Here is a 109,474-nt window from a genome sequence, read left to right on the forward strand (position 1 = left end):
GTCAGCCATGATCCCGACGATCCGCATTTCTCGCTGAGCTTCGGCGGCGAGGCGTTCTTCGTCGTGGGGCTGCATCCGAACGCCAGCCGGCCGGCGCGGCGGTTCTCGCGGCCGACGATGGTGTTCAACCTCCACGATCAGTTCGAGCTGCTGCGCGCGCAGGGCAAGTATGAGGGTCTGCGAGAAAAGATCCTCGTCCGCGACGAGGCGCTGGCGGGCACCCGCAACCCGATGCTGTCGCGCCACGGCGAGACGAGCGAGGCGCGGCAGTATAGCGGGCGCGTCGTCGATGCGGGTTGGGCCTGCCCGTTCCAATATTCGGGCGCCAAGGAGTGACGGATGCCGTCCGCATCCCCGAACGCAGCGGGGTCGCGTTCCGGCTGGCGGCGGGAGAGACGCTGGAGGTGATCGACCCCATGGGGGTCCAGGTCGCCGATCTCCTCGCCTTCAACGCCGCCGAGATCGGCGAAGCGATCTCGGCGGGGCGGACGTTCGATTATGCCGAGACGATCTATCTCACGCTCGGCCACACGCTCTATTCGAACCGATCGCGCCCGCTGCTCGAGATCGTCCGCGACGACGTCGGCCGCCACGATTTCCTGCTGACCCCGTGCTCGACCGCGACGTTCGAGCATTTCTATCCCGACAAGCCGGTCCACCGCGGCTGCTTCGGCAATCTCGCCGCCGCGCTGGCGCCCTATGGCGTGACCGAGGACATGATCCCGTCGGCGTTCAACTGCTTCATGAACGTGCCGGTCGACGGCGAAACCGGAAAGGTCCGCGTCCTGCCGCCGCTCAGCAAGGCCGGCGACGTGGTCGCGTTCCGCGCCGCGATCGATCTCGTGATCGGCCTCACCGCCTGCTCGGCGTACGATTCGAACGGTGGCACGTTCAAGCCGATCGACTACCGCATCGTTCCCGCCTGACGCGAAAACCCCGGCGGTCTCGCGACCGCCGGGGCTCATCGTGGCGTCGGCGCGGCGGCTCAGCCGAGGAGCTTGAGCACGCCCTGCTGCGACTGGTTCGCCTGGGCGAGCATCGCGGTCGAGGCCTGCGACAGGATCTGCGCCTTGGCGAGATTGGTCGATTCGGTCGAGAAGTCGGCGTCCTCGATCCGGCTCTTGGCGTCCGACAGGTTGGTCGCGTTCGAGGTCAGGTTGTTGACCGCCGACTCCAGCCGGTTCTGCGCGGCGCCCAGCCCGGCGCGGGTCGTCGCGACCGTCGAGATGGCGCTGTCGAACTTGGCAAGGTCCACCGTCGTCTTCAGCCGCGCGGTGGTGCCGGTGGCGGTGAAATCGACGATCTGGCTCAGCTGGCCGCTCTCGGGAGGACCGGCCGCGTAGGCGGCGTCGAGCTTGGGCAGGCTCAGCGTCACCGTGTCGCTGGCGTTGGCGCCGGCCTGGATGGTGATGTCGTTGCTGGCGGTCGCGAACAGGTTCTTGCCGTTGAAGCTGGTGTTCTTGACCACCGACTGGATCTGCTGCGCCAGCGCCTCCTGCTCGGAGGTGATGTTCGCCTTGTCGCTGGTCGAATAGGTGCCGTTCTGCGACTGGACCTGAAGCTCGCGCATCCGCTGGAGCATGTTCGACACTTCGTCGAGCGCGCCTTCGGCGGTCTGCGCCATCGAGATGCCGTCGTTGGCGTTGCGGATGCCCTGGTTCATGCCGCGGATCTGCGAGGTCATCGAGCTGGCGATCGCGAGCCCGGCGGCGTCGTCCTTCGCCGAATTGATGCGCTTCCCCGAGGACAGGCGCTCCATGGCGGTCGACAGCTCCTTGCCGGCCACGGTCGATGCGTTGGTGGCGCGCAGCGCCGAGGTGTTGCTAGCGATAACGGTCATTGTGTGTCTCCGTGCCCGTCAGGCATCTTCGTTCGGAAGTGGATCGAGGAAATGGCGGCGGCTTAGCCGAGGAGCTTGAGCACGCCCTGCTGCGACTGGTTCGCCTGGGCGAGCATCGCGGTCGAGGCCTGCGACAGGATCTGCGCCTTCGCCAGGTTGGTCGACTCGGTCGAGAAATCGGCGTCCTCGATCCGGCTCTTGGCGTCCGACAGGTTGGTCGCGTTCGAGGTCAGGTTGTTGACCGCCGACTCCAGCCGGTTCTGCGCCGCGCCCAGGCCCGAGCGAGAGGTTGCGACCTGCTTCAGCGCATCGTCGAACTTGGTCAGATAGTCGGAGGTGCCCGCAGTCCCGGTGTCGGCGACGGTCACGTCGACCGCCAGCGCCTTGTTGATCGCGTCGCCGCCGCTCGCCGCGTCGTTGAGCTTGCCGAGAGTCAGGGTCACCGTGTCGGACGCATTGGCTCCCGCCTGGATCGACACGCTGGTCTTCGAGCCGTCGAACAGCTTGGTGCCGTTGAACGCGGTGTTGGTCAGCACGCTGCCGATCTGCGCGCCGAGCGCCGTCATCTCGGACTTGATGTTGGCCTTGTCGTTCGCCGAATAGGTGCCGTTCTGCGACTGCACCGTCAGCTCGCGCATCCGCTGGAGCATGTTGGTCACCTCGTCGAGCGCGCCTTCGGCGGTCTGCGCCATCGAGATGCCGTCGTTGGCGTTGCGGATGCCCTGGTTCATGCCGCGGATCTGCGAGGTCATCGAGCTGGCGATCGCGAGCCCGGCGGCGTCGTCCTTCGCCGAGTTGATGCGCTTGCCGGTCGACAGCCGCTCCATCGCGGTGGACAGCATGGAAGAGGCTTCGGCGCCGGCGTTCGACGCGCGCAGCGAGGAGATGTTGCTACCGATCACGGTCATGGTGGGAACTCCGTCCTGCCGCGCTCGCGCCCCCCGGCGCGGCTTCACGGCTCGGGATGGGAAACGGCCGTTGCGGCGGAAACTTTAGACTCCGCGCGCCCCGCGCGGACGGGAATGATCGAGTCGAACGAAAAACCCCGGCGGTCTCGCGACCGCCGGGGCTCATCGTGGCGTCGGCGCGGCGGCTCAGCCGAGGAGCTTGAGCACGCCCTGCTGCGACTGGTTCGCCTGGGCGAGCATCGCGGTCGAGGCCTGCGACAGGATCTGCGCCTTGGCGAGATTGGTCGATTCGGTCGAGAAGTCAGCGTCCTCGATCCGGCTCTTGGCGTCCGAGAGATTGGTCGCGTTCGAGGTCAGGTTGTTGACCGCCGACTCCAGCCGGTTCTGCGCGGCGCCCAGGCCCGAGCGCGTCGTGGCGATCTTCGCGATCGCGGTGTCGTACTGGGTCAGCGTCGCGGCGGCGACCGAGGCGCCGCCGGTGACGACCGCGGCGAGATCGGTGTCGGTCGACAGGTTGGTCATCGACATCGTCACCGTGTCGCTGGCGTTGGCGCCCGCCTGGATCGAGACGGTCGCGGCGCTGCCGTCGAACAGCTTCTTGCCGTTGAACGCGGTGTTCGAGACGACGCTGGTGATCTGCGCGGCAAGCGCGTCCTGCTCGGACTTGATGTTGGCCTTGTCGCTGGTCGAGTAGGTGCCGTTGGCCGACTGGACCTGAAGCTCGCGCATCCGCTGGAGCATGTTTGACACCTCGTCGAGCGCGCCCTCCGCGGTCTGCGCCAGGCTGATGCCGTCGTTGGCGTTGCGGATGCCCTGGTTCATGCCGCGGATCTGCGAGGTCATCGACGACGCGATGGCGAGGCCGGCGGCATCGTCCTTGGCCGAATTGATGCGCTTTCCGGTCGACAGCCGCTCCATCGCGGTCGACAGCATGTCGCCCGCCTTGGTGCCGGCGTTGCTCGCGCGCAGCGACGCGATGTTGCTTCCGATGACAGTCATGATCGTGAACTCCGTGCTGCCGCGCTCGCACCCCCCGGTGCGGCTTTACGGCTCGCAGAGTGAAACGACCGGACCGGGAAGAACTTTAGCGCTTCGTCATGCCCGCGAGGGCGACGCGACGAGAAAAACGAAAAACCCCGGCGGCCGTGCGGCCACCGGGGCTCTCGTCCGCCCGAGATGCGGGCGGGAAGACGGAGCCGACACCCTCGAGCGGGGGGCGGCGCCGGCTCCGAACGGATCAGCCGAGCAGCTTGAGCACGCCCTGCTGCGACTGGTTGGCCTGGGCCAGCATCGCGGTCGACGCCTGGGCCAGGATTTGCGCCTTCGCCAGGTTGGTCGATTCGGTCGAGAAGTCGGCGTCCTCGATCCGACTCTTGGCGTCCGACAGGTTCGTGGAGTTCGACGTCAGGTTGTTGACCGCGCTCTCCAGCCGGTTCTGCGACGCGCCGAGCTTCGAGCGGACCGTCGCGACCTGGCTGATCGCGTCGTCGAAGTTCTGGATCGTCGGGACGACCGGAGTCGTCGCCGCCGAATCGCCGGGCATGCCCGCCGGCGAGGCGGCGAGATCGACCACCAGCGACAGCTTGTTCGACGCGGCGTTGTTGCTGAGGTCGTCGATGCTGATCGCGACGGTGTCGCTGGCGTTCGCGCCCGCCTGGATCGTCACCGACTGCGCGGTGCCCGCGGTACCGTTGCCCTTGAACAGCGAGGTGCCGTTGAAGGCGGTGTTGTTGACGACCGAGCGGATCTGGTCCGCCAGCGCATTCTGCTCGGCGTAGATGTTCTGCTTGTCGGAGGCCGAATAGGTGCCGTTGCCCGACTGGACCGACAGCTCGCGCATCCGCTGGAGCATGTTCGACACCTCGTCCAGCGCGCCCTCCGCGGTCTGGGCGAGCGAGATGCCGTCGTTGGCGTTGCGGATGCCCTGGTTCATGCCGCGGATCTGCGACGTCATCGACGAACTGATCGCGAGGCCGGCGGCGTCGTCCTTGGCCGAGTTGATCCGCTTGCCGGTCGACAGCCGCTCCATCGCGGTGGACAGCTGCTTCGACGCCATGGTCGAGGCGTTGGTGGCGCGCAGCGCCGAGGTGTTGCTTGCGATAACGGTCACGGGAAAGCTCCTTGCCGAACCGCGCGCCGCCACCCCCCGCGAGTGGACGAGCGCGCCGTTCGGACAGGGTAAACGGCCGCCGTCCGGCAAGGTTTAGCCGGTTCTGCCGCCGGCCCGGCAAGCCCCCGCCGCCGGGCGGTTTCGTGCCCTTGCAAGCGATTCCCGCACGCGCGCCGACACGTGTGTACGCTTGCGGACGCACGCGCTCGCGCCCGGAAAAAAGCTGCCGGCAAGCGGCGGTTAGACGCCGCGTTAACCTTTTTCCCCGCATCAGACGCCGGTCAACACCGGGGGTCTTCCAAGAATGCGAGCCATCGTTCCCACCGCGTCCATCGCGGCGAGCCGTATCGCGCTGATCTCGTCGCTGCGTGCGCAAGGGTTCGAGGTGCAGTTGCCGACCGGCCGCGCGCAGGCCGGGGTCGCTTATCTCGTTGGCGAGAGCGAGGCCTGCCCCGTCCCGGCGCGAACGGTGGTGATCGGGACCGAGGGTCGCGACGTTCGTCCGAGCCGCGACGGCGCGCCGGCGCGGATCGCCTACGGCCCTGCCGACGCGGCCGTCGGCGACGCCTTCGCCCGCGCGCTGATCGGCGGCGCGGACCTCCCCACCGCCGCCGACCCCGAGAGCCTGGCGCTGTTCGCGCTCGCCGAGCGGGTCGCGGAAGCCGACATCACCGTGCTCATCAACGGCCCGACCGGCACCGGCAAGGAGGTGCTGGCGCGGACCATCCACGCCAATTCGCCGCGCAAGGACGGCCCGTTCGTCGCGCTCAACTGCGCCGCACTGCCCGAGACGATGCTTGAGGCGATGCTGTTCGGCCACGCCAAGGGCAGCTTCACCGGCGCCTCGGCGTCGGGGGAAGGCTTCTTCCGCGCCGCGCAGGGGGGCACGATCCTGCTCGACGAGATCGCCGAGCTGCCGCTCAATCTGCAGGCGAAGCTGCTGCGCGTCCTGCAGGAACGCGAAGTCGTCCCGATCGGCGCGACCCAGCCGATCCCGGTCGACGTCCGCGTCGTCGCCTGCGCGAACCGGGATCTTCAGGTCGAAGTCGCCGCCGGACGGTTCCGCGCCGACCTCTATTACCGTCTTTCGGTCTTCCCGCTGACCAGCAAGGCGCTGGCCGAGCGCGCCGGCGACATCCCCGCGCTCGCCGCGACGATGATCCTGCGCCACTCGGGCACTCGCGCGGTCGTGCCGTGGCCGAGCGGCCAGGCGATCGACAAGCTCTGCGATCATGACTGGCCCGGCAACGTCCGCGAGCTGGAGAACGTCATCCAGCGCGCGCTCCTGTTCTGCGGCGGCGACACGATCGAGGCGTCGCACATCGTCTTCGATCGTCCCTCCATGCCCCGCGCCGCCAACGACGGCGCGACGACGCTGGGCGAGGTCGTTCAGCTCTCCGAATTCGCCGCGATCCGCGAGACGCTGAAGGCGTGCGGCGGCTCGCGCATCGAAACCGCGAAGCGGCTCGGCATTTCGGAACGGACCTTGCGTTACCGGCTCGCGAAGGCTCGCGAGCAAGGGGACGACATCGTGAAGGCGGCTAGCGCATGAGCGCGATCGGAGGGGTCGGCGGGATCGACCGCGTGATGCAGTTGCGCGCGCAGATCCTCGAGCGCAACCAGGCGCTCGCCAAGGCGAACGCCACCGGCGGGTCCGCCCCCACGGGAGGCGCGGCGCCGGCGGCGAGCTTCGGCGACACGCTGGAGACCGCGCTCAAGACCGTCAACGACGGCCAGCAGAAGGCGTCGGCGCTGTCGGAAAGCTACGAGCGCGGCGACACCATCGACATCGCGAAGGTGATGCTCGCCCGCCAGGAGGCGTCGGTCGGCTTCGAGGCGACGCTCCAGGTCCGCAACAAGATCCTGTCCGCGTACAAGGACATCATGAGCATGCCGGTCTGACATGGCGAACGCTTTGACCCCCGCTTCCTCGACCCTGCCCGCGATCCCCGAGCGGTTCGCGAATCCGCTCAAGCAGATCCAGGGCGTGCTCGCGCAACCCGCGGTCCGCCGCGCGGGGCCGATGGCCTTGATCGTGACCTTGCTCGGCGGCGCGGCGCTGGCCTGGTCGGCGCTGGCGACCCCGCCGCAGAAGACGCTGTTCCAGGGCCTGACCGACGCGGACAAGGCCGCGGTGACCGGCGCGCTCACCACCGCCAACATCACCAGTCACGTCGACGATTCAACCGGCGCGCTGACCGTCGCCGACGAGGATTATTCGAAGGCGCGGATGCTGCTCGCCGGACAGGGCCTGCCCAAGGCCGCCCCGGGCGGCTACGCCATCCTCGACCAATTGCCGATGGGCGTCAGCCGCGCGGTGGAAGGCGAACGCCTGCGCCAGGCGCGCGAGACCGAGCTCGCCCGTTCGGTCGAGGAGATCGACGCGGTCGCCGAGGCGCGCGTCCACCTCGCCATGCCCGAGGCGAGCGTCTTCGTCCGCGACAACGCCGCGCCGTCGGCGTCGGTCGTCATCAAGCTCCAGGGCGGCCGCTCGCTCAGCGATGCCCAGGTCGCCTCGATCGTCAATCTCGTCGCGTCGTCGGTGCCGGGGATGAAACCCGATGCGGTCACCGTGGTCGATCAGATGGGCGCGCTGCTCTCGAAGAGCGGCAATCCCGCCGACGCCGCCACCAGCGAGCGCATCGACTTCCAGCGCCGGCTCGAGGACAAGTACCGCCAGCAAGTGGTCCAGCTGCTGACCCCGCTGGTCGGCGCGGGCAATTTCACCGCCGAGGTCCAGGCCGAGGTCAACCTCGACGAGACCAGCGCGACCCGCGAGAGCTACGACAAGCAGGGCGCGCTGCGCGCCGAGACCGGGCAATGGACCGGCAACCAGGCGCCGAGCCAGACGCCGGGCGGCATTCCGGGTGCGCTCAGCAACACGCCCCCCGCCGCCTCGACCCTTCAGCAGCCGACCCCGGCGGTCGGCGCGAGCGGATCGACCCCGCAGCCGCAGGCGGGCGCTCCGGCCCCCGATCCGCAGAAGCAGTCGGACCAGTATCAGCGCGCCTACGACCTCGGCCGCGAGGTCTCGGTCACCCGCGCCGCGCCCGGCTCGATCAAGCGGCTGAGCGTCGCGGTGCTCCTGCGCGATCCCGAGAAGACCCGTCGGACGACGATGGAGATCGGCCAGATCAGCGATCTGGTGAAGGGCGCGGTCGGCTTCGATCCGGCACGCAACGACAACGTCACGGTCATCTCCAAGAAGTTCGCCGACACCGCCGCGGCCGACGCCGGACCCAAATGGTACGACAACAGCTGGCTGCCGCTGCTCGCGCGCAACCTGACCGCGGTCGTGATCGCGCTGCTGGTGCTGCTGCTGGGCGTCCGCCCGATCGCCAAGGGGCTGATGGCGAAGCGCGAGGAGGCCGGCGCAGGCGGGCTGCCGATCGGCTCGGCCGACGGCGCCGCGGTCAACGCGCCGGTGGTCGGCCCCGACGGGATCGCGACCACTCCGCCCGTCAGCCTCGACCAGATCGAGGCGACCCGCAGCTACGAGGGCCGCGTCGCGGCGGTGCGCGGCTTCACCCGCGACAATCCCGCGCGCGCCGCGCTCGCGGTCCGCGACATGATCGCCGCGGGGGACCGCGGGTGACCGAGCTGCGCACCTTCACCGGCGTCGAGCGCGCCGCCGTCCTGATGATGCTGGTCGGCGAGGACGAAGCCGCCGCCATCCTCCAGAAGCTGGAGCCCGAGGAAGTCCGCCATCTCGGCTCCGCCATGTTCAAGGTCGCCGACGTCAGCGAGGCGGAGGTCGAGACCGTGCTCGACGATTTCGTCGGGCGCGCACGCGACCGCTCGGGCATCGCGTTCGATCCGCGACCGCGGGTGGAGGCGGTGATGACCCGCGCGCTCGGCCAGGAGAAGGCGGCGAGCGTGCTCCAGCGGATCATCCCGGCCGAGGCCGCATGCGGGATCGACCTGCTCGACTGGCTGGACGCCGCCGACATCGCCCAGATGATCGAGGGCGAACACCCGCAGATCGCCGCGGTCCTGATCGCCCAGCTCGATGCGAGCGTCGGCGGCCAGGTGCTCGAGCTGCTCCCCGAGGCGGTTCAGCCCGATATCCTCCACCGCATCGCCAAGCTCGGTCCAGTCTCGCCCGAGGCGCTCGATACGCTGCGCACGATGCTCGCGGGCCGCGCCGCGAAGGGCGGCGGCTCGAGCCAGTCGCTCCAGCTCGGCGGCACCCGCGAGGCGGCCAAGATCCTGCAAGGCGCGCGCAAGGCGACCGAGCAGCGCGTCATGCCCAAGCTGTTTAAGATCGACCGCGAGACCGCGAAGCAGATCGAGGAGTCGATGTTCGTCTTCGACAACCTGCTCGAGATGGACGACAAGAACCTCGGCACGCTGATCCGCAACGTCGACACCGACATCCTGACGCGCGCGCTCAAGGGCGTCGACGAAAAGGCGCGTGGCCGCTTCCTCGGCTGCATGTCCGCCCGCGCCGCCGACGGCATCCGGGACGACATGGAGGCGCGCGGGCCGATGAAGCTGACCGAAGTGCTCGAAGCGCAGAAGGTCATGATCCAGGTGGCGCGCAATCTCGCCAAGGACGGCACCATCCAGATGGGCGGGGGCGAGGACGATTATGTTTGACCGGGGACGGCTCGACGGCGAGCCGATGACCCCTGCCGACGGCTTCGTCGCCGGCTTCGCCGCGCGCCACGACGCCGCGTCGGTCGCCCTGCGGCACGCCTTCTCGGCGCGGCCGAAAGGGTTCGCGCCCGCCGACCTGCTCGCGCGGATCGACGCCGCGCGCACGCCGGAACCTGGCCCCAGGCATTTCTCGCCCGCCGATCGCGCGACCAACCCCACCGAGGGCTGGAACCCGCTGCGCGCCGCCGACGATCCCCCCGCGCTCGATCCCGTCCAGGCCGCGCGCGCCGAGGGCTATGCGGAAGGGCTCGCCGCCGCGCGCGCCGCGGTGGACGAAGCGGCGGAGCGCGACAAGGCGCTGCTCGGCGGGCTGCTCGATCAGCTCCAGGCCGGCGACCGCGTCGACCGCGAGGCGATCGCCGCGCGATTGCGCGAGACGGTGCTGCTGCTGGTCGGCAAGCTGGTCGGCGAAATCGGCGTCTCCGCCGACATGCTGATCGGCCGCGTCGAGGCCGCGGCCGACCTGCTCGCCGACGCGAGCGAATCGGCGATGCTCCGCGTCCATCCGGACGACGTGGCGCTACTCGAAGGGCGGCTGCCGCGCTCGATCTTCCCGATCGGCGACGCGAACGTCGCGCGCGGCAGCTTCGTGCTGGAGGCGTCGTCGACCATCGTCGAGGACGGGCCGGCATTGTGGCTCGAACAGCTCGGCCAGACGATCGACCGGCTGCCGGTGCCCAAGGGATGCTGAACCGCTTCACCCACGACTATCTCGAGACGCTCGCCGCCTGCGACTTCGCGCCGAAGCCGAAGGTATCGGGCCGGCTCGCCTCGTACGACGGCCTCCTCATGGAGGCGATCGGGCTCAGCCTCCCCGTCGGCACCGTGTGCCGCATCGGAGAGCAGGTCGAGGCGGAGGTGATCGGCTTTCGGGGCGGCCGCACTCTCCTCATGAACCTGGGCGGTCCCGCCCCTCTCCTGCCCCAGGCCCCGGTCCGCCCGACCGGCGCGCCCGGCGAGGCGGAGGTCGGCGCGGCGCTGCTGGGCCGCGTCGTCGACGGCGCGGGCAAGCCGATCGACGGGCTCGGCCCGATCCGCGGCGCCGGAACCTGGCCGCTCGCCGGCAAGCTCCAGTCGCCGCTCGATCGCGGGCGCGTCCGCGCGCCGCTCGACGTCGGCGTCCGTGCGATCAACGGATTGCTGACGATCGGCCAGGGCCAGCGCGTCGGCATCATGGCGGGCTCGGGCGTGGGCAAGTCGGTGCTGCTGGGCATGATGGTCCGCGCCGCCAAGGCCGACGTGATCGTAATCGGGCTGATCGGTGAGCGCTCCAGAGAGGTCGCCGACTTCCTCGAGACCAAGGTCGCAGGCGCCGCGCGCGCGCGCTCCGTCGTGGTCGCGGTCCCCGCCAATCATTCCCCCGTCCTCCGCATCCGCGGCGCGCTCCGGGCGACCGCGATCGCCGAGGGCTTCCGGGCGGGGGGCAAGAACGTCCTCCTGATCATGGATTCGCTCACCCGCGTCGCGCACGCGGGTCGCGAGATCGGCCTCGCGCTCGGCGAGCCCGCCTCGGCGCGCGGCTACCCGCCCTCGGCCATCGCGATGCTCCCCAACCTGATCGAGCGCGCCGGCGTAGACGTTTCGAGCGGGGGTGCGATCACCGCGATCTACACCGTGCTGGCGGACGGCGACGACGGCAACGATCCCGTGGTCGATTCGGCCCGCTCGATCCTGGACGGCCATATCGTCCTGTCGCGCCGGCTGGCGGAGAACGGCGTCTATCCCGCGATCGACCTCAGTCCCTCGGTCAGCCGGGTGATGACCGACATCGTTCCGCCCGCGCAGTCGAAGGCGGCGCGGGTGCTGCGCCGACACCTGTCGACCTACGAGCAGAACCGCGACCTCGTGCTGATGGGCGCGTATCGAACGGGCGCGGACCCGGCGATCGACGCCGCCATCGCCTACCATCCCGCGATCCTCGAATACATCCGCCAGGACGCGGACGCGACCGTCTCGCTCGACGACGCCGTCGCCGAGCTGACCGGCGTCTTCGGCGATGGATAGGAAGCAACTCGCCCGCATCCACCGCGTCCGCTCGCTCCAGCTCGGGCTCGCGCAGGCGGGGGAGATGCGGGCGGCGGAGAGCCTCGCCAGCGAAGCCGCGCTCGCGGGGCGCATCGCCGATCTCGCCCGCGCCGTCTCGCCGACCCCGAACGCAACACCGGGCGTGTCGCTCGCCGCCGCCGCGCACTACCGCGAGCGCCTCCACCAGAGCGCGCACGCCGCGGAGGCGCGGGTCGTCACCGCCACGCGCCAAGCCGAGGCGGCGCGTACCGCCCGCGAGGACGCGCACCGGGATCGGACGGCGGTCGAGAAGCTGATCGCCCGGGCCGACGCCGCCAATCTGCTCAAGGCGGTTCGCGCGCTCGAGGACGCGCCGGCGCTTCGACCGAGCTTGGGGAAAGTCCGGCACGATCCTTGCTGATCTCGCCCGCGACCAGTCGCGAGTTCCGATTTGACGCTTTCGATCGCCCCTACTCCGCCGCTCCCGCTCGGGCCGGCGACGCCGATGTCGGCGACGCCGCCGGAGACCGGCGGCTTCGCTGCGATGTTCGGCGCGGTCGGCGGCAAACCCGGCAGGATCCTGCCGGGCTTGCCGGGCGACGTCCCCTCGTTGCCGCCGCACGTCCCGGTTGCGGACGCGGAGCCGGCGGCCGTCTCCGATCCGTTCGCCGAGTCCGCGGGCGCGTCCGATCGCACCCGCCGGCCGGGCCTGCGGGGCACCGGAGTCGAGCGAACCGAGCCGACGATCGATCCGCGCCTTCGGCCGGAGGCCGACCCGGCGCCGGTCACCCGGCCCCGCCCCGCCACGCGCGACGACGAACCGAAGAGCGAGACCGAGCAAGCCGACGCCGACGCGGCGGCGACGGCGACGCTCGCGATTGGCTCGACCGCACGGGCCGAAGCGCCAGCCGGCGGCGAGCGCTCGATCCCTCCGGAGGCTCGAACCCCCGACCGCGTGGCCGCGCCCTCTTCGGGACCGGCCGATCCACTCCCGGTGTCGAGCAACGCGCTCCCGCCGCTTGCCCATCACGAACGCGCCGCCCAGCCCGTCCCCACTCTGTCCCGCAGCGACGCAGAGCCGCCCACCGCCGCTCCGCTCCGCCCGGCGTCGGCGTCCGCCGTCCAAGCCATGCGTGGGGAGCGGACCGGCAGCACCACGCCGACGATCATGACCGCACCGCCCTCCGTCGCGGCCTCGACCCCGGCGGTGCGGTTCCGGATGGGATCCGAACCGACCCTTTCGCCCGTGGCGGCTTCGGTCCCGGACCGCGCGGCACCCAACGCTCTCGGAGACGCTTCGCCGATCAGGTCCGACCGGCCCATCACACGGCCCGCGCCGACCCACGGGACGACCCCATCGATGACCAGCGTCGCGCCGTCCACCGGCCGCGCGCGTCTCACCGATCGGCCGCGTACGGGTGCACCCGAACCGAACGCGCCGACTTCGCAATCCGACACGCCCGCCCACCGCGCCGTGGCCGCGACGCCGCGCGGACCGGTCGACCCGTTCCCAAACGATCGCGCTCCCGAACAGGTCCGGTCGCCGGTCGGCGCGCCGGCCACGGTTCAGGCGAGTCCGCGCTCGCCCGCGCCGGCGGCGGTTCCTGCCGTCGATTCGGTCTCCAGCCCAATCGCCTTGATGGCGCCGACGGACCCGCGGCCCGCCAGCGCACAGCCGATCTTGGGCGTACGCATCCTCACGGCGGCGCCTCGGGCGCGCTCGACCTCATCCTCGCAGTCGAGCGTCGCTGCCCCCGATCGCGTCGCGCTCGCGCTCGAAGTCGCCGCCGCCCCCGCAATCCCGAGCCCATCCACGGCGGCTCCCCTGACCCAGGCGGCTCGACCGCCCTCGCCTTCGCCGCAGCCGGCGCCTCCGCGAGCTGCCGACGTCGCGCACATCGCGCAACCGACCGCCAGGGCGCATTCGGTCGCGCCGACCCCGCAGGTCGTCTCGCCGCCGGCCGGCACCGCGGCGACCCTCCCGAGCGCCCGTCCGGTCCCCGCACCGCCGCATGTCGTGGCCGCGCCCGCCCGGGCCGAAGCGCCGAGGGTCCCCGCGCGCGCCTCGGCGCCAGCGCCGCCCGGAACCGCTCCGCTCGACACCGCCTCCCGGCTCGTCGGCCGCCCGGCGTCGACGCCGCGCACCGCCGCGCCGCGCATGGCCGCGACCGCCGAGCTCGGCGCTCCGATGCTGACGACCGCGGCCGCGCTCGCCGCGACCGCCGCCGTCGTCGCGCCCGCCTCGCCGCCGCCGCCGGTCGACATGGCCCGGCACAATTGGCCCGCCGCGATGATCGCGCGGATCGAAGCGCTGCGCGACGCCGCCGACGCGGCTTCGACGACGATCCGCGTGATCCCGGATGCGCTCGGCGCGATCGACGTCTCGCTCAGGCAGGACGGCGAGGTCACTCATGTCCATCTCGCCGCCGAACAGCCGCAGACCCGCGCCCTGCTCGCCGAGGCCGCGCCCAAGCTCGCCGAACTGGCCGAGCAGCGCGGGCTGCGGCTCGGCGACGCGCAGGTGGATGGCGGACCGGGGTCCGGCGGCGGCGGGCAGCAGTCCGCCGCGCACCAGACCCCCCGCCGCCCCGCTGCCGCGCCGCCGTCCGCTCGCACGGCGGCCGAGCCCGGCTCCGCCGACGACCGCATCGCCTAGCCCGAAGGACCCGACATGAGCGATCCCAAACCCGAAGACGCCGCCACCCCCAAGAAGAAGGGCGGCCTGAAAAAAATCCTGATCCTGGGCGTCGGCGTCGCCGCGCTGCTCGGCGGCGGAGTCGGTGCCGGGCTATACGCCGCCAGTTCGGGGATGATCGGCGGCGGGCACGGCGCCCCGGTCGACGACGGCAAGCCCAAACTCGTGCCCAAGAGCGAGCAGAAGCGCCCGAAGGAAGCCGGCGCGGAAGGAAGCGGGGGCGAGGGCCACGGCGAGGCGAGCGCCGCCGGCCACGAGGGCAAGGCCCCGCCCGCGGGCGGCGGCGGCGAACGCTACGCTTCCAATTACTATGCGATGGAAAAGGATTTCACCTCCAACCTCCAGGATTCGGTCCACATGGTCCAGGTCGGGATCGCCGTCTCCACGCCCTACGACGACACCGTCATCGACAACCTCAAGACCAATGACATCGCGGTCCGCTCGGCGATCCTGATGACGCTCGGCGACACCAGCGAGGAGCAGGTCTTCTCGAGCCAGGGCAAGCAGCAGCTCCAGCAGCGTCTCGCCAAGGCGATCAACGCGACGCTCGAGCAGAAGGAAGGATTCGGCGGGGTCAGTAACGTCTACTTTACCAATTTCGTCGTTCAGTGAGCAGGCATGGTTAACGGCTCCGCCACCCCGAACTCGTCCGACCGCCGCGAGCGCAATCGCAGCGACGTCGAGGCGCGCCCGGGAATGCTGGGCGCCGCCAAGCTCAACCCGTTCGGCGATCTCCACAGCGTCCAGCATCTCTCCGCCCGGCTCGCGCGGAGCCTGAAGGGGGTGTTCGAGCCGATCCTGCGCGCCGAGGTCCGCACCTGGGCCGAGCCGCTGGTCGTCCAGCGCTTCGCCGACTATCGCGCCGAGCGCCCCGACACGCTGTCGGCGTGGCTGCCGCTGGCGATGACGCCCGGCGACGGCGCGGCGCTGCTGGTGATGGACGGCCGCTTCGTGCTCGAGCTGCTCGACCTGTTCTTCGGCGGCCTGGGCGCGGCCCCGCACGAGCTGCCGCGCGAGTTCTCGCCCGCCGCCTCCGCGCTCGTGGCGCGGCTCGGCCGCTCGATCGCCGAGCAGCTCGCCGCGGCCTGGGAGCCGCTGGCACGGATCGCCTTCGCCGCCGGGCATCCCGAGGCCAACCCGGCGCTGCTCGGCGGCGTCGACGGCGACGACGCGGTGATCGTCACCCGCTTCGGCATCGCGCAGGGGACCGCCAAGCCGGTGTTTCTTGATCTCTGCTATCCGGTCTCGGCGATGCGCCTGCACGGCCAGGCACTGACCGGCAAGGTCGTCGCCAAGGCGGCCGAGCCCGACGCGGCGTGGCGCAATGGGCTGACCCGCGCGGCGATGGACGTGCGCTTCTGCGTCCGCTCGGTCCTCGCCGAGCCGATCGTGCCGCTGTCGCTCCTCATCAACCTGAAGCCCGGCGACGTCATCCCGATCAGCTTCAACGAGGTAGTCCCGGTGATGGTCGGCGACGACCGCCTCGGCAACGGCACGGTCGGCACCTCGAACGGCCATGCCGCGATCCGCCTCACCTCTCTCGCCTCGCTCGAAGGACAGAATCCATGAACGCCATGACCGGCGACTTCCCGGTGGACTCCGCCGTCGCCGCCAATTTCCGGCTGCTCCAGGACGTCGACGTCAAGCTGACCGTCGAGATCGGCTCGACCCAGCTGAGCTTGCGCGAACTCCTCGCGCTCGGCGAGTCGAGCGTGATCGAGCTCGACCGCCAGGCGAACGAGCTGCTCGACGTCTTCGTCAACGGCACCCTGATCGGCCGGGGCGAGGTGGTGACCGTCGGCGACCGCTTCGGCGTCAAGATGACCGAGCTGGTCAACCCCGACAAGCGCGGCTGAGGCGATTCCGACATGATGTGGACCTACGTCCTCAAGCTGGTGATCCTGCTCCCGCTCGTCTGCGGGCTGATGATCGGCTCGCTCTACCTCTGGCGGCGGGTCGAGAGCCGGATGCCGGGCAAGGCGACGACGCGGCTGATCGCGGTCAAGGAGACGATGATGATCTCCCCGGGTCTGCGCCTCGCGGTGCTCGACTTCGAGGGGCGGCGGTTGCTGGTCTCGGTCGGGCGCGGCGGAGTCGCGCTGATCGACAAGGTCGAGAGCCCCTCGGCATGAGCGTCACCCGCACCGGAGGCGGCGTCGCGCTGATCCGCGAGGCCGCGAGCGAGCGCCGCGCGCCGACGATGCCGGTCCTGAAGATCGCGCTGATCCTGCTGGCGCTCGCCCTCGCCGTCCTGCTCGCCATGCCCGCGCTCGCCCAGACCGCCCCGGCGGCCCCCGCGGCGCCCGCGGCGCCCGGCGTCGGCGACGCGGTGGACCGCGCGATCGGCCAACTCGCGAACGGCGCCGCGAACGCGCCGGGGTCGCCCGGCAACGGCTCGCTGTCGCTCAGCCTGCAAGTGCTCATCATCATGGGCCTGCTGACGATCCTGCCGGGCATCCTGCTGATGATGACCAGCTTCACCCGGATCATCATCGTGCTGTCGATCCTGCGCCAGGCGCTCGGCCTCCAGCAGACCCCGCCCAACCAGGTGCTGATCGGGCTCTCGCTGTTCCTCAGCTTTTTCGTGATGGCGCCCGTCGTCACCCAGATCAATCAGACCGCGATCCAGCCATATGCCGCCGGACGACTGGCGGGCACCGACATGATCAAGGCCGGCGGGGCGCCGCTCCATGCCTTCATGGCCAAGCAGACGCGGGTCAAGGACCTCACGATGTTCGCGTCGATGGCCAAGAGCGGCCCCTACGCAAAGCCCGACGACATTCCCTATTCGGTGCTGCTCCCGGCGTACGTCACCAGCGAGCTCAAGACCGCGTTCCAGATCGGCTTCCTCGTCTTCCTGCCCTTCCTCGTGATCGATCTCGTGGTCGCGACGGTCCTGACCGCGCTGGGCATGATGATGCTGTCGCCGACGATCATCTCGCTCCCGTTCAAGCTCTTGCTGTTCGTCCTCGTCGACGGCTGGGCGCTGACGATGGGCAGCCTGGCGAATTCGTTCGCGACCTGACCACGCACACCCGCCTGCCCGTTCGTCCCGAGCGAAGTCGAAGGGCAGGCGGAAGACGGTGCCTCGACTTCGCTCGCCACGAACGGACTGATGATGCATCCCCTCGTCGACGCCGATTACTTCCTCACCGTCGCCAACCAGACGATGTGGGTGCTGGCGCTCGCCGCCGCGCCGATCCTGATTCCGGCGCTGCTGTCGGGCCTCATCCTCGGCATGGTCCAGGCCGCGACCTCGATCAACGAGGCGACGCTGTCGTTCGTCCCCAAGCTCATCGTGGTCGCGGTGTCGGTGCTGGTGTTCGGCAGCATGATCCTGGGGCTGCTGAGCGACTTCACCGTCGACATCTTCGCGCGCATCCCGGACCTCGTCCACTAATCCGATGTTGGGCTTCGGCTTAGCCATCGAGCCCCAGCTCTGGGCGCTGGTGTTCGTGATGATCCGCGTCGGTGCGGCGTTCGTCGCGGCGCCGATGTTCGGCAACGTCTCGGTTCCACTCCCCGTCCGCGTCGCGCTGTCGGGCGGCATCGGCGTGCTCGTGCTCGGCACCCACGCCGTCACGCCCCCGCCCGAGGTCTTCGCGCTCGCCACCTTCATGGCGATCGCCGCCGAGGCTCTGGTCGGTCTCGCGCTCGGCTTCATCCTCCAGATCGCCTTTGCAGCACCCCTGGTCGCCGGCGAGATCATCGGGGGCGCGATGGGGATCGGCTTCGCCAACATGATCGACCCCAATTCGGGTCGCTCCTCGCCCGCGATCGGCCAGTTCCTGTCGATCCTGCTGACTCTCCTGTTCCTTTCCCTCGACGGGCACCTCGTCCTGGTCGACACGATCGTGAAGAGCTACGACGTGCTTCCCGTCGGCAAGTCGTGGCTGGCCGCCGCGCAGGCGCGCGACATCGCGCTGTTCGGCGGTTACGCCTTCCTCGCCGGGCTGCTGCTCGCGCTGCCGGTCGGCTTCCTGCTGCTCTGCCTCAATCTCGTCATGGGGATGCTCGCGCGCTCGGCGCCCGCGCTCAACATCTTCTCGGTCGGCATCCCGGCGAGCCTCGCGACCGGCGTCGTCGCGCTCGCCATCGCCTTCCCGGCGATGGGCGACTATCTCCAGGTCATCGTCCGCGAGGGCCTTGCCGCCACCTCCAGCCTGGTGCTCGGCTGATGGCGGAGGACGCCGGCGAACGGACGGAAGCCCCCACCCAGAAGCGCCGCAAGGATGCGGTCGACAAGGGCGAACTCCTCAAGAGCCGCGAGCTCTCGACCGCGCTCGTCGTCCTCGCCGGCGTCGCCTGGATCCTGCTGTTCGGCGGTCAGCTGATCGCGGGCCTGAAGGCGGTGATGGCGGCGAGCTTCTCGTTCGGCCGCGCCGACGTCGAGGATTTCGAGCCCTGGCGTCCGCTCGCCGCCGCGGCCTGGACGCTCGCGGTCCCGGTCGGCGCGCTGTTCGTGCTGGCGATGGCCGCGACGATCTTCGCGCAGGCCGGGCTCGGCTCGCTGCGCTTCAACGCCTCGCTGCTCGCGCCCAAGCCCTCGCGCATCAATCCCGCCTCGGGGCTGAAACGGATCTTCGGCACGTCCGGGCTGATCGAACTCGGCAAGTCGCTGCTCAAGGTCGTCCTGCTCGGCGCGATCGGCGCGTACGTCCTGTGGACGTCGACGCGGATCACCTTCGGCCTCGCCTCGTCGAACATCGACCAGGCGGTCTCGACCCTCGGCGGCACGCTGACGACGATCCTGCTGGCGATGGCGCTCGGCCTCGTGCTGATCGCGATGGTCGACGTGCCGACCGCCATGTTCCAGCTCTTCAAAAAGCTCCGCATGTCGAAGCAGGAGATCAAGGACGAGCATAAGGAGAGCGAGGGCAATCCCGAGACCAAGGGCCAGCAACGCGCCCGCGCCCGCGCGATGCTGTCGAAGGGCGCGCGCAAGGCGGTCGCCGAGGCGCACGTCATCCTCACCAACCCCACGCACTTCGCGGTGGCCCTCCGCTACGAGCGCGGGCGCGACCAGGTGCCGGTGGTGGTGGCGAAGGGCCGGGGCGCGACCGCGCTGGCGATCCGCGAGATCGCGGGCGAGATGCACGTGCCCGTGCTCGAATATCCCGCGCTCGCCCGCGCCGTCTACTACACCAGCCGCGAGGGGCAGGAGGTCCGCGACGACCTCTACCTCGCGATCGCGACGGTGCTGGCGTTCGTGTTCGGCATCAACGCACGGGCGGGGGGGACGGCGACGCCGCCGCCGATCGACGTGCCGCCGGGCGCAAGGTTCGACGAGAATGGGGTGCAATCCTCACCCCGCTCATCCCGAGGATGAGCGGAAAAGAGGACGAACTCCGCTTAACTTCGCGCTCCACCAGCCGTTTCACCTCCCGTCATGACCACCACTTCCCCCACGTCGTCGTCGCCCACACCGACGCCGACGCCGACCGCGGCGAGCATCAACGCCGCCGCCGCGCAGTCGCTGCTGACCTCGCTCGGCGCGGGCTCGGGGGTGGACACCGCCAGCCTCGTCGCCAGCCTGGTGCAGGCGCAATTCGCGACCAAGACCGCGCAGCTCAAGACGCAAGGCGACACGCTCACCGCGCAGATCTCGGCGGTGTCGTCGCTCAAGAGCACGATCAGCGACTTCGCCGACGCGCTCGCCAATCTGGTGAAGGGCGGGACGCTCCAGTCGCAGCCCGTCGTGTCGAACGGCGCGGTCCTTTCCGCCAGCGCGATCCCCGGCGGCAAGACCGCGGGGCTCAGCGCCAGCATCACCGTCAGCCAGCTCGCGAGCCAGCAGACCGCGGTCAGCAGGACCGCGTTCGCGACCAAGGACGCGGTGGTCGGCACCGGCACGCTGACGCTCAAGCTCGGCGCGGCGACCTACAATGCGGACGGATCCATGGCGTCCTTCGCGCAAGGCGCGACCGGTGCCATCGACATCACGATCGACGACACCAATTCGTCGCTGACCGGCATCGCCGCCGCGATCAACGCCAAGAAGGCCGGTGTTACCGCCAGCGTCGTCACCGACGCCGACGGCGTCGCCTACCTCTCGCTCAAGGGCGCGACCGGCGCCGCGCAGGCGTTCACGCTCGACGCGGCCTCGACCACCGGCGATCTGTCGCAGGTCGCGGTCGGCGTCGGCGCGGCGAACACGGTCGTGACCAGCCAGGCCAGGAATGCGAAGCTGTCGGTCGACGGCGTCGCGGTCGAGCGCGCCTCGAACGACATTTCGGACCTGATCGCCGGCATCAAGCTGTCGCTGACCGGCGTGTCCGCGACCCCCGTGTCGCTCACCACCACCCAGCCGACGACCGCCCTCACCAATGCGGTCAACGATTTCGTGGACACCTACAACGGCGTGGTCGCGACGGTGAAGGCGGACACCGATCCGATCACCGGCGTGCTCCGCGCCGATCCCGCTGCCAAGGGCCTGCTCCAGTCGATGCAGGTTTTGGTGTCGAAGACCCTGCTGTCGGGCGCGGCCGCGGGCGAGCCGGCGACGCTGGCCGCGATCGGGGTGCGCACCAACCGCGACGGCACGCTCCAGGTCGACGCCGACCAGCTCGCGACCGCGCTCAAGGACTATCCCGACCAGGTCGAGGCGATGTTCGCCTATTCGACCTCGAACCCGGACGGCGTCAACGCGGCGATGTCCTCGCTGAAGCTGAACGCGACCAGCACGCTCTACGGCCTCGGCGCGTCAACCACCCGCTATACCGAGGCGCAGACCCGGCTCGCGGCGCTGCAGGACGACATCGCGACGAAGTCGGCGTCGATGACCAACCGGCTGACCCAGCAATACGCCAGCATGAACGCCAAGCTCTCCGCCTACAAATCGACCCAGTCGTACCTGACCCAGCAGGTCGACATGTGGACCAAGTCGACCGGCTGATGGCGTACGCATCGGCGCTGCTGCGCAATCCGGCGCGGACCTACCGCGACATCGACCTGGCCGGCCGCACCGCGATGGCGGACGCGGCGGCGCTCGTGTCGCTGCTCTACGACGAACTCACCGGCGCGCTTCGCGTCGCCGCCTGGGCCGCCGAGCATCGCCGCTTCGAGATCAGAAGCGAGAAGGTGACGCGAGCGACCGCGATCCTGTTCGCGCTCGAAGCGGGGCTGGACTTCGAACACGGCGCGGAGGTCTCCGCCACCCTCGCCCGCTTCTACGCCGGCGCGCGCAAGGAGATCGTCCGCGCGAGCATCGGCACCGAGGCCAAGCCGCTGCTCGACGTGGCCGCCAGCATCGACGAGATCGCGGGCGCATGGAAGATGGCCCGCGCGGCTTAGGCTAGGCGCCGCGCACCCAGTGCCGACGGACGAAATACCCGACCGTCCCCACCGCGATCACGACGCAGATGGCCATGATGGCATCGAACGCCCACGGCTTGTGCGCATAAGGCAAGCCGTCGACGTTCATGCCGTACAGCCCGGTGATGAACGTCAGCGGCAGGAACACCATCGCCGCGATCGCGATGATCAGGCTGCGCGAATCGAGCTGCTCGGCGCGCAGGTCGGTCAGCGCCTCGTGCATCAGGCTGGCGCGTTCGCGGATCGCCTCCAGCTCCTCGGCCATGCGCGCGGCGCGGTCGGCGGCGGCGGCGAGGTGGAGGCGATCGTCATCGGCCAGCCATTCGCCCGGAAGCGTCGCCAATTTCTCCAGGGCCGCGCGCTGGGGGGCGAGGAAACGGCGGTAGTTGATCGCCTGGACGCGAACATGCGTCACCCCGCGACGCAGTTCGAACACATGGTCGGCGTCCAGCTTCTGCTCGCAATCGTCCAGGCTGTCGCCCAGATCGGCGACCTCGGGGTCGAGGTCCTCGGTGATCGCGGTGGCGAAGGCCGCGATCAGGTCGCCGGGGTCGCGCACCTCGCCGTCCGCCACCTCGCGCTCGACCGCGTCGACCGCGATCAGATGCTTGCGGGTGAGCGAGATCACCCGGCCCTTGATCGCCCAGATGCGGACCGAGGCGAGCGCGTCGGAGCCGTCGAGTTCCTCGTCGGTGCGCCCGCGCAGGTTGAGGAACGCGCCGTCCTGGAATTGCTCGCAGCGGGGGCGGGTCTCCTGCGCGGTCAGCGCCTCGACGAGATATTCGGGGACCTTGGCCTCGTCGCGCAGCCAGACCTGCGCATGTTCGGCGGTGGTCGACAGGTGCACCCAGACGAGATCGGCGGTGCAGCCCAGCGCCTCCTTGATCTCGACCTTTGCCGCCTTGCCGTCGGTGATGCGGTAGCCGAACCCGCTCATCGTCGCATCCTCATCGGGCCATCCTCACGTCGACGTTCAGTCCCGGCGCCGGGTCAACCGGCGGCGCGGCGGTTTCGATCCGCACCGCGTCCGCGCGGGCACGGTCGAGGATCGCCGCGGGCACCTCCGCGCCGTGGGTCACGCGGTCGGCGTTGGCGAGCAGCCGCGCCTGGCGGAGCGTGAGGTCGTCCGGGTCGGAGGAGGTGAGGACGATCGCCTCCAGCTCCGCAGTGTCGTGGCCCCGGAGCTGATCGGCGCCCAGCCACCGGTCGACACCGGGTTCCGGACCGAATGGATCGAGGTCGCCTCCCGGAGCAAGCGCCGCGGAGAGCGCGCGCCGCCGCGCGATCGCGTCCGGAAGCGCCGCGCGGATTGCGCCCCGAGCCGCGAACAGCGCGTCCGCCAGCTGCCCCAGCCGAGCCGGCAAAAGCGCCTCCAGCCGCTGACGGAGCGCTGCCGCCAACCCCGCCGACGCGCCCCCGGTCCCGATCGCGACGATCACCGGCGAGCGGTCGACGATCGCGGGCAGGGTGAAGTCGCACAGCTCGGGCCGGTCGACCGCGTTGACCAGCACCCCGCGCGCCCTGAGCCGCGCGACCGCGGCGTCGTCGTCGACGACGATGGCGAGGGGTGGGAGACGTAGGTTCGTGCCGAGCGAAGGCTCTGCTGAGCTTCGTCGAAGCATCGAGGCACCGCCTGCCGCTTGTCCCTCGACTTCGCTCGGGACGAACGGCGGTTCGGGGACCACCACCGCTCGCGCACGTTCCAGCAGGCGCCGCTTCGCCTCCGCCGCCTCGCCTTCGCCGACCAGGATCACCTTGCGACCCTGGAGGCGCAGGAACACGGGCAGCGAATGGAGCGTCACAGCCAGGCGGGCACGCGCTCGGCGGCGATCAGCATCTCCGCCGCGACCCGGTCGGCGACGACGGCGTAACGGTCGCCGTCGACCAGCACCTCGGGCACCAGCGGCCGAGAATTGTAGGTCGACGCCATCGTCGCGCCGTACGCGCCTGCGGTACGGAAGATCGCGAGGTCGCCGCGGGCCACGAGGTCGATCTCGCGATCGCGGGCGAAGGTGTCGCCGGTCTCGCACACGGGCCCGGCGATGTTGGCGACGAACCGCCCGCCCGTCGGCCGCACCGCCTGAAAATCGTGCCAGGCGTCGTAGAGCGCCGGCCGCGCGAGGTCGTTCATCGCCGCGTCGACGATCACATAGGGGTTGCTCACCCCCGGCTTCACCCAGATCACGCGGGTGAGGAGCACCCCGGCATTGCCCGCGATCACGCGCCCGGGCTCGAACATCAGCTCGACCTCCCACCCCGCGGTCGCGCGCGCGACCACCACGCCGAGGTCGGCGGGCGACGGCAGCACCTCCCCCGCGCGGTAGGGCACCCCCAGCCCACCGCCGAGATCGACCCGTGTGACGGCGTGACCGGCGGCGCGCAGTTCGGCGACCAGCGTGCCGACCCGCATGTACGCCGCCTCGAGGGGCGACAGATCGGCCAGCTGGCTGCCGATGTGGATCGCCACCCCCCGCATCTCGAGCCCGGGCAGCGCGGCCAATCGCGCGTACATCGCGGGCGCCTGGTCGATCGGAATGCCGAACTTGTTCTCGGCTCGTCCCGTCGAGATCTTGGCGTGAGTGCGCGCATCGACGTCGGGATTGACCCGCAGCACCGCGGGCGCCCGCACCCCCCGCGCCTCGGCCAGCGCCGAGAGGACGACCCCCTCTTCCTCCAGCTCGAGGTTGAACTGCCCGATGCCGGCGTCCAGCGCCGTCGCCAGTTCGCCCTGGGTTTTGCCCACGCCGGAAAAGACGATGTCGGCGGCGGGCATCCCCGCCGCGAGCGCGCGTGCCAGCTCGCCTCCTGAGACGACGTCGGCCCCGTAGCCCTCGTCGGCAAGCACCCTCAGCACCGCCAGATTGGGGTTCGCCTTGATCGCATAGGCGAGATGCACCTGCCCCGCGCCGGCAACGCCCTCACGGAAGACCCGCGCATGGCGGCGCAGCGTGGCCGCCGAATAGACGTAGACGGGCGTCCCCACCTCGTCGGCGATGCGCGCGAGCGGCACGTCCTCGCACCAGAGCTCGCCCTCCCTCAGATCGAAATGGTCCATCGCTCTATTGCGGCGGATCGGCGGCGGCGGCGTCGACAGGCGCAGGCCGGTCCGGCTCGCCCGCACGGCGGGGCGGCAGGTCGAACTCGTCCGAGCGGCGCTTCTCGGAGCGGACGAGCAGATCGTCGACCGTCAGCGGCCGCTGTTGCGGTCGCGGGGTCGTCAGCTGCTTGGGGGTCGGCGTCGCGGTCGCACCATAAGGCGCGACCGGCAGCGGCTGTCCTGCGCGCGGCTTGAGCTCCGCCGCCGAGCCGCACCCGGTCAGCGCCAGACACAGCATCAGACCGCGCCTCATCGTCCCGCCTCCAGCGCGTCGCGGGCGGCGGCGATCGCCTCGCGCACGCGCGTCGGCGCGGTCCCGCCGAAGCTCGTACGGCTCGCGACCGAGGCATCGACCGAGAGCACGTCATAGACCCTTGGATCGAGCCGTGCGTCGATCGCCTGCAGGTCGGCGAGCGGCAGTTCGTCGAGGCGCACGCCCGTCGCTTCCGCCCGCGCCACCGTGCGGCCCGTGATGTGGTGCGCCTCGCGGAACGGCACGCCCGCCTCGCGCACCAGCCAGTCGGCGAGATCGGTCGCGGTGGCGAAGCCGGCCTCCGCGACCTCGCGCATCCGATCGGCCCGGAACGTCGCGCTCTCGACCATGCCCGTCATCGCCGCGAGGCTCAGGGTCAGCAGATCATGCGCCTCGAACACCGGCGGCTTGTCGTCCTGCATGTCCTTCGAATAGGCGAGCGGCAGCCCCTTCATCGTCATCATCAGGCTGACGAGGCTGCCGACGATCCGCCCCGAATGGCCGCGGACCAGTTCGGCCGCGTCGGGGTTGCGCTTCTGCGGCATGATCGAGCTGCCGGTCGACCAGGCGTCGGACAGCGAGACGAACCCGAACGGCTGCGACGCCCACAGCACGAACTCCTCGGCGAGGCGGCTGAGGTGCAGCGAACATTGCGCCGCGCACGTCAGGAACTCGATCGCGAAATCGCGGTCGCTGACCGAATCGAGGCTGTTGCGGGTCGGGCCGTCGAACCCCAGCGCCGCCGCGGTCGCCGCCCGGTCGATGGGGAATCCCGTCCCCGCCAGCGCCGCCGCGCCGAGCGGGCACAGGTTCATCCGCGCCCGCGCATCTCGAAACCGAGAGGCGTCGCGCGCCGCCATCTCGGCATAGGCCATCAGGTGATGCCCCAGCGTCACCGGCTGTGCCGATTGGAGGTGCGTGAACCCCGGCATCACGCTCGCCGCATGCTCCTCCGCCCGCGTCAGCAGCGCGCGACGCAGCGCCGCCAACCGGCCGAGCGTCGCGTCGATCGCCTCGCGCACCCACAGCCGGAAGTCGGTCGCGACCTGGTCGTTGCGGCTGCGCGCGGTGTGAAGGCGGCCCGCGACCGGTCCGATTGCCTCGGCCAGCCGCGCCTCGGTCTGCATGTGGATGTCCTCAAGCGCGAGGTCCTCCACCACGCCGTCACGCTCGTATCCCTCGGCGACCCGGTCCAGCCCGGCCGTGATCGCCGCCGCATCCTCGGCCGAGACGATGCCAGCCGCGCCCAGCATCGCGACATGCGCCTTCGATCCCGTCACGTCCTGCCGCCACAGCCGCTTGTCGAAGGGGATGCTCGCATTTATCTCACGCATCACCGCAGCGGGGCCTTCGGCGAACCGCCCGCCCCACATCTGATTGCCCCCCATGGGATTGGACGCCTTCATGCTATCGTCGCTGCGGTCGGGAACCGGCGTTCTCCTGCTCGGCCTGCTGGTCGCGGGCTGCGATAGGCAAGCCCCCGATCACTCGCAAGCCATCCAGCCGCAAACCGCGCCATCCGGCGCCGCCGCGGAGGCGCCGACGCCCGGCGCAGTCGACCGCAGCCACCGCGGCGAGCCGGCGGTCACCGCCGCGTTCGAAGCGCCGGACGGCAAGCCGACGACCCTCGCCGCCTTCACGGGCAGGCCGTTCCTCCTCAACCTGTGGGCGACCTGGTGCGCGCCCTGCATCGCCGAACTGCCGACGCTCGACGCGCTGGCGAAAAGCGGGACGCTGGTCGTTGCGGTCGACCAAGACATGGACGCGACCCGCGCCGCGCCGTTCCTCAAGGGAAATGGCGTCTCGCTCACCCCCTTCCGCGACCCCAAGCTCGCGCTCAGCGTCGCCTATGCGGCCAATCTCCCGACCTCCATCTTCTACGGGGCCGACGGGCGCGAACGGTGGCGCGTGACCGGCGGCCGTGACTGGACGGGTGCGGATTCGCGCGCGCTCCTCGCGGAACGATGAGGGCCGGCGGTCCTTCTGCGGCAACGATGCAACACTTGGCCGAAATGTGGCGGAGTCGGGTGGCGGGCCGCGCCGGATCGGTGCTAGTCGCGTTGGCATAACGAATCCGGGAGGATGGACAGGGTCGTGACGCGGAAGCGCGTGGTCTTCGGTGGGATGTTGGGGGCCGGGCTCGTCGCCGGCGCCTTCGTCGCGCCCGCGATCGGCGCGACCGAGAAGGCCGTTCGCCTCGCCCGTCAGCCCGTCGCCGCCGCCCGCGCGCTTTCCGCCTTCACTCCCGCCGCGGCCGATCCGCGCCTCGCCGCGGTGTTCGCCCGTGGCGGCCTGGGGGGTGCGTTCCGCTTCACGCCGTCCGAGACCCGCAGCACCGGCAAGGCCGTGACCGTCGCGGTCCGCACGCGCTCGAACCGCGTGCCGGCCGAGGAGCGCATCGCCGCCGTCGCGCCGACCGTCGGTCTCGCTCCGATCGCCTATAATCTTGGCGTCGCGGTCGGCTGGAAGCGCTTCGCGGTTTCGGGCGATCTCGCCAAGGTCGATCTCGCCGGGCAGCCCGGCTCGCGCGACAGCGCCGACGTTGCGGTCACCTACGCCGGAAATCGCTTCTCGGGGCAGGTCCGCGCATCGAGTGACAAGCCGGACGCGAACGCGGTCCGCCTGATCGAGGGGGCGCCAAGCTACTCGATCGACGTCGGTGGCAGCTATTCGCTGACCCGCAACATCGATGTGACCGCGGGCATGCGCTACAAGAGCGAGCGTGACCGGCTGGTTCGCTTCACCGACGACCGCCGCGACAGCCAGGCGGTATATGTGGGCACCGCCTTCCGCTTCTGATCCGGTGGCGGTCCGCGCTTCGGTGCGCTCGGTACGTTAGCGAACGTTCAGCCTTAAATTCGGATTTACCGTTCGATCGCTAGGACGACCGGACGATGCCGCTGCCGACGTTTCGACCCGTTCCGACCCAATTCGCGCTCGCAACGCTCGCCCTCGTGGCCGTCGCTCTGGCGCCGCCCGCACGAGGGCCGATGCTGCTCCTCCCGCTCACCGGCGATTCCGGTCTCGCGATCCGGATCTCGACCACACACGGCGCCCGTCTGCTCGGCCCCACCTCCACGGGCGCGCTGCTCGTCTGGGCGGACCGGAGCGCTGTCGGGCCGCTCGCCGCCGCCGGCGTGCTCGCAATCGCGGCGCCGTCCTCCGCCTGCGGGCAGGTCCGGGCATGACCGCCGCCGCGTTACGCCTGACGGCCGTACTGCGCCTTCCGGACGCCGCCGTCGCTCCCGGGGCGATCGACCAGCTTCGGCAGCGCGGCGTCCGCACGCTGGCGCTGCTCGGCTGGGCCGCGTGGCTGCTGCTCGTCGGCGGCTCGCTCCTCCGGCATGGGGCCGGGCTGTGGCCGATCCTGACCGTCGGCGGCCTCGTCAACATCCTGCCGACGCTAATGGCGCTGCGCGGCCGCTACGATGCGGAGGCGCGCGCGGTGATGGCGCCGCTCGCGGCGGTGATGCCCGCGCTGCTGGTGCTGCTGCTCAGGGGCCACACCTGGCAGATGGACGGGCATATGTATTTCTTCGTCGCGCTCGCCGCCCTGGCGGTGCTGTGCGACTGGCGCCCGATCGCGCTCGCCGCGGCGCTGATCGCCGCGCACCACCTGCTGCTGGAGTTCCTCGCCCCCGAACTCGTCTTCGCGGGGTCGGGAAACTACGGCCGCGTGCTGTTCCACGCCTTTGCGGTCGGGCTCGAACTCGGGGTGCTGACCTGGCTCACCGGCCGGCTGCAGGCCTTGACGGTCGCACAGGAGCAAAGCGTCGCCGAGAGCCGCCGCCTCGCCGCGCTCGCCGAAGCCGAGCGCGCGCGCGCCGAACGCGCCCTGGCCGCCAACCAGGCCCTGGCGGAAACCGCCGCCGAGGAGCGCGACCGGCGCGAGACGATCGAACGGCGTACCGCAATCGAGCGTCGGTCCGAGTTGATGGTCCTTGCGGCGCAGTTCGAGGCCAGCGTCGCCGCCGTCACCAGGTCGATCGAAGCGGCGGCGGGAACGCTCGAGACATCCGCGATCCATCTCAACCGGATCGCGGCAAGCGCTGGCGTCGAAGCCGGGGACGTGAGCGCCGGCGCTGCGCTTGCGACCACCGAAATCCGCCAGGTCGCAGAATCGCTGCGGTCGCTGGGACTCTCCATCGGCTCGGTCGCCGTCTCGGCGGACCAGCAGGAGCGCATGACGCTAGAGGCCAACGCGCACGGGGCGGCCAGCGGCGAGGCGATCGCGCTCCTCGCCGACCGTACGGAGCGGATCGACGCGCTGGTGGAGGACATCCGCGGCATCGCCGCCACCACCAACCTGCTGGCGCTCAACGCGACGATCGAGGCGGCGCGCGCGGGCGACGCAGGACGCGGGTTCGCGGTGGTCGCCGGCGAGGTGAAGTCGCTCGCCGACGACGCCGCGCGCGCCAGCGACCGGATCGCCGCCATCCTCGCCGAGATCCGCTCCGGAGTCGGCGGGTCGATCGAGTCGATCGAACGGGTGACCGCGGCGATCACCGAGGTGGCGAGCGCCGCCGCGGGAATCGTCGCCTCGGTCGACGAACAGCGCGGCTATGCGCTCGCGATCGAACGCAGTGCGGAAAGCGCGTCCGGCAGCGCCGATCTGATCGCGCACCGGATCGGTCGCGTCGCCCATACGGTCTCCGCCACGGCCACGCTGTCGGCCGAGGTCCGGACCTCGGCGGAGGCGCTCACCGCCGATGCGCGCGACCTGCGCGCGGCGACCGACTCGTTCGTCGCCTTCCTGCGCGAGGACTGACCCTCAGGAGTTCGTCCGCAGCCGGAGCGCCACCGACCGGGCGTGCGCCGGCAACCCTTCGGCCCGCGCCAGCGCGATCGTCGCCGGACCGAGCTCCGCGAGGCTCCCCTCGTCGAGCTGGAGGAAGCTGGTCCGCTTCATGAAGTCGGTCACTCCCAGCCCGCTCGCGAACCGCGCCCGCCGACCGGTGGGGAGCACATGGTTCGGCCCTGCCACGTAATCACCGATCGCCTCCGGCGTGTGCCGCCCGAGGAACGCCGAGCCGGCATGGCGCAGCCGGTCGAACAGCGCCTGCGGCTCGTCGACCGCCAGTTCGACGTGCTCGGGGGCGAGCCGATCGACCAGCGGCATCGCCGCGACGAGCGTGTCAACCACGATAATCGCCCCGTTCGCCGCCCATGCCGCCCGCGCGACCTCACGGGTCGGCAGGTCCGCCAGCTGTCGTTCGACCGCCGCCGCCGCCGCGTCCGCGAAATCGGCGTCATCGGTGAACAGGATCGATTGGGTGGTCGGATCGTGCTCGGCCTGGCTCAAGAGGTCGGCGGCGATCCATTCCGGATCGTTCGCACCGTCAGCCACGACGACGATCTCGCTCGGCCCTGCGACCATGTCGATCCCGACCACGCCGTAAACCTGCCGCTTGGCCTCGGCGACCCAGGCGTTGCCCGGTCCGGTCACCACATCGACCCGCTCGATCCGATCGGTGCCGTACGCAAGCGCGCCGATCGCCTGCGCGCCGCCGATGCGCCACACCTCGTCCGCGCCCGCCAGATGCGCGGCGGCGAGCACGAGCGGGTTGATCTGCCCCCCGGGCGTCGGCGTCACCACCACAAGCCGCTCGACGCCGGCGACCTTCGCCGGGATCGCGTTCATCAGCAGCGTGGACGGATAGGCCGCGCGACCGCCCGGCACATAGACCCCGGCGGCCTCGACCGCGCGCCACCGCGCGCCGAGCCGCACTCCGGCCGCATCGGTGAAGTCGGTGTCCGCCGGGCGCTGCTTTTCGTGATAGGCGCGGATGCGGGCCGCCGCGAGGTCGAGCGCGACGCGCAATTCGGGCTCCAGCGCCGCGAACGCATCGGCGCAGTCCGCCGCCTCGACGCGCCAGCCGCCCGCATCGAGATCGTGCCCGTCGAGCCGCTGGGTGAACGCGCGCACGGCCGCATCGCCCTCGTCCCTCACGCTGCGCAGGATCGTCGCGACATCGCGCGTCACGTCGGCCGAGGACTCGCGACGCGCATCGACCAGCGCGGCGAAGGCGGCCTCGAATCCGGCCTCCGCGGTCGAGAGCCGGATCATGGCGCCACCGCCCGTCGGAACCGCTCGACCAAGGGCACCACCTCGCCGCGGGTCTTCATCGCCGCGCGATTGACCACCAGCCGCGCCGACACCTCCATTACCCGTTCGATCTCGACCAGCCCGTTGTCCTTGAGCGTCCGCCCCGACGAGACCAAATCGACGATCCGGGGCGCGAGCCCCAGGGTCGGCGCGAGTTCCATCGCGCCGTTCAGCTTGACGCACTCCGCCTGCACGCCCGCCTTCGCGAAATGTTCGGCGGTGACGTGCGGATATTTGGTCGCCACCCGGACATGGCTCCACCCGCGCGGATCGTCCTTCCCCGCCATCTCGGCGGGTTCGGCGACCGACAGCCGGCAATGGCCGATGTCGAGATCGACGGGGGCGTAGAGCTCCGAATAGCCGAATTCGGCGATCACGTCCGACCCCACGATCCCCAGCTGCGCCGCGCCGTGCGCGACGAAGGTCGCGACGTCGAAGGCGCGCACCCGGATCAATTCGATCGCGGGATCGTCGGTCGAAAAACGGAGCGCGCGGCTGTTCTCGTCCGAAAAGGCGGGTTCGGGCACGATCCCCGCGCGCGCCAGCAGCGGCAGCGCTTCGCCAAGGATGCGGCCCTTGGGGACGGCGAGGATGATCGGTCGCAGCACGGTCGCGGCGGGCTTTACGGTGGCGGTCGCGAAGGAGCAATGCGTGCCGCAGGAGGACGATCATGGCCAGCGAAGAGACCAACCGGGGGGCGTTCCGCATCCAGGCGCATTACTGCCGCGAGATGGACGCGCCCCATTATGCGCGCCTCTGCACGGCGGTGGCCGACGGGCTGACGCGGGCGACCGAAGTCGGCCGCCGCCTGCTCGACTGGCCGGGCGAGCCGACGCGCGACGCGCTGCCGCTGCGCTTCGTCGGCGGCCTCCATGCGCTGGTACTGGCGGGCAAGGACGCGGACGTGGCGGCAGCCTTCGCCGGTGCAATCCCGGACGATCGCCTCGCCGCCACGCTGGAAGGCGCCCTGGCGCGCCACGAGGCCGAGCTGCTCCCCTGGCTCGACGGCCCGCCCCAGACCAACGAGCCCGGCCGCTCCGCGGCGCTGATCTGCGGGCTCATGGAGGTCGCGCGTCGGCACGGGCCGAAGTTGGAGGTGCTCGAGATCGGTTCGAGCGCCGGGCTGAACCTGCTGATCGACCGCTACCGTTTCGATCTCGGCGGGACCACGCTCGGCCCGGTCGACTCGCCGGTCGCGCTCGTCCCCGACTGGACCGGACCGGCGCCCGCGCCCGTCGAGGTGGAGATCGTGTCGACGCGGGGCTGCGACGTCCAGCCGCGCGACCCGACCGATCCTGCGGTCGAGGCGCGGCTCTCGGCCTATGTCTGGGCCGAGCAGCCCGAGCGGCTGGCACGCCTGCGCGCGGCGATTGGCATGGTCCGCGCGCACGGCGTCCGCCTCGACCGCGCCGACGCCGCCGACTGGCTGGAGGCGCGCCTCGCCGAGCCGCAGGAGCAGGGCGTCACGCGCGTGCTGATGCATTCAGTCGTCTGGCAGTATCTGCCCGACGCCACCGCCACCCGCGTCCGTGCCGCGATGACGACCGCGGGCGAGGTGGCGACGCCCGAGCGCCCGCTCGCCTGGGTGATGATGGAGCCCAACCGCGCGGTCGCGCACCAGGTGATCCGGGTGATGAGCTGGCCCGACCACGCCGAGCCGACGGTGCTCGGCGTCGCGCATGCCCACGCCGCCTGGGTCCGCTACGGCGCCCCGGATGCGGGCGACGGGATCGACTTGCCCGAGTCGGCGCGCGTGTGGCCTTGAGGGTTGCACAATCCCCCCGGCCATGCCTTCTTCGCGGCCGAGACCGGGAGATCGATGATGCGCCTGCTTGCCGTCGCCCTGCTGACCACGATCGCGATCCCGGCCGCCGCGCAGACCCGCTCCGGTCCGGAGGCCGCACTCGCGGTACTCGACACCCGGCAGAAGGAAATGGTGGCCAAGGCGGATCTGCCGGGGCTCGCCGCGCTGGCCGCGCCGGGGCTGACGATCAACGCCCCGACCAACCGCATCCTCACGCGCGAGCAGTTCCTGGCCATGATGAGAAGCGGCGCGATCGGGGCGGAAGCCTTCGAACGGACGGTCGAGCACGTCAGCATCGACGGCGACGTCGGAGTGGTGATGGGGAGCGAGGTGTTCACCCCCACCGCCGACAGCGAGCTCGGCCGGACCTACGGCGCGGTTCCGCTCGAGCGACGCTACACCAACGTCTACATCCGTCGGGGCGGCCGCTGGAAATGGCTCGCCCGCCACGCCAATGTCGTACCCCGGTCAGCGCGCGAACGCCCACGCCCCTGATCGTGGCCGCGGACGCTCCGCTACGCTTCCCCGTCGGCCGCCAAGGCCGCCGCGAGCATCGTACGCACCCGCTGCACCGCGTAGAGCGGATCGGTCGCCGGCGCGGGTGCGCCGTCGCCGAGCAGCTGCTGCACCCCGCGGATCGTATAGCCCTCACGCTTCAGCAGCGCGTCGATCCGCGCGACCAGCGCCACGTCCTCGGGCCGGTAATATCGCCGGCCGCCCGCGCGCGTCACCGGCTTGAGCGCGGGGAAGCGCGTCTCCCAGTAGCGGAGCACATGCTGCGGCACGCCCGTCGCCGCGGCGACCTCGCCGATGGTGCGGAAGGCGCGTTCGGATTTCGCGCCAGGGGACACCGGCGTCAGCCGGCCGCCACGATGCGGTCGCGCATCGTCTGGCTGGCGCGGAAGGTCAGGACGCGGCGCGGGGCGATCGGCACCTCGACCCCGGTCTTGGGGTTGCGCCCGACACGCTCGCCCTTGTCACGCAGCACGAACGTGCCGAAGCCGGAGACCTTGACGTTCTCGCCCTCGGACAGCGCGTGGCACATGCAGCCCAGGATCTGCTCCACCAGCTTGGCGCTGTCGGCGCGCGACAGGCCGATCTCCGCATGAAGCGCATCGGCCAGGTCGGCCCTCGTCAGCGTCGCGACATCCGCCATCTGATCCCCCAAAGCAACGGTCCACCCACCCGGCGCTCACTCGGCGCAGCCGATACGATGCACCGGATTTTACGCTGCGTCCAGAAGGGCTAGAAGCGCATCACCGACGCGCCCCAGGTGAAGCCGCCGCCCATCGCCTCGAGCACGACGATATCGCCCTGCTTGACGCGCCCGTCGCGCACCGCGGTGTCGAGCGCGAGCGGCACCGACGCGGCCGAGGTGTTGGCGTGGCGATCGACCGTCAGCACCACCTTCTCCGCCGGGAGCCCCAGCTTGCGCGCGGTCGCATCGAGGATGCGCGCGTTCGCCTGGTGCGGGACGACCCAGTCGACCTGATCCGACGTCAGCCCCGCCGCGACCAAGGCCTCGCCCATCACCGCTGCAAGATTGGTCACGGCGTGCCGGAACACCTCACGGCCCTTCATCCTGAGCTTGCCGACCGTTCCCGTGGTCGACGGCCCGCCGTCGACGTAGAGCAGTTCGTTATGCCGCCCGTCGGCATGAAGCTTGGTCGCCAGGATGCCGCGCCCGTCCGCCTCGTCGCTCTCCCGCGCCTCCAGCACAAGCGCGCCGGCGCCGTCGCCGAACAGCACGCAGGTCGCGCGGTCCTCCCAGTCGAGGATGCGGCTGAACGTCTCCGCGCCGATCACCAGCGCCTTAGCATGACCCCCGGCACGGATCATGCTGTCGGCGACCTGCACCGCGTAGAGGAAGCCGGAGCACACCGCCGCCACGTCGAAGGCGACGCAATCGTCGATGCCGAGCATCGCCTGGACCTTGGTCGCGGACGACGGGAAGGTCTGGTCGGGGGTCGCGGTCGCCAGCACGATCAGGTCGATGTCCTGAGCCGAAAGGCCGGCGGCGGCGATCGCCCGCGACGCCGCGTCGCGCGCCAGCGTCGCGGTGGTCTCGTCCGGTCCGGCGATGTGGCGGAAACGGATGCCGGTGCGCTCGACGATCCACTCGTCGCTGGTGTCGACCTGCGCCGCCAGTTCGGCATTGGACACCCGCCGCGTCGGCAGCGCCGCGCCGGTGCCGGTGACGACCGAACGGATCACGCCGCCTCCCGCTCGAAATTGCCGAGATCGTCGCGGATGCGTCGCGTCAGGTCGGCGGTCACCATCTTGGCCGCATGCCCGATCGCGGTCGCCACTCCCAGCTCGCTCGCGCCGCCGTGGCTCTTCACGACGAGGCCGTTGAGCCCCAGGAACACGGCGCCATTGTGGTTGTTCGGATCGAGATGCCCGCGCAGCAGCTCGGTCGCCGGCTTGGAGATCAGGAACCCGATCTTCGAGCGCACCGACGATCGGAACGCGCGCTTGAGCAGGTCGGCGACGAAGCGCGCGGTGCCCTCCGCGGTCTTGAGCGCGATGTTGCCCGAAAAGCCGTCGCACACGATCACGTCATGCTCGCCGCGCGACAGCCGGTCGCCCTCGACGAATCCTTCGAAACTCATCGGCAGGTCGGTCGCGGCGCGCAGGTCCTGCGCGGCCTCGCGGATCGCGTCGGTGCCCTTCTGATCCTCGCTGCCGATGTTGAGCAGCGCGACGCGCGGCCGCTCGAGATCGAGCGTGACGCGGGCGTAGGCGGCGCCCATCACCGCGAACTGGACGAGATTGCGCGCGTCGCATTCCGCATTGGCGCCGAGATCGAGCATGATCACGTCGTTGTCGCCAAGCGTAGGCAGCATCGCCGCCAGCGCGGGCCGATCGATCCCCGGCATGGTCCTGAGCGCGAGCTTGGCCATCGCCATCAGCGCGCCCGTGTTGCCGGAGGAGACCGCGACGCCCGCGCGGCCGCGCTTCACGCAATCGATCGCCACCCCCATCGACGTGGTCTTGGCGCGACGGATCGCCTTGCCGACCGCCTCGCCGGAGGAGATGACCTCGGGCGCGTGGACGATCTGGCTGTTCGCGGTCAGATTGGGGTGGGTCTTGAGTTCCTCGCGGATCGCCGCCTCGTCGCCGACGAGGAGGAACTTCATCCCCTCGAATCGGCGGCGCGCGCGGGCGACCCCGGCGAGCATCACCGCCAGTCCCTCGTCACCGCCCATCGCGTCGACGGCGATCCAGGACGTGTCGGACATTCCCACTGGATCCTGTCGCCGGGCGTCAGCCTTCGGCCGAGACGATCTCGCGACCGTTGTAGTGCCCGCAGGCCCCGCACAGGTTATGCGGGCGCTTGAGCTCGCCGCAGTTCGGGCATTCCTGGAACGCGGCGACGCTGAGCGAGTCGTGCGAGCGGCGCATGCCGCGACGGGAGGGCGAGGTCTTTCGCTTCGGGACGGCCATTGCGGCACCTTGATCAGTGTGAACGGTGGGGCGAATCGACTGGCCGCCGTCACGACCGGCAGACCGGCCGCGCCGGAGGCCGGACGCTTCGATGAAGTCGTGCGCCTATAGCGATTCCGCCGCGCGTTGCAACCGCTGCGCGCGAGTGGCAGGTTGCGCGCCAACAGGGGGAGGAACGTCATGGTGCTGCCGATCACGCTCGTCATCGCCGCCGCGTGCGGCGTCATCAACATCTGGCTCTCGCTCCGCGTCACCCAGCGGCGGCTGGCCGGCAAGGTGATGATGGGCGACGGCGGCGATTCGCTGATGCTGTCGCGCGGCCGGGCACACGCCAACTTCACCGAATACGCTCCGTTCGTGTTGATCCTGATGGCGCTGATCGAACTGGCGCGCGGCGGCTCGCCGTGGCTGTGGGCGCTGGGCGTGCTGTTCGTCCTGGCGCGCATCGCCCATCCGATCGGGATGGACCGCCCCGCGCCCAACCCGTTCCGTGCGGGCGGGTTCCTGGTGACCACCCTGGTCCTCGCCGTGTTGGCGGGCTGGGGCCTGGCGATCGCTTATGGGACGACGATCGCGCGCGTGCCCGCGGGCGCGATCGAAGTCGCGCCCGCCAGCGCCTAATAGCGGAGCGACACCGTCCCCAGCACGGTCCGCGGCGCGCCGTAATAGCCCTGGTCGAAGTTGAGCGCGGTCAGATACTTGACGTCGGTCAGGTTCTTCAGGTTCGCGCTCACCGACACGTTCGGTGTCACGTCGTAGCGCGCGAGCAGGTCGACCAGCACGTAACCGCCTTGAGTGATCCGGATCGGATCGCCGGTGGTGTCGGACACCGCGCCCGGCTCGAGATAGATCCGGCTCTGGTACTGGATCGACGCGCCGACCTTGAGCCGCTCGAACGACGGCGGGGCATAGGTGACATTGAGCCGCGCGGTGTTGCGCGGGACGAAGGTGCGCACATTGGCATCGTCCTCGCCGCGGATGCGCATGATCGTGTAGCCGCCGGTCGCCTGGAGCCCCGGCAGCAGCTGTCCGCCGAACTCCAATTCGATCCCCTGCGACTTGGCGTCGACGCCGCGGTAGATCGTGCGACCGAGCACCGCGTCGAAGCCGGCGGCCTCCGCGGTGTTGTTCTGACGCGCCTGGAAGATCGCCGCGCTGGCGTTCAACCGGCCGCCGAACCATTCGCCCTTGAGCCCGGCCTCGATGTTGTCGCCCTCGATCGGCTTCAGCAGGCGGTTGTCGGCGTCGAACTGGGTCTGCGGATTGAAGATCGTCGCATAGCTCGCATAGGCGCTGATGTTCGCGGACAGATCGAGCGTCGTGCCGACGAACGGCAGGAAGCGCGAGCGATCGTAATCGGTCGGCACGCCGTAGGAGACGCCCTCGCTCACCGCATGGGTGTAGTTGCCGCCGACCATCAGCTTCAGCGGATCGGCAAGGTTCAGCCGCACCAGCCCGTACACCGTCTCGCGGCGGTTGTGCGTGTCGAGGCTCGGATCGAAGGTCGCGGGGAAGTTCGGCAGCGGGAACGATCCGTCGAACACCTGATCGAGCGGGATCGGCGTTCCGACGACGCTGAAGTCGTAACGTGAGCCCTGGCGATATTCTTGCGCCGCGCGGTTGAAGCCCAGCATCACGTCATGCTCGCGGCCGAACAGGCCGACCCTGCCGTTGACATAGGCGTCGAGCGTCAGGTTGCGCGTCTGCGCGCGGAACGATCCGGGATAGCTGAACACGGCGCGCGTGTCGTTGGGATCGTCGGGATCGCCGGGGTCGATCCCGCCGGGCGAGCCCTTCACCGGATTGCCGTAGACGTAGAACAGAGTGTCGTTCTCGTAGATCGCGCGGCGCAGCGCGCTGACCTTGGCGGTCCAGCCGCCGCCGAAATCGTGCGTGATGTCGCCGAAGATCTGGCGGTCGATCACGTTCCAGCTCGCCCAGTCCGGCCCCGTGTTCGCCGAGCGCGGCAGGTCGATCCGCGTGCCGTCGGTATAATAGAGCGGGAGCGCCCCCCAGGTCGCGCCGTTCGACTTGTGATCCTGGATGCCGTAGCCCGCACTCACCACGGTGTCGGGGCCGAGGTCCGCCTCGACGATCCCGTAACCGGTCCAGCGGCGCAGGTGATAGCGGTCGAGATAGCTGTCGGTGTCGAGCAACGCCCCCACCGCTCGCGCGCGGACGTGCCCGCCCTCGGTCAGCGGCACGCTGACGTCGCCGTCGAGCCGCAGATTGTCGTACGAGCCGTATTGCGCGCTCGCGCTCGCCTGGAAGTCGGTGGTCGGGCGCTTGCGGATGAAGTTGATCACCGCCGACGGATTGCCCGTCGAGGACAGCAGCCCGGGCGCGCCCTTCACCACTTCGACCCGGTCGTAGATTGCGGTGTCGATCGTGCCGGTCTGGACCTCGAACGCGAAGGGCAGACCGATGCCGTCGATCTGGAAGGTCTGGATGTCGAAGCCGCGCGCCGAATAATAGATGCGGTCCGTCTCCTGCGCCTGGACGTTGACGCCCGGCACCGTCGTCAGCAGTGCGTTGACGTCGTTGAGCTGGAAGTCGTCGATCTGCGCGCGGGTGACGACGCTCACCGACTGCGGCGTCTCGCGCTGGCTAAGCGGCATCCGTGTCGCGGTGGTCTGCGCCTTGACGCCGTAATCGTCCGTTCCCTCGGTGGCGGCGGTGACGATCACGTCGTCGCGGCCCCCGTCCAAGGAGGCGTTGGCAGGCGCGGCGGCGGCGGCGGCCGCGAGGACGGCGAGGACAACGGACACGGCGAACATACCCCTTTATTGCGAGTCGTTCGCGTCATTACCGCACGCTGGCGGTAATGCAAGTCACTCTCATTAACGGTTAGTCGCTCAGCGCGTCGTCGCCGACGAAAGGATTCCACTTGCGCTCGTGCGCGAAGGTGCTCGGCTTGCCGTGGCCCGGGATGAACGCGGTCTCGTCGCCGAGCGGCCACAGCTTGGTGACGATCGAGCGGACGAGCTGCTGGTGGTCGCCCTGCGGCAGATCGGTCCGCCCGACCGAGCCCTGGAACAGCACGTCGCCGACCTGCGCGAAGTTCGACGGCGGATGGTGGAAGATCACATGGCCCGCGGTGTGGCCGGGCGTGTGATAGACGTCGAGCGTCAGCGCGCCGACGGTCACCGTGTCACCCTCGTCGAGCCAGCGGTCGGGCTCGAACGGAACACCCTCGATGCCCCATTGCCGCCCGTCGTCGGCGAGCCGCGCCAGCCAGAACCGGTCCGCCTCGTGCGGCCCCTCGATCGCGACGCCGAAGCGTTCGGCGAACGGCTTGGCCGCGCCCGCATGGTCGATGTGCCCGTGCGTCAGCAGCACCTTCTCGACGGTGACGCCGGCCTGCGCGACCGCCGCGGCGATCCGCTCGACGTCGCCGCCGGGATCGATCACCGCGCATCTCATCGTCGCGGTGCACCAGATCAGGGTGCAGTTCTGCTCGATCGGCGTGACCGGCACGATCGCGGCGCGGAGGGGCGGACTGGTCATGGCGCGAAGGCCTACCGTCCGTTCCGAGCCTAGTCGAGGAACATGGTCCGTCCGAACTCAGGTCTGGACTTCGCTCGAAACGAACGGTGGGGCTTGTCGCGCACAGGACAGCGGCGGCATGGCCTCCGCGATGATCGTCGCTCCCTGCCTTCTGTTCGACGACGCGCGGGCGGACGGCGCGCCCGCCCGCCTCTACCGGGCGCCGATCGCCGTCATCGAAGCGCGCGCCGTCTCGGAAATCGCCCCGGCGCTCGCCGCCGTCCGCCAAGCCCTCGCCGAAGGCCGCCACGTCGCCGGCTTCCTGTCCTACGAGGCCGGCGCGGCGTTCGACCGGATGCCGCGCGGCGACAGCCGCACCCCCCTCGCCTGGTTCGGCGTCTTCGACGGCTACCAGACGATCACAGACGTCGCCGCCGCCCTCCCCGACCCCGCGGGCGCATGGATCGGCGAACCCGTCCCCGAACTCGCCCGGACCGAATACGACGCCGCGATCGCCCGCGTCCTCGCACTGATCGCCGCGGGGGACATCTACCAGGCCAACCTCACCTTCCGCGCGAAGGTCCCGCTCCTCGGCCACCCCCTCGCAGCCTACGCCCGCCTCCGCGCCAACGCCCGCGCGGGCTGGGGCGCGTATGTCGACACCGGCGTCGACACCTTGCTCTCGCTCTCCCCCGAACTCTTCTTCGCAGTTGAGGACCGCCAGCTCACCTGCCGCCCGATGAAGGGCACCGCGCGCCGCCTCGCCGACCCCGCCGCCGACCGCGCCGCCGCCGCCGCGCTCGCCGCCGACGCCAAGCAGCGCGCCGAGAACCTGATCATCGTCGATCTGATGCGCAACGACCTGTCGCGGATCGCCGCCCCCGGCAGCGTCGCCGTGCCCGAGCTGTTCGCGATCGAGACCTATCCCACCATCCACCAGATGACCTCGACCGTCACCGCACGCCTGGGCGACGGGCGCGATGCGATCGACGTGGTCGAGGCGCTCTTCCCCTGCGGCTCGATCACCGGCGCGCCCAAGCTGCGCGCGAGCGAGGTCATCGCCGAGGTCGAGCGCTCGCCCCGCGGCGTCTATACCGGCGCGATCGGCTGGTTCGAGCCCGGCGGAGCCGCACAGTTCAACGTCGCGATCCGCACCTTGCACCTGCGTCGCGGGGAGGACTACGCTACTCTCGGGCTCGGCGGCGGCATCGTCGCGGACAGCCGAGCCGCGGACGAGTGGGACGAGGCGCTGGCGAAGGGGGCGTTCGTGACGATGACGCAGCGCCGCTTCGACCTGATCGAGACGATGGCGTTCGACCCCGACGACGGCGTCCCGCTGATCGAACGACACCTGGCGCGACTGAAGGCGAGCGCGGAGGCGTTCGGCATCCCCTTCGATCGGCATGCCACCCGCAACGAGCTCCAGGCCGCGACCTTCCGGCTGCGCGCGCCCGCGAAGCTGCGCCTGCTGCTCGCCGCCTCGGGTGCGATCGCGATCGAGGTGGCGCCCGCACCCCCGGCCGCGCCGCACCCGCTCGCCGTCCGGGTTGTGCCGCTTCCGGTCGCGGCCGAGGACTTCCGGCTCCGTCACAAGACCACCGATCGCCGCTTCTACGACGATCCCCGACTGGCCTTGGGCGTCGACGAGGTCGTCTTCGTCGATGGCGACGGCTATCTGACCGAGGGCAGCTTCACCTCGCTGTTCGTGCCGCGTGGCGGACGCCTCCTCACGCCGCCCCTCTCCCGCGGCCTCCTTTCCGGCGTGCTGCGCGCCGAGCTGATCGACAGCGGCCGCGCGGTGGAAGCCGACCTCACCCCCGCCGATCTCGTCGGCGGGTTCCAGGTGGGCAATGCGCTGCGCGGCCTCATGCCCGCCGCGCTCGCGGTTGCGGAATCGTGACGCGCGTCTAAGAGCGACCCGCCTCTCGAAGGGACCGCCCGTGAAGACCTCCGCCGCGCTCGACCGCATCTCGCCTTCGCCGACGCTCGCGATCACCAGCCGCGTCCTCGAGCTCCAGCGCGCCGGGGTGGACGTGATCGGGCTCGGCGCGGGCGAGCCCGACTTCGACACGCCCGACTTCGTCAAGGAAGCGGCGATCCAGGCGATCCGCGACGGCAGGACCAAATACACCAACGTCGACGGCATCCCCGAACTCAAGGCGGCGATCGCGGCCAAGTTCGCGCGCGACAACGGTCTCGCCTATGCGGCGAACCAGATCAGCGTGAACGTTGGCGGCAAGCACACCCTGTTCAACGCGCTCGTCGCGACGCTCGAGCCCGGCGACGAGGTGATCGTGCCCGCGCCCTATTGGGTGTCCTACCCCGACGTCGTCCAGTTCGCCGGCGCCACCCCCGTCGTCGTCAAGGCAGACGCGGAGCAGGGATATAAGCTCACGCCGGAGATGCTCGAGGCGGCGATCACGCCGAAGACCAAGTGGCTGATCCTCAACTCTCCCTCGAACCCGACCGGCGCCGCTTATTCCGCCGAGGAGCTGCGCGCGCTCGGCGAGGTGATCGAGCGCCACCCGCAGGTCTGGGTCTTCGCCGACGACATGTACGAGCATATCGTCTATGACGACTTCGAGTTCGCGACGATCGCCCAGGTCTGCCCTTCGCTCTACGAGCGGACGCTGACCGTCAACGGCTGCTCGAAGGCCTATGCGATGACGGGTTGGCGGATCGGCTTCGCCGGCGGCGCACCCTGGCTGATCAAGGCGATGGCGAAGCTCCAGTCGCAGTCGACCTCGAACCCCTGCTCGATCGCCCAGGCTGCCGCGGTCGCCGCGCTCACCGGCGACCAGGCGTTCCTCAAGGACCGCGCCGCCGCCTTCCAGTCGCGGCGCGACCTCGTCGTCGCGAGGCTCAACGAGGCCGAGGGCATCACCTGTCCGAAGCCCGAGGGCGCATTCTACGTCTATCCTTCGATCGCGGGCGCGATCGGCAAGACCACGCCGACGGGGAGGACGATCGCGACCGACGAGGATTTCGTCGGCTACCTCCTCGACGACGCCAAGGTCGCGGCAGTCCAGGGCGCGGCGTTCGGCCTCTCCCCCGCCATGCGGATCAGCTACGCCACGTCGGAGGCACTGCTGACCGAGGCGTGCGATCGCATCCAGGCCGCCTGCGCCGCGCTCAAGTAGCGCGCGGTCGTTTCCATTCGGAAACGATCATGTTCGATCTTGGACATGGCGCTGCAACGCAACGCGCCTAGATCGCAACGCACGATGAACGGGCGTTCCAGCGTCCGTTCAGCCCGGCCTCTCTAATCGATGACAACCGACAGCGACCAAGGACCCAGTATGATCCGCCTGCTCAAGACCAGCTTCGTGTGGCAGTTCGCCGGCGGGTTCGTGCTGGGCGCGATCGGTCTGGTCGCGTTCCACCCGGCCCAGTCGGATTCGTATGCGGCCGCGCCGTCTGCTGCGCACGCGACGCTTCAGTAGCGGTTCAGCGACGCGCGCCCATATCCGGGCGCATGATCCGTCCGCTCCTCGCCACCAGTGCCGTCGCTGCGCTGGCCCTCGCCCTCCCAACGGCCTTTGCGCATGCCGAGCGCGCGGTGCCGATCCCGGCCCCCGCGCGCGACGTCCCCGCCGCCGCGGCGCCGCAGGTCGCCGTGCTGGCCGGCGGCTGCTATTGGGGCATGGAGGCGGTGTTCGAGCGGGTGAAGGGCGTCCGTGCGGTCACCTCGGGCTTCGCGGGGGGCGACGCCGCGACCGCCAATTACGCCGACGTCTCGAGCGAGCGCACCCGCCATGCCGAGGCGATCCGCATCGTTTATGACCCGCGTCAGGTCAGCTACGGGACGCTCTTGCGCGTCTATTTCTCCATCGCGCATGACCCCACCCAGGTGAACCGCCAGGGCCCGGACAGCGGCCCCAGCTATCGCTCGGCGATCTTCCCGCAGTCACCCGCCCAACGGGCGGTCGCGGCCGCGTACATCGCCCAGCTCACCCGCGCCCACGCCTATCCCAGGCTGATCGCGACGCGGCTGGAGACCGGCGGCTTCTTCCCCGCCGCCGCCGACCACCAGGATTTCTACGATCGCAATCCGACGCACCCGTATATCGTGATGTGGGACAAGCCCAAGGTGGCGGCGTTCAAGGCGGCGTTCCCGGCGCTGGCGAAACGGGGATAGGCACTAACGCACCGCGGCCTTCAGCGTCGCTCGCGTCCCCCGGTGCGCGGGGTCGTATTCGACGACGGAGTGCAGGCTCTGCGCCATCGCGCGGATCAGCTTGGTGCCGATGCCCGTGCCGCCGGGCGCGACCTCGCCCGACAAGCCAACACCATCGTCCTCGACCGCCAGCAGGAAGACGTCGTCGCCCTCGCGATGGAGCGTGACGCGGACCTCGCCGCTCGTCCGGGGATAGGCGTATTTGCAGGCGTTCGAGACCAGCTCGGTGACGATCACGCCGAGCGACACCGCTCGGTCGGTCGGCAGACGGATCGGCTCGGCGACCAGCGTCAGGGTTCGCGGCAGCGCGTCCGAGGACCACGTGTCCTCCAGTTCGTCGACCAGCGTCGTGAGATATTCCTGCATGTCGACGCTCTCGACGTCGCCCCCCGAATACAGGCGGCGGTGAACCTGCGCGATAGCGGTGATCCGGCGCTGCGTGTCGTCGAGCGCGCTTTTGGCGGCGGAGTCGCTCAGCGCGGCCGCCTGCATCCGCACCATCGCCGAGACGATCTGGAGCGAGTTGGCGACGCGGTGGTTGACCTCCGCCAGCAGCGCCTCAAGCCGCGCGTTCGATGCGCGCAGTTCGTCTTCCGCCGCCGCCTTCTGCCGCGCCAGCTCGGCCCGCTCCAGCACCCCCGCGAACGCGGCGTCGAGCAGATCGAAGAAGTCGTCGCCCACGGTCTTGACCACATAGTCGGCGGCCCCCGCGCGCAGCGCCGCGATGGCGATGCGGCCCTCCTCCGATCCGGTGACGTAGACGATACCGGGGGCGTCCGGCAGCGCACGCAGCCGATGGAGGCACTCCAGCCCGTCCATCCCCGGCATGTAATGATCGACCGCGGCGATGTCGAAGCGGTCCGCCGCGGCCATCGCGACGCCCTCCGCACCGCCGTCGGCGGTCACGACCTCATGCCCGCGGCGCGCGAGCGCGCGCGCAGCGAGCCGGCGCAGCCCGGCGTCATCGTCGATGTAGAGGATCCGCGCCATCAGTCGCCCAGATCGGGGACCTGGATCACCGACAGGAACAGTCCCAGCTGGCGGATCGCCTGGGCGAAGCTCTCGTAATTGACGGGCTTGGTGATGTAGACGTTGGCGCCCAAATCGTAGCAGCGCTGGATCTCGCGGCTGTCGTCGGTCGTGGTCAGCACGACGACCGGGGTCCGCCTGATCGGGCCGTCGCCGCTCTTGATCTTCGCCAGGATGTCGGTCCCGCTCATGTCGGGCAGGTTGAGGTCGAGCAGCACCAGCGCCGGACCGTTGCGCTGCGGACCGTCCTCGGCGTTGAACAGATAGTCGAGCGCGGTCCCGCCGTCGGTGAAATGCTTGATGTGGTTGAGGATGCCCGCGCGGCGGATGTTCTTCTCGATCAGCCGGGCATGGCCCTCGTCGTCCTCGATCATGACGATGCTGACGGACTGGTGGGTGTTCATCGGGAGGGTTCCTGAAGGAGCGTCGCGGGAAGCGATAGGCGGAAGGTGGCGCCCTCGCCAAGTGTGGAGCGCAGGTCGATCGTCCCGCCGAGCCGATAGGCGAGCGCGCGGACGTGGGCGAGGCCGATCCCCTCGCCCGGTTGGTCCTGTTGGCCGGACCGGCGGAACAGGTCGAAGACCCGCTCGTGATCGCGCGGGTCGATGCCGCGGCCGTTGTCGGACACCGCGATCCAGGCGCGCGCCCCCTCGCGCCCGCCCGTGATCGTCACCCGCACCGGCCGCTCGGGATGACGGTATTTCACCGCATTCTCGATCAGGTTCGACAGGATCTGCTCGATCGCGAGCCGGTCGGAGACGATCTCGGGCAGCGCGCCCTTGATCTCGACCGTCGCGCCCTCGTCGTCGAGCCGGTGCTGCAGCGAGCCGCGGATCCCGTCGACCACCGCCTCGACCTTGACCGGCTCGGGCGCCAGCACCCGTCGGCCCTGCCGCGACAGCTGGAGGATCGCGTTGATCAGCCGGTCCATCTTCTGCGTCGAGGTGCGGATGAAGCCGATCGCCTCCGGCAGATCCTCGCGCGCGGCGAGCGTCGCGTCCTCGGTCAGAATGTCGGGAGCCTGCCGCTCGGCCCGATCGATCAGCGCGCGGATTTCCCCGGCCGCAGCGTCGAGCTCGGCGGTGAACCCCATGACGTTGACCAGCGGCGAGCGCAGGTCGTGGCTGACGATATAGGCGAAGCGTTGAATCTCCTCATTGGCGCGCGTGAGGTCCGCGGTCCGATCGGCGACGATCTCCTCCAGGCTGTCGTTCAGCTGCTGGAGGATGTCGCGCGACGTCGCCAGGTCGCGCGTGTAGCGCAGCACCGTCAGGAGCGTCACGAACGCGACCAGCAGCAGCAGTACGCCGGCGACGACCGACACCGTGTAGAACAGCCGGACGCTGCGTTGCAGATCGCCGTCGCGTTCCACCAGCAGGCGACGCTCGGCGTCGCGCATCCGGTCGAACAATGCGCGGACATGCGCCATTCGCCGCAGGCTCGTCTCGCGGCGGAATGCCTCGACCGCCGCCTGCCCCCGGCCCGCCGCGACCTGCGCGATCGCCGCCGCGCGCACCGCGCGGACGACGCGGACCTGCGCGTCGAGCGTCGCCAGGTTCGCGCCCTGCGCCGGATTGTCGCTAGTCAGCATGCCAAGCCGCCGACGAACGGCGACATAGTCGCGATCGGCCTGCTCGCTCGCGGTCCGGAAGCCCTCGTACCCCGGCGTCAGCATATAGCCACGGCGCGTCGTCTCCGCCTGTTCGAGCAGCCGCCGCGCATCGCCGATCGCCAGCTCGACCTCATAGGTGTGCGCCACCCAGCCGGCATGGACCTGGTTCTGCCCGGTCACCCAGGCGGCGGCGACCCCCGCCGCGATCAGCGCGGCGAACCCGACCGCCATCAGCACGAGCAAGGCCCGGCCGATCCGCCCCTCGCGTGCGATCAGCGCGACGCCCGCGCCGACGCCGCTCGTGTCCCCCGTTCGTGCCACGCCGAAGCGTCTAGGCGCGAACGGGCCGATGCGCCAGCGCGCTCGCCCCGACCGTCGTCAAAGCAGCAGCTCTTGCGCCGTCATCCGCCCGACATGTCCGCCGCCGCGCCGACGTGCGAGCTCGGTCTCGGCGGTGAAGCGCACGTCCTCGTCGCGATCGGTCAGGAACTTGACCAGGCTCTCCTGCTCGATCTCGTTCCAGGGCTTGCCGCGGTCCACGCCGAAGCGGACGCGCGGCAACAGCGCCGGCGTGCCCGACCATTCCAGCAGCTGCGCCACGCTCGCCTCGTTCAGCTGATCGCGCAGGTGGAAGGCGGTGACATAGGCGTCGGGGAACGCGCGGTGCGCGGGCAGCCCGCGCTCGTGCTCCAGCCCCGCGGGCTTGCGCCAATAGCGCAGCACCTGGTTCGAGAAGCTGGGCGAATCGGGCCACAGCCGCAGCGCGCACTTCCAGGTGCAGATCCACTTGGCGCCGTGGGTCATCGCCGGAGTGCAGAACATCTCCTCGAAGGAGGCGCGGTGCGCGGCGAGCGCGACGCGGCGCGGATAGGGGTCGAGCACGCGCCTGGCGACATCGTGCCACCACGGCGCGTCCGCCACGTCCTCGTCACGGATGTGATGCACGGCCTGGGTGACCGGCGGCATCGGCCGACCGGGATTGACCAGCAGGTTCCCGCCCTCCCCGTACAGCTCCCAGCGGCCGTCCTCGCCCAGCGCCACGTCCTGCCACCCGATCTCGCACACGCCGTGGGCGGGCGGGGGCGAGCCCGTGGTCTCGAGGTCGATGACGCGGACGATGCTGGGAAGGGAGCGCATCACGGCCATGTGGGGGCATCGCGCGTGCGTGTCATCCCAGGGCGGTCATCGGCGCGCCACGCCGCTCGCCGCCAGCTGCGCGTCGATCCGTGCGACCAGCCGGTCGCGCGCGGCCTCGTCGCGCCCTTCCGCCCGGGCGGTGAGCATATCCTGCGTGTTCGACGCGCGCAGCAGCCACCAGCCGTCGGCCTCGCGCACGCGCACGCCGTCGGTCGTGTCGATGTCGGCCCCCTCCACGCGCAGCCGCCCCAGCACCTCGCCGACCACGTCCTCGCGCCGTCCCGATTCCACCGCGAACCGCAGCTCGGGCGTCGCGACATAGTGCGGCAGCGCGTCGACCAGCTCGGCGAGCGACCGCCCGGACAGATCGACCGCCCGGATCAGCCGCACCGCGGCGTAGAGCGCGTCGTCGTAGCCGCGCCCCTCGGGCGGGCCGAAGAAGATGTGGCCGCTCATTTCCCCGCCGAGCGGCGCGCCCGCCTCGCGCATCCGGGTCTTGATGTTGCTGTGCCCGCTCTTCCACATCAGCGCGCGCCCGCCGAGCTCCGCGATCCGATCGAACAGCGCCTGGCTGGCCTTGACGTCGGCGACGATCGCCGCGCCAGGATGCTCGGCGAGCAGCGGCGCGGCGAGCAGCGCGAGGATCTGGTCGCCCCATACCGTTCGCCCGCGCCCGTCGACCGCGCCGATCCGGTCGCCGTCGCCGTCGAACGCGACGCCGAAGTCGAGGCCTTCCTCGACCACGCATCGTGCGAGGTCGGCGAGGTTCGCCTCCTCGGTCGGATCGGGATGATGGTTCGGGAAGTCTCCGTCGACCGCAGTGTGGAGGAGCCGATGCTCACCCGGCAGCCGCGCCGCCAGCCGCTCGACCGCGGGTCCCGCCGCGCCGTTCCCCGCGTCCCACGCGATCCGGTACGCCCCGCGCGCCGATCCCGACAGCAGATGCCCGACATAGGCGTCGAGCACGTCGGCGTCCTCGACCGATCCCGCCCCCGCGGCCCACGCTCCGCTCGACGCGATCCGGGCGAGGTCCTGAACATCGTCGCCGAAGAAGGCGCGTGACCCTAGCACCAGCTTGAACCCGTTCTGATCCTTGGGATTGTGGCTCCCGGTCACCTGGACGCCCGCGTCGACCGCCAGTTCTGCCTCCGCCCAATAGAGCATCGGCGACGGTCCGACGCCCAGCCGCACGACGTCGATTCCGCTCGCGCACAGTCCCTCGACCAGCGCGGCTTCGAGCATCGGCGACGACAGGCGCCCGTCCCGGCCCACCGCGACGCGCCGGCCGCCGATCGCGCGCACCCGCGTCGCGAAAGCGCGCCCGATCGCATGCGCCGCTCGCCCATCGATACCCTGTCCGACGACGCCGCGAACATCGTACTCGCGCAACACCCGCCGATCGATCTCGAACCCCAAGCCCTTGCCTTTCCCCCGCACTCCGCGGGATGAACGCCCGCCATGGACGCCTTCTCCTACCTCTCGGTGCTGCTGTCGATCATTCTGGGTCTGGCGATCACCCAGGTGCTCCAGGGCGTGCGGGGACTGCTGCTGTCGCGGAGGCGCGTGCGGCTGTACTGGCCGACCATCGTCTGGTGCGGGCTCATCCTCGTCTTCGCGACGCAATCCTGGTGGGCGAGCTTCGGTCTGGCGGACCACCGGGAGTGGACCTTCGCCGGCTTCGGGATGCTGCTGCTCCAGACGACCCTACTCTACATGCTCGCAGCGCTGGTCCTCCCGGACTTCGCGACGGCCGAGGCGGTCGACCTGCGCGCGCATTATTTCCACGAGTCCCGGCCCTTCTTCCTGGTGACGGTGGCCATGCTGCTCGCCAGCGTGTTCAAGGATCTGGCGATCGACGGGCGGTTTCCGGACGGGGAGAACCTCGCCTTCCACCTGACGTTCGGGACGTTCGGGGTGTTGGCCGCGCTCAGCCGGCGTCCCTGGCTCCACGAGGCGGTCGCGGTCCTGACCGCGGCCATCGTCGCCGCTTATATCGCGCTGCTGTTCGCGACGCTGAGGTGAGCGAGCAGCAGATCCCGCGCGGCGTTCAGCCGCCGCGCCGCCTCGTCCGTCCCGCCGCGGTCGGGATGCGCGTCCGCTACCAGCCGCCGGTGCGCGGCGCGGATCTCCGCCTCGTCCGCCGCCGCCCCGACGCCCAGCGCCGCGCGCGCGTTCGCCAGCTCGTCGCCCCTCACCGCCGCCGCGCGCGTCACGGCGCGCGACGGTCCGCGCCACAGCCGCCAGCCGAGATAGGCGACCAGCAGCGCGATGAGGAACTTGCCGATCACGCGACGAGCAACGGCGGCTGCGCTGCGGCGGCGGCATCGGGCAGCGCCAGCCCCGCCATCATCTCGCGCAGCTCCTGCCGCGCGGCGACGTGGGAGAGGCCCATCGCGCCGAACTCCTTGGTGTCGAGCATGGTGAGTCCCGACGGGAACAGCTCGCGGTAGATCACGCGCTCGCCCAGGCCGGGGATGATGCGGAAGCCGACTCGCTTGGCCAGCTGGTCCAGCGCCTCCGACACCCGCCGCATGTTGCGCGCCTCGATATGCTGGAGGCGGTTTCTCAGCACCACCCAGTCGATCGTCGTCCCATCGGCCGCGGCGCGGGCCTTGCGCGCGTTCCAGATCATCTCCGAATAGAAGCTGGGGCGCGTGACCTTGTAGGTGTCGGGATCGACCTGCCCGATCAGGTCGAAGTCGACGAAACTGTCGTTCATCGGCGTCACGAGCGTGTTCGACAGCGCCGCCGCGGTGCGCGCGGAGGCGTCGTCGCGCCCCGGCGTATCGATCACCAGGAAGTCCGCGCCGTGGCCGAGCTCGTGGAACAGCTCGGCGAAATTGCCGTCCGCCTGACCGTCGCCGGTCGCGTGACGCGGGATCGCGAGCTCGGCCCCCGTGCGCTTGGCGGTCGCGGCGCGATTGTCGAGATAGCGCCCCATCGTGCGCTGGCGGTGGTCGAGGTCGATGCACGCGACCTGCGCGCCCTTGCTCGCCAGCGCGATCGCGACGTGGACCGCGGTCGTCGACTTGCCCGTGCCGCCCTTCTCGTTGGCGAAGACGATGACATGCGGGACACGCTGATTCACTTTGCATCGGTCCTGTGTTGATCCGGCTCTCCCCCCTCCATAAGGGTGCGGCTCGGGGGATACGAGGGGCTTGGCGTTGCAGATCGTTCGCGAATTGAGCGCGTTGCGCGACGCCGTGACGGCGTGGCGAGCGGAAGGGCAGCGCGTTGCGCTGGTTCCGACCATGGGCGCGCTCCACGCCGGGCACATCGCGCTCGTCGAGGCGGCGAAGCGGCCCCGCACCCGGATCGTCACCTCGATCTTCGTCAACCCGACTCAGTTCGGCCCGAACGAGGACCTGTCGCGCTACCCACGCAAGGAGCAGGCCGACCTCAAGATGCTAACCGAGGCGGGCTGCGACTTGGCCTGGCTGCCGACCGTCGACGAGATGTATCCGGCCGGTTTCGCCACCAAGGTCAGCGTCTCGGGGATCGGCGACAAGCATGACGGCGCGGCCCGTCCCGGCCATTTCGACGGCGTCGCCACCGTCGTCGCCAAGCTCTTCAACCAGGTACGCGCCGATTGCGCCTATTTCGGCGAGAAGGATTATCAGCAGCTCCAGGTCGTGCGCCGCATGGCGACCGATCTCGACATGGGGATCGAGGTGATCGGCGTTCCCACCCAGCGCGACGACGACGGGCTCGCCCTCTCGTCACGCAACGTCTATCTCGATCCGGACGAGCGCGCCCGCGCGGTCGCGCTGCCCCGCGCGCTCGGGATCGCCGCGCAGGCGATCGCGCGCGGCGACGATCCGGAGGTTGCGATCGCCCAGGCCCACGCCGCCCTCAACGCCGCGGGGTTCGCGGTGGACTATGTCAGCCTGGTCGACGCAGAGACGCTCGAGCTTGCCCCCGCCGCCGACCGCCCCCGCCGCCTGCTCGCGGCGGCGCGGATGGGCTCGACCCGGTTGATCGACAATCTCGCGGTGGGATGAGCGGGGCTCCGCATTAACCATTTCGCTACACGAATCGCGTCACAAGCTCCGATCGGTTCCCCTCGGAGGGGATCGCAATGAGGGGGCGATGATGGGCAATAGCCTGAGAAGCGCGCGATTCCTGCTCGAATCGCGAATCGGTGACGCCATGCGCGGCGACACGGGGGCGTGCTACGACCTGGGCGTATTCTACTCGACCGCGACCGGCGGGGCGGACTACGACCTGATCGAGGCGCACAAATGGTTCAATCTCGCCGCGGTCGCGGGCCATGCCGCAGCCCAGGCCGCGCGCGGCGAGATCGCCGACGACATGACCGCGCGCGAGATCGCGACCGCCCAGGGCGCCGCGCGCGCGTTCCTGCGCTCTACCCAGCGCCGCGCCGCCTGATCGTCGCATCTCCGTCGCGGCGTCGATGACGCCCGCCCTCCTCCGCCCTAGCCGGGGCGCGAAAGGAGAGAGACGATTCGGGCACGACTGACGACCGGACTGGCGGGACTGGCCCTGACGCTCTGCGCCGCGGCCGTCACCCCCAAGCTCGCGGCTGCCGCTGACCTGGCGCGGGTCCCGACCGAAGGCTCCGCATCTATGCGGCGCTAACCGTCGCCACCTTCCTGGCCGCGGGCGAGGTCTTCGTCGCCGGCTTCTTCGCCGCCGCCTTCTTCGCGGGGGCCTTTGTCGCCGCCGCCTTCGCCGGCGCGGTCTTCTTCGTCGAAGCCTTCTTCTTCGCCTTCCCCGCCGGCGCCGCCGCCGCGCGATCGTCGATCAGTTGCGCGGCTTCCTCCAGCGTCAGCGCGTCGGGCGCGATCGTCTTGGGCAGCGTCGCGTTGGTCGTGCCGTCGGTGACGTAGGGGCCGTAGCGCCCCTCCATCAGCTTCAGTTCGGCCTCGGTGCGCGGATGCGCGCCCAGGACCTTCAACGGCTCGCGCGCCGCGCCGCGCTGCGGCCGCCCGCCGCCCGCTGCCGCCTCGGCGAGCTTGACCACGGCGGCGTTCATCCCCGTCTCGAACACCTCGGCGGTCGATTGCAGCCGTGCGTACTTGCCCGCATGCTTCAGATACGGCCCGTAGCGCCCGATCGCCGCCTCGATCGGCTCGCCCGTTTCGGGATGCACGCCGATGGTTCGCGGCAGACTCAAGAGCTTGAGCGCCAGCTCCAGGGTCAGCTCGCCCGCATCCTTGGGAATCGACGCGCGTTTGGCGTCCCCGCCCTCGCCCAGCTGGATGTACGGGCCGAACCGCCCGGACTTGCGCTCGACCTCGAGGCCCGTCGCCGGATCCTTCCCCAACCCTTCCGGCCCGGTGTCCTCCGCCGCCTCGCCGCCCGCCTGCGCGAACCGCCGCGTGTACTTGCACTCGGGATAGTTCGAACAGGCGATGAAGGCGCCGAACTTGCCGCCGCGCAGCGCCAGCTTGCCCACCTGGCAGTTCGGGCACAGCCGCGGATCGGCCCCGTCGGCCCGATCGGGGAAGAGGTAGGGCGCGAGGAAGGTGTCGAGCTCGGCGGTGACCTCGCTCGGCTTCTGCTCCATGACCTCCGCGGTGCGCGGCTTGAAGTCGCGCCAGAACGCCTCGAGCACGCGGCGCCACTCGGCGCGGCCGCCCGAGACGTCGTCCAGTTCCTCCTCGAGCTCGGCGGTGTAGTCGTAACCGACATATTTCTCGAAGAACCGCTCGAGGAACGCCGTCACCAGCCGCCCGCTCTCCTCGGCGAAGAAGCGGTTCTTCTCGATGCGGACGTAGGCACGATCCTTGAGCGTCTTGATGATCGAGGCATAGGTCGACGGGCGACCGATCCCCAGCTCCTCCATCCGCTTGACCAAGGTCGCCTCGGAGAAGCGCGGCGGCGGCTGGGTGAAATGCTGCTCGGCGTCGACCCCGAGCTTCGCCGGCGCATCGCCCTCGCGCACCCGCGGCAGGCGCTTGGCGTCTTCGGCCTCCTCGTCGGTCCCTTCCTCGTACAAAGCGAGGTAGCCGGGGAAGAGCACCACTTGGCCCGTCGCGCGCAGCACGTTGCGCCCGGTGCCGTCGGCGAGGTCCACCGTCGTCCGCTCCATCCGCGCCGACGCCATCTGGCTGGCGAGCGCTCGCTTCCAGACGAGGTCGTAGAGGCGCGCGTGATCGCCGCTGCCGATCTTGTCGCGCCCGAAGTCGGTCGGCCGGATCGCCTCGTGCGCTTCCTGCGCGTTCTTGGCCTTGGTCTGATACTGGCGCGGCTTGTCGGGCACGTAGCTGGCGTCGTAGCGATCCGCGACCGCCTTGCGCGCGGCCGAGATGGCGCTGCCGTCCATCTGGACCCCATCCGTCCGCATATAGGTGATCGCGCCGTCCTCGTAGAGCTGCTGCGCGATCCGCATCGTGTGATCGGCCGAGAAGCCGAGCTTGCGCGACGCCTCCTGCTGCAACGTCGAGGTCGTGAACGGCGGCGGCGGATTGCGCGTGGCAGGCCGCGTCTCGACCGACTGGACGGAGAAGCGGCCTTCCTCGACCGCCGCCTTGGCCTTGAGCGCGTCGCCCTCGTTCCCGATCGAAAGCCGGTCGAGCTTCCTGCCCTCCCACTGCACCAGCCGCGCCGCGAACGGCGTCCCGTCTTGCTCGAGCCGCGCCGTGACCGACCAATATTCCTGCGCCCGGAACGCCTCGATCTCGCGCTCGCGCTCGACGATCAGCCTGAGCGCCACCGACTGCACCCGCCCCGCCGACTTGGCGCCGGGGAGCTTCCTCCACAGCACCGGCGACAGCGTGAACCCGACCAGATAGTCGAGCGCGCGGCGTGCCCGGTACGCATCGATCAGATCCTCGTCGAGCGCGCGGGGATTCCCCATCGCGGTCGTCACCGCCGCCTTGGTGATCGCGTTGAAGGTGACGCGCTGGACATCCTTCGGAAGCGCCTTGCGCTTCCTCAGCACTTCCTGGACGTGCCAGCTGATCGCCTCACCCTCGCGGTCGGGGTCGGTCGCCAGGATCAGCCGGTCGGCGGTCTTCGACAGGTCGGCGATCGCCTTGAGCTGCTTGGCCTTGTCGGCGTAATTCTCCCATTCCATCGCGAAGCCGTCGTCGGGGTTCACGCTGCCGTCCTTGGGCGGCAGGTCCCGGACATGGCCGTACGAGGCAAGGACGCGGTAGTCCCCGCCCAGATACTTTTCGATGGTCTTGGCCTTGGCCGGCGATTCGACGATGACGAGCTGCATTGGCGCCTAACTAGGGGGCTTCACGTGTACGCGCGAGGGTGAAGGCCCGGCGGGGGCGGCGTCAAGCGTCCGCGTCGAGCGCGACGCTCGCGATCAGCGGCGGCGTCTGCTGGTGCTGGACCACCCGCCAGTCGTCATGCGCCAGCCGGTGCATCGTGGTGGTGCAATGCGCCTCGTAGCGCTCGTCGCCATTGGCCGCCTCGGCGCGATAGGCGATCACGATCAGTCCTTCGTGCGGTCGCATCACCTGCTGGTCGGAGAAGGTCACCGACTCCCACCGCGGCGTGTCGCTCACCGCATCGACCGCGGCCTGGCCCGCGTACACGTAAGGCGGCTGGGGCAGCACCAGCAGCGCCTCATCGGCGATCTTGGCCTGATAATTCTCCCGGCCCTCGGTCCAGAGGCTCTCCTCGAACGCCCAGATGCGGCTGTCTTCCATGTCACGGCTCCCGACGAATGAGGGAGGCAAGCGCGCAGAAGCGACCGGCGGTTCCGCGTCAATCCCGCGGCGTCGTTCGCCAGGCGAGGAAGAAGCCGATCCCCAGCAGCAGGTCGATCGTCCCGAACAGCAGGACCATCGCCGGGACCTTGCCCGCCGCGTAGAGCAGCGCGACCGGAACGGCGAACACCAGCTTCTCGACGACGGTAACCGGCATCAGCGCGCGGTAGCGGACCGGGTCGCCGCCGATCACCCAGAAGGCGAGCTGGAACGCCGCCGCCACGCCCACGAAGCCGTAGGTCGTCGCCTCCGCCCCCGCGATCGGCGGGACCAGGTAGAGCGGCAGCAACACGATCAGGCCATAGACCGCCGCTCCGCGATACCACCATGCGATCCACCCAGGCTCGGTCATCCGCTCACCCCGTCATGCTCACGCGCGCGCCGGCATGGCGCTCGATCCGCCCGGCGAGCTCGAGTTCGAGCAGCACCGTCGCCACCACCGCCGGCTCCGCGCCCGACTGACGGATCAGCTCGTCGACCGAGACCGGCACCGCCCCCAGCAACTCCGCGATCCGCCGCCGCGCACGGTCGTCCGCGTCGGCGGCCGGCGCGCCCTCGAACCGGGCCGCCGGCATCCGGACCGCGCGCGCGTCGATCGGGCGGACCTGCTCCAGGATGTCGGCGGCGGACTGGACCAACGTCGCGCCGTCACGGATCAGCCCGTTGCCTCCTTGCGCGCGCGGGTCGAGCGGGCTGCCCGGCACCGCCATCACCTCGCGCCCGGCCTCTCCCGCCAGCCGCGCGGTGATCAGCGAACCGGACTTGACCACCGCCTCGACCACCACCGTCCCCAGCGCGAGCCCGGCGATGATCCGGTTGCGATAGGGAAAGTGCCGCGCGCGCGGCTCGGTCCCGGGCGGCATCTCGGCGATCAGCAAGCCCTCGCTGGCGATCCGCTCCTGCAATTCGGCGTTCTCGGGCGGATAGACGACGTCGACGCCGCCCGCGATCACCCCGACCGTCCGGGGCAGCGCGCCGACATGCGCCGCGGTGTCGATCCCGCGCGCCAGCCCGGAGACGACCGTCGCTCCCGCCTGCGCCAACCCATGCGCCAACTCGCGCGCGAAGCGGCACGCCGCGGCGGAGGCGTTGCGCGCGCCGACCATCGCCACCGTCGAGCCGCGCAGCAGCGCCGGCTCGCCGCGCAGCGTCAGGACCACCGGCGCATTCTCGAGCTCGGCGAGCAAGGGCGGGTAGTCGACGTCGTCGAGAAAGAGATACCGTGCGCCCGCCTTCGCCGTCCGTGCCATCTCGCGCCGGATCTCGCCCGGCTCCGGCACGCGCGGCGCCGCGCCGCCGCCTCGCCTGGCGAGCATCGGCAACCCCTCGATGGCCGCCGCCGCGCTGCCGAAGCGCGCGATCAGCTGGCGAAAGGTGACCGGCCCGACCCCGGGTGTCCGGATCAGCCGCAGCCGATCGAGCGCACCGCCCGCGTACGGGTCGGCGTCAGCCACGCCCGACCGGGTCCTTGGCGCCGATCCGCGGCTCGGTCCCGCCCAGCAGCCGTTCGAGGTTCGCTCGGTGCTTCCACACCACGATCAGCGCCAGCGCGATCAGCAGCGGCACGAGGTCGAACCGCGCGAACGCCGCCGCCGCGACCGGCGCGCTCACCGCTGCCGCCATCCCCGCCACCGACGAAATGCGCATGGCGGCGAGCAGCCCCAGCCAGACGACTGCATAGACGAGCCCGAGCGGCCAATGGAGCGCGAGCACGATCCCCATCAGCGTCGCCACCCCCTTGCCGCCGCGGAACCGCAGCCACACGGGATAGCAATGCCCGACGAACGCGCCTGCCGCCGCCAGCGCCGCGTTCCCCGGGAACAGCCGCTCGACCAGCAGCACCGCCGCCGCGCCCTTGAGCATATCGAGCAGCAGCGTCGCCGCCGCCAGCCCCTTACGGCCGGTGCGCAGCACGTTGGTCGCGCCGATGTTGCCCGATCCGATCGCGCGCAGGTCCCCCGCCCCGCCCCAGCGCGTCAGCAACACCCCGAACGGGATCGACCCGAGCAGATAGCCGACCGCCAGCGCGAGCGTCGGCGGTATCCAGATGATCTGCGGCGACATGTTCCCCCTTTGGCCCGCTTCTAGCGGATCGTCGAGCGGAGCGCTACCTCAGGCGTCGTTGCTTCACGACACGGTACCGCACCCAAATGCCCGATCCGCGCCCGATCCTGTTCTTCGATTCGGGCGTCGGCGGCCTCTCCGTGGTCGCGCCGACGCTGGCGCTGCTCCCGAACGCGCCCGTCGTTTATGCCGCCGACTCGGCGGGATTCCCCTATGGAACGCGCAGCGAGGCGGAGATCGCCGCCCGCGTCCCGGCGCTGCTCGGCCGCCTCGTCGAACGCTATCGCCCGCGGCTTGCGGTGATCGCGTGCAACACCGCCTCGACGATCGCGCTCGCCCACGTCCGCGCCGCGCTCGACCTGCCCGTCGTCGGCACCGTCCCCGCGATCAAGCCCGCCGCCGAACTGAGCCAAACCCGCGCGATCGGTGTGCTCGGCACCGCCGCGACCGTGCGGCAGCCCTATGTCGACGACCTCGCCGCGCGCTTCGCCGCCGACTGCGCGGTGCTGCGCCACGGTTCGGCGGCGCTGGTCGAGATCGCCGAGGCCAAGCTCGCCGGCGAAACGCCCGACGCGGAGCGCGTCCGCGCCGAACTCGACCGCCTCTTGCGGCAGCCCGGCGGCGACCGGATCGACGTGATCGTCAACGCCTGCACCCACTTTCCGCTGCTCGAGGCCGAGCTGACCGCTGCCGCTCCCCCCGGCGTCCGCTTCGTCGACGGCGGCCCCGGTATCGCGCGCCGCATCGCATTCCTCACCCAGAGCCAGGACTGGCCCGACTCGCCCTCGCCTGGGCGGCTCGTCTTCACGAGGCTGGGCGAGCGCGAGCGGACGATCGCGACGACGCTCGCCGGGCGCGGCTTCGCCCCGGCCGAGATGCTGTGATCGCCGCCGTCGGGACAATTTGTCCAAGCCCGGATCCGCGTTTCTCGCTGGAAAGGCAGGCGCCCCGGCGTTAAGTCGCGCCGCATGAGCGAGGGACACGCGCCCGCGGTCGATTACGGCCGCGTCTTCACCCAGGCGATCGATCGGCTGCACGCCGAAGGGCGCTACCGCGTCTTCATCGACATCCTCCGCAACAAGGGGTCCTACCCCAACGCGCGCTGCTTCGCGGGACATAACGGGCCCAAGCCGATCACGGTCTGGTGCTCGAACGACTATCTCGCGATGGGCCAGCATCCGAAGGTCATCGCGGCGATGGAGGAGGCGCTCCACGACGTCGGCGCGGGATCGGGCGGCACCCGCAACATCGGCGGTAACACCCACTATCATGTCGATCTCGAGCACGAGCTCGCCGACCTCCACGGCAAGGAGGGCGCGCTGCTCTTCACCAGCGGCTACGTCTCGAACGAGGCGACGCTGGCGACGCTCGCCAAGGTGCTGCCGGGCTGCATCATCTATTCGGACGACCTCAACCACGCCTCGATGATCGCAGGGATCCGCAATTCGGGCTGCGAGAAGCGCGTCTTCCGCCACAACGACGTCGCGCATCTCGAGGAACTGCTCGCCGCCGACGATCCCGCGACGCCGAAGCTGATCGCGTTCGAGAGCGTCTATTCGATGGAGGGCGACGTCGCGCCCATCGCCGCGATCTGCGACCTCGCCGACCAGTATAACGCGCTGACCTATCTCGACGAGGTCCATGCCGTGGGCATGTACGGCCCGCGCGGCGGCGGCATCAGCGAGCGCGAAGGTCTGGCCGACCGGCTGACGATCATCGAAGGCACGCTCGGCAAGGCGTTCGGCGTCATGGGCGGCTATATCGCCGCCGACCGCATGATCATCGACGTGATCCGCTCCTATGCGCCGGGCTTCATCTTCACGACCTCGCTCTCCCCGGTGCTCGTCGCCGGCGTGCTCGCGAGCGTCCGCCACCTGAAAGCGTCGAGCGCCGAGCGCGAAGGCCAGCAGGCCGCCGCCGCGACGCTCAAGGCGATGATGGCCGACGCGGGCCTGCCGGTGATGATCGGTGACACCCACATCGTTCCGGTGATGGTCGGCGACCCCGTCAAGGCCAAGCGGATCAGCGACATCCTGCTCGCCGAGTACGGGGTGTACGTCCAGCCGATCAACTACCCGACCGTCCCCCGCGGGACCGAGCGGTTGCGCTTCACGCCGGGTCCGGCGCACACGCCCGCGATGATGCGCGAACTGGTCGAGGCGCTGATGGAGATCTGGGACCGGCTGGAGATCCGGCTGGCGGCCTGAGGTGCTTCGCGCGGCGAAGAGCCGGGGACCGACGGTCCGCGTGGCGGCGACGATGATTCTGGTTCAGGCGACCTGAGCGACGAAGGTGCTGGCGCGTTGGGTGACGTCGGCGAAGCGTTCGAGCACGCTGGAGGCGGCACGCAACACTTCTTCGATCTCGGCGGCGACAACGACCGTATCCTCGCGGATCGCCACGAGCGTGCCCGACATGGCATCCGCGGCATGCGCGGTGTCCCGGACCGCACTGGTGATCGTGCGCACGGTTTCGAACTGACTGTCCATCGCCATCCGCAGGCGGTCGCCGCTCTGCTCCACTTCCTGAACGGTACGCCGGATGGTGGCGTTGGCCGCGACGGTATATTCGGTCGCGGACTGGATCGTGGCGATCTTGCCTGCGATGTCGTCCACCGCGCGCGAGGTCTGACCGGCAAGGCTCTTCACCTCCTGGGCGACCACGCCGAAGCCACGCCCGGCGTCGCCCGCGCGCGCGGCCTCGATCGTGGCATTGAGCGCCAGCAGGTTCGTCTGCGAAGCGATCCCGCGGATGAGCGCGAGGATGGACTCGATGGAGGTCGCCTGTTCCCGAAGCTGCTCGGATTGCTGCACCGAAGCGCCGGCCTGCTCTGCCGCGCGACTGGCGATCGCGGCCGAGGCCTGCACTTCGGTGCGGGCTTCCTCGATCGCACGGATCAGGCCCTCGGCGGTGCTCGCCGCTTCGCACATGGCCATGGCGGATTGCTCGGCGGTCGCCGCCACCTCGCTCGCCTTCAGCAGCGAGCCTCGGGTGATGTTCGCCGCGGCATGGGCCTTCTCCTCCAGTTCCGCCCCATCGCGACTCGCCAGGGACAACGATCCTGCGACGTCGATGTCGAACGCCCGTCCCAGCCCCTCGCGCTGCTTGAATGCGCGATGCTCGAGATACTGAGTATAGATCGAGAAATAGACGTCGCATTCGAACGAGCGGAAGCGCGTGAACACGTCGTTGATCCGGTGCCGCTCCTCCTTGGAGCATTCGTATCTGCGGCCCAGGATCTCGAGGGACAAGGATGCGCCGGCAGAGGTCATCGCGATGATCGCCGTCAATGGCACGTCGTCGACGAATGCGCCCCGGACGGTCCGCTCGGCGGAGAGCGCCCAATCGATCCGATCCGGCGCGAGAAAGCGGTTACGAAGATACGCGATGCCGGCCCGGATGAGCCGTTCTTCCTCGAGCTCGTCGCCGAACTGGACCGACTGTCGAAAGCGCCGCCAGTGCTGCCAATGCTCGAGCGCGACCGAGGTGATCTCGGGCTCCAGGATCTCCCAGATCTTGCGTGCCACAGCGCACTCTTCGGGACCGATCCGGAAGAGCCTCATGCGCTCCTCCAGATCGAGGGAGCGAGCGGTGCGTTCGGGTTCGGGCAATGTCTCTAAGTCGTTCACGAGCATCGGCGCCTTGCTGTCGACCCGGATATGGACTTAGCATCGCTAACTCCGGCTTAAGCCTGCGCCGATGCGCGCTCACCCGCCTCCGTGCAGGTTGACCTTCTGCCCCGTCACATAGTCGGCTTCGGCCGACACGAACCACGCCACCGCGTTCGCCACATCGTCGGGCGTCGAGACCCGCCCAAACGGCGATTGGGCCGCGAGTTCGTGGATATCCGCCACGCCGCGGGTCGCCTTCGCCAGCCGCTCGCCCATGTCGGTGACGGTCAGCCCGGGCGCGACGATGTTGACACGGATGCCGTTCGCCCGCTCCTCCTTCGACAGGGTCCGCGCCAGCGACTCCGCCGCCGCCTTGCCCATGTTGTACGGCGCGCCGAACGCCGCGTCGTAGAGCGTGGCGACGCTCGAGATGAAGACGATGTCGCCCCGCCCGCCGTCCTTCGCCCGCGCGCGCATCGACGGCAGCACGAACTTCGACAGCCAGTGCGGCGCCAGCGCATGCGTGCGCACCACCCGCTCCAGCTCGGCCGGCTCGGTGTCGGCGACCGAGAGCCCGCGGCTCGCGATCCCGGCGTTGTTGACCAGGATGTCGACCCCGCCGAAGTCCGCGACGACCGCCTCGACCATCGCGGCGCACTCCTCGACCCGGTCGACCGAGGCGCCATAGGCCTTGGCGGCGCCGCCCGCCGCCTCGATCGCCGCAACCGTCTCCGCCGCGGCGTCGGCGTCGCGGCGATAGTTGACCGCCACCGTCGCGCCGTCCTTCGCCAGCCGGATCGCGATCGCGCGTCCGATCCCGCGCCCGCCGCCCGTCACCAGCGCGACGCGCCCATCCAGTCCGCTCATGCCTTGCTCCTCGAATAATCCGGCGGCCGCTTCTCGAAGAAGGCCGCGATCCCCTCGCCGAAATCGGGCGAGGTCGCGCACAGGATCTGGTTGCGATCCTCCATCGCCACCGCCGCCTCCAGGCTCGGCGCGTCGATCGCCATGCGTAGCGCCTCCTTGGTCAACCGCAGCCCCATCGGCGAGGTCGTGAGCATCGACTCGATCAGCGGCGCGGCCGCCGCCTCCATCTGGTCGTCCGGCACCACCCGGCTCACCAGCCCCGTCTGGAGCGCCCGCTCGGCAGTGATGAAATCGCCGGTCAGCAGGAACTCCGCCGCAACGCTCGCCCCCACCAGCCGCGGCAGGAAATACGATACGCCGATATCGCACGCCGACAGGCCGATCCGGATGAAGGCCGCATTCATCCGCGCGCTCTCGCCGGCGATGCGGATATCGCTCGCCAGCGCCATCGCGAACCCGCCACCGCATGCCGGGCCGTGGATCAGGCTGACGATCGGCTGGGGGCAATAGCGCATCGCCATCACGATCTCGGCGATCGAGCGCTGATGCCGCAGCCGGTCGATCGTATCCATCTCGCCGCTCCGGCGTTCCTGAAGATCGAGTCCGGCGCAATAGGCTCGCCCGGCCCCGCGCATCACGACGACGCGGACGTCGCGGTTCTTGCGCAGCTCGTGGAAATAGGTGGACAGCTCCTCCACCATCGCATCGTTGAGCGCGTTGAGCCGCTCCGGCCGGGCGAGCGTCAGCCACTCGACCTCGCCGCGCCGCTCCACCTGGATCGTGGTGCGCATGTCCTCTCCCTCTTGCTCCGTAACCTTTGTTACGGCAGACCCGCCCGAAAGCAAGCGAGAGGATCGGGCATGAGCTACGAACAGATCATCTACGAGGTCGCCGACGGGATCGCGACGATCACCATGAACCGGCCGGACAAGCTCAACGCCTTCACCGGCACGATGATGACGGAGATGATCGACGCCTTCGACAGGATCGACGCCGACGACGACGTCCGCGCGGTGATCGTCACCGGCGCCGGCCGCGCCTTCTGCGCCGGCGCGGATCTGTCGGCGGGCGCCAAGACCTTCGACTACGACAACCGCACTGATCGCCCCGAAAAGGGCGGCGGCAAGGTCGCGCTCAGCTACGAGATGGAGGAAGCCCGCGACGGCGGCGGGCGGCTGACGCTGCGCATCTTCCAATGCCTCAAGCCCGTGATCGCCGCGATCAACGGCCCTGCGGTCGGCGTCGGCTCGACGATGACGCTGGCGATGGACATCCGCCTCGCCAGCGACACCGCGCGGATGGGCTTCGTCTTCGCCAGGCGCGGGATCGTGCCCGAGGCGGCGTCGTCGTTCTTCCTCACCCGCATCGTCGGCATCGCCCAGGCGCTCGAATGGTGCTACTCCGGCCGCGTGTTCGACGCCGCCGAGGCGAAGGACGGCCGCCTCGTCAGCCGCGTCGTTCCCGCCGACCAGCTCCTCGCGGAGGCGACCAAGCTCGCCCGCGAGATCGCCGACAACACCGCCCCCGTCTCGGTCGCGCTGACCCGCCAGATGCTGTGGCACGGCCTCGGCTTCCAGCACCCGATGGACGCGCACCGCGTCGACAGCCGCGCGATCCTCGCCCGCGGCCGTTCGGGCGACGCGAAGGAAGGGGTCACCTCCTTCCTCGAGAAGCGCCAGCCGAATTATCCCGACAAGGTCTCCAGCGACATGCCCGACTTCTATCCCTGGTGGGAGGAGCCGGCGTATCGGTGAGGGTCAACCTCCGTCCGTGCCGAGCGAAGTCGAAGCTCCTTCCCGCGCGTCGGGAAAGCCGTTCGACTTTGGCGGGCGGCGCCGAAGCTGTCCTGAGCGGCTGGCTTGCCTGCCAGCCGAAGGGCGCAAGGCGAACGGATGTGAGATGCTGGCCTCAGCCGGCCCGCTCCACCGCCTCCAGGAACCGCTGTACCCCGTCGGGCATGAACGGCTTCTCCAGCACGGGTCGTCGCACCTCGTCCAGGAACCGTGCCACCGCGGCGCCCAGCGTGTCGCCGGTCGTGAACGCCATCCGCGTCAGCAGGTGCGGCCGCTCCGCCGCCACCCAGGCGTGGAGCGCAGGACCGTCGACCCCCGGCATCCGCAGGTCGCTGACGATCAGATCGTAATCCGTCGCGGTCAGCCGCTCGATCGCGGCCGCGCCGCCGACCGCGACCTCCGCCGCATAGCCTTCTAGCGACAGGAAATCGCCGAGCGACTCGGCGATCTCCCGCTCGTCGTCGACCACCAGCGCGCGCCGGAGTGGCCCCGCTTCGACCACCGGCGGTTCCGGCACGGCCGCCGGCGACCCCTGACCTTCGTCGATCGGCAGCGTCAGCCGGAAGCACGCACCGACCCCCGACGGCGCCAGCTCCAGCCGCCCGCCATGCGCCTCCGCCAGACCCTGTGAAAAGGACAGCCCGACACCCGTTCCCTGGCCCTGCGGCTTGGTGGTGTAGAACGGCTCGAAGATGCGGCGGCGGAGCGCCTCGGGGATGCCCGGCCCGGTGTCGGCGATCTCCAGCACCACCGTCTCCGCCGCTCCGCGCCGGGTCCGTACCGTCAGGCGTCGCTCGGCGAGCGCCGCGCCGCCCATCGCCTGCTGCGCATTGACGATCAGGTTGACCACGATCTGGTGAAGCTGGTCGGAGTCGGCGGAGATCAGCGGCAGATCGACCGCGAAGTCGCGCTCGGACGCGATCCCGTCCGAGCGTAGGCCGTAATCGGTCAGCTCCAGCGCCGCCGCGGCGACGCCGTTCAAGTCGACCGGGCGCCGCTCGGGCGTCTTCTGCCGCGCCATCGCCAGGAAGGTCTGGACGATGCGGGCGCAGCGATCCGCCGCCTTGCGGATCTTCCCCGCGCGCTCGGCCAGCGGGGTCCCCTGCCCCTGGCGCTCCATCATCACCGCCTGCGCGACGACGATCGACAGCGGATTGTTGAGCTCGTGGCTCACCCCCGCCAGCAGCGAGCCGAGCGCCGACAGTTTCTCGGTCTGGTAGAGCGCCTCGCGCGACCGCGCCAAGGCGGTCTCGGCGCGGTCGCGTTCGGTCACGTCGATCGTAAAGCCGCCGGTCTTGGTCTCCCCGCCGGGCACCGCGATCGGGAACACGACCGCGAGCAGGGCGGCATGCTCGTCGCGGTCGGCGAAGCGGAACTCGGTCGACGCCGGACGCCCGGCGAGCGCCTCCGCTTCCAGCGCGTCGACGCGCTGGGCGACCGGCGGCGGCAGGAACTCTCGCGCCCTGCGTCCGACGACGCTCTCGACCGGCACCCCGATCTGCCGCGCCAGCTCGGGGTTCATCATCAGATACCGGCCCGCTCCGTCGCGCAGGTGCATCCCGAGCGGTGCGTTCTCCATGAATGCCGCGAGCAGGGCCTCGCTCTCGCGCCGGCGCTGCTCGGCCCGCGCCCGCGCGACCACCGCCCAGGTCCGATCGGCCAGCTCGCGGATCAGGTGGCACTCGGCGTCGGTCCATTCGCGCGGGCCGGTCTCTTCGACCGACAGCACCGACGCGATCCGCCCGCCGTCGATCATCGGCACGCTCAGGAACGCGCGGCACGCCACCGCGTCGTAGAAGCCGAGATTGCCGCCGTCGAACCGCGGATCGACGTGCGTATCGCTCACCCGCACCGGCGTGCCGGTCAGATAATCGGCGAGGACCTTCTCGCCGAGCGCCTCGGTCGCGAACGACTGGTAGACCGAGCCCACTCGCCCGTCCTGCCATGCCTGTTCGACCGTCAGCGAGCGTCCGTCCTCGCCAGCCTTCGCGTAGGTGGCGCGGGCCACGCCCAGGTGCCGGGCGAGCTGATCGAGCGTAGAGGCGATGATCGCGTCGGGATCGACGAGTGCGCGAACGCCGTCGCTCCAGGCGACGAGGAACGCCTCGCGCTGCGCCTGCTCGTGGCGGCCCGACAGGTCGACCATCGTCCCGCACCAGCGGCGGACCGCGCCGTCCTCGCCGCGGATCGGGGCCGACTTGCTGAGGAACGGGCGGTAGGGGCCATCGCGTCCGCGCATCCGCACCGTGATCTCGACCGGCTCGCCCGACGCGATCGCCGACGCCCAGGCCGCCACCGCACCGTCGTGGTCGGCAGGGTGCAGGACGCGCCCGATCGCCCCGAGCGCGGTCTCCGTCCCGCCGAACATCTCGTGCCAGGCGCGGTTGCCCCAGATCGGACAGCCGGTCTCGTCGGCGAGCCAGCAGAGCGCGGGGACGTTCTCCGCCAGGGTCCGGAACTGCTCCTCGCCTTCGCGCAGCTGCGTCAGCGTGCGCAGATGCTGAAGCGCGCCCCACAGCCGCTCGCCCGCATGGGCAAGCGTGACGACCTCCTCCTCGGTCCACCTGCGCGGTGCGTTGTGGATCGCGTTGAAGACCGCGACGAGCCGGCCGTTGTCGATCACCGGCACGCCCAGGCAGGCGCGCGCGTGCTCGGCCTCCAGATACGCGCGCTGCTCGTCGTACCACGGCTCCAGCGTCACGTCGGGAGCGATCAGCGTGCGGCCTTCGGCATACATCCGCGAAAAGGTGTCGCGGCGGTCGAACGGGCGTCGCTCGGCGCGGCTCGGGACACCGTCGACCCAGTCCGCCGGTACCGTCATCCACGCGCCGGTCTCGTCGATCTCGCCGTACCCGACGCGGACGACCCCGAGATAGCGCCCGATCGTCTCGGCGACGATCGCGATCAATCGGTCCGGGTCGGTCTCGCGCGCGAACTGCTCGGAGAGGAACAGGCGAACGGCCGGGGCCGACCCGATCAGGCCGGGCGGCATGCGGGCAAGGTCGTCACGCGCCATACTCCGGCGACGCTAGCAGCGCCGCCGATGCGCCACCATGCGAAGGAGCCCGCCGGCGGCCGGCGCGACGACGCCTTCGTCGCCGCTTCGTCGCAAAGCGTCAGGCCGCGAGCGCGGGCTGCGCCCCGGCGAGCATCGCCCGCCAGTTGTCGATCGTCATCGCGCCCACATATTGGCGCTGCATCTCGGGGGTCAGCACCTCGATCATCCGGGCGCCCTCGACGAAGATCTCGATCACTCCGAAGACGCCGCCGCGCAGGCAGACCTTCGCCGGCCAGCCCTCGCGCCGGCAGATCGCCAGCACCGCGTCCGCGTCCATCGTGGTCCCCATCGCGAAGTGCGTCGCGGAGCGATCGCCGCCGCGTCCGATCAACCCGAACGATCCCGCCGCGCCCGCCGCCTCGCGAAGCTCGGTCCCGCGCGGATAGACTTCGACGATCGTGCCGCGGTCGTCGCCCGCGAACGCGACCCACGATCCCTCGATCACCGCCGGGAACGGCATCGCCGCGCCGCCCCACAGCTCGGCGAGGACATGGGCGACATGGGCGGGATCGCCGGCGTCGATCGACAGATGAAACAGCATGGAAACCTCCTCTGGTGAGAGGAGGCGTGTGGCCCGCCGACACCGCCCGTTCACGCATGCTGCGGCGGAGGATCGGCGAAACGGCTTCGTCGCGCCCGGCGACGCCTTGGTCGCGTCACGCGAACGCCGCCGCCTTGCGCAGCTGCTGGTAGGCGGCGATCACCTTGGCGAGCGCGGCCTCGTGACTGCGGTCCCCGCCGTTGCGATCGGGATGATAGCGCCGCACGAGATCGCTGTAGCGCCGCCGCAGCGCGCCGCGATCGGCATCGACCTCCAGCCCCAGCGTGCGCAGCGATTCGCGATCCGCGCCGGACAGCGGCCGTCCGTCCTTGCGCTCCGCCGTGGCCGCGCGCCGGTCCGCGAACCGCGCGCCGATCGCGTCGAGCGGGTCGGCGAAATCGGCCCAGCGCGGCGGGCGGTCCACTCCGCCGTTCGAATAGACGCGCGTCGCCTCCCATCCCGCCATCGGCCGCTGCGCGTCGTGGATCTCGTCCGCGCTCATCCCGTCGAAGAAATTGTAGCGCTGGTTGAACGCCCGGACATGGTCGAGGCAGAACCATCGGAACGGCGGCGGGCGGTCGCCGCGCACCGGGCCGTCCGCCGGCGGCGCGCGGAACTCGCCGCGCTCCTCGCATCCGGGCTGGTCGCACACGCGACCGCTGTTCTCGATCCGGCCGTGAAACCTCGCGTTCGGCCGTTCCTTCTTCTCCGTCACCCGGCTCCCGCTCCGCGCAAAGCAGGCTATATGGTGGCGATGACCCAGACCGCCACCACGCCGCTGACCGAAACCATGGAGGCGCGGCTCCGCGCCGCGCTGTCCCCGGCCGCGCTCACCGTCGTCAACGAAAGCGCGCAGCACCGCGGCCACGCGGGCGACGACGGCACGGGCGAGACGCACTTCCGGGTCGACATCGTCGCCGATGCGTTCGCCGGCCGGTCGCGCGTCGCGCGCCAGCGGCTCGTCAATCAGGCGCTCGCCGATCTGCTCGCCACCCGCATCCATGCGCTCGCGATCCGCGCCCGCGCGCCGGGAGAGGCGTGATGGCCTACAAGCTCTGGTACTGGCCTCACATCCAGGGACGCGGCGAGTTCGTCCGCCTCGCGCTCGAAGCCGCGGGCCTACCCTATGAGGATTGCGCGCGCGACCGGGGCGTCGAGGCGCTGATCGCCGATCTCGATGCGCGGGCGGGGCGGACGCCGTTCGCGCCGCCGTATCTGGAAGACGACGGGATCGTCGTCGCGCAGGTCGCGAACATCCTCCTTTACCTCGCCGAACGCCACGATCTGGCGCCGACCGAACTCGGTGGGCGCACCTGGGTTCACCAGCTCCAGCTGACGATCGCCGACGCGGTGGGCGAGGCGCACAACGTCCACCATCCGGTCGCCGTGATGGCCTATTACGACGAGCAGAGGCCCGAGGCCGCGCGCGCCGCCGCGCAGTTCCGCGCCGAGCGGATGCCCAAGTTCCTGGGATGGCTGGAGGAGGCGGCGCAGGCCGGGGGCGACTGGCTCGCGGGGGATCGCTGGAGCTACGCCGACACCTCGCTGTTCCAGCTGGTCGAAGGGCTCCGCTACGCTTTCCCGAGGCGGATGGCGGCGATCGAGGGCGAATACCCGAACGTCCTCGCGATTCGCGACCGCGTCGCCGAGCTGCCGGGCGTCGCCGCCTATCTCGCCAGCGACCGGCGGATCGCCTTCAACGAGGACGGCATCTTCCGCCATTATCCCGAACTTGATGGCGACGAGTAGGACGCCTCGCCCGGCGGCACGCATCCTGCTGGTCGACCGCGCCGGCCGGCCGCTGCTGTTCCGCTTCGACGCCGCCGACCGTGCGCCCTTCTGGTGTACGCCCGGCGGCGCGCTCGATCCCGGCGAGAGCTATGCGGAGGCGGCGCGCCGCGAGCTGTTCGAGGAGACGGGAATCGTCGCGGATCCCGGCCCCGAGATCTCCCGGCGCACCGTCGAGTTCCTGACCCTCGAAGGCGTCGAGGTCCGCGCCGACGAGCGCTGGTTCCGCGTCGATGTCGACGCCCGCGACATCGATCCCGCCGGCCACACCGAGCTCGAACGCCGCGTCATGACCTCGTGGCGCTGGTTCGAGCGCGCCGAACTCGCCGGCTGGCCCGAGACCATCTACCCCGACGACCTCCTGACCATGCTGGAGCAGACCGATGACCCGTGACGAGCTGTTCGAGATCGTGCTGACGCCGGTCACCCACGATCTCGGTGGGTTCAAGGTCCACCGCACGCTTCCCGCCAAGGCGCGGACGATGATCGGGCCGTTCCTGTTCTTCGATCAGATGGGTCCCGCGCACCTGCCGCCGGGCGAGGGGATCGACGTGCGGCCCCACCCGCACATCAACCTGGCGACCGTCACTTACCTGTTCGACGGCGCGATCGGCCACCGCGATTCGCTCGGCACCGACATCGTGATCGAGCCGGGCGCGGTGAACCTGATGACCGCGGGCACCGGCATCGTCCATTCCGAGCGCTCGCCGGCCGAGGTCCGTCCCGCCGGTCCGCCGCTCTCGGGCATCCAGACCTGGCTCGCGCTTCCCGACGGCCGCGAGGAGATCGACCCCGCGTTCGAGCATGTCGCTGCCGCCGACCTGCCGGTGATCGACGCGCACGGCGCGACCGCGCGCGTCATCATGGGAGATCTGTGGGGCGCGCGCTCGCCGGCCACAACCTACGCCGGCACGATCTACGCCGACATCGTCCTGACGCCCGGCGCGTCGATCCCGATCGACGCCGCTGCCGACGAACGCGCGATCTACCTGGCGGAGGGCGAGGCGGAGCTGGAGGGCGTCCCGCTCGTCGCGATGCAGCTCTACGTGCTGCGGCCCGGCGTCGCGGCGACGCTGCGCTCGGCGAGCGGCGGCCGCGCGATGCTCGCCGGCGGCGACGCCTTCGCGACGAAGCGCCACGTCTGGTGGAACTTCGTGTCGTCCTCGCGCGAACGGATCAACGAGGCCAAGCGCGCGTGGATGGCGGGCGAGTTCCCGAAGGTCCCGGGCGACGACCAGGAATGGATCCCGATCCCGGAAGCGCCGAAGACGGTGAGCTATCCGTAATCCCTCTCCCGTGGGAGAGGAGGGAGGCGCGAAGCGCCGGACGGGTTAGGACAGCGCCGCGGCAAAGCCGCGTCGTCGGACGGCGCTTGAGCGCCGCCGACCGTGCCGGGCGCTGCTTGCTCCGCAAGCAACGGGGCGAACGCAGTCGCCCCTGCGCCCGTCAGTACATATGCTGCCCGCCGTTGATCGACAGCGTCGAGCCCGTCACGAACCCGGCCTCCTCGCCGACCAGGAACGCCACGCCGCGCGCGATCTCCTCGGCCTTGCCGAGCCGGCCGACCGGGATCTTGGCGACGATCTTCGCCAGCACGTCCGCGGGCACCGCTGCGACCATGTCGGTATCGATATAACCCGGCGCTATCGCGTTGACGGTGATCCCGAACCGCGCGCCTTCCTGCGCCAGCGCCTTGGTGAAGCCGTGGATGCCGCTCTTGGCCGCCGCGTAGTTCACCTGGCCGTATTGCCCCGCCTGGCCGTTGATCGAGCCGATGTTGACGATCCGGCCCCAGCCGCGCTGCTTCATCCCCTCGAACACAGCCTTAGCCATCGTAAAGCAGCCGCCGAGGTTGGTGTCGATCACCTCGTTCCAGGCCTGCTTGTCCATCTTCATCAGCGTGCCGTCGCGCGTGATGCCGGCGTTGTTGACGAGGACGTCGACCGCCCCGACCTCCTCGGTCACCTGCTGGACGCCCGCCTGCGCCGCATCGTAATCGCCGACGTCGAACTTGACGGTGCGAATGCCGGTCCGGTCGCTGAACGCCTTGGCGCGCTCGTCATTGCCCGCGTAATTGGCGACGACGGTCATCCCCATGTCCTTGAGCGCGAGGCTGATCGCCTCGCCGATGCCCCGGGTGCCCCCCGTCACGATCGCCACGCGCGCCATCACACCTCTCCGTCCCGATTGCGACCCGAGGCTATTGGCAGTCGACCCAGCCCGCAAGCTCCGTTGCAAGAATGCTGCGCAGCATGGCGACACCGACGGGCGAATCGTTGAGGCAGGGCAGATAGGCGAAATCGGTCCCGCCCGCCTCGACGAACGATTCCCGCCCGCGGATCGCCAGCTCCTCCAGCGTCTCCAGGCAGTCCGCCGAAAAGCCGGGCGCGATGATCGCGACGCGCGTGACGCCCCGGCCCGGCAGCGCCTCCAGCATCGTGTCGGTGGCGGGCTCCAGCCACTTCGCCCGGCCGAAGCGCGACTGGAAGGTGACGATCACCTCGCGTCCCAGCGCCTCGCCCAGCAGCCGCGCGGTCTTGCGGCAATGGCAGTGGTATGGGTCGCCCATCTCCAACGTCCGCTGCGGCATCCCGTGAAAGCTGGTGACGAGCGCGTCCGGCACGAACGGCAGCGCCGCGATCCCCGCCTCCACCGAGGTCTTCAGCGCCGCGATGTAGCGCGGGTCGTCGTGGTAGGGGGGCAGCGTCCTGAGCGCGGGCTGCCAGCGCATCGCCGCCAACTCGGCGAACGCCTTGTCGTTGGCGGTCGCGGTCGTCGCCGCGCAATATTGCGGATAGAGCGGCGCGAGCAGCACCCGCTCGCACCCCGCCTCCTTCATCGCCGCCAGCCGCTCGCCGATCGAAGGCCGGCCGTAGCGCATGGCATAATCGACGACGACGCCCGGCCCGAAGGCGCCGTCGAGAGCCTTCGCCTGCGCCTTGGTGACCGCGGCGAGCGGCGAGCCGTCGTCGCGCCAGACCTGCGCATAGGCCTCCGCCGACTTCTGCGGCCGGGTCCTGAGCACGAAGCCGCGCAGGATCGGCTGCCAGGCGATCCAGGGCAGCTCGACGACGCGCCGGTCCGACAGGAACTCGCCCAGGTAGCGCCGCACCGAGGCGACGTCGGGCGCATCGGGGGTGCCCAGGTTGATGAGCAACACGCCGACCTTGCGGGGCGGGATCGGCGGATGGTCGGCGGGGATCACGAGGGCACACGTAAGGGGAGCGCGCGCAGCCGCAAGCCCGTGGCGGAGCGAACCGCGTTCGCGATCGCCGGCGCGACCGCCGGAACCCCCAGTTCCGCGGCCCCGCCCGGCGGCTCGTCGCTGGCGATCAGCTCGACCGTGATGTCGGGCGTGTCGGCAAGGCGGGGCAGATGGAGCGCGCTCGGCACGGCCGCGCCGCCTGCGTAGGACTGCGCCGCCCCCAGCGCGGCCGCCATGCCGAACACCAGACCGCCCTCGATCTGCTGGCGCACCAGATCGGGGTTGATCGCCCGCCCGCAATCGACCGCCGCCACCAGGCGGTCGACCGCGATCCGGCCGCGCTCGACCCGCACCTCCGCCATCACCGCGACGAAGCCGCCACGCATCGCATGACAGGCGATCCCCTGGCCGCTCCCGTCCGCGCCACCGCCCCAGCCGCCCAGCGCCGCCACGGTCTGGAGACAGCGCGCGAGCCGCGGCTGTCCCCCCAGCATCGCGAAGCGGAACGACACCGGCTCGCTTCCCGAGCGGTGCGCGAGTTCGTCGACGAACGACTCGGTGAAGAAGCACGTGTAGCCGTCCGCGCCGCCGCGCAACCGCCCGGTCGCGACGCCGATCTCGGCCGGGTGGTGGTCGATCGCATAGGCCGGAATGCGGTAGGGCGGGATCGCGCCCGCCACCGCCGTCGCATCGCTTATGGTCGCCAGCACCGCGCGCAACGGCAGCCCCCCCGCAAGCCGCCGCGGCAGGTCGCGCCCTGTCGACGGCGCGGCGATCTTCGTCTGCCAACCGAGGATCATCCCCGCCGGCGACAGCCGCGCCGCCATCCGCGCCATCGCCGGCGCGCGGACCCGATCCTGACGCGACGCCTCCCGCCGGCTCCAGGTCACCTGCACCGGCCGCTTGAGGTCGTGCGCCAGCACCGCCGCCTGCGCGATGACATCGCTCTCCAGCGCCGCACCGAACGAGCCGCCCACCATCTGCGGGTGGATCGTCACCGCGTCGGGCGACACCCCGATCGCGTCGGCCGCGGCGATCCGAGCGGCGTTGGGAGCGTCGCTCGCGATCCACACCTCCAGCCGCCCCGCACGCCAGCGCGCGGTCGCCGCCGGCGTCTCGAGCGCGGCATGGACCGCCGGGGCCGCGCGGTAATCGGCGGTGAACAGCTGCGCGCCCTCGAACGCGGCGCCGAGATCCCCCGCCGAGGCGATCCGGACGCCGTCGCCCGCGAATGCAGCAGTGAGCGCACGGTCCGTCGCGGCGTCGTCGATCGGCGGCCCGCTGGTCACGAAACGCGGCGCGAGGGCGGCGATGCCACGATTGGCCGCCCACCAGGTGACGCCGATCGCAGCCGCCCAACGATCGGTCTCGACCACCTGGATCACCCCGGGAACACGGTCGGCCGCCGCCGTGTCGGTGCGCCGCAAGCGGCTGTTCGGGGCGGGGCCCGCGGCGACGCTGGCGAACACCATGTCGGGCAGGCGGATGTCGCCGGCGAAGTTCGCCGATCCGTCCACCTTCGCCGGCGCGTCGAGCCGCGGGAGCGACTGGCCGGCCAGCCTGTTGGTGGTGCGCTGGCGATACGGCAGCGGATCGGGCGCGGTCTCCTGCGCCGCCCCCGCTGCAAGGTCGGCGAAGCGCAGCCGCCGCTTGCCGTGGGTGACGAAGCCCGCGGCCGTGTCGCAGGCCGTCCAGTCGACGCCCCAGCGCGCCGCCGCCGCCTGCATCAGCAGCGCGCGCGCGGTGGCGCCGCATGCGCGCAAGGGGGCCTCCAACATCCGCACCGAGGTCGACCCCGCGGTCAGCATCCACGTGCCCCGTCGCGCCGCCTCGGCCGCGATGGCCTCGGACAGCGGCTCGCCGAACAGCTCGCGCGCGGCGAGCGGGTTGGCGTAGAGCGGGTTGACCGGCGCCGCTTCGACCCCGACCGTCCGCCAGTCCGCGCCGAGCTCGTCGGCGACGATCTGCGGCAGCGCGGTGTAGACGCCCTGTCCATGTTCGGTCTGCGGCACCGCGACGGTCACCTGCCCGTCCACCCCGATCTTGAGGAACGCGCCGAACGCCGTCTCGCCCTGCCCCACGGCCAGGTTCGGCGCATAACTCCGCGGCCAGCCCGCCCACAGCACGAGGAGGCCAATCCCGGCCCCACCGCCGATAAAAAGATCACGGCGGGTCACCATTGCGGCGGGTCGGTAAGAAGGTGGTTCACGCGACGCTCGCGACCAGACGATAAGAGCGCGAAGAAGAACAGAGATGATGAATGCGGCGCTTTGCTCTTCCGAGCGCGTCAGCGCTCTCGTCGTCAAACCGTGGCTTGGGGACAACCGCTCGACACGAGCCGAACCTCATAGCGTCCTTCTCTTCTTCTTCGCGTCCTTCGCGTGAACCACCTTCTTCTTCTTCTCTATCGCTCTCCGAGCAGCCCGGATCACGCCGCCCGCGCGACCGCCCGGTAACGTTCCCGCAGCGAGACCTTGTCGATCTTCTCGGTCCCCAGCCGGGGCAGCGGATCGGGGCTGATCCAGATCTTCGCCGGCACCTTGAACGCCGCGATATGCGCGTGGAGGAAGGCGATCAGGTCGTCCGGCTCGACCGCGCCCGGCTCGTCCAGATGGACCACCGCGCCCGGCACCTCGCCGTACTTCTCGTCCGGAAGACCGAACACCGCGGCTTCGGCGACATGCGGATTCTCATAGAGCGCGGCCTCGACCTCCTGGCAGCTGATGTTCTCGCCGCCGCGGATGATGATGTCCTTCTTGCGATCGACGATGAACAGATAGCCGTCCTCGTCGAGGTAGCCGATGTCGCCGGTGCGGAAGTAGCCGTCGGCGGTGAACGCCGCCGCGGTCGCGTCCTCGCGGCCCCAATATTCGAGGAAGTTGGCGACCGAGCGGATGCACACCTCGCCGCGCTCGCCCCGCGCCACCGGGCGTCCGGCATCGTCGAGGATCGCCAGGTCGACCAGCGGCATCGAGGGGCGTCCGGCGGAGTTCGGCTTGGCGAGATAGTTGCTCCGCCAATTGCCGGTCCCGACGCCGTTGGTCTCCGTCAGGCCGTAGCCGATCAGCGGCTTGGCGGTCATCTCCTCGTCGATGCGGCGGACGTGCTCGGCCGGACGCGGCGCGCCGCCCGCGGCGATGTCGCCCAGCGTCGACAGGTCGTATTTGCCACGGTTCGGATGCGTCAGGATCTCGAAGCTCATCAGCGGCACGCCGACGAAATAGGTGATCTTCTCGCGCTCGATCAGCCGCATCGCCTCCTCGGCGTCCCACTTGGGCATCAGCACCAGCTTGCGCCCGATCGCAAAGCTCTGGAGCATCACCGGCACTTCGGCGGTGACGTGGAAGAGCGGCACGTTGAGCAGGGTCGAGGGCTGGAGTTCGCTCGTGGTCCCGTCCTCGGTCGCCAGGCCCAGCATCATCAGCGCCGACGCCAGATAGTTGAACACCCCCTGCACCACCCCGCGGTGATCGCTGAGCGCGCCCTTCGAGCGTCCGGTCGAGCCCGAGGTGAACAGCACCGTCGCATGATCGTCCGCGGTCACCTCGGGCAGTTCGCCCGTTCCTTCCGCGAGGATCGGCGCCATCGCCGCGTCGATCGGCGCCAGATCGTCGAACGGGACGATCCGCGCGCGAATGTCCGCGATCGCCTCCAGCCGCTTCACCCGCGGGGCATCGGCAAACACCAGCTGGCAGTCGACGTCCGCGATCGCGTCGGCCAGCTCCTCGGACTGCCACCAGCCGTTCAGCAGGGTCGCGACCCCGCCCGCCATCAGGATGGCCATGTAGAGCACGATCCACGACGGCGAATTGCGCGCGGCGATCCCGACGCGGTCGCCCTTTCGAACCGCGAACCCGCCGGCCAGCGCCCGGGCGACCTCGGCGGCCTTCGCATACACCTCGCCGTAGGTCAGCCGCTCGTCGCCCGCGATCAGGAACTCGGCGGCGGCATGCACCTGGCTGAAGTAGGCGAAATAGGCCGGCAGCGTCGGTGGCGCCGCGGCGATCATCGGCATCGACACGCCGCGCCGCTCGAACGTCCCGAGCGCGAGCTGGCCGCCCGCGCCGGTCATCGCGGCCATCACCCGGTCCATCCGCTCGTCGAGCTCGGTGCGCATTCGTCTCTCCGCTTGGTCTTGTCGTTTGCGGCTCCTATGGGACGCGCAAACGCTGGGGGAAAGCCTTGATCCTGCCCTTCCTTGCCGCCGCGACGGGCGGTCACATCCGCTTCGACGAGCTCGGGCTCCGGCCCGAGGTGTTCACGATCGGCTTCTTCACGCTGCGCTGGTACAGCCTGGCCTATATCGCGGGCATCGTCATCGGCTGGTGGTATCTGCTGAAGCTGCTCGCCCAGCCCGGTGCGCCGATGGCGCGCCGCCACGCCGACGATCTGGTGTTCTACGCGACGCTCGGCATCATCCTGGGCGGGCGGATCGGCTACGTCCTGTTCTACGCGCCCGAAATGCTGACCCATCCCTTGAGCATCCTGAAGCTCTGGGACGGGGGCATGAGCTTCCACGGCGGGGTGATCGGCACCTCGCTCGGGCTGATCGTCTTCGCGCGCAAGCACAGGCTCGATTGGCTGCGCGTCCACGATTACGTCGCCGCCTGCGTCCCCTTCGGTCTGTTCTTCGGCCGGCTCGCCAATTTCGTGAACGGCGAACTGTGGGGCAAGCCCTCGGACGTGCCCTGGGCGATCGTCTTCCCGCGCGGCGGTGGCGAGATCGCGCGCCACCCCAGCCAGCTCTACGAGGCGGTGCTGGAGGGCGTGCTGCTGTTCTGCCTGCTCGCCTACGCCTTCTGGCGGACCAAGGCGCGCTACGATCCGGGCAAGCTCGTCGGCATCTTCCTGCTCGGCTACGGGCTTGCGCGGTTCACCGTCGAGTTCTTCCGCGAGCCCGACAGCCAGTTCCAGGGCACGATCTTCGCGACCACGATCCACATGGGCCAGCTGCTGTGCCTGCCGATGATCGCGGGCGGCCTCTACCTGATCCTGACCGCGGCCGGGCGGCGGCGGCGCGTCACCCCGATCGCCGGGGACGAGAGCGTGGCGTGAGCGGCGCGGCTTGCCCTGCTCCGTTCGTGTCGAGCGACGTCGAGACACCGCGGCGGACCGCAGCGTCCCTCCACTGCGCTCGGGACGAACGGAGATGAGCGCGGACGACCACCTCCCCGAACGACTCGCCCGTGCGATCGCGCTGTCCGGCCCGATCCCGGTCGCGCAGTTCATGGCCGCCGCCAATGCGCATTACTACGCCACCCGCGATCCGCTGGGCGCGGCGGGCGACTTCACCACCGCGCCCGAGATCAGCCAGATGTACGGCGAGCTGATCGGGCTGTGGATCGCCGACCTGTGGGACCGCGCCGGTCGGCCCGACGCCGCGCTGGTCGAGCTCGGGCCCGGCCGCGGCACGCTCGCCGCCGATGCGCTCCGCGCGATGGCGAAGGCCGGCGCCGCGCTGCCCGTTCACTTCGTCGAGACCAGCCCGGCTCTGCGCGCCGCGCAGCGCGAGCGCGTGCCCGAGGCGACCTGGCACGACGACGTGACCACGCTTCCGGACCGGCCCCTGATCGTCGTCGCCAACGAGTTCTTCGACGCGCTCCCGGCCCGCCAGCTGGTCCGCGCTGCCGACGGCTGGCGCGAGCGCGTCATCGCCTGCCAGGACCTGATCTTCCTTCCCATCGCCGGACCGCGCATCCCCGACGGGGTCATCCCCGAACCCTTGCGCGACGCCCCGCCGGGCGCGGTGTTCGAGGTCAGCCCCGCCACCGTCGCGATCGTCCGCGCGCTGTCGCAGCGGATCGTCGCCCACGGCGGTGCGCTGCTCGCGATCGACTATGGTCATGAGGGGCCGCTCGTCGGCGAAACGCTCCAGGCGGTCCATGCGCACGCCTATGCCAATCCGTTCGAAGCGCCCGGCGAGCAGGATCTGACCGCTCACGTCGATTTCACCACCCTGGTCGCCGCCGCGCAGTCGATGGGCGCGGTCGCCTGGGGGCCGGTGGAACAGGCGGAGTTCCTCGTCCGGCTCGGCATCGACCCGCGCGCCGCGCAGCTCGCCCGCACCGCCCCCGAGCGCGCCGACGAGATCACGGCCGCGCGCACCCGGCTGGTCGGCGAGATGGGGGCGCTGTTCAAGGCGGTCGTGCTCACCGCCCCCGGCTGGCCCGAGCCTGCGGGGTTCCGATGATCGACTACCGCGACGCGACCATCGCCGACGGCCCCGAGCTCGACGCGATGGCGAAGCAGATCTGGCTGGAGACCTTCGGCCATTCCGCCCCGCCCGCTGACATCGCCGCCTATGTCGCGCAAGGATACGGCCCCGACGGCAACCTGATCCGCGACCTCGCCGATCCCTATATTCGTTACCGGATCGCAACCGACGACGATGCGATCGTCGGCTACGCCAAGCTGGTCGACCCCTGGCTTCCGGCCGCGGCGATCCAGCCCGGCGGGCTCCAGCTCGCCCAGCTCTACGTCGCCGCGACCCACCACGGTCGCGGCGTCGCCGACGTCCTGATGCGCTGGGCGATCGGCACCGCGGTCGCCTGGCGTGCGAACGCGCTCTACCTGACCGTCTGGGAGGAGAACGAACGCGCGATGCGCTTCTACGCCCGGCGCGGGTTCGTCCACATCGGCGATTACGCCTTCAAGACCGGCACCCAGATCGACCGCGACCTGATCATGAAGCTGGCGCTGTGAGCGTCGAGGTGATCCGCGCCGCGGCGCTCGCGGGTGTGCCGCACGGCTTCCTGGGGCGCCGCGGCGGCGTGTCGGACGGCCTCCACTCCGGCCTGAACGTCGGCATCGGCTCCGAGGACGATCCCGCGCGCGTCGCCGAGAACCGACGGCTGGCGGCGCGCGCGGTGCTGCCCGAAGCGGTGCTCGTCACCTGCTACCAGGTCCATTCCGCCGACGTCGTGACCGTCGCCGAACCGGGCGCGGACCGGCCGCGAGGGGACGCGCTCGTCACCGACCGGCCCGGCCTGCTCCTCGGCATCCTCACCGCCGACTGCGCCCCGGTCCTCCTCGCCGACGCCGCGGCAGGGGTCGTCGGGGCCGCCCACGCCGGCTGGAAGGGTGCGCTCGCCGGGGTGACCGACGCGACCCTCGCCGCGATGGAGGCGCTCGGCGCACGCCGCGACCGCATCGCCGCCGCGGTCGGCCCGTGCATCGCCCGCGCGAGCTACGAGGTCGACGCCGCCTTCCGCCGCCGCTTCGCCGGGGACGATGCCGGCAACGAGCGCTTCTTCGCCGACGGCCGCGAGGGCCGCGCGCAGTTCGACCTGGAAGCCTATGTCGCCCACCGCCTCGCCGCCGCCGGCGTGCGCCGGATCGAGACGCTCGGCCTCGACACCTACGCCGACGCCGACCGCTTCTTCAGCTACCGCCGCGCCACGCATCGCAGCGAGCCGGACTACGGCCGCCAGATCAGCCTGATCGGCCTGCGCTAAGTCATCGCGCGCTGGCGCTGCTCGCCCTTGTCACCCTGCGCCCGACCCTCGGCCCCGCTCAAACGAAGGGCCAACCAAGCCGTGAGCGACCGGGTTTGGGGGAGTGCGGACCGTCCGCTTCTGGACGTGACCGAGCGTTGTCGACCATAGCAGGCAGCACAGGATCAAGGAGGTGCGTGTGTTCGGCCCATTCTTCGTTGCCGCAATGATCGCGGTCGCCTCCGCTCCGTCTAACGCCCGCGTTGCCCCAAGCCCACCAGTTCGCGAGGCCGTGACAGGGTATCAGTTCGAAAACGGCATAATGGCTTCGAAAACAGGCGACTCGCGCCTGTATGTTTTGCTCGGTAGTGGACTTTTTCGGGCCACCACTTTCGAAGACCCGAAGGTCTTTATAGTTAGCTGGCTGAAAAGGCACCCCAAAGCGATTGTTACACCTATTTCGCGACTGCTCTCAACTAACACTCGAACGCACCAGCTTATGGAACTCTTTTATGTTTGGGTAGAGGATGGGAACGACAGCTTGAACGTCGACCTCATTCGATTTGGAATGTTCGTCGGTGGAACGATGTACGACATGGTTGATAATGAAAGAGGACTTGATCGGCTGCTCAAAAGTGATCCGAAGCTGGCTGACGCTCGGGCCGAGATTGAGAAAGAACGAGCTGCGGCACCGCAGGACCGCAGCGAACGCTTGATACCCGAAGACGACTACAGGAAGCGCATCACCCGAATTAGCGAGGCGGAACGGACCGCGCGGGCCGAGAAGCAGGGCATATGGTCGGATGATATGAAAGAGGAACGCGAGGCCGACGACATCCAATGAAACCGCCTTGCCGCCATACGGAACGGCCCAAGCAAGAAGGCACGTCCCTGCGCTCAATGGCGGAAAGTGGGCGTTTGCGGTCGTCCGCTTTTTCGCCCGAGAGCAGACGGTCGGCTTCCGAGCGATCCGAGGCCCACGCGCGGGCCGGAGCGACCTGGTTCGGGGGTTTGCAGAACGTCTGCTTCTCGATCGCCTGACTGACCGTCCGCATCGATCATCATCGGGTTTCGATGGATGCGCGCCGGAAGCCGACGCCGGTCGGACCTACCTAAAGAACGAGGTCTCCTGCAACCAGCGGTGCGGCGGTGTGGATCAGGATCGAGAAGTCAGCCATGCCGTCATGGTTCACGTCGCCCTGAAGCGTCACGGTGCCGTCGCCGTTGACGACCTGGCGTAACTCACCATGTTGGCCACCAGGTCCAGTAAAGTCATCTTGATCGATAAACACAAAGGATTGATGGTGCTTCACCATCTCATCTGCATCGATCGCCGCAAGGTATAGCCTGTCACCTTCCGCTTGACTGAAGTCGAGAATGGTGTCGGCAGCCGATACCAATGAGTCAGCTAACTGGTCATAGAAAAAGAAGTCCGCACCCGCGCCGCCACTCAGGAGATCCGCACCACGTCCACCGTCAAGTTGATCATTTCCACCGCCGCCGGAAAGATGGTCAACCCCCCGGCCACCGCTGAATGTTTCAGCCATAGCGCCCCCTAGCGCACCATCGTCGCCACCTCCGAATGTGACGGTAAGTCCTTCAAAGCTGCTAAATTTCCCTATTTCAGTCAAGATAGCGCCATTCGCAAGCACTTCAACGTAGTGATCATTCTTGCTATGAAATTCTAAAAATAGGATATCAAGACCGGCTTCAGCATTGACTTCAAACATCGACTCAGAGGCTGCGGAGGACACATCTATAAACAATGTATCGTTTGATTCTGTGCCCGTATATACAATCCGCTCGACGTTTGTGAAGGAAACAGCTGAATCGTGAGGATCATCGTTGAGTCCTCCACTTAACGTCCCGACTAAGCTACCATCATCAAGAACATTGACATGATTGTATCCGAAAAAGTAGCTGTGCTGGCCTCCATAGTTAACGATCAAGCGGTCAAAACCGCCTCCACCATCCACTTTGTCTACGCCACGATGAACTCGAAACACGTCGTCTGAGATTGTACCGATCAGATTGTCGTCGCCGCCTGTGTCTTTGTATCTCATCACACGCCTCCAAAGCCGAGTGGCTGACCCGCCATTTCCGATCAAGAACACCGGCACCCATTGTCACGTCACGATCCCCGGAGACCGGCAGCCGCGGGGTTCCTTCCGCTGAAGTCTTACATCAGTTTATGACCAAATTGCCCGGGCGTCGAGCATGTCCGCTATTGGGCGTTTCCCGTCAGGCCGCTTTCCCGCCTGAAAGCTGCCGGTCCATTCGCTGCTTTGAAGCGACAGGGCTTGATGGCTTGCCGACGGCCCACCCCTCCCGCTCCGCGAACACCGCAGCGACCGCGTCGAGGTTCGCGCTCCCCCATTCGCACAAAGGCGCGAGCGCGTCGGACAGGCTTCGGCCCAGCGGGGTCAGCGCATAGTCCACGCGCGGCGGCACCTCGCCGTAATCGGTGCGCCTGACCACGCCGTCCGCCTCCAGCTCCTTCAGCTGCTGGATCAGCACCTTGTCGCTCACTCCCTGCACCGCGCGCTTGAGCGCACCATAGCGGTTCGGCTCCTCGCGCAGGAAGTAGATGATCAGCGGCTTCCACTTCCCCGCGATGATGCGGAGCGTGACGTCGAGCCCGCACGAGAAGCCCGGCGGCGAGGTGGTGATCATGTCCATGGGGGTACTTACCAGAAGGTGCATACTTGTCGATAGGTGGGTGCGCCGCCAGCTCTCCGCCACCTGAACTTGTGGAGGCATACATGAATAGACTCTCGGGCAAGACCGCGGTGATCACCGGTGGCGGCAGCGGCATCGGCTTTGCGTCCGCCAAGCGCTTCGTCGACGAAGGCGCGTTCGTCTACATCTTCGGCCGGCGGCAGGACGCGCTCGACGCCGCGGTCGCCAAGCTCGGCGGGCAGGCCCGTGCGATCGCCGGATCGGTCACCGACGCCGCCGACCTCGACCGGCTCTACGCGCAGGTGAAGGCGGAGCGCGGCGGCGTCGACATCGTCTTCGCCAACGCCGGCACCGGCTCCTTCGCGCCGCTCGGCGAGATCACCGAGGCGCAATATGACGAGACCTTCGACGTCAACGTGAAGGGGTTGATCTTCACCGTGCAGAAGGCGCTGCCGCTGATGAAGGCGGGGGGCTCGATCATCCTCACCGGATCGACCACCGGCGAGATGGGCACGGCGCAGTTCAGCATCTACAGCGCGTCGAAGGGGGCGGTCCGCAACATCGCGCGCAGCTGGGCGCAGGACCTGCGCGGGACCGGCATCCGCGTCAACGTCCTCTCCCCCGGGCCGACGCTGACCGAGCTCGCGATCAGCGTCGTCGGCGAGGAGGAGTTCAAGGCGCTCGGCGCGGGCACCCCGCTCGGCCGCGTCGGCGATCCGGCGGAGACCGCGGCGGCGGCGGCGTTCCTCGCCTCCGACGACAGCAGCTTCATGACCGGCAGCGAGTTGTTCGTCGACGGCGGGCTGGCGCAGATCTGAATGCAATGGGGTCGCCGGTTCGCCGGCGGCCCCGACGCATCTCGCAAGGTTGGACAAACCATGATGGTGACAACGGATGCAGCGCCCTCCCGATCGACCGGTCTCTCCGCATCGACGCGCGGGGCCGCCTCGATTGCCTCGACCTGTCTCACCTCACCGCCCCGTCCGCACGCCTAAACCGCCTCAACCTGTCTCCGGTGGTATCGCCTGAAACGATCCTGCGTTAGGGACCTGCGCACCCAGGAGACACACGATGCCAGACATCAAGAACGAAACCGAAGCCGACCTCACCGGCGTCGCCCCGCGAGTTGCCCCCAAGGCCGAGATCAGCGAGATCGGCGGGCGCAAGCTGAGGCCCGCGACGCTGATGATGGGTCACGGCTTCGATCCCGCGCTGTCGGAGGGTTCGCTCAAGCCGCCGATCTTCCTCACCTCGACCTTCGTCTTCCCCAATGCCGCGGCGGGCAAGCGCCACTTCGAGGGCGTTACCGGCAAGCGGCCCGGCGGGTCCGAGGGCCTGGTCTATTCGCGCTTCAACGGCCCGAACCAGGAGATTCTGGAGGATCGGCTCGCGATCTGGGAGGAGGCCGAGGATGCGCTCGCCTTCTCGTCGGGCATGTCGGCGATCGCGACCCTGTTCCTGGCCATGACCAAGCCCGGCGACACGATCGTCCATTCCGGCCCGCTCTATGCCGCGACCGAGACGCTGATCGCGCGCATCCTCGGCAAGTTCGGGGTCAAGTGGCTCGACTTCCCCGCCGGTGCGACCCGCGCCGAGATCGACGCGGTGCTGACCGAGGCGTCGGCGGGGAACGTCGCGCTGATCTACCTCGAATCGCCCGCCAACCCGACCAACGCGCTCGTCGACGTCGAGGCAGTCGCCGCTAGCCGCGACGCGATCTTCACCGGCGACACGAAGCCGCCGATCGCGATCGACAACACCTTCCTCGGCCCAGTGTGGGCGCAGCCGCTCAAGCAGGGCGCGGACCTCGTCGTCTATTCGCTGACCAAATATGCGGGTGGCCACAGCGATCTCGTCGCCGGCGGCGTGCTGGGGACGAAGGCGCACATCAACACGCTGCGGATGATGCGCAACACGATCGGCACGATCTGCGATCCGCACACCGCCTGGATGCTGCTGCGTAGCCTCGAGACGCTGGAACTCCGCATGACCCGCGCGGGCGAGAATGCGGTCAAGGTCTGCGCGTTCCTCAACGTCCATCCGAAGGTCGAGCGGGTCGGCTATCTCGGCTTCCTCGAACAGCAGGGCGATGCGCGCCAGGCCGACATCTATCGCCGCCACTGCACCGGCGCGGGCAGCACCTTCTCGCTGTATCTCAAGGGCGGCGAGGCGGAGGCGTTCAAGTTCCTCGACACGCTCAAGATCGCCAAGCTCGCGGTCAGCCTGGGCGGCACCGAGACTTTGGCCTCGGCTCCCGCGGCGATGACCCATCTCTCCGTGCCGGACGAGCGCAAGCGGGCGCTCGGCATCACCGACAACCTCGTCCGCATCTCCATCGGGGTCGAGGACGCCGACGATCTGATCGCCGACTTCGAACAGGCGCTGGCGGCGATCTAAAGAACTCGACTTAGCTCTTTCCTCGCGCCGCCGTTCCGGGCATCCTCCCCGAAACGGCGGCACCGAACCGCAGGCACGAGAGGACGGACATGGGTAAGCGGATCGCGGTCGTCGGCGCGGGGATGGGCGGGCTGTGCGCCGCCATCAAGGCGCGCGAGGCGGGGCATGAGGTGACGCTGTTCGAGCATGCCGAGTCGGTCGGCGGCACCTGGCGCGCCAATCGCTACCCAGGCGTGGCCTGCGACGTGCCCGCGATCCTCTACCAATTCTCCTTCGCGCCCAATCCCCACTGGAGCCATCATTACGCCCGTGGGCCGGAGATCCACGCCTATACGCAAGGCCTGGTCGAACAATTCGGGCTCGCTCCCGTGCTGCGCCTCAACGAAGGCGTGACCAGCGCCAGGTGGGACGAGGACGCCAAGACCTGGACGATCGAGACCGAGAAAGGCGAGATCGAGACCTTCGACGCGATCGTTCCCGCGCTCGGGCAGCTCAGCCGCCCCAACCTCCCCGAGATCGCGGGACGCGAACGCTTCGCGGGCCAGACCTTCCACGCCGCCGAATGGCCCGACGGCGTCGACCTGACCGGCAAGCGCGTCGGCGTGATCGGCTCGGCGGCGAGCGCGGTTCAGTTCATCCCCGAGGTCGCCAAGGTCGCGGGCGAACTGGTCGTGTTCCAGCGCACTCCCAACTGGGTCGTCCCTCGCAACGACGTCGCCGTCACGCCCGAGACCAAGGCACTGATGGCGACCGACATGGCGGTCGCGATGCGGCTGGGCGCGATGCAACGGGCGATGATCTTCGACAATGCCGATGCCTATTTCTGGCAGGCGTTCCAGTGGACTCCGGAAGGGCGTGCCGCCTTCACCCGCACCGCGCTCGACCATCTCGAAGCGCAGGTCCCCGATCCGGAACTGCGCGCGAAGCTCACCCCCGACTATCCGATCGGATGCAAGCGCATCCTGATCTGCGACGATTTCTACCCCGCGCTGATGCGCGACAACGTCACGCTCGAAACCGCGACGATCGCCGGCATCGAGCCGGGCGGCGTCAGGACCGCCGCGGGATTCCACGAGCTCGACGTGCTGATCTACGCCACCGGGTTCGAGACGACCGAGTGGAACTGGTCGATGGCGGTCGCGGGCGAAGGGGGGCGGACGCTCAAGGACGCCTGGGCCGACGGACCCGAGGCCTATCTCGGCATCATGGTCGCGGGCTTCCCCAACATGTTCGTCCTCTACGGCCCAAACACCAATCTGGGACACAATTCGATCAGCTACATGATTGAATGCCAGGTCGATTTCATGCTGCGCACCCTCGCCGCGCTGAGCCAGGAGGAGAAGCGCGCCGCGATCGTCACCGCCGACGGGCAGCGCCGGTTCAACGAGCGGATCGAGCAGGCGCTGACCGGAACCGTCTGGGCCGACCCGCACTGCCGCAGCTGGTACAAGGCCGCGAACGGGCGGGTTTATCAGAACTGGGCCGGAAACTGCGCGGACTATGCGCGCGAGACCGGCACGCTCGACCGCGAGGTGCTCGCCTTCGCCTGACGCCGCCAGGCGAGCGAACGGCGGTTGAGCGCGTGAAGGTCCGCCGCCCCGGCGATCGCCGCGCGTCCGAGCGCAACCGCCGCCGCGAGCACCGCCGCCTCGGCATGGCGATAAGCAGGACGTCCGGTGATCGCGTCGTACCAGACGCCGCCGACCGCATTGTCCAGGAGGATGCGCTGGAAGCAATGGTCGGCGTGCACGGGCCAGCCACGCTCGGCGGCAAGCGTCGGCAGGTCGCGCCGCGTCAGCTCCAGCCAGGCCGCTTCCAGCACCGTCCGGGTCACCGTCCGCTCGGCCCTTCGGCCGCTTCATCGAGTGCGGATGCGACGATCGGTCCGGGAAGCCGGCGGAGTACGAAAGGCTGCATCCCTTGCGGTTACCCGTCGGAGCGCGCCGAAGCGAGAGGCGGACGGAAACGTTCCGTTACACCTGCGTTTCATCCCCGACCGGGGGCATCGGGCGCCCGGCTATCAAAGGAGGATGTGGATGCGGAACCTGCTGATCGCCGCCGCGCTCGCTGGCGCGACGACGCTCGCCGCCACCCCGGCGCTCGCCGCCCAGGGCTGCGGCCCGGGCTTCCATCGTGGCCATCATGGCCGCTGCCTGCCCAACGGGGGCGGCTACGGTCGTCCGGCGGTCGCGATCGGAGCTCCAGGCGTCGTGCTGAGGGTCGGCGGCTTCTATCCGGGTCGCGGCTATTGGGACGGTCGCCGCTACTACCGGACGCGCTACCGCTATCACGGCGGCTGGCGTTACCGTTGACCTGAGCCCGGCAGGCGGCGTGGCGATGCCACGCCGCCCATTCGCGCCAATGCTAGATGTGGATGGGCTTGCCCGTCACCGCCATCGCCGCCTCCTTGATCGCCTCCGAATGCGTCGGGTGGGCGTGGCAGGTGTAGGCAATGTCCTCGCTGGTCGCGCCGAACTCCATCGCCTGCGCCGCCTGGGCGATCATCGTTCCCGCGACGCTGGCGATCGCCCAGACGCCCAGGACGCGATCGGTTTTCGCGTCGGCGATGATCTTCACGAAGCCGTCGGGCTCGTGGTTGGTCTTGGCGCGGCTGTTGGCGAGCATCGGGAACTTGCCGACGTTGACCTCGCCCTTCTCCTTCGCCTGCTCTTCGGTCAGACCGACGCCCGCGATCTCGGGCCAGGTATAGACCACGCTCGGGATCAGGTCGTGGTTCACGATCCCGTGGCGCCCGGCGATGTTCTCGGCGACCGCGATCCCCTCATCCTCGGCCTTGTGCGCCAGCATCGGGCCGGGGATCACGTCGCCGATCGCCCACACGCCGCCCACCGCGGTGCGGAAGTCGTGATCGGTCTCGATCTGCCCGCGCGCGTTCGGCTGAAGGCCGATCTTGTCTAGCCCGAGCCCGTCGGTGTTCGCGCGGCGACCGATCGAGACCAGCACCACGTCCGCCTCGATCGTGGTCGGCTCGCCACCCGCTGCGGGCTCGACGGTCAGCATCGCCTTGGCGCCATCGCTCTCGACCCGGGTCACCTTCGTCGAGAGCTGGAAGACGATCCCCTGCTTCTTGAAGATCTTGTTCGCTTCCTTGCGGACCTCGCCGTCGAACCCGGGCAGGATCTGGTCGAGGAACTCGACGCAGGTGACTTTGGCCCCCAGCCGCCGCCACACGCTGCCGAGCTCCAGCCCGATCACCCCGCCGCCGATCACGACCATATGGCCCGGCACCTTCGGCAGCTCGAGCGCGCCGGTCGAATCGACGATCACCTGCTGATCGATCTCGACTCCCGGGAGCGGCGTGACGGCCGATCCGGTCGCGATGACGATGTTCTTGGCGGTGACCGTCTGGCCGCCGACACTGACGGTGTGAGCGTCCTCGAACGCGGCGCTGCCCTTGAGCCAGGTGACCTTGTTCTTCTTGAACAGGAACTCGATCCCGCCGGTCAGCTGCTTGACCGCGTCGCGGCGCTGCCCGTGCATCGTGTCGAGGTCCAGCTCGGGAGTCACCTTGACGCCCATCTTCGCCATCATGCCGTTGGCGGCGGCGTCGAAATATTCGCTCGCGTGCAACAGCGCCTTCGACGGGATGCACCCGACGTTGAGGCAGGTGCCGCCCAGCGTCTCGCGGCTCTCCGCGCACGCGGTCCTGAGCCCCAGCTGCGCCGCCCGGATCGCGGCGACATAACCGCCGGGCCCGGACCCGATCACCAGGACGTCATAGTCGTAGTCAGCCATCTCAAACTCCGTTCGCGCAAGCGATATGGGGATGCGCGCCGGCGCTTACAGGTCGATCAGGATCCGCGTCGGGTCCTCGATCGCGTTCTTCAGCGCGACCAGGAACGTCACCGCCTCGCGGCCGTCGATCAGGCGGTGGTCGTAGCTGAGCGCGAGGTACATCATCGGCCGCACCACGACCTGCCCGTCGCGGACGACCGGGCGATCCTCGATCCGGTGGAGGCCCAACACCGCGGCCTGCGGCGGGTTGATGATCGGGGTCGACATCAGCGAACCGAACACGCCACCGTTGGAGATGGTGAAGGTACCGCCCTTCATCTCCTCCATCTTGAGCGTCCCGTCCTTGGCGCGGCGGCCGAAGTCGCCGATCGTCTTCTCGATCCCGGCGACCGTCAGGTCCTGCGCGTCGCGGACCACCGGCACCACGAGCCCGTTCGGGGCCGACACGGCGACCGAGACGTCGACATAATCGTGATAGACGATCTCGTCGCCCTCGATGCTCGCATTGACGCTCGGGATATCCTTGAGCGCCATGCAGGCGGCCTTCACGAAGAAGCCCATGAAGCCCAGGCGGACGCCGTGCTTCTTCTCGAACAGGTCCTTGTACGTGTTCCGTGCCGCGATCACCGCCGACATGTCGACGTCGTTGAACGTCGTCAGCAGCGCCGCTGTGTTCTGCGCATCCTTCAGCCGCTTGGCGATCGTCTGGCGCAGCCGCGTCATCCGAACGCGCTCTTCCTTACGCCCGGTCGACGCGGCGACGGAGGGAGTCAGCGGCGCCGGGGCGGGTTCGGGAGCCGGGGCCTTCGCGGTCGCGGCAGCGGCGGCGATGTCCTCCTTCGTCAGCCGGCCGTCCTTGCCCGAGCCGCGCACGCCCGACGGGTCCACCCCCGTCTCGAGCACCGCACGCCGGACCGACGGGGAAAGCGCCGCGGGCGCGCTGCTCGTCACCGGGGTCTGACCATGATTGCCGTAGCCGCCCGCGACCGGCTCCGCCTGCTCGGGAGCCGCAGCCGCCGCGGGAGCGGCCGCGGGCTTCGCCGGCGCGGCAGCGCCGCCGCCCGCCTCGACGGTGGCGATCAACGCCCCGACCAGAACCGTGTCGCCGACCTTGACCGCCTGCTGGCCCATGACGCCGGCGACGGGGGACGGCACCTCGACCGAGACCTTGTCGGTCTCCAGGCTCGCGATCGGCTCGTCGGCGGCGACCGCCTCGCCGGGCTGCTTCAGCCACTCGCCGAGCGTCGCCTCGGTGATCGATTCGCCCAGCGTGGGGACCAGAACTTCGGTTGCCATGGGGTCTTCCTAGATTACGACGCGGCCTTGCCGGCCTTCTTGACGGTGTCGGCGCCGCGGGTCCGGCGGATCTCCTCGCGGACCGAATGGCCCAGCGCGTCGGCGACCAGCGCCCCCTGTTCGGCCTGGTGGCGCTTCATCAGCCCGGTGGCGGGGGACGCCGCGGCGGCGCGGCCCGCATAGCGCGGGCGCTTCACCGGCGACCTGGCGGCGACCAGCGCCTCCTCGATCATCGACTCGACGAAGAACCAGGACCCGTTGTTGCGCGGCTCCTCTTGCGCCCAGACGACGTGCTCGAGCACGGGCATCCGCGCGATCCGCCTTGCCAGCGCCTCGCTCGGGAATGGGTAGAGCTGCTCGATCCGGACGATCTGCGTACCCGTGTCGCCCGCCGCGTCGCGCGCCTCGATCAGGTCGTAGGCGACCTTGCCGCTGCACAGCACCAGCCGCCTCGTCTCGGCATCGGGCGAGCCATTCGGGTCGGACAGCAGGCGGCGGAAGTGCGTGTCGCCCAGGAAGTCCGCCGCGGTCGACACCGCGAGCTTGTGGCGCAGCAGCGACTTGGGGGTGAACACGACCAGCGGCTTGCGGAAGCCGCGGTGCATCTGGCGGCGCAGCAGGTGATAGTAGTTGGCGGGCGTCGTGCAGTTCGCGACCTGCATGTTGTCGCCCGCGCACAGCTGCAGGAACCGCTCGAGCCGCGCCGACGAATGCTCCGGCCCCTGCCCCTCGTAACCGTGCGGCAGCAGCATCACGAGGCCATTGGCGCGCAGCCACTTCGCCTCGCCGGCCGCGACGAACTGGTCGATCATGATCTGCGCACCGTTGGCGAAATCGCCGAACTGCGCTTCCCACAGCACCAAGGTCTTGGGGTCGGCGAGCGCATAGCCGTATTCGAAGCCGAGCACGCCGTACTCGCTGAGCGGCGAATCGAGTACCTCGAAGTGACCATGCTCGACGTTCCACAGCGGCACGTATTTGTGCTCGTCGGTCTGGTCGACCCAAACCGCGTGGCGCTGCGAGAAGGTGCCGCGCCCGGAATCCTGCCCCGACAGACGGACCCCGTACCCCTCGGACAGCAATGTCCCGAACGCCAGCGCCTCGCCGGTCGCCCAGTCGAAGCCCTCGCCCGTGCGGAACATCTCGCGCTTGGCGTCGAGGACCCGCGCGAGCGTCTTGTGGATCACGAGACCGTCGGGAACTTGGGTCAGCGTCCGGCCGATCGCGTCGAACAGCTTCTTCTCGACGCCGGTTTCGACGCTGCGGCGCTGGGTCTCGGCGTCGGCGGGCGCGTGGAGCCCCGACCAGCGTCCGGCGAACCAGTCGGCCTTGTTCGATTTGTACCCGGCCCCCGCCTCGAACTCACCCTCGAGCAACGTCGTGAACTGCGCGATCGCGCCGTCGACCCACGCCTGATCGACGACGCCCTGCGCGATCAGCTTGCGGCCATAGATCTCGCTGACCGGCGGATGGCTGCGGATCGCCTTGTACATCAGCGGCTGGGTGAAGCCCGGCTCGTCGCCTTCGTTGTGCCCGAACCGGCGGTAGCACCACATGTCGATCACGACGTCGCGGTGGAACTTCTGCCGGTACTCGATCGCGACCTTGCACGCATAGGTCACGGCTTCGGGATCGTCGCCGTTGACGTGGAGGATCGGCGCCTGGACCCCCTTTGCCACGTCCGACGGATAGGGCGAGGAGCGCGCGAACTGCGGGCTGGTCGTGAAGCCGATCTGGTTGTTGATGACGAAGTGGATGCAGCCGCCGGTGTTGTAGCCGCGGATGCCCGAGAAGCCGAAGCATTCCCAGACGATCCCTTGTCCCGCGAAGGCGGCGTCGCCGTGGATCAGCACGGGAAGCGACTTGCAGTGGTTCTCCAGATCGCCGGCGATCGTCTGGATGGCGCGGATCTTGCCGAGCACCACCGGATTCTCGGCCTCGAGATGCGAGGGGTTGGCGACCAGCGACATGTGGACCTGGTGCCCGTCGAACTCGCGATCGGTCGAGGTGCCCAGGTGATATTTGACGTCGCCGGAGCCCTGGATGTCGTCCGGATTGCCGCTGCCGCCCGCGAACTCGTGGAAGATCACGCGCAGCGGCTTGGCCATGACGTTGGCGAGCACGTTCAGCCGCCCGCGGTGCGCCATGCCGATCACGATCTCGTTGACGCCCGCCGCGCCGCCATATTTGATGACGCTCTCGAGCGCGGGGATCATGCTCTCGCCCCCGTCGAGCCCGAACCGCTTTGTGCCGACGTACTTGCGGCCGAGGAAGCGCTCCCATTGCTCGGCCTCGATCACCTTGTTGAGGATCGCCTTCTTGCCCTCGACGGTAAAGTCGACGCGCGCGTCCTTGCCCTCCATCCGGTCCTGAAGGAACTTGCGCTCCTCGACGTCGGCGATGTGCATGAACTCCAGCCCGACGTTGCCGCAATAGTTGCGCCGCAGGATGTCGACCACCTCACGGATGGTCGCCCATTGCAGGCCCAGGGTGCCGCCCAGGAAGACGGGGCGGTCGACGTCGGCGTCGGAGAAGCCGTGATATTCGGTCTTGAGGTCGTCGGGCAGTTCGCGCGGACCCGACAGGCCGAGCGGATCCAGGTTCGCGGCCAGATGTCCGCGGACCCGGTAGGTGCGGATCAGGATCTGCGCACGGATCGCGTCGGAGGCGGCGCTGACGATCGCATCCTGCGACGGCGCCGGGGCCGCGGCGATCGGCGGCTTGCCCTTGGCGGGCCTCGGTGCCGGCTCCATCTGGGTCGGGTCGAGCGCGGCGGTCAGGTCGTCGGTCGAGGAGAGCGGCCAGCTGCTGTTCGCCCAGGACGGGCCCGAATGCGCCTGCTCGAGCCCCTCGAACATGCCGCGCCATGCCGGCTCGACACTGTCGGGCGACTGCTTGTAGCGCGCGTACAGCGCATCGAGAAATGCGGGCGACACGCCGCCGGCGATGTCCGAGAAATCCTGCGCTTCGTAGCCCATCGTCTTACTCTCTTTCTCCTCTCTTTTGGGAGAGGAAGGGGCCCGCTCGGCAGAGCCGAGTGGGAAGGTGAGGATCGAAACCGTCCTGTCCTCACCCTTCCGCCGCTGCGCGGCTCCCTCCCTCTCCCACCGGGAGAGGGAAAGCTTCAGCCCTTCAGCACGTCCAGCAGCGTCGAGCCGAGTTCGCTCGGGCTCGCCGCCACCTTGATCCCGGCGGCTTCCATCGCCGCGATCTTGTCCTCGGCCCCGCCCTGGCCGCCCGAGACGATCGCCCCGGCGTGGCCCATGCGGCGGCCCGGAGGTGCGGTGCGGCCGGCGATGAAGCCCGCCATCGGCTTCTTGCGCCCGCGCGCCGCCTCGTCCTTGAGGAACTGCGCGGCCTCTTCCTCCGCGCTGCCGCCGATCTCGCCGATCATGATGATCGACTGGGTCGCATCGTCGGCGAGGAACAGCTCGAGCACGTCGATGAAGTTCGTGCCGTTGACCGGATCGCCGCCGATCCCGACCGCGGTGGTCTGGCCGAGCCCCGCATTCGAGGTCTGGAACACCGCCTCGTAGGTAAGAGTGCCGGAGCGCGAGACAACGCCGACCGAGCCCTGCTTGAAGATGTTGCCCGGCATGATGCCGATCTTGCACTCGCCCGGGGTCAGCACGCCGGGGCAGTTCGGCCCGATCAGCCGCGACTTGGAGCCGCTGAGCGCGCGCTTGACCTTGACCATGTCGAGCACCGGGATGCCCTCGGTGATGCACACGATCAGCGGCACCTCGGCGTCGATCGCCTCCAGGATCGAGTCCGCGGCGAAGGGCGGCGGCACGTAGATCACACTCGCCGATGCGCCGGTCTTCGCGATCGCCTCGGCGACGGTGTCGAAGTTGGGGAGCCCGGTCTCCTCGTGGATCGTCCCGCCCTTACCCGGGGTGACGCCGCCGACCATCTGCGTGCCGTAATCGAGCGCCGCCTTGGTATGGAAGGCGCCGGTCTTGCCGGTCATCCCCTGAGTGATGACCTTGGTGTTCTTGTCGACGAGGATGCTCATGCGCTGTATCGTCCTTACTACAACCCCGGCGAACGCCGGGGTCCAGTTGCGAAGCGGTTCATGGCAGCGCGATACGATCGTACAGGTCTTCCCATTCCGGGTTGAGCCCCTCGACCTCCTGCAACTTCCAGATCCGCTTCCAGTCCTTCATCTGCCGCTCGCGTAGGCGGGCCGCTTCCCAACTTGCTTGCGCCTCGTACCAGACGAGGATCTTGCACTTGTACCGTTTGGTGAACCCATCGACGACGCCGTTGCGGTGTTCCCACACTCGTTTCGGCAAATTGATCGTCGAACCTAGATAGATCGTCCCGTTGCGTGCGCTGGCCATCATGTAGACGAAGGCCAGTCCTTCCACTCGGACGTTCTCCCTACTGGACCCCGGCGTTCGCCGGGGTGGTTCACTTTTTCCTTACGCCAGCGAGCTGTCGATGCCCTTGCACGCCACCAGCAGCTCCTTGACCGCGTCGACCGAGACCTGGAGGTTGCCCTTGGCCTCGTCGTCCAGCGCGATCTCGACGATCTGCTCGACCCCGCCCGCGCCGATCACCACCGGCACGCCGACGTAGAGGTCGTTCACGCCATACTGCCCGTCGACATAGGCCGCGGCGGGCAGGACGCGCTTCTGGTCGTAGAGATACGCCTCGGCCATCGCGATGCCGCTGGTTGCAGGCGCATAATAGGCCGAGCCGGTCTTGAGCAGCGCGACGATCTCGCCGCCGCCGCCGCGGGTGCGCTTGATGATCGCGTCGATCTTTTCCTGGCTCGAATTGCCCATCTTGATGAGGTCGGGAACCGGAATGCCGGACACGGTGGAATAGGAGATGACCGGCACCATCGTGTCGCCGTGGCCGCCGAGCACGAAGGAGGTCACGTCCTTGACCGAGACCTTGAACTCGTCCGCGAGGAAGTGGCTGAACCGCGCGCTGTCGAGCACACCGGCCATGCCGACGACCTTGTTGTGCGGCAGCCCCGAGAACTCTCGCAGCGCCCAGACCATCGCGTCGAGCGGGTTGGTGATGCAGATCACGAAGGCGTCGGGGGCGTTGGCCTTGATGCCCTCGCCCACCGCCTTCATCACCTTGAGGTTGATGCCGAGCAGGTCGTCTCGGCTCATGCCGGGTTTGCGCGCCACGCCCGCGGTGACGATGATGACGTCCGCGCCGGCGATGTCGGCATAGTCGTTCGAGCCGGTGATCGTCGCGTCGAAGCCCTCGACGGGTGCGCACTGCGACAGATCGAGCGCCTTGCCCTGCGGGACACCCTCGACCACGTCGAACAGCACGATGTCGCCCAGACCCTTGAGCGCCGCGAGATGGGCGAGCGTGCCGCCGATGTTGCCGGCGCCGATCAGCGCGATTTTCTTGCGGGCCATTCGGAACACGATCCTTCTGCTGGGCGCGCCGCGCACACGGCTGTTCGGCGCGGCCTTAGGCCGATCGCGCCGTACGAGCAACTGCTAAACCACGGCAGATGCCTCCCTTACTGCATGTCGTTCTCATGAGCAATAACGACGATGGCTAGGCAATGCGAGGTCCGGCTCGTAATGCGCCGCCCATGACAGACACCCGAGTTCCCAGCCGCGTCTTCCCGCGCGCGAAGCAGGACGCCGAAACCGCCAAGAGCGGGGTCTCGACCCCGCAGACCGAGCATCCCTCCTACCGGCTCGCGTTCCAGGACATGGACTTCCTGCTCCGCGAGGATCTCCGCCCGGTCCGCTTCCAGCTCGAACTCCTCAAGACGCAGCAGATTCTCGACGAAGCGCATATCGGCTCGACCTTCGTCTTCTACGGCTCGGCACGCATTCCCGAGCCGGCGAAGGCGCAGGCGCTGCTCGATCTCGCCACCGACGATCAGGGCCGCCGGATCGCGGAACGGCTGGTCGCCAAGAGCCGCTACTACGACACCGCCCGCGAGCTTGCACAGCTGTGCTCCAACTTCCCGAGGGACGAGCGCGGCTTGCGGCACTTCGTCGTCTGCTCCGGCGGGGGGCCGTCGATCATGGAGGCGGCGAACCGCGGCGCGGCGGATGTCCATGCCGAATCGATCGGGCTCAACATCGTCCTGCCGCACGAGCAGGCGCCCAACCCCTATGTCACCCCCTCATTGTCGACGCAGTTCCACTATTTCGCGCTCCGGAAGATGCACTTCCTGCTGCACGCCCGCGCGCTGGCGGTGTTCCCCGGCGGGTTCGGGACCTTCGACGAACTGTTCGAGGTGCTGACGCTGATCCAGACCGGCAAGATCGCCCCGCTTCCCGTCCTCCTGTACGGGCGCGAGTTCTGGGAGCGGGTGATCGACTTCGGCGCGCTGTGCGACGAGGGCGTGATCTCGGAGCGCGACCTCGGCATCTTCCGCTTCGTCGAGACCGCGGCGGAGGGCTGGGCATTGGTCCAGCAATTCTATCGCGATCGGGCGGCGCAGGACCCCGCGCCGCCGAGGTAAGGGGTCAGCCCGTCACTTGCCCCGCGCTGCGGCTTCCCTGGCCGCATTGGGATCGACTGAGGGTGCGCCGCTCGCCGGAGTGCCGGTGTTCGCGATGTCACCGGTCGAGGCGCGGCGATCGGTCGCGACCGCGTCGACCGCATTCGCTGCCGCGGGGGCGGCGCCCGCACCCTTGGAGGCGTCGGCGTTGCCGCCCGCCGCCGGGGCTGCGCCGGCCGCGGGAGCCGCCGGCAGCGGCAGGTTCGAACCCTGCTGGTTGAGATACAGGATGACGTCGGCGCGGTCCTGCGGGTTGCCGAGCCCGGCGAAGGTCATCTTGGTGCCGGCCGCGAACTTGCGCGGGGACGTCAGCCAGGCGTTCAGCTTGTCGAAATCCCAATTGCCGCCCACGCCCTTCAGCGCGTCCGAGAACGGATACCCGCCCTTGCCCTGGGCGATCGCCTCGCCGACGGTCGCATAAAGGTTCGGGCCGACGCCGTTCGCGCCGCCCTGGTTGATCGTGTGGCAGGCGGCGCACTTCTTGAAGACCTCGGCGCCCTTGGCCGCATCCGCCTTGGGCAGCAGGCTCGCGATCGGCACTTCGGCGGCGGCGCCGCCCGCGCCTTCCTCGACGACACCCTCGATCGCATAGCCCATCTTCTCGGGGCGACCGCCATGGAAGAGCATCCCGCCCACGATCGACAGCCCGAGCGCCGCGCCGCACCCGGCCAGCACCCAGCCGGCAATCGTGTTGTTGCGATCGTCCATGTGTTCCGCGAAGCCCCTTTTGATGCGCGCCACCCCATAGGAAAGCGATTCTCGGACCGCAAGCGGCGCTTGAGGCCCCGCGCCCCCTCCCCTACGCGCGCCTGCCATGGATCAATACGCCGCCCCCGCCCGCCCGATCGTCGCCGCCATGACCGAGGCGGCGGCGCGCGCGCCCGACCGCGCTGTCGCGTTCCAGGGCGCGCCGGGCGCGAACAGCCATGTCGCGGTGGGCGAGGCGTTCCCCGACGCGCTCCCCCTTCCCTGCTTCGACTTCGCCGACGCGATCGAGGCGGTGCAGACCGGACGCGCCGACTGCGCGGTCATCCCCATCGAGAACTCGCTCCACGGCCGCGTCGCCGACATCCATTTCCTGCTGCCCGAATCCGGCCTGGTCATCACCGGCGAGCATTTCCTGTCCATCCGCCACGCGCTGATGGGACCGGGAACGCGCGACGACGTGACCGAGGCGGCGAGCCACCCGCAGGCGCTCGGGCAATGCCGGCACTGGCTGCGCGCCCACGGCATCCGCCCGGTCGCCTATCCCGACACCGCCGGCGCGGCGGCACTGGCGGCGGAGCGCGGCGACCCCGCCTTCGGCGCGCTCGCACCCCCGGCGGCGGCGGCGATCTACGGCCTCAACCTGCTCGCCGACGACGCCTCCGACGGCGAGCACAACACCACCCGCTTCGTGACGCTGGCGCGCGGCGGCCGCCCGGCGGTGGGGGACGGCCCGTGGATGACGACCTTCATCTTCGAGGTGAAGAACATTCCCGCCGCGCTCTACAAGGCCATGGGCGGGTTCGCGACCAACGGCGTCAACATGACCAAGCTGGAAAGCTACCAGCACGGCGCCAGCTTCGCCGCGACCGAGTTCTTCTGCGACGTCGAGGGCAAACCCGGCGACGAGCCGTTCGACCGGGCGATGGCGGAACTGGGCTTCCACTCGAAGTGGCTGAGGATGCTCGGCACGTATCGACAGGCGCGCAAGCGGGGTTGAGATCGACGCGAAACCGTCGAAGTTCCGGCATCTGGCGGCAAAACGGAGACGTCGGCCACGCGCTGGCGATGGTGGAAGGTGCGCGTCGGACGACGCATGTGTCACCTTTCGCCGGGACTTCGCCGAGCGCGCGATCGGGTGTCGACAGTGGAAAGAGCGCGGCTCGTTTACGCGATCGGAGGGCTGTAGGACAGCGCCTTGCTAAGATCGCCGAGGCTGCTCCTCAACCGTTCGTCCCGAGCGAAGTCGAGGGACGGGTCACGCGCAATACGTCGGGTGTTTCGACTTCGCTCGACAGGAACGGGAGCAGGAGGAGGACGATGGCCGAGATCAGGACCGAGCGGTTGCTGCTGCGGCCCGTGCGCGAAGACGATCTCGACGCGCTCCATGCAATCCTGAGCGACCCGCGCGCGATGCGCTATTGGTCGACCCCGCCGCATACGACGATCGAGCAGACCCGCGACTGGCTCACGTCGATGATCGCGATTCCACCGGTCGAAGGGGAAGACTTCGTCGTCGAGCGCGACCGCCGCGTGATCGGCAAGGCGGGGCTGTACCGCTTCCCCGAGATCGGCTTCATTTTCACGCCTGCGGTGTGGGGACGCGGGCTGGCGTTCGAGGCACTGGCCGCGGTGATCGCGCGCGCGTTCGAGACGCACGGGCTCACCGCGATCGAAGCCGACGTCGACCCGCGCAACGCCGCATCGCTGCGGCTGCTGAGCCGACTGGCCTTCGTCGAGACACGTCGAGCACCGCGCACCTGCCTCGTCGGCGACGAGTGGTGCGACAGCGTCTATCTCACACTCACGCGCAAGGCGTGGGCGGAGGCGCGTTAGCGTCCCGCGCCCGCCCCGCTGGATCGGCCCGCACCGCCGCCGCCACGGCCACGGCCGCCGCGGCCACCGCCGCCACCCGTGCCGCCGCCGCTCGGCCCGCGCCGGCTCGCACCGGCATAATTGCGTCCGGTCGCGCCCGTGGCGACCGGCGCGTGCGTCGCACGCGGCCGCGCGGGACCGCGCTGCTGGCGGGGACGGTCCTCACGCGGCGCGGGATCGGCGCCGATCGCCTTGACCCGCGTGTTCTTGATCGCCTCGGCCTGCTTCAGGAAATCGTCCGGCAGCGGCACGACCGCGATCTTCTGGCGGGTCAGCTTCTCGATGTCTTTGAGGTACGGCCGCTCGTCGTCGGCGCAGAAGGCGATGGCGATGCCGCTCTTCCCCGCGCGCGCCGTCCGCCCGATGCGGTGGACGTACTGCTCGGCGACGTTGGGCAGCTCGAAGTTGACGACGTGGCTGACGCCGGAGACGTCGATCCCGCGCGCGGCGATGTCGGTCGCGACCAGGATCGGCACCTGGCCGTCCTTGAACGCGGCGAGCGCGCGCTCGCGCTGCGGCTGGCTCTTGTTGCCGTGGATCGCGTTCGCGGCGATGCCGTTGCCGGCGAGCAGCTTCACGACCCGGTCGGCGCCGTGCTTGGTGCGGGTGAAGACGAGCGCACGCTCGACCGCGGGGTCTTGCAGCGTGATCGTCAGCAGCGCCTGCTTCTCGGTCTGGTTGACGAAGGTGACCGACTGATCGACGCGCTCGGCGGTGGTCGCCGCGGGCTTGACGCTGACGGTCGCCGGGTCGTGCAGGAACTGCGAGGCGAGATCGCGGATCGCGACCGGCATCGTCGCCGAGAAGAACAGCGTCTGGCGCTTCCTCGGCAGCATCCGCACGATCTTCTTAAGCGCGTGGATGAAGCCCAGGTCGAGCATCTGGTCCGCCTCGTCGAGGACCAGGATCTCGATCGTCGACAGGTTGAGGAACCCTTGCTCGACGATGTCGATCAGCCGGCCCGGGGTCGCGACCAGGATGTCGACGCCGTTGCGGACATCGGCGCGGTTCTTGTTGATGCTGGTCCCGCCGAACACGGTCGCGACCGACAGCTTGGAGAACTGGCCGTAGGCGCGGGCGCTCTCGGCGATCTGGCTGGCGAGCTCGCGGGTGGGGGCGAGCACCAGCATCCGGCAGTGGATCGGCAGCACACGCTTGCCGGCGGCGGCCATGCGGTGGATCGAGGGGAGGACGAAGGCGGCGGTCTTGCCGGTGCCGGTCTGCGCGATGCCGAGCAGGTCGCGGCCCTCGAGCACCAGCGGGATCGCGTCCTGCTGGATCGGGGTCGGGGTCTCGTACCCCTTGGCGGCAAGCGCGCGGACGAGCGGTTCGGCGAGGCCGAGATGTGCGAAAGACATGGGTATGGAGTCCGTAGGTATGCCGGGCTCGCACGTCGTCGGACGCACGAGGGGCGGGGGAGAATGACACCCCGCGTGAAAAGGGAAGCCCGTTGAAACGACCGAGGCGGAGCTCAAGCGCAGGGCGGACCCGACTGCTCGATCACGCTGCATACGCCTCGATGATGACGCATCTGTGCGCAGATGCGGCAAAAGTCAAGGTGGGGTGGAATCGAGGCGGTCAGACGTGAACGACGCCGGGGTACTGGGCCATCGCATGATCCGTGGTGACGATCGTCAATTGCTGAACACCGGCCTGAACGATCAGCATCCGATCGAACGGATCACGGTGTAGGTGCGGTAACTCCGAGAGAGCGAAGCAATGCTCGCTCCGCAGGAGCAGTTCGGCATGTTCGGCTGCGAGCAGCTTCTCCCGCAAGCGGCGGGGCTCGACCCGGAAGTCGGGGCGATCGAGCGCCCGCTTGATCGCGATCTCCCAGATGCTCACGGTGCTGAACCAAAGCTGGTTCTCGGCCCGCTCGATCAGGTCGCGCGCCGCTTTCGAAAGCCGATCGGGTTCGCCCGCCGTCCACAACAGCAATTGGGTGTCGAGCAGGAGCCTCAAGCCTGACCGTCCGCACGTCCGTAGAACATCGCCTCGATCTCGGCTTGGCCCATCGTGTTGAAGTCGTCCGGAACGGAGATCTCGCCCTCCATGAACCCGATCCGGCGCTTCGCCGGCTTCGCTTCGTCACCGTCGAACGGAACCACCTTCACCAGCGGTTTGCCCGCGCGGGCGATGACGAACGGGTCGCCGGCCGCCGCCGCCGTCACCAGCTTCGACAGATGGGTCTTCGCCTCATGCATGTTGACCTTGCGCATGAGGGTGGACTTAGTCCGGTCGTGATGCGGGCGCAAGGAAGGCCGACGGCGAAGCCGTCGGCCGGACCGAGCGCGTGATGCGCGCCCGTCCGCCGTCCGGGCAAGCTGTTCGCGCTGCGCGCGACCGCCGCGGAACTTACCTTCCGCGTGCTACAACTTGCGCGAGATCACTTCCTTCATGATCTCGTTCGTGCCGCCGTAGATCCGCGACACGCGCGCCGCGCGCCACATCCGGGCGATCGGATATTCGTTCATGTACCCCGCGCCGCCGTGGAGCTGGAGGCACTTGTCCATCACCTCCCACTGAAGGTCGGTGTGCCACAGCTTGGCGGCGGCGCCCTCCTCGTTGGTCAGCTTGCCTTCGAGGTGGCGCTTGATCGCCCAGTCGAGATGCGCCCAGCCGACCTGGAGCTTGGCCTTCAGGTCCGCGAGGACGAACTTGGTGTTCTGGAAGTCGAAGATTGTGCCCTTGAACGCCTTCCTGTCCTTCACGAACGCGACCGTGTCGTCGAACGCCTTCTGCGACGAGGCCTGGACGCTGACCGCGATCGACAGCCGCTCCTGGGGCAGCTGGCTCATCAGGTAGATGAAGCCCATTCCCTCTTCACCGAGGCAATTGGTGATGGGCACGCGGACGTCGTTGAAAAACAATTCGGACGTGTCGGCGGCGTCCTGGCCGATCTTGTCGAGCTTGCGGCCCTTCTGGAATCCCTCGCGGTCGCTCTCGACCAGGATGATCGACATGCCCTTGTACGCCGGCTGCGCGTCCGGATCGGTCTTGGCGACGACCAGCGTCAGGTCGGTGTTCTGGCCGTTGGTGATGTAGGTCTTGGAGCCGTTGAGGACGTAATGGTTGCCGTCCTTTTTCGCGGTCGTGCGGATCGACTGGAGGTCGCTCCCCGTCCCCGGCTCGGTCATCGCGATCGCCGTGACGACCTCGCCCGAGACCATCTTGGGAAGCCATTCGGCCTTCTGCTCCTCCGAGCCGTAATGCTCCATATAGCCGGCGACGATGTCCGACTGGAGCGAGAAGCCCGCGGGGACGCCCGCATAGGCCATCTCCTCGTCGACGATCGCGTTGTAGCCGAAGTCGAGCCCCAGCCCCCCGTACGCCTCGGGCACGGTCGGGCACAGCATCCCCATCTCCCCCGCCTGCCGCCAGAAGCTCTTGGGGACGAGCCGATCCTTCTCCCACTGGTCGGCGTGGGGCACGCCTTCCTTGGCGAGAAAGCCGCGCACGGTCGCGCGGAACGCCTCGTGATCCTCGGTGTAGGCGAAGCGGCCGGGCAAGGTATCGAGCGACATGGGACATCCCCTCCGAAGTGTTTGATCCGCTTGTCGCGGCGGCTGCGGAAGGGGTCAAGTAACTTTTGTTATGGTGCGCAGCGCGCGACCAGGGCGCGGGTGTGCGCGGCGTCGAGCTCGCCCGCGACATCGGCGCAGCGGCGGCCCTGCGCGTCGGTCGCGAAGGCATAGGGAAGGCCGGGCGCGCGGGCGAACACCGTCTCGGCGAAACGAAGCCGCTCGGGGGGCGAGAGCTTCCATACCGCCCAGACCGGCAGCCCCGCGAGCATCGTGCGGGTCGATTTCGCATCGTCGATCGCGACGACGCGGACGACGCGCGGCTCGGCGGCGACGGCGATCGCCTCGCGGTGTGCGATCTCGTCTCGGCACGGCGCGCACCAGCCGGCGACGACGAGTACCACCGCCGACGGCGGCGCGGCCGGGGCCGAAGCAGCGACGAGCATCGGTGCCACGACGGGCGCGAAAAGAGTCGACAAGCGCATCCGCGATGAGGTTTCTCCCGGATGTTGGGGGAGAGCAAGATCATGATGTTGCCAAGTCTGCTGCTGGCGGCCGCCGCCGCACCGGCAGCGCCCGCTACCGCGGCACCGGTCACGGTGCAGGCACAGTTCGACGCCGCCAACGCGGCGTTCGACGCGATGCGGTGCCAGGATGCTGTTGCGGGCTATTCGGCGGTCGAGCACGCTCCGGGGATCATGCGCAACGCGCTCGCGCGCGCCACCTTGGCGGTGCGCAAGGGCGTGTGCATGATCCGCACCGGTCGGGTCGCCGAGGGCGAGGCCTCGATCCGCAGCGGATTGCCGGTGGTCGAAGCCAGGGGTGCCGAGTTCGCTCGCGACGTGCGCGACGCCCGCCTCGCGCTGGCCGGCGCGGCGCAGCTCCACTTCGACTATGACGCGGCCATCGCGGAGGCGGAGAAGGCGTTGGCGCTTTCGACCGGGATCGAGCGCGTGCAGCCGCTGCTCACCCTCTCGGCGGTCACGATGTTCGACGGCGACGGGCGTGCGCTCCGCTACGCCGAGGAGGCGAGCACCGAGATCAAGTCGGCGAAGGCCAGCAAGGCCGACGTCGCCTCGGTGCAGACCCAATATGCGCGCGTGCTGCTCAACGCGGGGCGGACGAAGGACGCCTATGCGATGCTCAAGGACAGTCTGGCCAAACAGGGCGGTCTGGGCACCAGGATCCACATCGAGGACGTGGCGACCCGGTCCGACCTGGCGATCGCGGCGCTGCTGACCGGGGACAAGGACGGCGCGCGCGAGTACCTTGCCTACACCAACGCCGGGCGGATCAGCCAAGCCCCGTTCGCGCAGGCGCGATCGATGGATGCGCCGACCTGCGATCCGGCGATCGGACTGAAGCCGAGCGATGTCGCGGTGGTCCAGTTCGCGCTCGACGAGAACGGCGGGATCATCTCGTCGCTGCCGATCTACGTCACCGGCAATCGCTCGGCGGCGATCGCGTTCGCGCGCGCCGTTGCGGGCTGGTCGTGGAAGGCGGAACAGGCGAAGGCGATCCCGATCTTCTACCGCGCGCTGACCCGGGTCGAGCTGCGGTGCTCGACGGCGGCGGACGTGCCCGGCCCGGGCCGGGCGGTGGTCGACGCAATGAAGGGGTGGCTGTTCGATGGAAGTGCGCCGGCCTGGGACGACATGAGCGACGCCGCTGCGGCTCCCCTCCAGCGCGCCGCGCTCGCCGCGGCGAAGCCGGGCTCGCGCGAGGAACTCGCCGCTGAGATCGCCCTCGCCGCGAACGTCTCGCTGTCCGACGAAGAGCGGTTCGGCTTCGTAGAGCGTGCGGGTGCGGCCGGTGCGCTGACGTCCGCGCCCGCCGCGGTGCACACGTGGATCGGCATCAACCGGGTTCATGCGCGCGCCAAGTCGCGAGCGAGCTACCTCCAAGGCGTGAGCGCGCTGCTCACCGATCCGGTGATTGCCGCCGATCCGGTCGCCGCCGCGGTACTCCGGCTGAACATGGCCGGCGCAGAGGAGGGCGGCGCGCCCAGCAAGGACACTGCCCTGCTTCTGGATCAGGTGATCGAAGCACCGGGCCTGCCCGAGCACCACCCGCTCAAGGTCAATGCACTGCTGCGCAAGGCGAACCTGCTTGCGCGCGAGGGCGACGCCGCGGGCGCGGGCGCCGCCTTCCGCCGTACCGGCCTTTCCGCCGAACAATGCGCGATGCTCGGCGTCACGCCCGCGATGCGCAGCAGCGGGGCCAGCTCATCCGATTTTCCGCAGGAGGCGCAGCGCTGGGGCTTCGAGGGCTGGGTGCAGACCGAGTTCGACATCGCCGCCGACGGCCGCACCGCGCAGCAGCGCGCGCTGATCGCCTATCCGCCGTTCGTCTTCGACGAGGCGGCGACGGGGATCGCGAAGCAATCGCGCTGGACGAGCAGCTATCGACCCGGCGGCTCGCTGGCGTGCACCGCCAGCCACCTGCCGGTCCGGTTCCTGATGCCCTAGCCCCGCGCCGCCAGCGTCACGATCGACACGCCCGGCGTCATCGGCACGCGACCGACGAGGTGGCGCTCCAGCCGGAAGATGCGCTCGAACAGCGCGTTGACGGGCTTTGCGGGCGGCGAATCGTCGCTGTCGTCGCGGCCGGTGATCCGCCCCGCGACGCGCGCGGCGGCGGCGAGCGGGAAGAGGAGCGAATTCATCCAGCGCATCTTGCGCGAGCGCAGCCCGGCGTCGGCGATCGCCTTCGCGAGCGTCGCCTTGGTGTAGCGGCGGTGGTGGTGGTTCACCACGTCGTGCGCGCTCCACAGCCACGGGTGCGCGGGGACGGCGATCAGGATGCGGCCGCCGGGCTTGAGGCAATCGGCCATCGCGCGCAGCGCCGCGACGTCGTCCTCGATATGCTCGACGACGTCGAGCACCGCGATCAGGTCGTAGGCGCCGCGCTCGACACCCGTGAGCGCGGGGAGCGGCGCATCGCCGACCGGACGGCCGAGCCGCTGCGCCGCGACCGCGCGCGCCGCCGGATCGATCTCGATCGCGTCGACCTCGCCGAAGCGCGCGAGCATCGGCAGGTTGTGCCCGGTGCCGCAGCCGATCTCCAGGATGCGCGCGTCCTTGGGCAGCCCGGCGTAGCGGGTGATGTAGTCCGCCAGCACCTCGCGGCGCGCGCGGTACCACCAATGGGTCGAATCGTGCTCGGCCATGCGATCGTAGACACGTCGATCCATTATCTGAAAACCCAGAGGCGGTTGAGCGCGAAGGTGACGAGCGGAGTGACGAACAGGATCGGGACCAGCGGCCACCACGTCGCGCCGTGGAACAGCGGCCCGGTCAGCACCCAGACGAACATCGTGTTGAGCGCGAAGCTGACGAGCGAGACGGCGAAGAACCGCGACGAGGTGGCGACCTCGTCCTCGCGGCTGCCATGTCCCTTGAAGCTCCACCGGCTGTGGAGGAAATAGCCGCTCACCATCGCCGCGAGATAGCCCAGCACGTTGCCGATAAGAGGCCATTCCGCGCCGCTGCCGACGTGCAGGATGCGATGGCCGTAGGTCGCGACCGGCCAATAGACGATCGTGTAGATCGCGGTCGCCAGCCCGCCCGCGATCCCGAAGCGGACGAGCTGCCAGAAGACCGCGCGGGTCTCGGGATGATCCAGGCGGGAGAGGAGCGCCGTCATACTTGCCCTTTGCGCGCGCGCGGCTAAGCCCGCGCGTCGGCGGCGGTGATGCCGCGGGTCCCTAATGCCGCGCCAAGGGTGAGGAAAGCGTTTTGACCGAACCCGCCCCCGATGATCCCGGCGCCGGATCGACCCTGAAGGCGGAGCTCGACCGTTACTGGCTGCGGCTGACGCTGGTCGCATGGGTGTGCGTCGGCGCATGGTTCGTGGTCGATTACTGGCCCAACATCCGCTTCCTGTCGCTTGGCGACACCGACGACAACATGCGGCTGATGCAGGTCCGCGGGCTGCTCGGCGGGCAGGGCTGGTACGATCTGCGCGACTACCGGCTGAACCCTCCGGCCGGCTTCGACATCCACTGGAGCCGGCTGGTCGACCTGCCGATCGCGGCGCTGATCCTGGTGCTGCGCCCGCTCGCCGGGCCGGTGTGGGCCGAGCGCCTGGCGTGCGGCGTCGCGCCGCTCTTGCCGCTGTCGATCGCGATGATCTCGATCGCGGCCACCGTGCGGCGGCTGATCGCGCCGCTCGCCTGGCCGCTCGCGCTGGTCTTCCTGATGGGATGCTCGGCGACGCTGGCGATGTTCATGCCCGAGCGGATCGACCATCACGGCTGGCAGCTGGCGATGCTGGCGGTCAGCGTCGCCGGGCTCTGCGATCCGCGCGGCGTGCGCGGCGGCGCGCTGGTCGGGGTGTCGAGCGCGGTGTCGCTGACGATCGGGCTCGAGCTGATGCCCTATGCGGCGTCGGCGGGGGCGATCATCGCGCTGCGCTGGGTCTGGGACCGGGCGGAAGCGGAGCGGCTCAAGGTCTATGCGCTGACGCTCGCGGGCGGGGCGGCGCTGGGCTTCGTCGTGTTCGCGTCGAATGCCAACCGGGTGATGCGCTGCGACGCGCTGACGCCGGTGTGGCTGTCGGCGGTGATCGCCGCGGGGGCGTTGCTGTTCGTGCTGTCGCTGCTCCGCGTCGAGCGGCGCGAGGTGCGCCTCGCGCTGGCGCTGGCGGCGGGGGGCGCGGTCGCGGCCTTCTTCGCCCTCGCCTTCCCGCAATGCCTGGGCCGCCCCGAGCAGGTCAGCCAGGAACTGTACGACCAGTGGCTGGCGAACGTCCGCGAGGCCAAGCCGATCTACAAGCATCCCTTGCGCGTCGCCTTTCCGATCGTCGCGCTGCCGGTGGTGGGCGTGATCGGCGCGATCGTCGCGACATGGCGCGCGCGGCGGGCGGACAATCTCGTCGGGTGGGCGAGCGTCCTCCTGTTCGTCGCCTTCGCCGCCGCCATGCTGCTGTGGCAGGCGCGCGCCGGCCCGGCGGCGCAGCTGATGGCGGTGCCGGGCGCGACCGCGCTCGGCTGGCTGCTGCTGCCGCGACTGCTCGGCAGCCGGATGATGCTGGTCCGGGTGTTCGGGACGGTCGCGGGGTTCCTGATCGTGTCCGGCCTGTTCGCCGGGCTCGCGATCAAGTGGCTCCCGATCGACCGGCCGAGCGACTATACGAAGCGGGTGAACCGCGCCGGCGCGCGGTGCAACGCGCTCCCCCAGCTCGCCCGGCTGGACCGCATCCTGCCGCCGCAGACCGTCTTCACCTTCGTCGATCTCGGCCCGCGGCTGATCGCGACGACGCGCCTCTCGGCGATCGCGGGACCATATCACCGCAACGGCGACGCGATCCTCGACGTCCAGCACGCCTTCAAGCGCTCGCCCGAACAGGCGCGCGCGATCATCAAGCGCCACGGCGCGACGGTGCTGCTGGTCTGCCCGAACATGGCGGAGTCGACGGTCTATCGCGCGCGGGCGAAGGGCGGGTTCTACGACCGCCTGGCGCACGACGAGCAGTTCGACTGGCTGGAGCCGGTGCCGCTGTGGAAGGACGCGCCGTTCCGGGCGTGGCGGGTGCGGTGAGCGGGGGCTGACCGCGATCAATCCGCGCGCGCGCGCAGCCGCAGCCGCGTCATCATCGCCTGCACGTCGACCGCGGAGCGGCCCTGCGCGTCGGCGACGGCCTGGACGCTTCCCCCTTCGGCGAGGCGCGTGCGAAGGTCCGAAAGGGCGGTCTGCGTCCAGCGCTGATGTGGGATCATGGCGCGACGTTTGCGCTCCCTTGCGCCGCGACGCCAGCGCCGTCGTCGCGGAGCCCCGCGCTACCCGCCGACGACCGTCTGTTCGATCGTCCCGAAAATCGGGTGGTGGCGCTCGTCCTCCGCCCAGATCCGCACCGTGTCGCCCACCTTCAGGAAAGGCGTCGCCGGCTTCCCGTCCCGGATCGTCTCGACGGTGCGGACCTCGGCGAGGCACGAATAACCGACTCCGCCGTCGGCGATCGGCTTGCCCGGGCCGCCCTCGGCGTCGCGGTTCGAGACGGTGCCCGAGCCGATGATCGTCCCCGCCCCGAGCGCGCGGGTCTTCGCGGCGTGCGCGATCAGCGTGCCGAAGTCGAAGGTCATGTCCTCCCCCGCCTCGGCACGGCCGAACGGCTGGCCGTTGAGGTCAACCATCAGCTTGCGGTGGAGCTTGCCGTCTCGCCACCAGTCGCCGAGCGCGTCCGGCGTGACGAACACCGGCGAAAAGGCGCTGGCGGGCTTGGACTGGAAGAAGCCGAAGCCCTTGGCGAGTTCGCCGGGGATCAGGTTGCGCAGCGACACGTCGTTGGTCAGCCCCACCAGCCGCACCGCCGCCACCGCCGCCTCGCGCGACGCGCCCGGCGGCACGTCGCCGGTGACGACCACCACCTCGGCCTCCAGATCGCAGCCCCAGCTCTCGTCGGCGAGCGGGATGGCGTCGCGGGGTCCAAGGAAGCCGTCGCTCCCGCCCTGGTACATCAGCGGATCGTGCCAGAAGGTCTCCGGCATGTCCGCCCCGCGCGCCTGGCGGACCAGCGCGACGTGGTTCACGTACGCCGAGCCGTCCGCCCACTGATACGCGCGCGGCAGCGGCGAGGCGGCGTCGTGCTCGTGGAACCGCTCGCGCGGGATCGCTTCGTTGCGGAGGTCGATCGCGAGCAGTTCGAGCTGCGGCGCGACCCGGTCCCAGTCGTCGAGCGCGGCCTGGAGCGTCGGGCAGAGATGTGCGGCGTCCGCGCACCAGGCGAGATCGTCGGAGACCACGACGAGACGCCCGTCGCGTCCACCCTTCAGACTGGCCAATTTCACGCACGTCTCTCCTCGTTGCCGCGGAGAGGTCTAGCGCGCCCGAACCCCGCGCGCCATGCCGGCGACGGCTTTGATCCATGGCAAAGCGCGGTCGATCCGATCCGCTATCATCGTCGCGCCGGACCGACTCGGGTGGCGTAGCGAGTCGATGATCCGGGATCAGACGGGGACGCTCCATGACCGACCAGCGTTACTTTCAGAACCGTGCCGAGACCGAGCGCCGGCGCGCGCAATCC

116 protein-coding genes (2 of these 116 cut by a window edge) are annotated in these 109,474 nt (G+C 69.8%); 56 read left to right on the plus strand and 60 right to left on the minus strand.

Annotated features, from left to right (window positions below; all coding sequences use genetic code 11):
* Positions 1–336 carry the 3' end of a guanitoxin biosynthesis heme-dependent pre-guanitoxin N-hydroxylase GntA gene (gene gntA / locus AC4GYY_RS10945; protein ID WP_491120532.1) on the plus strand. It extends 372 nt beyond the left edge of the window, so the window shows 336 of its 708 coding nt (coding positions 373–708); the start codon falls outside the window, past its left edge; its stop codon occupies positions 334–336.
* Positions 333–926 (plus strand): DUF1989 domain-containing protein, encoded by a 594-nt coding sequence (locus tag AC4GYY_RS10950; RefSeq protein ID WP_491120533.1) that lies wholly within the window; start codon positions 333–335, stop codon positions 924–926. The genes gntA and AC4GYY_RS10950 overlap by 4 nt, the downstream gene beginning before the upstream one ends.
* 59 nt (positions 927–985) lie before the next feature.
* Here AC4GYY_RS10950 and AC4GYY_RS10955 read toward each other — a convergent pair whose 3' ends face one another.
* The 4 genes from AC4GYY_RS10955 to AC4GYY_RS10970 all read right to left on the minus strand — a co-directional run bounded on the left by AC4GYY_RS10955 (position 986) and on the right by AC4GYY_RS10970 (position 4,858).
* Positions 986–1,840 carry a flagellin N-terminal helical domain-containing protein gene (locus AC4GYY_RS10955; RefSeq protein WP_491120534.1) on the minus strand — a complete coding sequence of 285 codons (855 nt, stop codon included), beginning with the start codon at positions 1,838–1,840 and terminating at the stop codon, positions 986–988.
* Positions 1,841–1,902: 62 nt separating this feature from the next.
* Entirely contained in the window at positions 1,903–2,748 is an 846-nt protein-coding gene (locus tag AC4GYY_RS10960) for a flagellin N-terminal helical domain-containing protein (RefSeq protein WP_491120536.1), read from the minus strand.
* A 186-nt stretch (positions 2,749–2,934) separates the two neighbouring features.
* A complete protein-coding gene (locus AC4GYY_RS10965) occupies positions 2,935–3,747 on the minus strand; it encodes a flagellin N-terminal helical domain-containing protein (RefSeq protein WP_491120538.1) in 813 nt (270 codons plus the stop codon).
* Between the two features lie 238 nt (positions 3,748–3,985).
* Positions 3,986–4,858, minus strand: coding sequence for a flagellin N-terminal helical domain-containing protein (locus AC4GYY_RS10970; protein ID WP_491120539.1), 873 nt, complete (start codon positions 4,856–4,858; stop codon positions 3,986–3,988).
* Between the two features lie 304 nt (positions 4,859–5,162).
* Between AC4GYY_RS10970 and AC4GYY_RS10975 the strand changes: the two genes are divergently transcribed.
* The 7 genes from AC4GYY_RS10975 to AC4GYY_RS11005 are packed head-to-tail and all read left to right on the plus strand — an operon-like array spanning position 5,163 to position 11,942.
* Positions 5,163–6,410 (plus strand): sigma-54 interaction domain-containing protein, encoded by a 1,248-nt coding sequence (locus AC4GYY_RS10975; RefSeq protein WP_491120541.1) that lies wholly within the window; start codon positions 5,163–5,165, stop codon positions 6,408–6,410.
* Entirely contained in the window at positions 6,407–6,760 is a 354-nt protein-coding gene (gene fliE / locus AC4GYY_RS10980; RefSeq protein ID WP_491120542.1) for a flagellar hook-basal body complex protein FliE, read from the plus strand. Before AC4GYY_RS10975 ends, fliE begins: the two co-directional genes overlap by 4 nt.
* 1 nt (position 6,761) lies before the next feature.
* Positions 6,762–8,453 (plus strand): flagellar basal-body MS-ring/collar protein FliF, encoded by a 1,692-nt coding sequence (gene fliF / locus AC4GYY_RS10985; RefSeq protein ID WP_491120543.1) that lies wholly within the window; start codon positions 6,762–6,764, stop codon positions 8,451–8,453.
* The gene (gene fliG, locus AC4GYY_RS10990; RefSeq protein WP_491120545.1) at positions 8,450–9,457 is read left to right on the plus strand and encodes a flagellar motor switch protein FliG; all 1,008 of its coding nucleotides are present in this window, start codon (positions 8,450–8,452) and stop codon (positions 9,455–9,457) included. Before fliF ends, fliG begins: the two co-directional genes overlap by 4 nt.
* A 25-nt stretch (positions 9,458–9,482) precedes the next feature.
* The gene (locus AC4GYY_RS10995; RefSeq protein ID WP_491120547.1) at positions 9,483–10,208 is read left to right on the plus strand and encodes a FliH/SctL family protein; all 726 of its coding nucleotides are present in this window, start codon (positions 9,483–9,485) and stop codon (positions 10,206–10,208) included.
* Positions 10,202–11,521: a FliI/YscN family ATPase gene (locus AC4GYY_RS11000; protein ID WP_491120549.1), complete on the plus strand. Its 1,320-nt coding sequence runs from the start codon at positions 10,202–10,204 to the stop codon at positions 11,519–11,521. The genes AC4GYY_RS10995 and AC4GYY_RS11000 overlap by 7 nt, the downstream gene beginning before the upstream one ends.
* Positions 11,514–11,942 (plus strand): hypothetical protein, encoded by a 429-nt coding sequence (locus AC4GYY_RS11005; RefSeq protein WP_491120550.1) that lies wholly within the window; start codon positions 11,514–11,516, stop codon positions 11,940–11,942. The genes AC4GYY_RS11000 and AC4GYY_RS11005 overlap by 8 nt, the downstream gene beginning before the upstream one ends.
* A gap of 1,145 nt (positions 11,943–13,087) precedes the next feature.
* Here the strand turns inward: AC4GYY_RS11005 and AC4GYY_RS11010 are convergent.
* Positions 13,088–13,216, minus strand: coding sequence for a hypothetical protein (locus tag AC4GYY_RS11010; protein ID WP_491120552.1), 129 nt, complete (start codon positions 13,214–13,216; stop codon positions 13,088–13,090).
* A 322-nt stretch (positions 13,217–13,538) separates the two neighbouring features.
* Between AC4GYY_RS11010 and AC4GYY_RS11015 the strand changes: the two genes are divergently transcribed.
* The 11 genes from AC4GYY_RS11015 (at position 13,539) to AC4GYY_RS11065 (ending at position 21,509) form a co-directional block, all read left to right on the plus strand.
* Positions 13,539–14,177, plus strand: a complete 639-nt coding sequence (locus tag AC4GYY_RS11015) for a flagellar hook-length control protein FliK (protein ID WP_491120553.1) — start codon at positions 13,539–13,541, stop codon at positions 14,175–14,177.
* 15 nt (positions 14,178–14,192) lie between these two features.
* Positions 14,193–14,828, plus strand: coding sequence for a flagellar basal body-associated FliL family protein (locus tag AC4GYY_RS11020; protein WP_491120555.1), 636 nt, complete (start codon positions 14,193–14,195; stop codon positions 14,826–14,828).
* A gap of 6 nt (positions 14,829–14,834) precedes the next feature.
* Entirely contained in the window at positions 14,835–15,785 is a 951-nt protein-coding gene (locus AC4GYY_RS11025; protein WP_491120557.1) for a flagellar motor switch protein FliM, read from the plus strand.
* Complete coding sequence (fliN, locus tag AC4GYY_RS11030) at positions 15,782–16,072, plus strand: flagellar motor switch protein FliN (protein WP_491120559.1); 291 nt, start codon at positions 15,782–15,784, stop codon at positions 16,070–16,072. Before AC4GYY_RS11025 ends, fliN begins: the two co-directional genes overlap by 4 nt.
* A gap of 12 nt (positions 16,073–16,084) precedes the next feature.
* Positions 16,085–16,348, plus strand: coding sequence for a flagellar biosynthetic protein FliO (locus AC4GYY_RS11035; RefSeq protein ID WP_491120561.1), 264 nt, complete (start codon positions 16,085–16,087; stop codon positions 16,346–16,348).
* Between the two features lie 68 nt (positions 16,349–16,416).
* Entirely contained in the window at positions 16,417–17,241 is an 825-nt protein-coding gene (gene fliP / locus AC4GYY_RS11040; protein ID WP_491121195.1) for a flagellar type III secretion system pore protein FliP, read from the plus strand.
* 93 nt (positions 17,242–17,334) lie between these two features.
* Positions 17,335–17,616: a flagellar biosynthetic protein FliQ gene (locus AC4GYY_RS11045; RefSeq protein ID WP_491121196.1), complete on the plus strand. Its 282-nt coding sequence runs from the start codon at positions 17,335–17,337 to the stop codon at positions 17,614–17,616.
* A 4-nt stretch (positions 17,617–17,620) separates the two neighbouring features.
* Positions 17,621–18,394, plus strand: coding sequence for a flagellar biosynthetic protein FliR (fliR, locus tag AC4GYY_RS11050; protein WP_491120563.1), 774 nt, complete (start codon positions 17,621–17,623; stop codon positions 18,392–18,394).
* On the plus strand, positions 18,394–19,545 hold the full coding sequence (locus tag AC4GYY_RS11055) for an EscU/YscU/HrcU family type III secretion system export apparatus switch protein (RefSeq protein ID WP_491120564.1): 1,152 nt from the start codon (positions 18,394–18,396) through the stop codon (positions 19,543–19,545). Before fliR ends, AC4GYY_RS11055 begins: the two co-directional genes overlap by 1 nt.
* Before the next feature lie 60 nt (positions 19,546–19,605).
* A complete protein-coding gene (fliD, locus tag AC4GYY_RS11060; RefSeq protein ID WP_491120565.1) occupies positions 19,606–21,111 on the plus strand; it encodes a flagellar filament capping protein FliD in 1,506 nt (501 codons plus the stop codon).
* A complete protein-coding gene (locus tag AC4GYY_RS11065) occupies positions 21,111–21,509 on the plus strand; it encodes a flagellar export chaperone FliS (RefSeq protein WP_491120566.1) in 399 nt (132 codons plus the stop codon). Before fliD ends, AC4GYY_RS11065 begins: the two co-directional genes overlap by 1 nt.
* A 1-nt stretch (position 21,510) precedes the next feature.
* Here AC4GYY_RS11065 and AC4GYY_RS11070 read toward each other — a convergent pair whose 3' ends face one another.
* The 5 genes from AC4GYY_RS11070 to argH are packed head-to-tail and all read right to left on the minus strand — an operon-like array spanning position 21,511 to position 26,253.
* On the minus strand, positions 21,511–22,467 hold the full coding sequence (locus AC4GYY_RS11070) for a zinc transporter ZntB (RefSeq protein WP_491120567.1): 957 nt from the start codon (positions 22,465–22,467) through the stop codon (positions 21,511–21,513).
* 10 nt (positions 22,468–22,477) lie between these two features.
* Positions 22,478–23,311 (minus strand): precorrin-2 dehydrogenase/sirohydrochlorin ferrochelatase family protein, encoded by an 834-nt coding sequence (locus AC4GYY_RS11075; protein WP_491120568.1) that lies wholly within the window; start codon positions 23,309–23,311, stop codon positions 22,478–22,480.
* Between the two features lie 17 nt (positions 23,312–23,328).
* Complete coding sequence (gene lysA / locus AC4GYY_RS11080) at positions 23,329–24,585, minus strand: diaminopimelate decarboxylase (RefSeq protein ID WP_491120569.1); 1,257 nt, start codon at positions 24,583–24,585, stop codon at positions 23,329–23,331.
* Between the two features lie 4 nt (positions 24,586–24,589).
* The gene (locus AC4GYY_RS11085) at positions 24,590–24,880 is read right to left on the minus strand and encodes a hypothetical protein (protein WP_491120570.1); all 291 of its coding nucleotides are present in this window, start codon (positions 24,878–24,880) and stop codon (positions 24,590–24,592) included.
* The gene (argH, locus tag AC4GYY_RS11090; protein WP_491121198.1) at positions 24,877–26,253 is read right to left on the minus strand and encodes an argininosuccinate lyase; all 1,377 of its coding nucleotides are present in this window, start codon (positions 26,251–26,253) and stop codon (positions 24,877–24,879) included. Before argH ends, AC4GYY_RS11085 begins: the two co-directional genes overlap by 4 nt.
* Positions 26,254–26,284: 31 nt before the next feature.
* Here argH and AC4GYY_RS11095 point away from each other — a divergent pair, with 31 nt between their 5' ends.
* The 4 genes from AC4GYY_RS11095 (at position 26,285) to AC4GYY_RS11110 (ending at position 29,648) form a co-directional block, all read left to right on the plus strand.
* Positions 26,285–26,848: a TlpA family protein disulfide reductase gene (locus tag AC4GYY_RS11095; RefSeq protein ID WP_491120571.1), complete on the plus strand. Its 564-nt coding sequence runs from the start codon at positions 26,285–26,287 to the stop codon at positions 26,846–26,848.
* 126 nt (positions 26,849–26,974) lie between these two features.
* The gene (locus tag AC4GYY_RS11100; RefSeq protein WP_491120572.1) at positions 26,975–27,679 is read left to right on the plus strand and encodes a hypothetical protein; all 705 of its coding nucleotides are present in this window, start codon (positions 26,975–26,977) and stop codon (positions 27,677–27,679) included.
* A 155-nt stretch (positions 27,680–27,834) separates the two neighbouring features.
* Entirely contained in the window at positions 27,835–28,068 is a 234-nt protein-coding gene (locus AC4GYY_RS11105; RefSeq protein ID WP_491120573.1) for a hypothetical protein, read from the plus strand.
* The gene (locus AC4GYY_RS11110; protein WP_491120574.1) at positions 28,065–29,648 is read left to right on the plus strand and encodes a methyl-accepting chemotaxis protein; all 1,584 of its coding nucleotides are present in this window, start codon (positions 28,065–28,067) and stop codon (positions 29,646–29,648) included. Before AC4GYY_RS11105 ends, AC4GYY_RS11110 begins: the two co-directional genes overlap by 4 nt.
* A gap of 3 nt (positions 29,649–29,651) precedes the next feature.
* Here the strand turns inward: AC4GYY_RS11110 and hisD are convergent, their stop codons facing one another.
* Positions 29,652–30,947, minus strand: a complete 1,296-nt coding sequence (gene hisD / locus AC4GYY_RS11115) for a histidinol dehydrogenase (protein ID WP_491120575.1) — start codon at positions 30,945–30,947, stop codon at positions 29,652–29,654.
* Positions 30,944–31,594, minus strand: coding sequence for an ATP phosphoribosyltransferase (hisG, locus tag AC4GYY_RS11120; RefSeq protein WP_491120576.1), 651 nt, complete (start codon positions 31,592–31,594; stop codon positions 30,944–30,946). The genes hisD and hisG overlap by 4 nt, the downstream gene beginning before the upstream one ends.
* 62 nt (positions 31,595–31,656) lie before the next feature.
* Here hisG and AC4GYY_RS11125 point away from each other — a divergent pair, with 62 nt between their 5' ends.
* Positions 31,657–32,751 carry a DUF2332 domain-containing protein gene (locus AC4GYY_RS11125; RefSeq protein ID WP_491120577.1) on the plus strand — a complete coding sequence of 365 codons (1,095 nt, stop codon included), beginning with the start codon at positions 31,657–31,659 and terminating at the stop codon, positions 32,749–32,751.
* A gap of 57 nt (positions 32,752–32,808) precedes the next feature.
* Positions 32,809–33,285 carry a nuclear transport factor 2 family protein gene (locus AC4GYY_RS11130; protein ID WP_491120579.1) on the plus strand — a complete coding sequence of 159 codons (477 nt, stop codon included), beginning with the start codon at positions 32,809–32,811 and terminating at the stop codon, positions 33,283–33,285.
* Positions 33,286–33,305: 20 nt separating this feature from the next.
* Here AC4GYY_RS11130 and AC4GYY_RS11135 read toward each other — a convergent pair whose 3' ends face one another.
* The 5 genes from AC4GYY_RS11135 to rpmF form a co-directional block, all read right to left on the minus strand.
* Entirely contained in the window at positions 33,306–33,641 is a 336-nt protein-coding gene (locus tag AC4GYY_RS11135) for a MerR family transcriptional regulator (RefSeq protein WP_491120580.1), read from the minus strand.
* A gap of 5 nt (positions 33,642–33,646) precedes the next feature.
* Positions 33,647–33,946 carry an integration host factor subunit alpha gene (locus tag AC4GYY_RS11140; protein ID WP_491120582.1) on the minus strand — a complete coding sequence of 100 codons (300 nt, stop codon included), beginning with the start codon at positions 33,944–33,946 and terminating at the stop codon, positions 33,647–33,649.
* 89 nt (positions 33,947–34,035) lie between these two features.
* Positions 34,036–35,004 (minus strand): beta-ketoacyl-ACP synthase III, encoded by a 969-nt coding sequence (locus AC4GYY_RS11145; RefSeq protein ID WP_491120583.1) that lies wholly within the window; start codon positions 35,002–35,004, stop codon positions 34,036–34,038.
* The gene (plsX, locus tag AC4GYY_RS11150; protein WP_491120584.1) at positions 35,001–36,032 is read right to left on the minus strand and encodes a phosphate acyltransferase PlsX; all 1,032 of its coding nucleotides are present in this window, start codon (positions 36,030–36,032) and stop codon (positions 35,001–35,003) included. The genes AC4GYY_RS11145 and plsX overlap by 4 nt, the downstream gene beginning before the upstream one ends.
* 25 nt (positions 36,033–36,057) lie before the next feature.
* Positions 36,058–36,237 carry a 50S ribosomal protein L32 gene (rpmF, locus tag AC4GYY_RS11155; protein WP_491120585.1) on the minus strand — a complete coding sequence of 60 codons (180 nt, stop codon included), beginning with the start codon at positions 36,235–36,237 and terminating at the stop codon, positions 36,058–36,060.
* Positions 36,238–36,417: 180 nt separating this feature from the next.
* Here rpmF and AC4GYY_RS11160 point away from each other — a divergent pair, with 180 nt between their 5' ends.
* Positions 36,418–36,858 carry an MAPEG family protein gene (locus tag AC4GYY_RS11160; protein ID WP_491120586.1) on the plus strand — a complete coding sequence of 147 codons (441 nt, stop codon included), beginning with the start codon at positions 36,418–36,420 and terminating at the stop codon, positions 36,856–36,858.
* Here the strand turns inward: AC4GYY_RS11160 and AC4GYY_RS11165 are convergent.
* On the minus strand, positions 36,855–39,005 hold the full coding sequence (locus AC4GYY_RS11165; protein ID WP_491120587.1) for a TonB-dependent siderophore receptor: 2,151 nt from the start codon (positions 39,003–39,005) through the stop codon (positions 36,855–36,857). The genes AC4GYY_RS11160 and AC4GYY_RS11165 overlap by 4 nt on opposite strands.
* 79 nt (positions 39,006–39,084) lie before the next feature.
* Positions 39,085–39,744, minus strand: a complete 660-nt coding sequence (locus tag AC4GYY_RS11170) for an MBL fold metallo-hydrolase (RefSeq protein WP_491120589.1) — start codon at positions 39,742–39,744, stop codon at positions 39,085–39,087.
* Positions 39,745–39,862: 118 nt separating this feature from the next.
* Between AC4GYY_RS11170 and pabB the strand changes: the two genes are divergently transcribed.
* The 4 genes from pabB to msrA all read left to right on the plus strand — a co-directional run bounded on the left by pabB (position 39,863) and on the right by msrA (position 43,861).
* Positions 39,863–41,623, plus strand: coding sequence for an aminodeoxychorismate synthase component I (gene pabB, locus AC4GYY_RS11175; protein ID WP_491120591.1), 1,761 nt, complete (start codon positions 39,863–39,865; stop codon positions 41,621–41,623).
* A 40-nt stretch (positions 41,624–41,663) separates the two neighbouring features.
* The gene (locus AC4GYY_RS11180) at positions 41,664–42,863 is read left to right on the plus strand and encodes a pyridoxal phosphate-dependent aminotransferase (RefSeq protein WP_491120593.1); all 1,200 of its coding nucleotides are present in this window, start codon (positions 41,664–41,666) and stop codon (positions 42,861–42,863) included.
* A 159-nt stretch (positions 42,864–43,022) separates the two neighbouring features.
* Entirely contained in the window at positions 43,023–43,166 is a 144-nt protein-coding gene (locus AC4GYY_RS11185) for a hypothetical protein (RefSeq protein WP_491120595.1), read from the plus strand.
* A 32-nt stretch (positions 43,167–43,198) separates the two neighbouring features.
* The gene (gene msrA, locus AC4GYY_RS11190; protein WP_491120597.1) at positions 43,199–43,861 is read left to right on the plus strand and encodes a peptide-methionine (S)-S-oxide reductase MsrA; all 663 of its coding nucleotides are present in this window, start codon (positions 43,199–43,201) and stop codon (positions 43,859–43,861) included.
* Between the two features lie 3 nt (positions 43,862–43,864).
* On the opposite strand, the gene AC4GYY_RS11195 is transcribed toward msrA, so the two are convergent.
* From AC4GYY_RS11195 to pgmG, 5 genes are read right to left on the minus strand one after another with little or no spacing between them, the layout of a single operon-like run.
* Positions 43,865–44,890 carry a sensor histidine kinase gene (locus AC4GYY_RS11195; RefSeq protein WP_491120599.1) on the minus strand — a complete coding sequence of 342 codons (1,026 nt, stop codon included), beginning with the start codon at positions 44,888–44,890 and terminating at the stop codon, positions 43,865–43,867.
* Positions 44,890–45,333: a response regulator gene (locus AC4GYY_RS11200; protein WP_491120600.1), complete on the minus strand. Its 444-nt coding sequence runs from the start codon at positions 45,331–45,333 to the stop codon at positions 44,890–44,892. The genes AC4GYY_RS11195 and AC4GYY_RS11200 overlap by 1 nt, the downstream gene beginning before the upstream one ends.
* Complete coding sequence (locus tag AC4GYY_RS11205) at positions 45,330–46,862, minus strand: sensor histidine kinase (RefSeq protein WP_491120601.1); 1,533 nt, start codon at positions 46,860–46,862, stop codon at positions 45,330–45,332. The genes AC4GYY_RS11200 and AC4GYY_RS11205 overlap by 4 nt, the downstream gene beginning before the upstream one ends.
* Before the next feature lie 57 nt (positions 46,863–46,919).
* The gene (locus AC4GYY_RS11210) at positions 46,920–47,678 is read right to left on the minus strand and encodes an exonuclease domain-containing protein (protein WP_491120602.1); all 759 of its coding nucleotides are present in this window, start codon (positions 47,676–47,678) and stop codon (positions 46,920–46,922) included.
* A 45-nt stretch (positions 47,679–47,723) separates the two neighbouring features.
* Positions 47,724–49,094, minus strand: coding sequence for a phosphoglucomutase/phosphomannomutase PgmG (pgmG, locus tag AC4GYY_RS11215; protein WP_491120603.1), 1,371 nt, complete (start codon positions 49,092–49,094; stop codon positions 47,724–47,726).
* A 42-nt stretch (positions 49,095–49,136) separates the two neighbouring features.
* Here pgmG and AC4GYY_RS11220 point away from each other — a divergent pair, with 42 nt between their 5' ends.
* Positions 49,137–49,700 carry a hypothetical protein gene (locus AC4GYY_RS11220; protein WP_491120604.1) on the plus strand — a complete coding sequence of 188 codons (564 nt, stop codon included), beginning with the start codon at positions 49,137–49,139 and terminating at the stop codon, positions 49,698–49,700.
* On the opposite strand, the gene AC4GYY_RS11225 is transcribed toward AC4GYY_RS11220, so the two are convergent.
* Positions 49,667–49,966, minus strand: coding sequence for a J domain-containing protein (locus AC4GYY_RS11225; protein WP_491120605.1), 300 nt, complete (start codon positions 49,964–49,966; stop codon positions 49,667–49,669). The genes AC4GYY_RS11220 and AC4GYY_RS11225 overlap by 34 nt on opposite strands.
* Positions 49,963–50,766 (minus strand): division plane positioning ATPase MipZ, encoded by an 804-nt coding sequence (locus AC4GYY_RS11230; protein WP_491120606.1) that lies wholly within the window; start codon positions 50,764–50,766, stop codon positions 49,963–49,965. The genes AC4GYY_RS11225 and AC4GYY_RS11230 overlap by 4 nt, the downstream gene beginning before the upstream one ends.
* A 76-nt stretch (positions 50,767–50,842) precedes the next feature.
* On the opposite strand from AC4GYY_RS11230, the gene panC reads away from it, so the two are divergent.
* Positions 50,843–51,679, plus strand: a complete 837-nt coding sequence (panC, locus tag AC4GYY_RS11235; RefSeq protein ID WP_491121199.1) for a pantoate--beta-alanine ligase — start codon at positions 50,843–50,845, stop codon at positions 51,677–51,679.
* Between the two features lie 91 nt (positions 51,680–51,770).
* Positions 51,771–52,067: a hypothetical protein gene (locus AC4GYY_RS11240; protein WP_491121201.1), complete on the plus strand. Its 297-nt coding sequence runs from the start codon at positions 51,771–51,773 to the stop codon at positions 52,065–52,067.
* 196 nt (positions 52,068–52,263) lie between these two features.
* Here the strand turns inward: AC4GYY_RS11240 and topA are convergent, their stop codons facing one another.
* From topA to plsY, 5 genes are all read right to left on the minus strand, one after another.
* The gene (gene topA, locus AC4GYY_RS11245) at positions 52,264–54,867 is read right to left on the minus strand and encodes a type I DNA topoisomerase (protein ID WP_491120607.1); all 2,604 of its coding nucleotides are present in this window, start codon (positions 54,865–54,867) and stop codon (positions 52,264–52,266) included.
* 61 nt (positions 54,868–54,928) lie between these two features.
* Positions 54,929–55,306: a DUF4440 domain-containing protein gene (locus tag AC4GYY_RS11250; protein WP_491120608.1), complete on the minus strand. Its 378-nt coding sequence runs from the start codon at positions 55,304–55,306 to the stop codon at positions 54,929–54,931.
* A gap of 58 nt (positions 55,307–55,364) precedes the next feature.
* Positions 55,365–55,718, minus strand: a complete 354-nt coding sequence (locus AC4GYY_RS11255; protein WP_491120610.1) for a hypothetical protein — start codon at positions 55,716–55,718, stop codon at positions 55,365–55,367.
* 4 nt (positions 55,719–55,722) lie between these two features.
* On the minus strand, positions 55,723–56,820 hold the full coding sequence (gene dprA / locus AC4GYY_RS11260; protein ID WP_491120611.1) for a DNA-processing protein DprA: 1,098 nt from the start codon (positions 56,818–56,820) through the stop codon (positions 55,723–55,725).
* Positions 56,813–57,430: a glycerol-3-phosphate 1-O-acyltransferase PlsY gene (gene plsY / locus AC4GYY_RS11265; RefSeq protein ID WP_491120612.1), complete on the minus strand. Its 618-nt coding sequence runs from the start codon at positions 57,428–57,430 to the stop codon at positions 56,813–56,815. Before plsY ends, dprA begins: the two co-directional genes overlap by 8 nt.
* Positions 57,431–57,516: 86 nt before the next feature.
* On the opposite strand from plsY, the gene murI reads away from it, so the two are divergent.
* Both murI and hemA read left to right on the plus strand, forming a co-directional pair.
* Positions 57,517–58,314 carry a glutamate racemase gene (gene murI, locus AC4GYY_RS11270; RefSeq protein WP_491120614.1) on the plus strand — a complete coding sequence of 266 codons (798 nt, stop codon included), beginning with the start codon at positions 57,517–57,519 and terminating at the stop codon, positions 58,312–58,314.
* 84 nt (positions 58,315–58,398) lie between these two features.
* A complete protein-coding gene (gene hemA / locus AC4GYY_RS11275; protein ID WP_491120616.1) occupies positions 58,399–59,637 on the plus strand; it encodes a 5-aminolevulinate synthase in 1,239 nt (412 codons plus the stop codon).
* A gap of 63 nt (positions 59,638–59,700) precedes the next feature.
* On the opposite strand, the gene AC4GYY_RS11280 is transcribed toward hemA, so the two are convergent.
* The 3 genes from AC4GYY_RS11280 to AC4GYY_RS11290 form a co-directional block, all read right to left on the minus strand.
* Positions 59,701–61,065: a methyl-accepting chemotaxis protein gene (locus AC4GYY_RS11280; RefSeq protein WP_491120617.1), complete on the minus strand. Its 1,365-nt coding sequence runs from the start codon at positions 61,063–61,065 to the stop codon at positions 59,701–59,703.
* 72 nt (positions 61,066–61,137) lie between these two features.
* On the minus strand, positions 61,138–61,908 hold the full coding sequence (locus AC4GYY_RS11285; RefSeq protein WP_491120619.1) for an SDR family NAD(P)-dependent oxidoreductase: 771 nt from the start codon (positions 61,906–61,908) through the stop codon (positions 61,138–61,140).
* Entirely contained in the window at positions 61,905–62,699 is a 795-nt protein-coding gene (locus tag AC4GYY_RS11290) for an enoyl-CoA hydratase/isomerase family protein (protein WP_491120620.1), read from the minus strand. The genes AC4GYY_RS11285 and AC4GYY_RS11290 overlap by 4 nt, the downstream gene beginning before the upstream one ends.
* Before the next feature lie 69 nt (positions 62,700–62,768).
* Between AC4GYY_RS11290 and AC4GYY_RS11295 the strand changes: the two genes are divergently transcribed.
* Positions 62,769–63,662 (plus strand): crotonase/enoyl-CoA hydratase family protein, encoded by an 894-nt coding sequence (locus AC4GYY_RS11295; protein ID WP_491120622.1) that lies wholly within the window; start codon positions 62,769–62,771, stop codon positions 63,660–63,662.
* Positions 63,663–63,816: 154 nt separating this feature from the next.
* Here AC4GYY_RS11295 and AC4GYY_RS11300 read toward each other — a convergent pair whose 3' ends face one another.
* From AC4GYY_RS11300 to AC4GYY_RS11310, 3 genes are all read right to left on the minus strand, one after another.
* On the minus strand, positions 63,817–66,717 hold the full coding sequence (locus AC4GYY_RS11300) for a GAF domain-containing protein (protein ID WP_491120624.1): 2,901 nt from the start codon (positions 66,715–66,717) through the stop codon (positions 63,817–63,819).
* A 100-nt stretch (positions 66,718–66,817) separates the two neighbouring features.
* Complete coding sequence (locus AC4GYY_RS11305) at positions 66,818–67,300, minus strand: hypothetical protein (RefSeq protein WP_491120625.1); 483 nt, start codon at positions 67,298–67,300, stop codon at positions 66,818–66,820.
* 115 nt (positions 67,301–67,415) lie between these two features.
* A complete protein-coding gene (locus tag AC4GYY_RS11310; protein WP_491121202.1) occupies positions 67,416–67,970 on the minus strand; it encodes a J domain-containing protein in 555 nt (184 codons plus the stop codon).
* Positions 67,971–68,054: 84 nt separating this feature from the next.
* Here AC4GYY_RS11310 and AC4GYY_RS11315 point away from each other — a divergent pair, with 84 nt between their 5' ends.
* From AC4GYY_RS11315 to AC4GYY_RS11330, 4 genes are read left to right on the plus strand one after another with little or no spacing between them, the layout of a single operon-like run.
* On the plus strand, positions 68,055–68,342 hold the full coding sequence (locus AC4GYY_RS11315; RefSeq protein ID WP_491120626.1) for a BolA family protein: 288 nt from the start codon (positions 68,055–68,057) through the stop codon (positions 68,340–68,342).
* On the plus strand, positions 68,342–69,049 hold the full coding sequence (locus AC4GYY_RS11320) for a glutathione S-transferase (protein WP_491120628.1): 708 nt from the start codon (positions 68,342–68,344) through the stop codon (positions 69,047–69,049). Before AC4GYY_RS11315 ends, AC4GYY_RS11320 begins: the two co-directional genes overlap by 1 nt.
* The gene (locus AC4GYY_RS11325; RefSeq protein WP_491120630.1) at positions 69,036–69,482 is read left to right on the plus strand and encodes an NUDIX hydrolase; all 447 of its coding nucleotides are present in this window, start codon (positions 69,036–69,038) and stop codon (positions 69,480–69,482) included. The genes AC4GYY_RS11320 and AC4GYY_RS11325 overlap by 14 nt, the downstream gene beginning before the upstream one ends.
* Positions 69,472–70,374, plus strand: a complete 903-nt coding sequence (locus AC4GYY_RS11330) for a pirin family protein (protein ID WP_491120632.1) — start codon at positions 69,472–69,474, stop codon at positions 70,372–70,374. The genes AC4GYY_RS11325 and AC4GYY_RS11330 overlap by 11 nt, the downstream gene beginning before the upstream one ends.
* Positions 70,375–70,534: 160 nt before the next feature.
* On the opposite strand, the gene phbB is transcribed toward AC4GYY_RS11330, so the two are convergent.
* The 4 genes from phbB to AC4GYY_RS11350 form a co-directional block, all read right to left on the minus strand.
* Entirely contained in the window at positions 70,535–71,257 is a 723-nt protein-coding gene (phbB, locus tag AC4GYY_RS11335; protein WP_491120634.1) for an acetoacetyl-CoA reductase, read from the minus strand.
* Positions 71,258–71,288: 31 nt separating this feature from the next.
* The gene (gene hemH / locus AC4GYY_RS11340; protein ID WP_491120636.1) at positions 71,289–72,293 is read right to left on the minus strand and encodes a ferrochelatase; all 1,005 of its coding nucleotides are present in this window, start codon (positions 72,291–72,293) and stop codon (positions 71,289–71,291) included.
* A complete protein-coding gene (locus AC4GYY_RS11345; RefSeq protein ID WP_491120638.1) occupies positions 72,290–74,473 on the minus strand; it encodes a xanthine dehydrogenase family protein molybdopterin-binding subunit in 2,184 nt (727 codons plus the stop codon). The genes hemH and AC4GYY_RS11345 overlap by 4 nt, the downstream gene beginning before the upstream one ends.
* 248 nt (positions 74,474–74,721) lie before the next feature.
* On the minus strand, positions 74,722–76,410 hold the full coding sequence (locus tag AC4GYY_RS11350) for a class I adenylate-forming enzyme family protein (protein ID WP_491120639.1): 1,689 nt from the start codon (positions 76,408–76,410) through the stop codon (positions 74,722–74,724).
* Positions 76,411–76,475: 65 nt separating this feature from the next.
* Here AC4GYY_RS11350 and lgt point away from each other — a divergent pair, with 65 nt between their 5' ends.
* The 5 genes from lgt to AC4GYY_RS11375 all read left to right on the plus strand — a co-directional run bounded on the left by lgt (position 76,476) and on the right by AC4GYY_RS11375 (position 80,570).
* On the plus strand, positions 76,476–77,348 hold the full coding sequence (gene lgt / locus AC4GYY_RS11355; protein ID WP_491120641.1) for a prolipoprotein diacylglyceryl transferase: 873 nt from the start codon (positions 76,476–76,478) through the stop codon (positions 77,346–77,348).
* Positions 77,349–77,442: 94 nt separating this feature from the next.
* On the plus strand, positions 77,443–78,483 hold the full coding sequence (locus AC4GYY_RS11360) for a class I SAM-dependent methyltransferase (protein ID WP_491120643.1): 1,041 nt from the start codon (positions 77,443–77,445) through the stop codon (positions 78,481–78,483).
* Complete coding sequence (locus AC4GYY_RS11365; RefSeq protein ID WP_491120645.1) at positions 78,480–78,995, plus strand: GNAT family N-acetyltransferase; 516 nt, start codon at positions 78,480–78,482, stop codon at positions 78,993–78,995. The genes AC4GYY_RS11360 and AC4GYY_RS11365 overlap by 4 nt, the downstream gene beginning before the upstream one ends.
* Entirely contained in the window at positions 78,992–79,747 is a 756-nt protein-coding gene (pgeF, locus tag AC4GYY_RS11370) for a peptidoglycan editing factor PgeF (protein ID WP_491120647.1), read from the plus strand. Before AC4GYY_RS11365 ends, pgeF begins: the two co-directional genes overlap by 4 nt.
* A 178-nt stretch (positions 79,748–79,925) precedes the next feature.
* The gene (locus AC4GYY_RS11375) at positions 79,926–80,570 is read left to right on the plus strand and encodes a hypothetical protein (protein ID WP_491120649.1); all 645 of its coding nucleotides are present in this window, start codon (positions 79,926–79,928) and stop codon (positions 80,568–80,570) included.
* Between the two features lie 268 nt (positions 80,571–80,838).
* Here the strand turns inward: AC4GYY_RS11375 and AC4GYY_RS11380 are convergent, their stop codons facing one another.
* Both AC4GYY_RS11380 and AC4GYY_RS11385 read right to left on the minus strand, forming a co-directional pair.
* Positions 80,839–81,789, minus strand: a complete 951-nt coding sequence (locus AC4GYY_RS11380) for a M10 family metallopeptidase C-terminal domain-containing protein (protein WP_491120651.1) — start codon at positions 81,787–81,789, stop codon at positions 80,839–80,841.
* Positions 81,790–81,967: 178 nt separating this feature from the next.
* A complete protein-coding gene (locus AC4GYY_RS11385; protein WP_491120653.1) occupies positions 81,968–82,399 on the minus strand; it encodes a winged helix-turn-helix transcriptional regulator in 432 nt (143 codons plus the stop codon).
* Between the two features lie 89 nt (positions 82,400–82,488).
* Between AC4GYY_RS11385 and AC4GYY_RS11390 the strand changes: the two genes are divergently transcribed.
* The 3 genes from AC4GYY_RS11390 (at position 82,489) to AC4GYY_RS11400 (ending at position 86,352) form a co-directional block, all read left to right on the plus strand.
* Positions 82,489–83,223, plus strand: coding sequence for an SDR family NAD(P)-dependent oxidoreductase (locus AC4GYY_RS11390; RefSeq protein WP_491120655.1), 735 nt, complete (start codon positions 82,489–82,491; stop codon positions 83,221–83,223).
* Between the two features lie 253 nt (positions 83,224–83,476).
* Positions 83,477–84,802: a cystathionine gamma-synthase family protein gene (locus tag AC4GYY_RS11395; RefSeq protein ID WP_491120657.1), complete on the plus strand. Its 1,326-nt coding sequence runs from the start codon at positions 83,477–83,479 to the stop codon at positions 84,800–84,802.
* 89 nt (positions 84,803–84,891) lie between these two features.
* Complete coding sequence (locus AC4GYY_RS11400; protein WP_491120659.1) at positions 84,892–86,352, plus strand: flavin-containing monooxygenase; 1,461 nt, start codon at positions 84,892–84,894, stop codon at positions 86,350–86,352.
* Here AC4GYY_RS11400 and AC4GYY_RS11405 read toward each other — a convergent pair.
* The gene (locus AC4GYY_RS11405) at positions 86,301–86,636 is read right to left on the minus strand and encodes a GCN5-related N-acetyltransferase (RefSeq protein ID WP_491120660.1); all 336 of its coding nucleotides are present in this window, start codon (positions 86,634–86,636) and stop codon (positions 86,301–86,303) included. The genes AC4GYY_RS11400 and AC4GYY_RS11405 overlap by 52 nt on opposite strands.
* Positions 86,637–86,838: 202 nt before the next feature.
* On the opposite strand from AC4GYY_RS11405, the gene AC4GYY_RS11410 reads away from it, so the two are divergent.
* Positions 86,839–87,114: a GCG_CRPN prefix-to-repeats domain-containing protein gene (locus tag AC4GYY_RS11410; RefSeq protein WP_491120662.1), complete on the plus strand. Its 276-nt coding sequence runs from the start codon at positions 86,839–86,841 to the stop codon at positions 87,112–87,114.
* Positions 87,115–87,166: 52 nt separating this feature from the next.
* On the opposite strand, the gene lpdA is transcribed toward AC4GYY_RS11410, so the two are convergent.
* The 6 genes from lpdA to mdh form a co-directional block, all read right to left on the minus strand.
* Positions 87,167–88,558 (minus strand): dihydrolipoyl dehydrogenase, encoded by a 1,392-nt coding sequence (gene lpdA / locus AC4GYY_RS11415; protein WP_491120664.1) that lies wholly within the window; start codon positions 88,556–88,558, stop codon positions 87,167–87,169.
* 45 nt (positions 88,559–88,603) lie between these two features.
* The gene (gene odhB, locus AC4GYY_RS11420) at positions 88,604–89,854 is read right to left on the minus strand and encodes a 2-oxoglutarate dehydrogenase complex dihydrolipoyllysine-residue succinyltransferase (RefSeq protein ID WP_491120665.1); all 1,251 of its coding nucleotides are present in this window, start codon (positions 89,852–89,854) and stop codon (positions 88,604–88,606) included.
* Positions 89,855–89,868: 14 nt separating this feature from the next.
* Positions 89,869–92,832 (minus strand): 2-oxoglutarate dehydrogenase E1 component, encoded by a 2,964-nt coding sequence (locus tag AC4GYY_RS11425; RefSeq protein ID WP_491120666.1) that lies wholly within the window; start codon positions 92,830–92,832, stop codon positions 89,869–89,871.
* Positions 92,833–92,978: 146 nt separating this feature from the next.
* Positions 92,979–93,869 carry a succinate--CoA ligase subunit alpha gene (sucD, locus tag AC4GYY_RS11430; RefSeq protein ID WP_491120667.1) on the minus strand — a complete coding sequence of 297 codons (891 nt, stop codon included), beginning with the start codon at positions 93,867–93,869 and terminating at the stop codon, positions 92,979–92,981.
* Positions 93,870–93,927: 58 nt separating this feature from the next.
* The gene (locus AC4GYY_RS11435; RefSeq protein ID WP_491120668.1) at positions 93,928–94,224 is read right to left on the minus strand and encodes a GIY-YIG nuclease family protein; all 297 of its coding nucleotides are present in this window, start codon (positions 94,222–94,224) and stop codon (positions 93,928–93,930) included.
* A 54-nt stretch (positions 94,225–94,278) separates the two neighbouring features.
* Positions 94,279–95,241: a malate dehydrogenase gene (gene mdh, locus AC4GYY_RS11440; RefSeq protein WP_491120669.1), complete on the minus strand. Its 963-nt coding sequence runs from the start codon at positions 95,239–95,241 to the stop codon at positions 94,279–94,281.
* 182 nt (positions 95,242–95,423) lie between these two features.
* On the opposite strand from mdh, the gene AC4GYY_RS11445 reads away from it, so the two are divergent.
* Positions 95,424–96,311: an LOG family protein gene (locus tag AC4GYY_RS11445; RefSeq protein ID WP_491120671.1), complete on the plus strand. Its 888-nt coding sequence runs from the start codon at positions 95,424–95,426 to the stop codon at positions 96,309–96,311.
* A gap of 12 nt (positions 96,312–96,323) precedes the next feature.
* Here the strand turns inward: AC4GYY_RS11445 and AC4GYY_RS11450 are convergent, their stop codons facing one another.
* Positions 96,324–97,058 carry a c-type cytochrome gene (locus AC4GYY_RS11450; RefSeq protein WP_491120673.1) on the minus strand — a complete coding sequence of 245 codons (735 nt, stop codon included), beginning with the start codon at positions 97,056–97,058 and terminating at the stop codon, positions 96,324–96,326.
* Positions 97,059–97,164: 106 nt separating this feature from the next.
* Here AC4GYY_RS11450 and AC4GYY_RS11455 point away from each other — a divergent pair, with 106 nt between their 5' ends.
* Positions 97,165–98,055 carry a prephenate dehydratase gene (locus AC4GYY_RS11455; protein WP_491120675.1) on the plus strand — a complete coding sequence of 297 codons (891 nt, stop codon included), beginning with the start codon at positions 97,165–97,167 and terminating at the stop codon, positions 98,053–98,055.
* Between the two features lie 320 nt (positions 98,056–98,375).
* Positions 98,376–98,891 carry a GNAT family N-acetyltransferase gene (locus tag AC4GYY_RS11460; protein ID WP_491120677.1) on the plus strand — a complete coding sequence of 172 codons (516 nt, stop codon included), beginning with the start codon at positions 98,376–98,378 and terminating at the stop codon, positions 98,889–98,891.
* Here the strand turns inward: AC4GYY_RS11460 and AC4GYY_RS11465 are convergent.
* The 5 genes from AC4GYY_RS11465 to AC4GYY_RS11485 all read right to left on the minus strand — a co-directional run bounded on the left by AC4GYY_RS11465 (position 98,888) and on the right by AC4GYY_RS11485 (position 102,906).
* Complete coding sequence (locus AC4GYY_RS11465) at positions 98,888–100,288, minus strand: DEAD/DEAH box helicase (protein ID WP_491120679.1); 1,401 nt, start codon at positions 100,286–100,288, stop codon at positions 98,888–98,890. The two genes, AC4GYY_RS11460 and AC4GYY_RS11465, sit on opposite strands and share 4 nt — an antisense overlap.
* A gap of 220 nt (positions 100,289–100,508) precedes the next feature.
* The gene (locus AC4GYY_RS11470; RefSeq protein WP_491120681.1) at positions 100,509–100,892 is read right to left on the minus strand and encodes a type II toxin-antitoxin system VapC family toxin; all 384 of its coding nucleotides are present in this window, start codon (positions 100,890–100,892) and stop codon (positions 100,509–100,511) included.
* Entirely contained in the window at positions 100,889–101,149 is a 261-nt protein-coding gene (locus tag AC4GYY_RS11475; protein WP_491120683.1) for a type II toxin-antitoxin system Phd/YefM family antitoxin, read from the minus strand. Before AC4GYY_RS11475 ends, AC4GYY_RS11470 begins: the two co-directional genes overlap by 4 nt.
* A gap of 150 nt (positions 101,150–101,299) precedes the next feature.
* Positions 101,300–102,454 (minus strand): acyl-CoA dehydrogenase family protein, encoded by a 1,155-nt coding sequence (locus AC4GYY_RS11480; RefSeq protein ID WP_491120685.1) that lies wholly within the window; start codon positions 102,452–102,454, stop codon positions 101,300–101,302.
* 68 nt (positions 102,455–102,522) lie between these two features.
* Entirely contained in the window at positions 102,523–102,906 is a 384-nt protein-coding gene (locus AC4GYY_RS11485) for a hypothetical protein (RefSeq protein WP_491120687.1), read from the minus strand.
* 72 nt (positions 102,907–102,978) lie between these two features.
* On the opposite strand from AC4GYY_RS11485, the gene AC4GYY_RS11490 reads away from it, so the two are divergent.
* Positions 102,979–104,919, plus strand: a complete 1,941-nt coding sequence (locus tag AC4GYY_RS11490; protein ID WP_491120688.1) for an energy transducer TonB — start codon at positions 102,979–102,981, stop codon at positions 104,917–104,919.
* Here the strand turns inward: AC4GYY_RS11490 and AC4GYY_RS11495 are convergent.
* Together AC4GYY_RS11495 and AC4GYY_RS11500 are read right to left on the minus strand one after the other, a co-directional pair.
* Entirely contained in the window at positions 104,916–105,644 is a 729-nt protein-coding gene (locus AC4GYY_RS11495; protein WP_491120690.1) for a class I SAM-dependent methyltransferase, read from the minus strand. The genes AC4GYY_RS11490 and AC4GYY_RS11495 overlap by 4 nt on opposite strands.
* Positions 105,644–106,096 carry a GtrA family protein gene (locus AC4GYY_RS11500; RefSeq protein WP_491120691.1) on the minus strand — a complete coding sequence of 151 codons (453 nt, stop codon included), beginning with the start codon at positions 106,094–106,096 and terminating at the stop codon, positions 105,644–105,646. The genes AC4GYY_RS11495 and AC4GYY_RS11500 overlap by 1 nt, the downstream gene beginning before the upstream one ends.
* A 92-nt stretch (positions 106,097–106,188) precedes the next feature.
* Here AC4GYY_RS11500 and AC4GYY_RS11505 point away from each other — a divergent pair, with 92 nt between their 5' ends.
* On the plus strand, positions 106,189–107,991 hold the full coding sequence (locus tag AC4GYY_RS11505) for an AcrB/AcrD/AcrF family protein (protein ID WP_491120693.1): 1,803 nt from the start codon (positions 106,189–106,191) through the stop codon (positions 107,989–107,991).
* 17 nt (positions 107,992–108,008) lie between these two features.
* Here AC4GYY_RS11505 and AC4GYY_RS11510 read toward each other — a convergent pair whose 3' ends face one another.
* Together AC4GYY_RS11510 and AC4GYY_RS11515 are read right to left on the minus strand one after the other, a co-directional pair.
* The gene (locus AC4GYY_RS11510; RefSeq protein ID WP_491120694.1) at positions 108,009–108,170 is read right to left on the minus strand and encodes a hypothetical protein; all 162 of its coding nucleotides are present in this window, start codon (positions 108,168–108,170) and stop codon (positions 108,009–108,011) included.
* Between the two features lie 60 nt (positions 108,171–108,230).
* The gene (locus AC4GYY_RS11515; RefSeq protein WP_491120696.1) at positions 108,231–109,238 is read right to left on the minus strand and encodes a fumarylacetoacetate hydrolase family protein; all 1,008 of its coding nucleotides are present in this window, start codon (positions 109,236–109,238) and stop codon (positions 108,231–108,233) included.
* Positions 109,239–109,414: 176 nt separating this feature from the next.
* Here AC4GYY_RS11515 and AC4GYY_RS11520 point away from each other — a divergent pair, with 176 nt between their 5' ends.
* Positions 109,415–109,474 carry the beginning of a hypothetical protein gene (locus AC4GYY_RS11520; RefSeq protein ID WP_491120698.1) on the plus strand. It continues 96 nt past the right edge of the window, so the window shows 60 of its 156 coding nt (coding positions 1–60); its start codon is at positions 109,415–109,417; its stop codon lies beyond the right edge, outside the window.

The organism is Sphingomonas sp. SP6, assembly GCF_058313435.1.

What these genes read in the sequence shown, in the direction of transcription:
- AC4GYY_RS11285 (WP_491120619.1), bottom strand. Translation starts at nt 61,908, where the DNA reads ATGAGCGGACTGGATGGGCGCGTCGCGCTGGTGACGGGCGGCGGGCGC.
- fliN (WP_491120559.1), top strand. Translation starts at nt 15,782, where the DNA reads ATGAACGCCATGACCGGCGACTTCCCGGTGGACTCCGCCGTCGCCGCC.
- AC4GYY_RS11020 (WP_491120555.1), top strand. Translation starts at nt 14,193, where the DNA reads ATGAGCGATCCCAAACCCGAAGACGCCGCCACCCCCAAGAAGAAGGGC.
- AC4GYY_RS11425 (WP_491120666.1), bottom strand. Translation starts at nt 92,832, where the DNA reads ATGGGCTACGAAGCGCAGGATTTCTCGGACATCGCCGGCGGCGTGTCG.
- AC4GYY_RS11035 (WP_491120561.1), top strand. Translation starts at nt 16,085, where the DNA reads ATGATGTGGACCTACGTCCTCAAGCTGGTGATCCTGCTCCCGCTCGTC.
- AC4GYY_RS11070 (WP_491120567.1), bottom strand. Translation starts at nt 22,467, where the DNA reads ATGAGCGGGTTCGGCTACCGCATCACCGACGGCAAGGCGGCAAAGGTC.
- AC4GYY_RS11160 (WP_491120586.1), top strand. Translation starts at nt 36,418, where the DNA reads ATGGTGCTGCCGATCACGCTCGTCATCGCCGCCGCGTGCGGCGTCATC.
- AC4GYY_RS11510 (WP_491120694.1), bottom strand. Translation starts at nt 108,170, where the DNA reads ATGATCCCACATCAGCGCTGGACGCAGACCGCCCTTTCGGACCTTCGC.
- sucD (WP_491120667.1), bottom strand. Translation starts at nt 93,869, where the DNA reads ATGAGCATCCTCGTCGACAAGAACACCAAGGTCATCACTCAGGGGATG.
- pabB (WP_491120591.1), top strand. Translation starts at nt 39,863, where the DNA reads ATGGCCTCCGCGATGATCGTCGCTCCCTGCCTTCTGTTCGACGACGCG.
- AC4GYY_RS11475 (WP_491120683.1), bottom strand. Translation starts at nt 101,149, where the DNA reads ATGCGCAAGGTCAACATGCATGAGGCGAAGACCCATCTGTCGAAGCTG.
- AC4GYY_RS11295 (WP_491120622.1), top strand. Translation starts at nt 62,769, where the DNA reads ATGAGCTACGAACAGATCATCTACGAGGTCGCCGACGGGATCGCGACG.
- murI (WP_491120614.1), top strand. Translation starts at nt 57,517, where the DNA reads ATGCCCGATCCGCGCCCGATCCTGTTCTTCGATTCGGGCGTCGGCGGC.
- AC4GYY_RS11065 (WP_491120566.1), top strand. Translation starts at nt 21,111, where the DNA reads ATGGCGTACGCATCGGCGCTGCTGCGCAATCCGGCGCGGACCTACCGC.
- AC4GYY_RS11480 (WP_491120685.1), bottom strand. Translation starts at nt 102,454, where the DNA reads ATGTCGCTCGATACCTTGCCCGGCCGCTTCGCCTACACCGAGGATCAC.
- AC4GYY_RS11345 (WP_491120638.1), bottom strand. Translation starts at nt 74,473, where the DNA reads ATGGTGACCCGCCGTGATCTTTTTATCGGCGGTGGGGCCGGGATTGGC.
- AC4GYY_RS11410 (WP_491120662.1), top strand. Translation starts at nt 86,839, where the DNA reads ATGCGGAACCTGCTGATCGCCGCCGCGCTCGCTGGCGCGACGACGCTC.
- fliR (WP_491120563.1), top strand. Translation starts at nt 17,621, where the DNA reads ATGTTGGGCTTCGGCTTAGCCATCGAGCCCCAGCTCTGGGCGCTGGTG.
- msrA (WP_491120597.1), top strand. Translation starts at nt 43,199, where the DNA reads ATGATCCGTCCGCTCCTCGCCACCAGTGCCGTCGCTGCGCTGGCCCTC.
- AC4GYY_RS11170 (WP_491120589.1), bottom strand. Translation starts at nt 39,744, where the DNA reads ATGACCAGTCCGCCCCTCCGCGCCGCGATCGTGCCGGTCACGCCGATC.
- AC4GYY_RS11195 (WP_491120599.1), bottom strand. Translation starts at nt 44,890, where the DNA reads ATGGCGCGGATCCTCTACATCGACGATGACGCCGGGCTGCGCCGGCTC.
- odhB (WP_491120665.1), bottom strand. Translation starts at nt 89,854, where the DNA reads ATGGCAACCGAAGTTCTGGTCCCCACGCTGGGCGAATCGATCACCGAG.
- AC4GYY_RS10975 (WP_491120541.1), top strand. Translation starts at nt 5,163, where the DNA reads ATGCGAGCCATCGTTCCCACCGCGTCCATCGCGGCGAGCCGTATCGCG.
- AC4GYY_RS11320 (WP_491120628.1), top strand. Translation starts at nt 68,342, where the DNA reads ATGGCCTACAAGCTCTGGTACTGGCCTCACATCCAGGGACGCGGCGAG.
- hisD (WP_491120575.1), bottom strand. Translation starts at nt 30,947, where the DNA reads ATGATCCGGCTCTCGACCGCGGAGGCCGGATTCGAGGCCGCCTTCGCC.
- AC4GYY_RS11500 (WP_491120691.1), bottom strand. Translation starts at nt 106,096, where the DNA reads ATGACGGCGCTCCTCTCCCGCCTGGATCATCCCGAGACCCGCGCGGTC.
- AC4GYY_RS11185 (WP_491120595.1), top strand. Translation starts at nt 43,023, where the DNA reads ATGATCCGCCTGCTCAAGACCAGCTTCGTGTGGCAGTTCGCCGGCGGG.
- topA (WP_491120607.1), bottom strand. Translation starts at nt 54,867, where the DNA reads ATGCAGCTCGTCATCGTCGAATCGCCGGCCAAGGCCAAGACCATCGAA.
- AC4GYY_RS11255 (WP_491120610.1), bottom strand. Translation starts at nt 55,718, where the DNA reads ATGACCGAGCCTGGGTGGATCGCATGGTGGTATCGCGGAGCGGCGGTC.
- AC4GYY_RS11250 (WP_491120608.1), bottom strand. Translation starts at nt 55,306, where the DNA reads ATGGAAGACAGCCGCATCTGGGCGTTCGAGGAGAGCCTCTGGACCGAG.
- AC4GYY_RS11045 (WP_491121196.1), top strand. Translation starts at nt 17,335, where the DNA reads ATGCATCCCCTCGTCGACGCCGATTACTTCCTCACCGTCGCCAACCAG.
- fliF (WP_491120543.1), top strand. Translation starts at nt 6,762, where the DNA reads ATGGCGAACGCTTTGACCCCCGCTTCCTCGACCCTGCCCGCGATCCCC.
- rpmF (WP_491120585.1), bottom strand. Translation starts at nt 36,237, where the DNA reads ATGGCCGTCCCGAAGCGAAAGACCTCGCCCTCCCGTCGCGGCATGCGC.
- AC4GYY_RS11490 (WP_491120688.1), top strand. Translation starts at nt 102,979, where the DNA reads ATGATGTTGCCAAGTCTGCTGCTGGCGGCCGCCGCCGCACCGGCAGCG.
- AC4GYY_RS11085 (WP_491120570.1), bottom strand. Translation starts at nt 24,880, where the DNA reads ATGAGGCGCGGTCTGATGCTGTGTCTGGCGCTGACCGGGTGCGGCTCG.
- hemA (WP_491120616.1), top strand. Translation starts at nt 58,399, where the DNA reads ATGAGCGAGGGACACGCGCCCGCGGTCGATTACGGCCGCGTCTTCACC.
- AC4GYY_RS11140 (WP_491120582.1), bottom strand. Translation starts at nt 33,946, where the DNA reads ATGGCGGATGTCGCGACGCTGACGAGGGCCGACCTGGCCGATGCGCTT.
- AC4GYY_RS11005 (WP_491120550.1), top strand. Translation starts at nt 11,514, where the DNA reads ATGGATAGGAAGCAACTCGCCCGCATCCACCGCGTCCGCTCGCTCCAG.
- AC4GYY_RS10965 (WP_491120538.1), bottom strand. Translation starts at nt 3,747, where the DNA reads ATGACTGTCATCGGAAGCAACATCGCGTCGCTGCGCGCGAGCAACGCC.
- fliD (WP_491120565.1), top strand. Translation starts at nt 19,606, where the DNA reads ATGACCACCACTTCCCCCACGTCGTCGTCGCCCACACCGACGCCGACG.
- AC4GYY_RS11280 (WP_491120617.1), bottom strand. Translation starts at nt 61,065, where the DNA reads ATGCTCGTGAACGACTTAGAGACATTGCCCGAACCCGAACGCACCGCT.
- AC4GYY_RS10995 (WP_491120547.1), top strand. Translation starts at nt 9,483, where the DNA reads ATGACCCCTGCCGACGGCTTCGTCGCCGGCTTCGCCGCGCGCCACGAC.
- mdh (WP_491120669.1), bottom strand. Translation starts at nt 95,241, where the DNA reads ATGGCCCGCAAGAAAATCGCGCTGATCGGCGCCGGCAACATCGGCGGC.
- lysA (WP_491120569.1), bottom strand. Translation starts at nt 24,585, where the DNA reads ATGGACCATTTCGATCTGAGGGAGGGCGAGCTCTGGTGCGAGGACGTG.
- AC4GYY_RS11305 (WP_491120625.1), bottom strand. Translation starts at nt 67,300, where the DNA reads ATGCTGTTTCATCTGTCGATCGACGCCGGCGATCCCGCCCATGTCGCC.
- AC4GYY_RS11220 (WP_491120604.1), top strand. Translation starts at nt 49,137, where the DNA reads ATGGACGCCTTCTCCTACCTCTCGGTGCTGCTGTCGATCATTCTGGGT.
- AC4GYY_RS11110 (WP_491120574.1), top strand. Translation starts at nt 28,065, where the DNA reads ATGACCGCCGCCGCGTTACGCCTGACGGCCGTACTGCGCCTTCCGGAC.
- AC4GYY_RS11200 (WP_491120600.1), bottom strand. Translation starts at nt 45,333, where the DNA reads ATGAACACCCACCAGTCCGTCAGCATCGTCATGATCGAGGACGACGAG.
- AC4GYY_RS10960 (WP_491120536.1), bottom strand. Translation starts at nt 2,748, where the DNA reads ATGACCGTGATCGGTAGCAACATCTCCTCGCTGCGCGCGTCGAACGCC.
- fliE (WP_491120542.1), top strand. Translation starts at nt 6,407, where the DNA reads ATGAGCGCGATCGGAGGGGTCGGCGGGATCGACCGCGTGATGCAGTTG.
- AC4GYY_RS11360 (WP_491120643.1), top strand. Translation starts at nt 77,443, where the DNA reads ATGAGCGCGGACGACCACCTCCCCGAACGACTCGCCCGTGCGATCGCG.
- AC4GYY_RS11395 (WP_491120657.1), top strand. Translation starts at nt 83,477, where the DNA reads ATGCCAGACATCAAGAACGAAACCGAAGCCGACCTCACCGGCGTCGCC.
- AC4GYY_RS11130 (WP_491120579.1), top strand. Translation starts at nt 32,809, where the DNA reads ATGCGCCTGCTTGCCGTCGCCCTGCTGACCACGATCGCGATCCCGGCC.
- AC4GYY_RS11495 (WP_491120690.1), bottom strand. Translation starts at nt 105,644, where the DNA reads ATGGATCGACGTGTCTACGATCGCATGGCCGAGCACGATTCGACCCAT.
- AC4GYY_RS11380 (WP_491120651.1), bottom strand. Translation starts at nt 81,789, where the DNA reads ATGAGATACAAAGACACAGGCGGCGACGACAATCTGATCGGTACAATC.
- AC4GYY_RS11210 (WP_491120602.1), bottom strand. Translation starts at nt 47,678, where the DNA reads ATGCGCTCCCTTCCCAGCATCGTCCGCGTCATCGACCTCGAGACCACG.
- AC4GYY_RS11055 (WP_491120564.1), top strand. Translation starts at nt 18,394, where the DNA reads ATGGCGGAGGACGCCGGCGAACGGACGGAAGCCCCCACCCAGAAGCGC.
- AC4GYY_RS11350 (WP_491120639.1), bottom strand. Translation starts at nt 76,410, where the DNA reads ATGCGCACCGAGCTCGACGAGCGGATGGACCGGGTGATGGCCGCGATG.
- fliP (WP_491121195.1), top strand. Translation starts at nt 16,417, where the DNA reads ATGCCGGTCCTGAAGATCGCGCTGATCCTGCTGGCGCTCGCCCTCGCC.
- AC4GYY_RS11290 (WP_491120620.1), bottom strand. Translation starts at nt 62,699, where the DNA reads ATGCGCACCACGATCCAGGTGGAGCGGCGCGGCGAGGTCGAGTGGCTG.
- AC4GYY_RS11450 (WP_491120673.1), bottom strand. Translation starts at nt 97,058, where the DNA reads ATGGACGATCGCAACAACACGATTGCCGGCTGGGTGCTGGCCGGGTGC.
- AC4GYY_RS11325 (WP_491120630.1), top strand. Translation starts at nt 69,036, where the DNA reads ATGGCGACGAGTAGGACGCCTCGCCCGGCGGCACGCATCCTGCTGGTC.
- argH (WP_491121198.1), bottom strand. Translation starts at nt 26,253, where the DNA reads ATGTGGGGCGGGCGGTTCGCCGAAGGCCCCGCTGCGGTGATGCGTGAG.
- AC4GYY_RS11010 (WP_491120552.1), bottom strand. Translation starts at nt 13,216, where the DNA reads ATGCGTACGCCCAAGATCGGCTGTGCGCTGGCGGGCCGCGGGTCCGTC.
- AC4GYY_RS11455 (WP_491120675.1), top strand. Translation starts at nt 97,165, where the DNA reads ATGGATCAATACGCCGCCCCCGCCCGCCCGATCGTCGCCGCCATGACC.
- AC4GYY_RS11400 (WP_491120659.1), top strand. Translation starts at nt 84,892, where the DNA reads ATGGGTAAGCGGATCGCGGTCGTCGGCGCGGGGATGGGCGGGCTGTGC.
- AC4GYY_RS11365 (WP_491120645.1), top strand. Translation starts at nt 78,480, where the DNA reads ATGATCGACTACCGCGACGCGACCATCGCCGACGGCCCCGAGCTCGAC.
- AC4GYY_RS11000 (WP_491120549.1), top strand. Translation starts at nt 10,202, where the DNA reads ATGCTGAACCGCTTCACCCACGACTATCTCGAGACGCTCGCCGCCTGC.
- AC4GYY_RS11095 (WP_491120571.1), top strand. Translation starts at nt 26,285, where the DNA reads ATGCTATCGTCGCTGCGGTCGGGAACCGGCGTTCTCCTGCTCGGCCTG.
- lpdA (WP_491120664.1), bottom strand. Translation starts at nt 88,558, where the DNA reads ATGGCTGACTACGACTATGACGTCCTGGTGATCGGGTCCGGGCCCGGC.
- AC4GYY_RS11460 (WP_491120677.1), top strand. Translation starts at nt 98,376, where the DNA reads ATGGCCGAGATCAGGACCGAGCGGTTGCTGCTGCGGCCCGTGCGCGAA.
- AC4GYY_RS11300 (WP_491120624.1), bottom strand. Translation starts at nt 66,717, where the DNA reads ATGGCGCGTGACGACCTTGCCCGCATGCCGCCCGGCCTGATCGGGTCG.
- AC4GYY_RS11390 (WP_491120655.1), top strand. Translation starts at nt 82,489, where the DNA reads ATGAATAGACTCTCGGGCAAGACCGCGGTGATCACCGGTGGCGGCAGC.
- plsX (WP_491120584.1), bottom strand. Translation starts at nt 36,032, where the DNA reads ATGTCCGACACGTCCTGGATCGCCGTCGACGCGATGGGCGGTGACGAG.
- plsY (WP_491120612.1), bottom strand. Translation starts at nt 57,430, where the DNA reads ATGTCGCCGCAGATCATCTGGATACCGCCGACGCTCGCGCTGGCGGTC.
- AC4GYY_RS11465 (WP_491120679.1), bottom strand. Translation starts at nt 100,288, where the DNA reads ATGTCTTTCGCACATCTCGGCCTCGCCGAACCGCTCGTCCGCGCGCTT.
- AC4GYY_RS11240 (WP_491121201.1), top strand. Translation starts at nt 51,771, where the DNA reads ATGGGCAATAGCCTGAGAAGCGCGCGATTCCTGCTCGAATCGCGAATC.
- AC4GYY_RS11445 (WP_491120671.1), top strand. Translation starts at nt 95,424, where the DNA reads ATGACAGACACCCGAGTTCCCAGCCGCGTCTTCCCGCGCGCGAAGCAG.
- AC4GYY_RS11385 (WP_491120653.1), bottom strand. Translation starts at nt 82,399, where the DNA reads ATGATCACCACCTCGCCGCCGGGCTTCTCGTGCGGGCTCGACGTCACG.
- phbB (WP_491120634.1), bottom strand. Translation starts at nt 71,257, where the DNA reads ATGGCGCGCGTGGCGATCGTGACGGGGGGCACCCGGGGCATCGGCGAG.
- AC4GYY_RS11025 (WP_491120557.1), top strand. Translation starts at nt 14,835, where the DNA reads ATGGTTAACGGCTCCGCCACCCCGAACTCGTCCGACCGCCGCGAGCGC.
- AC4GYY_RS11125 (WP_491120577.1), top strand. Translation starts at nt 31,657, where the DNA reads ATGGCCAGCGAAGAGACCAACCGGGGGGCGTTCCGCATCCAGGCGCAT.
- AC4GYY_RS11330 (WP_491120632.1), top strand. Translation starts at nt 69,472, where the DNA reads ATGACCCGTGACGAGCTGTTCGAGATCGTGCTGACGCCGGTCACCCAC.
- AC4GYY_RS10955 (WP_491120534.1), bottom strand. Translation starts at nt 1,840, where the DNA reads ATGACCGTTATCGCTAGCAACACCTCGGCGCTGCGCGCCACCAACGCA.
- AC4GYY_RS11315 (WP_491120626.1), top strand. Translation starts at nt 68,055, where the DNA reads ATGACCCAGACCGCCACCACGCCGCTGACCGAAACCATGGAGGCGCGG.